The following is a 115,343-nucleotide window of genomic DNA, read 5'->3' as shown; positions in this document are numbered from 1 at the left end:
AGTTTGAAGGGGTCCTTGCCGGCGAGCTTTTTCGCGGCTTTGGCGGCGTCCTTCTTCTTGCCCTTGTCGCCTTTCTTGCCCTTGGCCATGCGCGTTCCCTTCGTCGCGAATTTTCCTGAATTAGGTTAGCGTCACCTCATGCGATGTGGGGAGGCGTGGGTGCCTGACGGGTGTAATTGGGTGTTGCTTGACGACGGCTCGCTTGTCGGCCAGTGCCGCAGCGGTAAATGACGGCCAAAGGACGCAAAATCGACCAAAACGACTCAAATCTGTTCGCTGTGACCTGCGGAAATGGCGAGCGGTAGTGAGTTGTTTCGGCGACGGGCGCTCCTCGGCGTGCAGGAGTTCATTGTGCGACAGATTGGACAGTATCACCCTGGCCGCTGGGCCGATGTCACTGCTGTCAAAAGCCTGAGCCCATTAACTCGAAGCATGCATAGACGGCGTTACAACCCGAGAAACACTCGGCCCGTGTGCGACCACCTGGGGGAGGCACCTGCGGGATTCTGGCATGATCACCAGTCCTCGAAGGTCAACTCCATTCGCACCCGTACTCTGATTGAGAAGGCGGACATGGTTGTTGTCCGTTTCGGCGACCAGTACAAGCAGTGGAACGCAGCCTTCGATGCAGGTTACTGTGCTGCGCGGAACAAACCGGACAGCAACAAGCCTGCTAGGAGATTGCGAAGCCAGATGCTGGTCCTGGCTTTTCGACAGGCTCGCCAGCCTCGTCGACCATCCAGTCGATTTCCAGCTCTAGCTCGCGCTCGATGCCGGTACGCTTTCGGGAATCGACAACTTCCATCGTGGTATTAAACGATGTTGGCATGGTCATCGTCACCGCGGACTTGCCAGTGCCGAGAGTCATTTCCCCGGCGCGGATGCGAGCCGCCAGCGTCTCCAGCAAATCAGCGAGCTCTTCGCGACTGAAGCTTGTCTTGCTCTTCACCAGCTTTTGATTCTTCGGGGGCGTAGTCTTTTTAGGTTTCGGTGCCGTGTCTTTACTTACCTTTCCGGCCGTGTCGGTATTTGTGCAGCGTGGAGAATTGGCCGTCACTCCGCACTGTCTTTGAAGATGGTCTAGAGAGCTTTCAGGGAGCCTGCCCATCCCCATTATCCCAATGAAAAAGTGTTTTTACCATGAGAAATAATAAGAGGCTAGAAATTCCTATAGGTAGGTTATAAATTGTGGAAAATCCTTACGCTATGCTCTGGAGTGCAAGGTCCTGAGTGTATTAGGTGAAGAGCTCTAGTAATGCGCCCTTCGTCAGTGCTTCAAGTGTGTCGACCGACAGCAATAGGGGAGGAGTAAGCGTCACGTGGTGTCACCTGACAACATCCTGATGTACCTTCTGCCTGAGCAAGAGGCGCAGGTTAAAGAGATCTTTGCGCAACTGGCAGAGCGTGGATTCCCGCAGCAGAATCAAAAGCCCCACATCACTGTGACTTTTGCGCCGACTATGAGACCGAAGGTAGTCCAACGAGCAGCCGAAATTCTCCCTCCGCTTATGCCAGCAGAGTTTCGCAGGGTAGGAACGGTAGTGTTCGGCACAAAGAGTAAACAGACTGTCGCATGGTTATTAGAAACAAGCGATGAGCTGGAAGAGGCTGCTCGCGCAATCAGTCGTCTCAACCCTGACGGCCGCGGCTCCCGCTGGATTCCGCACCTGACCATGGGCCTGAGAATTCCACGGGATATTGTGCCGGACTACGTGCGCGCACTTGACGAAATAACGAACCCGCACTTTAAAACTCTCAACGCGCCACGAGCTGCGTTCTGGAGTCCCAAAGTGCAGGAATTGACGGAGTTCTAGGGAGACTCCGGTACTTGTGTGCTGATGCTCCTCAGCAATTGCGTCCCGCTATTTCGCAAAAACTGTGGTTTCAGAAAACAGTAGGCTAAGAAGAAAAACTAAGCAGCATCCATAATCTTCTTTGCCTGGGCATCGAAGACCTCCAACGCACGCTTCTTTGCCGCTTCCTTAGACTCTGGAGTTGCCTCTGGAATCTGCATGGGATCCGTCGTGTTTTCCATGTTGCCAGTTGGTACATCCGGAGTCGGGGCGGCGGACACCATTACCATTACGCCATTGACGATCCTGACAATGTCGTAGCTGGTGGCCGTAGTATCCGTGCCACCGGCGTTGATGTTCGCACTGGTCTCGTGTGCAGTGAACTCAGCTGGCTTGACGGAAAGATTTGGCTCCCACTTTTCTCGGTGCAGTTTCATTGTGGTCGTCATGTCCATGTCATTAAACATGTCCTGCATCTCAGGAGAAATCTCCTGACCTTCCATGGAGTCTTTCAGAATGTCGGAAGCATCCATCGTAGCCGTCACGTCGGAGCACTTTTCGAGGCTGTCCTCGTACTTCTGGTACGCCTCAGGATTCTTCAATACCGAGACGCTGACAGTGACGTTCTCTTCCTTAATGTCCGTGTAAGCGCCGGCAGCATTCTCCAATTCCTCAGTTGAGTTGGTGAAAGTGGCGCATTCGGCCGGTTCAAACTTCATGGAATCTTCTGAAAACATCTCCATGGCATCTTTGAACCCGGTGATCTTGTTTCCGGAGAAGTCCGCCCCTTGAACTTCATTTGTGAGCAGGAGCTGATCTTCGGCTGCAGCAGGAGCTGACCCATCTGCCTTCGTCATCTTGCTGGTCGATTCTTTGCCTGCCTCACCACCGGCATTGCTGCTTTCTTCCCCCGAGCCACATGCTGTGAGCAACGCGGCGCTTGCCAGACCCGCCACTACAGTTGTCGCAAACTTCTCCCACATTCCAGAGCTGCGCTGCTTCATGATTCCTCATTCCATCGAGCTGAATTTCAACAACCTATGCAACCCGCCCAGGAGCCCTGGGCCGGAGCCAAGCTTTTGTGAAAGAAAGAATACAAGAGCTCGTCTCAGCACGCTTCCCAAAAACAAGAATTTCAGTCGCGTCTGCTTTACGACGCTCCGTCGGACCTCACCGCAGACTGCGCAACCTTTGCCACGGGATACATGGATACCAATGCAATAATCGCACCGAAGACGAAAACGGGCACAAACCCGAATTTCGGCGCTGCGAAAGAAATAACAAAAGGAGCGAAGAAACCAACATAGGTCAGCGAATAGTAGATAGCGGTGGCAGCACCCAACTCGGCTGGCGGTGCGATAATTTGCACTTCGCGGAGGCCGGAAACCATCATTACGCCGTACGCGGCACCGAGGGTCAGAGCGGCTGGGAAAACGCTCCACACGTTCTGGGTGAGGGCGACGATGAGGCTGAGCAGCATACCGACCGTCGTTAAGCCAAGACCGAAAATAGCTGGCGGGATAAAGCTGCTGGAACTGATTCGAGTGACCAGTGGTTGTACCAGAACGCCGGTGCCCATCGTGATGCAGGCGATGAGTCCGGCAAAGGCAATGGGGTAGCTGGATTCGGCGATTGTCGGAAGGACGACGAACGATGTGCACGCGGCACCGAAGACCCACGGTGCCCAAGCGGCGACTGCCCACAGGAATCTCGGGCTTAGGGTGGCAGAGGAGAAGAACCGTTGCGGGGTGTCGCTGTGCGCTGAGGTTGGCAGTCCGCCGGAAGCGTTCCATGTCAGTGGTGTGATGCCAAGCAGCAGTGCGAGATGAACAAGATAGGGGATGACATCAGGGCGGGGAGCAAACTCCGCGACCAACCCGGAAGCCAGGGGGCCGAGGGAGAACCCGGCGGAGAGCGCAACGGTTGCGCGCCGAGCGGAAATTTGAGGTGCGACGGGCGCAATCTCTTTAATCCACGAGGCGCCGGCGGCCATTACCATACCCATCGAAATGCCGACGACAAGGCGTCCTATCAGCAGTGATGGGAAGTGGAACCAGACGCCGGTGAGTAGGACGACGGAGCCGGCGGCAGAGGTTATGAGTGCGGGCCGGATGATGGCGCGACGGCCGAGTCGGTCGGAAAGTGGGCCGCAGATGAGTAGTGCGGGGATGAGCCCTGCGACGTAGATGGCGAAGAGAAAGGTGACCTGGGACTGGTTGAGAGCATCGGTTATTCGATACGCGGGCAGGAGTGGGGCAAAGAGGTTGGCGCCAAATGCAACAGCGAACATGCCCAGGGCTACCCGAATCCAGTCTCGTGCCACGATTTGCCTCCTGTCGACTCTCATCTTTTGGGGATAGAACAGTGTGGTAACAACAATAGGCCAGCTAACAAACGCTAGCTGGCCTATTGAGTTACTCGGGTTGCCTACCCAAGTTAGTCGCTCTAGTTATTGGCGGCACCGAAAAACGCGGTAATCGGTGAGAAGAATCCCTTAGACTTCTTTGCCTTCTTAGCTGCCTTAGTCCTGCCAAGAATACGCTCAGAGATGCGGTCGGTAAGAACCCCTACCAGCTTGCCGCTGCTGACGACGGGCAGCTCGCTGCGACGCCCGTCGATAAGCTGGCGAGCCCTGATAGCAGCTGGATCCTCGGGCTTGACGAAGACCTTCACAGGAGCGCCGACGGTGTTCATGTAGGCACCGCGGTCGGCGTATTCGCGGAGTTCCTTCAGTGTAATATCGCTGGTCAGGTAGCCTTCATCGTCGACGAGGAAGACACAGGTATCGTCATCGAGACCAGCAAATTCAGCTGCGTAGGTGCTCAGTGCCTCACCGACAGTGATGTCCTCCGGCAGCGCAATGTAAGAATCCGTCATGTGCATGCTTACGGTGTCGGGCAGGAGGCTGTACGGGCTGATTGAAGACTTCGGCTTGAAGAAGTTGGCGATGGTGTTCTGTGTCTGTGTCATTGTGGATCCTTTTCCAGGTATCCCAGCTCCTTTGCTAGGAGGGAATTTCTGTTGATTGAAAAATTATGGCTCCTTCGCCTATGAGTGTTGGCAATGTAATGCCGTAACTAAAGGTGGCCACTTGAGATGGACCCTTGCCTCGGGAGTCTTTCGAAACTCTCGATAAAGTGCAGGGCAGCGGCCTATGTAGATATAGGAGCCTTACCTAACGAGGTTGTTCGCTACGCAAAGGTTAACACAAGGTTACGTACGCAGTAAAGGGGAATGAACGAAAAGCTTCCTAAAGGTGGCGGAAGCTACAAGCCCATGAACTCTCGAATTGCTGGCCATTCGGCATCGGCTTGCGCCCGGCCGAGCTCGTAGTTGTGTATCAGCTTCGACCGCTTCCGCTCCGCCTTTGTGATGCTCATATTATTGGCGTAGAAAACATATGCTTGGCCTTTTCGTTCAAGCTCAGCAGCCCAATCGAGAGAGGCGTTGTAGCGCTCGTGCCTGGTGATAAGTAGCTCAGCTACCACCGGGGTACTGCGGAAAATCTGGCGCAGTAGCTGTGGGCGCTTAGGGGCGGTGCGACGGAATCCTTTCGGGCGAGTCAGGACGATGAGGAACTTCTTGAAACCATCTGCTTCGGCGGCATTAATGGGAATGCCACCTGATGATCCCAGTGCACCGTCGACGAACGGAACGCCATCAATATAGGGCATACGCATGACACCCGGAATCGTCGAACTGGCGCGAGTGTACTTCATCAGCGTAGGTAGATCTGGGATATCGTCCGGCCCCCAGTTGATGGTCTCGCCCGTATCCGCTCGGACAGCAGAAATCCGGTAGGGAGTTGGATTGTTCTTAAAAGTCTCGTAATCCAGGGGCATGGCGCCGTCGGGAAGTCCCGCGTCTTCATAGATGTACTCGGCATCGAAATAGCCGCGTCCGCGCAACATTGGGCGCCAGCCACTGCTGTCCGGCTGCGCGATGAAGTCAGTGAAGCTATTTATAGAGCGCTGGATATCCCGGGAAAGGTAATTGACCACGTGAGAGGCGCCGGCGCTTACGCCACCGACCCAGCCGACATCGATGCTCTCGCGAAGTAGCCGCTCGACGAAAGGTGCCGTGTAACTATTGCGAGTCCCTCCGCCCTCGAAGACTAATGCCACATCGCTGACCTGCATTTACATCCCTCCGGTTGTTCTCGCGCTGCTGCCTTTCGGGCGTTACGATCGTTCAAGACTACCCGAACGTCACCATATTGGATTTCGGTTAGCGCAGTTTACGGCGCATCCTGGAGGATGACTGGCAGCAGCCCCTCGCCCATATCTGGGTTCGGCAGTACGCCCTCCGGGTCGTAGAACAAGATCTCCTTGCCGTCATGGCTCAGACGTCGCATCGCTTCCAGAATCAACGTGCGTCCCACCGGGTTGACAATGCCAACGCGGCTGACGTCGAAGACAATTTCGCTTTCCGACGGTGTGGAAGTCGCCAACCTGTTGAGAATAATCTCGGCCGCAGTGAAGTTGACTGGGCCCTGAATCTCGATGATCGAGCGGCCATTGCTGACGCGCGTACCGCGCAGCGCACGCGAACCAATCGCATCGGCATCCATGAGATGAAGACCCAAATCTTCGGAGAGCTTCCGGAAGATGGCAATGCTGCGGACGCTGTTGCCGTGGTCGTTCAATCGCGGCGAAAAGGCTGCAAGACCCGCCTGTCCAGGCAGCGCTCCCAGCAAGCCGCCGGCGACACCGCTCTTGGCGGGAATCCCGACCTCGGTAAACCATTCACCGGCCTCGTCATACATGCCGGCAATAGCCATCACGGACAAGACTCGGCGAACAACCGAGCGGCCGAGCACAGTCTGGTTGGTAACCGGGTTAACGCCGCCGTTGGCCAACACTGCGGTCATCATGGCGACATCGCGAGTGTTGACCAGCACGGAGCACTGTGCGGTGTAGCCGCGGACAGCATCGTGGGGCGTGGTTTCGATGAAACCGTAAGCTGCCAGCATATGTGCGATGGACATGTTTCGATGGGCAGTGTCCATTTCGCATTCATAGGCATCGTAGTCAACGCGGAGCTTACGGCCAGCCAAAGTTGAGAGAAGCTCCACCATGTGCTTCGTGCGAGTCTTCCAGTTGGCACCTGGCTGGCATACGAACTGGTTGATGGTCAGTGCACCGACATTAATCATCGGATTCTTTGGTCGGTGCGTGCCCTGCTCCAGCGACAGCTCGTTGAAGGCCTCACCGGAAGGTTCGGTGCCCACAATGCTGTCGATTTTGTCTGTGCCGTGCTCGGTGATGGCTGCGGCATAAGCGAAGGGCTTGGACATCGACTGAATGGTGAATTCAGTATCGGTGTCGCCCGTGGCGTAGGTGCGACCTGACACGGTGGTCATAGCAAGTGCCAGGCGGTCGGGATTAGCTTGGGCAAGGGTGGGAATATAGTCCGCTACCTCGCCAGACTCATCGGGGCGGACGGATTCGACGATTTCGGACAAGTAATCTTTGATCGGCGTTTTCATCAGATTCTGCTAAGCATCTTTCCTGGGCTGAAAAATCCCGGTTGAGTCAATGGAGTCCCGTTCGAACCTACACCAGGCGAGGCCGGTCACTGATGCTCACCTCGGTGCACTCTCACCGTGCGCGCCGGAAAAATCGGCATATCCTGGGGTGTGTGAAATTTCTCAACAATCAGTCCGCGCCCTACGAGTTGACCTACAGCGATGTCTTCATGGTGCCGTCAAAGTCATCCGTCGGCTCTCGCATGGGTGTCGATTTGTCCACCAATGATGGCACCGGCACAACCATTCCGATTGTGGTCTCCAATATGACGGCTATTTCCGGGCGCCGGATGGCCGAAACCACCGCTCGCCGAGGCGGAATTGCCATCCTGCCGCAGGACGTCCCAGCTGACATTGCTGCTGAGACCATCCGCAAGGTCAAGTCCGCTGGGCTGGTTTTCGACACTCCAATCGTCGTCAAGCCTCACCACACCGCGGGGTATGCGCGCCATCTTCTGCCGAAGCGCGCGCACGGTGCGGCAGTGGTGGTGGAAGACAACAAACCGGTTGGTCTGATTACCGGCCGTGACCTGGCGGGCGTTGACAACTTTGCGCAGGTGGGGACGCTCATGTCCACTTCGCTATTTACGCTTCCGGCCGATATTGAGCCCCGTGACGCTTTTGACCAGCTCACTGCTTCCGGTCGCAAACTCGCTCCAGTGGTGGACGCCGATGGCGCGCTGGTGGGTATTCTCACGCGTAAGGGCGCGCTGCGTGCGACGCTTTACAAGCCCGCTGTCGACGCTGAGGGCAAGCTGCGCGTCGGTGCGGCGCTTGGCATCAACGGTGATGTTGAAGGGCGCGCGAAGACACTGCTCGACGCAGGTGCCGACGTGCTCGTTGTCGATACCGCCCACGGTCATCAGGAATCGATGCTCCGTGCTTTACGACGAGTCCGCGCGCTCAACCCACCTGTGCCAATTGCCGCTGGCAATGTCGTGACCGCCAATGGTGTTCGCGACCTAGCGGAGGCGGGAGCCGACATTATTAAGGTCGGCGTCGGTCCGGGTGCGATGTGCACAACCCGAATGCAGACCGGAGTTGGGCGTCCACAGTTTTCTGCCGTGCTCGAATGCGCTGCAGCTGCCCGTGAATGCGGCGTGCATGTCTGGGCTGATGGTGGAGTGAAAGATCCTCGCGATGTTGCGCTTGCGTTGGCTGCGGGTGCGTCCAACGTGATGATTGGCTCGTGGTTTGCCGGTACTTTCGAGTCCCCAGGGGATGTCCAAAAGGACGTCGACGGGCGCATGTTCAAGGAGTCCTTTGGCATGGCTTCACACCGTGCGGTGGAGAGCCGAAATGCACAGGTAGAGGCCTTTGAGAAGGCCCGGCGCGAGATGTTCGAAGAGGGCATCTCGACTGCGAAAATCTACCTGGAGCCAGGCCGCGAAGGCGTGGAGGACCAGATCGATCGCATTATCTCGGGCGTACGTTCTTCGTTCACATACGCGGGTTCGGCCACCATCGAGCAGTTCGCTGAGCGGGCAGTGGTGGGAATTCAATCCGCTGCGGGCTTTGCGGAAGGAATGCCGAGGGCGACGCGGTAGCCGTCGTCAAGCCTCTCGGGGGCTAAGCCGACTAGCGGTGCTGCGGGCCAATTGGTAGGTATGTAAAGACGTTGTTAGGACGTGTTTAGTACCACGTGCGAGATTGGGGAGGGGCTGGCGATTATGGGTCGGCAGGTAAGAGAAAATAGTGCTGTAACGGAGTCTGGATTGGTAGCAGGAAACGGTGCTAGAGCAGGAAGCGGGAACGCATTTTTCGCTCGCGCCCGCGTTACTGATTCCGATTTGTGCCCGTGTGGTGGGGGGCTCTACGGGCAGTGCTGTGGCCCGCTGCACCGCGGTGAGCGGGAGGCGGTGACCGCAGCTGAGCTGATGGCAGCGAGGTACAGCGCTTACGCTGCCCACGAGGCGGATTACATCTGGCGGACGTGGCATCCGCGCTACCGCCCGGAAGTTATCAATGTCGATGACGGTGTGGAATGGGAAGGACTCACCATCATCAACGCTGTCGATGGCGGCGAGGATGACCGCGAAGGCATCGTGGAATTTGAAGCGGCTTTTCATGACCATGACGGTGTCGGCACGATGCACGAGCGTTCCCGTTTTGTTCGTCGTGCGCGACGTTGGGTCTACGTCGACGGCGAGGTCACGTACTCCTAAGCGTCAGACTTGTTGTGCTTGCCGTGGCCGAATGGCAGCACGGCGACAATCGCCACAATGATTGCGCCCCAGATGGTGCCGAAGATCAGTGAGCCGGTGGTGTTGGCCAACCAGCCGAGGAAGCCGCCGGTAAACTGCTGCTCAAGGTTGTGGACCAGCTGGTAGGGGAGATGCCAGCCCAGCTCGTCGAGGCCGACCACCATGATGTGTCCACCGACCCACAACATGGCAAACGTGCCGATAATGCCGATCGTGTTCAGAACGATTGGCATGGCTTTGACCAGCGCAGCACCAAACTTGCTGATACCGGTTGACTTCTTGGACTGCAGGTGCAGGCCAATGTCATCAATCTTGACCAAGAGGCCCACCACGCCGTAGACCGCAAGCGTGATGATGAGTGCCACCACAATAAGAATCAGCGCGCGATTGAGCAGCGGCTGATCAGCGACCTCATTGAGAGAAATCACCATGATTTCCGCAGAGAGAATCAAGTCTGTGAAAATTGCAGACTTCACCAGCGAATCTTCATTCTGAGGTGTGCGGTTAGTCGCCGCCTCCATCCGCTCCTGCTCAGTCTGATCGGGAGAGATTCGGTGCTTAATCTTCTCCCAGGCCTTTTCCATGCCCTCAAAGCACAGGTAGGAGCCACCGAGCATCAAAATCGGCGTCAGCGCCCAGGGCAGAAACTGACTTAGCAGCAATGCAATCGGCAGAATAATGACAATTTTATTGACCAAGGAGCCCTTGGCGATACGCCAAATAATCGGCAGCTCGCGTTTCGGCGAGACACCCTCGACGAATTTAGGTGTCACCGCAGCGTCGTCAACCACAACACCGGCGGCTTTAGCGCTAGCTTTGCCGGCCGCAGCCGCAATATCGTCTGTTGTTGCCGCTGCAGCGCGTGCAATCGTGGCAACGTCGTCAAGCAGCGCGACAAGTCCGCCTGCCATAAAAACCTCCCGTATTGGAGGACGCGACCAGGAGCCGTCGTCGTATCAAAGAATTACCGGAGCAATTTTAACCGCTTTCCCGGATTGACTCTGTGTTGTCGGTAGGGCGTCGATGTCCGGTCGATAGTTCACGTGCTCCTCTGAACGTGGGCACGTGGCAAGATATAGGCCATGAACGCTTCCTTCTCCGAAATCTACCGACAGGTCAATGCGGACAACTCGGATAACGCTGGCACCGAGGCAGACACCAGCAATGACGCCCACTCCGAGGAACAGCAGCGCCCGGCGCGTCCCCGCATGGCACTGGTAGTCGTCGACGCTCAGAATGATTTTTCCGCGGGTGGCGCACTTGCCGTCGACGGTGCTGAGGCAGCGTACACCGCTACATATCTGCATGTTGCGGGCACAGCTAACAAGTACTCGGTTCTTGCGACCACCCGTGACAATCACATCGACCCAGGCACGCACTTCTCTGAAACCCCGGATTTCGTCGATACCTGGCCGAAACACTGTGTTGCAGGTACCCCGGGCGCAGAGATTCACCCCGGCATGCAGCGCGCCATCGCGTTTTTTGAGCAGCTCAACCCCGCTGCTGTGCGTATCGATGTCACAAAAGGGGAGTACGCCGCCGCCTACTCCGGTTTCGAGGGAACAACGGAGGCTGGCGTTTCGCTTGCCGACGCTCTCCGCGCCTCTGACATCGAAGAAATCGATGTGGTGGGAGTTGCGACTGACCACTGCGTCCGCGCCACAGTGCTCGATGGCCTCAAGGAGGGCTTTTCCGTTCGTGTTCTGAGCAATCAGGTCGCGGCGGTGGACCCGGAGCGCGGCAAGGCTGCACTAGCGGAATTGGCCGCGGCGGGCGCGACAGTGGTGTAGTGCTGCGACACTGACCGTCAAACAATCCGCCTAGCCGCTTAGCTAGGCGCCTCGGCAGCCGCCTAGTTAAAAGTCACCATATCCAGGTCGACCTCGCGGAGGTGGCGGTGGTTGGACGCTGTTTCCACATAACGCCCTGCATGGGCGATGAAGCCCTCTGCTTCCTCGGCGGAGAGTTCACGACGCACCTTGGCGGGAACGCCTGCAGCCAGCGACCTGGGGTCGATAATCTGATCTTCCAACACCACGGCACCTGCAGCAATGAGGCTGCCAGCGCCGATACGGGAACGCGAAAGCAGGGTGGACTTCATGCCGATGAGGCAACCATTTTCAACCGTGGTGCCGTGGACCAAGGCCATGTGTCCGACGGTGACATCATCGCCGAGAATCGTGGGCACGCCTCGGTCGACATGGACTGTGGAGTTGTCCTGAATATTGGTGCGCTGGCCGATGCGGATTGGTGCGACGTCTCCTCGGAGAACAGAACCGTAGAACACGGAGCTATCCGCACCGATTTCGACATCACCGATAATGACCGCGCCGGGCGCAATCCAGGCGCTGGAATGAATGCGTGGGGTCTTATCTTGGTAGGTGAGAATGAGCGGAGTGTTCATCATACAAACCAATATAACTGTCACCTGAGGTCAGCGTAAGAAAAATTCTCAGCGAAACTCTATTCGTCGAAGGGTGCAATTCTGCTTGGACGCGCCTACAGTGGGCGACATGATTTTTATCGTTGTGAATTACCAAGTTAAGCCGGAGTTTGCCGACGAATGGATGGACCACGTCGCTGAGTTCACCGCTGCCACCCGCGCAGAGGCTGGCAACAAGTGGTTTGAATGGTCCCGCAGCGTAGAAGACCCCAACCAGTACATCCTCGTCGAGGCATTCGATGATGACGCTGGTGAAGCCCACGTCAATTCCGAGCACTTCGCCAAGGGGCTGGAGGCGATGAAGCCGCTGCTCGCTGAGACCCCGAAGATTGTCTCGCAGGTACTGCCAGATAAGCAGGACTGGGATCGCATGGGCGAGCTGCAGGTCGACTAATGTCCTCAGACACCTTTCGCGATAGCGCAGCCGCTTCCAGCAGGGAGACCTATTCTCTGATTGGGCGTGGCCTGCGTATTAGCTCCGCTGTGCTGGCCTCTGCTCTCGTCGTTGGTCTCAGTGCTTGTGGGGATAGCGATGAGGCAGCCCTGGAGAGCAACCAGAATCAGACAAGCCAGGAGCAGAGTGCTGTTGCCTCAACCGCCGCCATTCGGGATAACTTGGCTCAGCTGGCGGCAGATACTGCGGCGCTGAAGACAGCATCGCAGACGCTGATTGCAAAGGAATCGGTTTCGGAAGAGACTCGAAAGATTGCGCAGCAGGCGGAACCAATCTTTGCTGAAGAGGAAGCGCAGCTAGTCAAGACTCTCGGTGTCGATGTTGATCCGTCGGAGACCAAGCTCGACACCGCCACCATGACTCGCCTCGAGAACGAGGAGGGGCCACACGCAGATATGGCTTATCTGACGTTGATGGAAGGCAGCCTGGATAAGATGCTCGGACAGTGGGAAGAGCTGGAAAAGCATGGCGGAAACGACCTGAAAGAGTTGGCACGCTCTTCTCAGCAGCAGCTGGAAGATATTCAGCAGGCGCTGGAAAAACGTATGCAGTACTAGCCGCTGCCCAAAGCTCGTGGGGGGAAATTCAAGTAAAAAGTCCTGCAAAGCGTGCCCGGGGAACCGGGGAAGTGAGTAGCGTGTAAATAAAGCCAGTGCGCTGTGATCGTCGTCAAGCGAATGCGCACTCGGATGAAGCACAATGCTGGCTAATAACCCAGAGTAGAAGGTAGGAAAACACGCCAATGGCAAATAGTATCTCGCGAGTAGGTATCGTCGGCGCCGGTCAGATGGGCTCCGGAATTATTGAGGTCTGTGCGAAGGCCGGTAGCGATGTCAAGGTCTGGGAGGCCAAGGAGGAGTTCCTTGAGTCCGGTCGCGCCCGTATTGAAAAGTCGCTGGATAAGGCCGTTTCCCGTGGCAAGCTAGAGCAGTCTGCACGTGATGAGATTCTGGGGCGTATTAGCTTCACCACCAAGCTGGAGGACTTCGCTGACCGTGAGCTGGTCATCGAGGCCATCGTGGAGAACCCAGAAGTAAAGGCCAGCGTATTCTCGCAGCTCGATGAAATTGTTGAGTCAGAAGATGCCATCCTGGCTTCCAACACCTCCTCGCTGCCGATTCAGTCCATTGCTGCAGCTACCAAGCGCCCGGAGCGCGTCATGGGTCTGCACTTCTTCAACCCGGTTCCGGTTCTGCCTCTGGTAGAGCATGTCGTTACTCTGACGACCGGTGATGTTCAGTCGGAGCGTGCGTACGAGTACGCTTCCGAGGCGCTGGGCAAGACCGTCATTCGCGCTAAGGATCGCTCGGGCTTCATTGTTAACGCCCTGCTGGTTCCGTACATCCTCGGCGCTATTCGCATGCTGCAGGACGGCATTGCTACTGCAGAAGACATCGATGCCGGAATGGTCAATGGCTGTGCGCACCCGATGGGTCCGCTGACTCTGGCCGACATGGTTGGTCTGGACACCATCAAGTTCATTGCCGATGCCATGTTCGATGAGTACAAGGAGCCGACTTACGCGGCACCTCCACTGCTCAAGCGCATGGTTGAGGCGGGTCACTTCGGCCGCAAGTCCGGCCGTGGCTTCTACGACTACTCCAAGTAGTCCACGCTTTTAGCCCCGTTTGGGGCGAGTATTGAGTTCTTACCGGTTGACGGGCGTTTCTCCCGCCAACCGGTTTCTTTTATGCATTTATCAGTGAAAACCCGGAGTCTGATGGGGAAAGCTCCCACGATCGGCGCTAGCATTTTGAAAACTTGTTTCTTTTCAACGCGCCGAAACCTCACAGTGCGCTTAACATAAGTGAAGATTTTGTCAGACCTTGGCTTATAGAGCACTTCACAACTGGTGCCTCCCACGCAGCAATCTGGAAAGGAATGCTTCAGTGTCTTCTTTGAAGCCGCACAAGCGCACTGCAACACGTACTCGCGTCGGCGCTGCTACCGCAGCAATGGCAGTTGTAATGGGGCTTACACCGGCAACGGCCGTGGCAGCTCCGGTCAACCCGTTGGCCGAGCTCGGCAACCGCCTGGACTCTGTTTCTGATCTTCCAGCTAATGTGGCAGCTCCAGAGGGAATCAAGCTCCCCGGCGGTGGCTTCGAGGTCCCGGATTCCATCTCGCTGCCGTCATCTTCCGGTGAAAACACCGACCCGAATGCGCCGAAGCCAACCTCGTACCGCCCGGACCAGATTGCACGCGCGTACCCGTCGGATGCCGCCACCGATAACTGGTTCTACTTCTACGTTGTGCATCCTTTCGTGGAGCTGGAGAAGAACCACCCAGAGGTTATGGACCAGAACCTCGAAACGGTCGTCCGCATTAACAACGCTGCCAAGAATGACCCGCAGGCACAGGAACTCGCTCTTGATGACGACTACCTGGACCCACTGGCCAATATTTCCACTGCTTTCGGTGCAAACCTGGGCCAGCACTTCCGTGATGCCTACGACGAGGATCGCCTGCCGAAGGTAAAGGCCCTGCTGTCCGGCAACCTTGCTCGCGGCGGCGGTCTGGTCAGCTCGACCTTCTTCGAGAAGTACGTCTACGGCTACGATCGCCCATTTGTGGTGGCGCCGGAGCGCATCGAGCGCTACTACCGCGAAGGTCAGGACGACCCGTACTCGACCACCCCGTCCTACCCGTCGGGCCACACCAACAAGGCTGCATGGACTTCAACCATGCTGGCTATGATGCTGCCGGAGGTTGCACCGCAGATTCAGGCGCGTGCGTCCGAGGCTGGTCATTCTCGCCTTGTCATGGGCGTCCACTACCCGCTGGACGTTATGGGCGGCCGCATGATGGGCAACCAGGCCGCAGCTGATCGTTGGGCAGACCCAGAGTTCCGCCCACTCATCGAAGAAGCCATGGATGAGCTGCGTACGGAGCTCGAGTACCGCTGTAGCGACACCATCGCCAACTGCGTTGCCAAGGACACTCCGTACATGAGCACCGCAGCTGCCGTTCAGCAGTACACCGAACGCATGACCTACGACTTCAAGCAGGTTGGCCCGGCTAACGAGCCAGTTGTTGTTCCGAAGCGTTACGCAGGTTTGCTGGAGACCCGCTTCCCGCAGCTGACTGAGGAACAGCGCAGCTCCGTCCTCGCTCAGACCGCAATCCCATCCGGCTACCCGCTCGATCGCACTGACGGTGAGGGCCAGCACGTTCGCATGAACCTGGCTCGCGCTCTGGCCTCCAACGTTGTTGTCAACGCCGACGGCAGCGTCACTGTCACCAACTAAAACGTCAACTACAAGCGCAGGGCCGCGTCAAGACGGTCCAGGGCCTCACCGAGGATTTCCGGGGAGGTCGCAAAGTTAAGCCGCACATGCCCAACCCCGCCTTCGCCGAATGCGAAGCCGGGGTTGAGTGCTATTTTGGCGTTTTCAACCAGCCACGCAGCTGGGTCCTCACTGTCAACACCAGGCACGTCACCCAAGTCCAACCACGCCAAAAATGATGCTTGCGGTGGGGTAAAGCGAGCCTGTGGCGCAATAGTGGACAAACGTGTTCGCAGAGTCTCACGGTTGGTGCGCAGGACATCGACAAAATTGTCCAGCCAGGGCACGCCATCGCGGTAGGCGGCGGTGGTCGCGGCGACACCAAGAATAGAAGCGCCTTCGCGAACAATGAAGGGCAGCTCCAGCCAGGTTTTGGCATCTTCGTCGTTAAAGATGATTTGCGCACACTTGAGGCCGGCGGTATTCCAGCCCTTCGAGGTAGCAGTCACCGTGATAGTCACGGCCGCCGCGGTATCCGACACCGACGCGGTTGGAGTGTGAGTGCCATCTAGAACAACTGGGCCGTGAATCTCGTCTGAGATAACGCGCGCACCAAAGCGAGCGGCTAAATCGGTAATCTCACGCAGTTTTTCGGGGGAGTAGGTAAAGCCGAGAGGATTATTCGGGTTACACAAGATTAGGCAACCGGCACCGTCGGCGAAGGCGCGTTCGAGGGCGCCGAGATCCGGGCCGTCGGCAAGCGTGGGAATGCACACTGTCTCGCGTCCCAGCGCGGGACCTACCTGGAAAAACGGCATGTAGGCGGGAGTGGGGACGACAATTGCGGAATCGGGGCGGGTGAAGCGTTCAACCGCGAGTGTGACACCGCGGACGACGTCAGCGACGGCAAAGATATTGTCGGGGTTCGGGCGCCATCCGTAGCGTTGTGCAGAAAAGTCCGCGGTTGCGGTCGTAAGCGCGGTGATGTCCTGCGAGAGGTATCCGAATTGTTCGCGCTGACACGCCTCGTCGATTGCGGCACTGACGGCAGGGCAGGTTGTGGCATCGGATTCGGCGACCCACAGTGGCAGCACGTCCGGTGAATATGCGGTCCATTTGACTGTCCTGCGGGAGCGGAGTTCATCGAGGGAGGGGAAAGTGACAGCGTTATTTACACTCATAGTTTCCGTGTATACAGAAAAAGCGGGAAGTCCGAAGACCCCCGCTTTATTCAGTAGCTACGGCCGCATCAGAAGCAGCCGCGGCAATGACCAGCGCTAGGCTAGCCTCAGTGCCTCCTCAGCAGCTGGCAGGGCAGATTCGCGATCAGCCTTGACCAGCCCCAGACGTGTGCGGCGATCGAGAATATCGTCGACGCTGAGAGCTCCCTCGTGCGTCACATGCCAGGCGAACTCGGCGCGGGTGACATCGAGACCCTCCGCTACCGGGTCAAGCGCTCGGTCGAGCGGGCAGGATTCGATGACCTCGAAGGATTCGGCACCGTAGCGGTTAAACAGCGGCATCGGGATACGGCCGGCAGCGGCAGCGGTGCGAGCGCGGTCGAGCTCCTCTGGCTCGGAGCCCAGCACAGGGATGGTGCGGGTGGAGCACGGAGCAAGCGAAACACCAAGCTTTTCCGCAACCTTGTCCACGGTTTGCTCAGCCATAAGACGGTACTCGGTGAGCTTGCCACCAGTAATGGAAATCAGGCCGTTCGGGGCCTCCAACAAGGCGTGCTCGCGGGAGAGGTCAGCGGTGTGTGCCTCGCCGGCGTCGATGAGCGGACGCAGGCCGGCGAAAGCACCGATGACATCGTCACGAGTGAGCGGAACCTCGAGTGCCTGGTTGATGACATCGAGCAGAAAAACGATGTCATCCTCCGGCACTTCCGGCTCGTCCGGAATCGGGCCCGGTGCATCCTCATCGGTCAGGCCAATGTAGACGCGGTTGTGCTCTGCGGGAAGGACAAAACAGAAACGGTTGGTGTGACCAGGAACCGGTACCGTGAGAGAGCCGGTAGGGTTGCCTAGCTTCGCGGCGTCAAGAACCAGGTGCGTGCCGCGAGATGGGCGAATCTTGATGTTCGTCGCTAGGTCTGCGGCCCACACACCAGTGGCATTGACCACAGCGTGAGCCGGCAGCTCGAAGGAATCGCCAGTGAGCTCGTCGATTAGTGTGGCGCTCGTTCCAGAGGCGTTCTCGCAGCGCACCCGGGTCAGAATAGTTGCACCGTAGCTAGCGGCGGTTCGAGCGATAGCGGTGACCAAGCGTGCGTCGTCACGCAGCTGACCGTCGTAGTTGACGTAGCCGATTTTCACGTCGCGCTTACGGACGGTCGGCGAAAGCTGGCTGACTCGGCGGGAACTGACAGTGCGGGACAACGGCAGGGTAGTGGCGGAGGTACCAGCGATAATGCGTAGAAAGTCACCGGCCAAGAAGCCTAAACGCGGCAAAACCCGGGTCAACGGTGCGAATTTGTCCATCACCGGTACAACCTGTGGCAGGTTATGCACCAGGTGCGGAGCGGTGACGTCGAGCAGCGCACCACGTTCAATAGCTGAGCGGCGAGCGATACCGACATTGCCACTGGCAAGGTAGCGCAGTCCGCCGTGGGCGAGCTTCGATGACCAACGAGAGGTGCCGAAAGCGAGGTCCTTCGATTCGACGAGAACGGTCTTCAAACCCCTCGACGCCGCGTCTAAAGCGATGCCGACACCAGTGATACCGGCGCCGATGACCAGCAGATCAGGGATGTCGCCCTTAACGGTTTCTTCGCGTAGACGATTCAAGTCCGCTTGCCGACGAGCCTTGTTCAAAACCGCAGCAGAGCGATCGTGCTGAGGAGCGTGCGTGGCAGTCATAGTCTTTCTTCCTCGACTTTCCCGAAGACGGTAATAGTGATGAAACTATTTGGTGTAAGTGATGAAATTGTGGAGTGTGTAGTGAGTGTGAACTATTTCGGGCGTACCCCATTGCAAGGCGCTTAGAAATAGACTAAGTTGTTCATTATCAACGACCGGCACGGATATTGATTCAAGAGATCTTTCTTAGTTGCGAATCATTTCCCGGGATTACAAGGAAGGAGACACCTCGATGGCTATGCACCCAGCGTCCAACCGCTCTGAGTCCATGAACCGAGCTTTCGCTGCTATTGCACCATCGCTGCAGATGTGTTGCTGCTGTCTCCAGTCCGTGCCACCCCAGACAGGTCGTAACTAGAAAAGCACGCTTAGGCATGTAAAACGCCACGCTGTTTGCGGTCGCACGGACGAAACCGCACCGATTGAGCCGACCATCCCACTATCCGGGCATCTTCGCTTGGAATCCCAGGAAGAAGCGACAGCGACAATGACCGCAGCACTTGGATCTTTTACCCTTGACGATTACGTTTCACTGTTTATTTATGACGGCCCAACGTCACCGGAAATCTACGCTAGCGAACTGGTTAGTCTAGCTCGCTAGCCGAAGCCGACAGCAACAGGGTTAAATCGTGTTGCCGTCGTAACGCTCTTCCAGGGAGCGCGGACCGGTAGCCAACTTGCCCGGGTTGAGGATGCCAGCCGGGTCGAGTTCGTCCTTAATTGCGCGCATGACCTTGGCGAACAACTCGGTGTTCTCCTCGTAGTACTGCGGGCTGTGATCCTGGCCAATGCCATGGTGGTGCGTGATGGTGCCGCCGAAGTTCATCATGGCCTCTGATGCCGCGGACTTGATGTCCATCCACTGCTGGAGAATCTCGCCCTCGGTCTCGCGGAAGAAGTACGTGAAGTACAGCGAGCAGCCGGATTCGTACATGTGCGAGATGTGGCAGAAGACGTACACCGGGGTGCCGTGCTTCTCGCCAGCGGTTTCCATTGCGGAGGCGATTTCGCGGCGCAGTGTAGCGGCGTTATCCCAGGTGGTGGCGGTCTCCAGGGTGTCGACACCGACGCGGCGGGTCATCATGACATCGCGCAGGTACGGCGAGGAGAAGCGGTGGTTAACCCAAGCCATGCCCGGAATGGAGCCCATGCGGACGCACTTCTTAGCCAGCAGGCGACCGGCCAGGCGCTCACGGGTGACGCGGGCGCCGACCGGATCAGTCTGGGCGAAGCCAAAAATCACCATGCACGGGGTATCGATGCCACGCAGCTTCAGGTACTTTGTGACCTTCTCGGACATGCTGGCGGAGCCCAGCTGAGTGAGGCCAAACAGCGTCTCCTTCTCGTCGGAGATGCGCGCTAGGTGCGGGATATTTCCGCTCTGCTCCAACTTGCGCAGCTCTTCGGCGGCTTCCTCAAAGGAGTTGAAGAAGTAGGTGTCGAAGAGCATCTCCTTTTGCGGACGCTGATTTAGGGCAATCGTCACATGCGTGATGATGCCCAGGGTGCCCTCCGACCCCAGGAAAAGCTCACGCGGGTTTGGGCCGGATGCCGACGACGGCATGTCGCGGAACTCCATGGTGCCGGCTGGCGTGACGACGCGCATGCCAATCACATTGCGGTCGATGCGACCGTAACCAGAGGATTCCTGGCCTGCAGAGCGGCAGGAAACCCAACCGCCGACAGTGGAGTACTCGAAGGACTGCGGGAAGTGACCAGCGGTGAAGCCGGCCTTGGACAGTTCCTTTTCCAAGTCGGGGCCGAAAACGCCGGTCTCAACGGTGACGGTGCCAGCGACCTTGTCAATGTCGATGATCTTGTTAAAGGCGGTCATGGACACTGCGATGGCCTTACCCATGCCACCGTCAATAGCCTCCACGCCGCCGACGACCGAGGTGCCGCCGCCGAAGGGGACGACTGCAATCTTGCGCTCAGCGCAGACCTTGAACAGGTCCTCGATATGCTTTTCAGTTTTCGGTAGTACAACAGCATCTGGGGCGACATCGAGCTTGGCTGCGCGAAGGCGAACCAGGTCGGGGTAGGAGCGGCCGACCGCGTGCTTGACACGGGTGTCATGGTCGGTGGCGACGGCATCCGCGCCGATAATAGCCCCCAGGGCCTCGATATCCTCGTTGCTGAGGCGACTATCGGGGATAATGACATCGGCGATATTGCGCGGCGGGTTGTTTGCGTCCAGCGACATACCGATTTCGCGCTGCAGTAGCTTCTCGCTGGCCGCGGTGATTGGCTTGTCGTTGCCGTCAACACCCCAGCCCCACCAGCGCATGCGGTACGGAATCGTGAGCTTGTTAGACATCCTGAGCTTCTCCTTGGGCATCGGTGCTGAGAGCCTGAACTGCGGAATTATGTGTAACTTGTGCAGAAGCACATCTTTACATGTTCGTATTATAGCGGTATTGCGTTACGTTTTCTCAAAAAATGTCAATCATTCTTGGTAGACTTTAGTTAGGTGCGGTAGCAAAACCGCATAAAGGCCAGTTTCGGCCGGTCAAAAGCCCACGTAAAAGTAGGTAATTCTTCGATGAACGCTAACGACAAAGATCTCAGTTACCCGCTGGGAACAACTGAGATTCGTACCCTCGCTCTGGTCACTAACCCCCACGCCGGTCATGGCGCCTCGCAGATTGCCTCAGCTCGGGCAAGTCGGGTGTTCGCGGATCGCGGTATCGACGTCATTGCTCTCCAAGGTGCTAACCCCGACGACGCCCGCAAGCTCATTCGTGAGGTCATCGCCGACGGCCGAATCGATGCCTTGGCAGTTTGCGGCGGCGACGGCATGATTAACCTCGCGCTGCAGGAACAGGCACAGACCGGCATCCCCCTCGGCATTATCCCCGCTGGCACCGGAAACGACCACGGCCGTGAATACAATCTGCCGCGTGGCAATGCTCGCGATGCTGCTCACGTTATCGCCGACGGTTTCTGGACAACCACTGACCTCGGCCGCATTACGAGCGCAACAGGGGACCGGCGCTGGTTCGGCACCATCATGTGTGCCGGCTTCGACTCCATTGTCTCCGACCGCGTCAATCAGATGACCTGGCCACACGGCCGCAACCGCTACAACCTGGCCATCGTCCGCGAATTCTTGGCTTTCCACTCCCTGCCATTTCGCCTCACGCTTGATGACGATCGGGTTCTCGAAGATCCCATCACGCTGGCCGCTTTCGGCAACACCCGTTCTTACGGCGGTGGTATGAAGATTTGCCCGTCTGCAGACCACTCCGATGGCCTGATGGACATCACCGTCATCGGCAAGGCCGGACGGATCAAGGCCGCCCTTGCTTTCAAGTCCGTATTCGACGGCACCGTTGAAAAAATCGGTGAGGTCAGCACCTATCGCGCTAAGAAGGCCTACGTGGAATATATCGGCCCACCACGCCAGATGAATGCCTACGCTGACGGCGACCTCATGTTCCCGATGCCAGTCACGGTGGAAATCGTCCCAGGCGCTGGCCGCTACATCGTTCCCCGTCCGTAAAAGAACGCAAGGGGGTTCTCGTCGTCAAGCTTTTCCCGCATGCTTGACGACGTCGCGTTACCCCTTGATTCCGTAGCTCTTCAGGCGCAGACGATCCGCCGCAGAAGCCGAGGCCGTCAGGCGCAGCAGCTCGGCGTAGATACCGTCAGTCTGTGCCAATTCGGCGGGTGCGCCCACCTCGTCGACGTGACCGTCACGCAGCGTAACGATGGTGTCCACATCGGAAATCGTGGACAGGCGGTGGGCGATGATAACCGTGGTGCGCCCCTCCATCAGCTTGTCCAAGCCACGCTGAACTTCGCGTTCTGCCTTGGTGTCCAGCGCCGAAGTGGCCTCGTCCAGGATGAGCAGGGGAGCATCCTTCAAAATTGCGCGCGCAATAGCGATGCGCTGCTTCTGGCCACCCGAGAGCTTCAGCCCGCGCTCACCAATAGTGGTGTCGTAGCCGTCGGCGAAGCTGCGAATGAAGTCGTCGGCATTGGCCTTTTTGGCCGCAGCGATGACTTCCTCATCGGTAGCGTTGGGTTTGCCGTAGGCGATGTTCTCTCGAATCGTGCCGGAGAACAGCGAGGAGTCCTGGAACACGACGGCAGAGCCGGCGCGCAGAGTGGAACCGGAAACCTCGGAGACATCCGACCCCAGAACGCTTAAGCGGCCTGCGGTCGGGGCATAAAAGCCGAGCAGCAGGTTGACGATGGTGGACTTGCCGCCACCCGATTCGCCGATCAAAGCGACTTTTTGACCTGAATACGCCTGGAAGCTGACGTTGGAGAGCACCGGCTTGTCCTCTTCGTAGGCGAAGTCCACTGCATCGAAGTCGACAATGGGAGCGCCGGCAGCCTCCTGCTCGGCTGCGCGTTCCAGGGAGGAGCGGTAGGCGCTGTCGCTAGCGGCGTTGGCTGAGATGGAACCAACAGATGCGGGGGCGAAGTCGCCGTTATTCGCGGTCGCCGCATTGAGGAGCTCCGGCTGCGTGCGAGCCTCTGGGGTAAGTTCCATGACCTTGAAGTAGTCCCGGGAACCGGCGACTGCGCGCTGGGCAGCGTCGACCAAGAAGCTCATCATGGTCACCGGTTGGCGCGCCATATTAATCAGCTGAATGAGCATGACCATGGTGCCGATGGAGAATTCGCCCGACAGCGTGCGCAGGAAAAGCAGCAGGTAGATACCTGCGAAGATGACGTTCAAAATGCCGCCGCGCAGGGCATCCATGCGGTGCCACCACGTTGACTGCTCGTGGGTCAGGGAGATGGTGCGGCGGAAACGGGAACCAAAGAAAGCGATTTCGCGCAGCTCCGCGGTGAAGGATCGAACAACCTTGACCTGGCCGATGACCTCGGCAAAACGGCCACCGGCGATATCGATTTGTTCGTTTTTCTTGGCTTCAACCTTTTGCCAGCGTCTCGACGTCAACGCGGTGAGCAGGGTGTAGACCGGGAAAACGATAATCAGCAGCACGGCCAGCGGCCAGTAGTACCAAGCAGTGATGGCCAGCACTGCACCGACGGTCAACAACATCGGGAAGAAGTTGTTGGAAAACGCCTGGAGGAATTGCGTGATATTGGTAATCGAGCGTTCCAGGCGGGCGATAATTGTGCCGGTGACCTGGCTGTCGAAATAGCGCTGCGGCAGAGACAGCAGCTTTGCATAGTAACGGGTCGACAGAATCTCGCGCATGCGCGCAGTCATCACATCGCCCAGGTAACCACCGATGTTATGCACGATGGTTTGCGTCAGATCGGCAATCAGCAGTCCGATGACCAGCCAAATCACGGTGCGAGTGGTGTTGGACATCGTCGCTTGGCTCAAGCCTTCATCGCTGGACACCGCGCCGACGATGGCGTCGGTGGCATCGCGGATGAGGAAGGGGCTAATCAACGACGCGGCGGCGGTGGCCAGCGAACAGATGATGACCCCGATATAGAAAGGCCAGAGCACTCGCGTGGTGGATAGGATTCTGCTGAGCAGACGCACGAAAGACCTCTATCTTGCGGGATGATGACTCCCCGCTATGAAATTACTGCGACAAGAGCCCTATCCTAACAGCGAGCGCACAGCACCAAGCGGCAGCGGCAGCCAGTTGGGACGGTTCTGGGCTTCGTAAAGGCACTCATAGATGGCCTTATCCAGAACAAACGCTTCCAACAGCACCGGGTCGCTGCTGTCGCCATAGCCTTCCAAGAAGGCATCGATATTGCGGCGAGCCCACTGCTCAACACGCTCGGTCGCTGCCTCGGTGTCCTCACGTCCCGTCAGCAGCGGGTAGTGAGCGGCGTAATCGAAGGATCGAATCATGCCGGCGATATCGCGCAGGCGGTGGTCCGGCAGACGGCGCTCCTCCCACGGGCGCGACGGCTCGCCTTCGAAGTCAATCAAGCGCCATGAGCTTGGAGTGCGCAATACCTGCCCCAAGTGCAGATCACCGTGGATTCGCTGGACGACGGCACCACCTTCCGGTACCGCAGCCTCTGCGCGATCGAAGATAGCCTGCGCCTTATCCTTGACCTCCGCAATTTGTGGCACCACACCAGCGACGAAGTCCAGGCGAGCACGCAGGGGAGCCACCAACTCCGCACCGGTCAGGCGATTCTTCACCGCGACAGCGGCGGCGAGGCTGCTGTGCACCGAGGCCACTGCTTCGCCGAGCGCACGGGCTTCGGAGGTAAAGTCGGTGCCCAAATCTTCCAGCGGGGTCTGGGCGTCGCGGATGGCGTCGCGGACTGCGCCGAGAGCCAGCTCCCAGCCATCGACCGAGTTCGGTGCGAATTCCTGCAGCATGGCGGTGGTGTAGGCGTCCTCGCCAATGGTGGTCTCTACCCAGGAGTAGAGCTCAGGGACGAACTTGCAATCCGCCTGGGCTAGTGCGGCCAGCAGCTCCACATCGGCATTAGTGCCGGGGTAGAGGCGACGGAAGAACTTGCACATCACGCGGTCGTCGAAAATGACCGAGGTATTCGACTGTTCTACTCCCATAGGGCGGCCGGATTCCGGTCGGGGCTGCTCAGAGCCCGGCACACGCCGCAGTTCCATGCGGCCGAGCTTGCCTTCGTCGGAAAGCTTCTGGCCGAGTGCCGTGATGGCGTCCGAATCAATCAGAGCGTCGTAGCCGACGACGCCGTCGGCGCGAACCAGTAGGGACTGTTCGTGGCCCTCGGGGACGTCCTGCGCCCAAGCGATGGGCAGCTGATAGGTCGGTGCGGAATGGGCGGTGTGCACTCTCACCAATGCGATATCGACATCGGGACTGTTGGGATTGTCGCGCAGTACGGGGTCAAGCGCGAGGATCTCGACGTGGTCGATGTCAGAGACCTTGTCAGCGAAAAAGCGCATCCTGACCAGTGTGTCTGCCAGCTCTTCGGCAATGAAATCGGCGGTGGGAATAGTCATTTCAGTTCATTCGCCTTTCGGGACTTAAAGATCACTCTCTATTATCGGCGTTTGTGACGGCATCGGCATTGGCATCGGTGGCGGTGCCAGAGTGCTCGCGTGATGACGTCACCGGCGCGTCCGATATCGCCTGTGCAACCGGGATTGTCGGCGCGGACATTGAGACGCTCGATTCGGCGTTTGTCTCCGGCGGAAGCTGGATTTCGAACCAGTAGAAACCGTGGCCAGGAAGCGTGATCTGGTAGGAATCGGTGCCAATCGTGGGGAAGGGAACCGAACCAGTGAGCTCTACCGGGGTGGCACCGGCGAACTCGGACAGATCCAGTGAGACGGCCGCGGGATAGGAGGACAGGTTGTTGACGCACAGCAATACTTCATCGCCGAATGTGCGCAAATAAGTCAGAACAGAGGCCGTGTCGCTGTTTAACTCGCGGAAATCACCGAGACCAAAAGCCTCATAGCGTTTGCGGACCTGAATTAGTCGACGCACCCAATTCAACAGGGAGTTGGAGTAGCTCGCCTGGTTTTCGACATTGACCGCCTGGTAGCCGTAGGTCGCATCCTGAATGGTCGGCAGATAGAGCCGACCCGGGTCGGCCTTGGAGAACCCGGCGTTGCGGTCGGGCGACCACTGCATCGGTGTGCGCACGCCATCGCGGTCGCCGAGCCAGATGTTGTCGCCCATACCGATTTCATCGCCGTAGTAGAGCACCGGCGAACCCGGTAGGGACAACAACAGGGCGTTGAAAAGCTCGAGTTGGGTGCGGTCATTTTGCAGCAATGGCGCTAGCCGACGGCGAATGCCGATGTTGGCCTTCATCCGCGGATCGTGGGCATACTCGGCGTACATGTAGTCGCGCTCTGCATCAGTGACCATTTCCAACGTCAGCTCATCGTGGTTGCGCAGGAAAATACCCCACTGAGCCGAAGAGGGAATCTCTGGCGTGGACTCCAGGATCTCCGAGATGGGAAAGCGGGACTGCTTGCGCACCGCCATGAAAATGCGTGGCATAAGCGGGAAGTGGAAAGCCATGTGGCATTCGTCGCCACCGACCTCCGGGTCGCCGAAGTATTCCACCACATCGGAGGGCCACTGGTTGGCCTCCGCCAGCAGGACGCGACCCGGGTATTCCTCGTCCATGACCTTGCGGCAGCGCTTCAGAAAAGCGTGGGTCTCGGGCAGGTTCTCGCAGTTAGTACCCTCGCGTTCAAACAGGTAGGGAACAGCGTCGAGGCGGAAGCCATCAATGCCGAGATCCGACCAGAAGCGCAGCACATCGAGCATTGCTTCCTGCACCGCCGGATTGTCATAGTTCAGATCTGGCTGGTGGGAGAAGAAGCGGTGCCAGTAGTACTGACCACGCACCGGGTCGTAGGTCCAGTTGGAATCCTCGGTATCCACGAAAATAATGCGTGCGCCCGAGTAGGTGTCCGGGTCATCGGTCCAGACATAAAAGTCGCCGTAGGGGCCATCGGGGTCAGTGCGCGACTGCTGGAACCACTCATGGCTATCGGAGGTGTGGTTCATCACCAGGTCAGTAATAACGCGGATACCGCGCGCATGGGCCTCGTCGAGAAGCACCTTGAAATCCTCGACCGTGCCAAACTCGTCGAGAACGGCGCGGAAGTCGCGGATATCGTAACCGCCGTCGCGCAGCGGGGAGTCGTAGAAAGGCGGCAGCCAGAGGCAGTCGACACCCAGCCATTGCAGATAATCGAGCTTTTCCGTCAGCCCTTTGAGGTCGCCGGAGCCGTTGTTGTCGGAGTCAAAGAAGGCTCGGACGAGCACCTCATAGAACACCGCGCTGCGGTACCACTCGTAATCTTTCTTGGCGATAGTCATGCATCCCAGCGTAATGACTATGCCGCTAGCCTGCAGAGGGAGTTTTCCTGCGAGATCCCACAAAACCGCGCGAGTCGGCGGTCCTGGGAGACCTCATGAAACACCTTTTAAACAGCCTTGTGTTCCTGAATCAGCGCGGCGAGTTGATACGCATCAGCCAGCGCCAACTCCGTTGCCACCGGTGTGACGGTTCCTGGCACCATATCGATTCGCACGTTCGCCACTCCCGCCGCTTTCTTCAGCGGAGAAATGGTTAGTGTATGCCCCTGGATGCGCTGCCAGGGGACCATGAACCGCGTATGCCAGAACCGACCCTTGGTCACCAACAGCCCCCGCCGCGTGGCCTGCACCTTTTGAAATTTCCAGTCAATTGGGCTGAGCCACCATGCCGTGCGTGGAGTCTGCCAGGAGCCCAACAGGTCATCGGCAGAGGACGGTCCCGCAATCTCAGTCATCAAATCATCGACAATCGTATCGGTCTCCGCCGCCGGCGCCACTGGCACCAGTGTGTTGTTCGACTGTGTGCTGTCCAGGCCGTACCCCGCCACGGAGACATCCGCACGGGACCATCTCCACGGACGCCACCAGAGCGGTTGCACCACTTTAAAGCCGTGAATGCGATCAATCGGAATGGTTTGAGCGCGCGTCGACAACAGTCCGGCGGTAATCGCCAGACGCCTGCTTTCCGACGACACCTTCAGCGTGAAATCCCACGACTGATTTAGTAGTCCGAAAAGGCCGAGCGCGAAACTGCCAATCACAATCAGAGTAGTGATGGTTACTCCGCTGAGGATTTCCACGATGAAGTCGGTAAACAGCGCAGAGACAACGGCGAGGAGGATGAGAGCTATGCCGACGAAAAGACCGGGTCCAATGGCCACGGATGCGACCAACCGTCCGACATCGACCGGGCCAAAAATAGTTTTCGCGTCGGACATGCGGGAGGACATGTGGGCACTGGAGTCTTGAGCAGCGGCGGGGCTGTCGCCGTCGTAAAGCGAATGTGCCAGTTCGGTGTCCAGCTTTTCTACCTCGCCCAACACGTCAGCGCGGAACTGTTCGCATTGCGGGGGAGTGAGGTATTTGATCGTGAAGTGCGAATCGGAGCCGCCAGCTGTTTCGATGACAATTTCGGCGAGCCCGAAAATGCGCGCCAACAATGGTTGGTTGATATCCACCGCCTGCACGCGGTCGAGCCGTGCCGCGCGTCGAGAACGCAGTAGCCATCCGGAGCCGTAGCGAACCTCATCGTCGGTGAGTTCGTAGAACGTATACCGCCAGGACAACCACGAGAAAAATGCAATTAGACCAATAATTATGGCGACCGCACCGGTACCGATAAGGAGACCGAGCCATGCCCAGTCGTAGAGCTGAGTCACGACAGCAACGGCCAATTGCCACTGATTCGCAACTGCGAATGCAGTCACAGCAGCGATTGTGGCGAAGCTTTTGAGCAGCGGGGATAGTGGATGAACTCTATGCCTCATTTAAAGACCCGCCATCCGGTCGTGGGCGCGCTGAGATAGACGGGCGCGCAGGACGAGAGCTTCTTCGCGTGGCAGACCGTGGACGGCGGCATCCGAGCTCGCCGATGCTGTGTTGAGCTTCAGCGTTGCCAGTCCAAACAGGCGAAGCAGCGGTCCTTCATCGATGTCGATGAACTGGATTCGTCCGTAAGGGACAATAGTGACCGAGCGCCACCAGCGTCCGGACGCAACGATGAAGTCGTTATCCCCTTCGAGGTATCGGTGGGCACGAACTCGGCGGCCGATGAGCCAGTAGATATATGCGAAGTAGAGCACGCAGGCGAGGACTCCCAACCACATCCACGGAGTCCACGCCACCGCGGCTACGGCAGCTGCGACCGTGATAACTAGCAGGGGAGCAGCGTGCGCGATTCGCTTCACCTTAGCCAGCGCGGGGTCGACCGGCTGCAGCGCAGAGTTTTCGGGGACTAGTAAATCAAGTGGCTCCATGGTTGACAGTTAAACACAATTGGTAAAGTTTGCGCCCAACCAGGTGCTTCGGTAAGAACGGTGGCTATGGACCGCAGGAAACTCATTGCAGTACTCATCACGCTAATTACCATTTTGGTCTGCGTGGAGATTTACCAGTACATGCAGACTCTGCCGAGCTAAATAGCAGCGCTAACCGGTGCGGCCAATGGCAAGCCTCAGCCGTCTCATGCGCCTAATCCCGTTTTATGCGCCAAAGAGCTGGCGCGGAGCCGCCCACGCATCGATGGCGATGCCCTCAACTGCCTGTGCGTCAGCGCCAGCAAAGGTGGTTATCTTGCGGTCGTCGTTGTAGCGGGGCATGTGCGAAGTGCCCTCGCGGATGAATTCGACCGCCACTTGGTGGAATGGATGGTTAGGCTCTTTCATACCGAAGAAGCGTGCAATATCGATGCAGTGCGGAGCACCACTGGTGCGGCCAGCAGGTGCGTAGCCCAACCCTTCTCCCGGTTCGAATTGTGCCGCCCACACATCTAACCCAGCCGCTACGGACCGTTCGGCGACTTTAACAGCGTAAGAGCGAATCGCGGAGTCAGAGATGACATTTCCCATCGGACGCGCGGCATAGGCACTGGTCGGAAATTCGCCGCGGCCGCGATGCCCCCTGGCATAGCGCCGAGCCATCCACTCCCGCATGGGCAACTTGTCCATCGCCACAACCGGCGGTTCTGAGAAGAACTCTTCGCTGGTGGCGGTCACCATCGTGGGCAGTGTGGGAGCAAAGCTGTCAAAGCGAGGCCCAATTGCAGGATCCGAAGGCGAGGATGCCGAAACCAATTTCTGGGCCCGAGCGACCCTGCGTTCGTCGGCACGCGAAAAGACGTCGGTGGACGGCGCGCGTCCCACACCGATGCCCGCCAACGTGCGGCGGAGGCGCGAGCCGGACAGCAGAGAGAAGGCCGGCGACATGGCGATGGCGCGCTGGATCTGACCGCGCGTGCGTTCGTCGGCCGCCAGAGTGAGTGCCAGCGCCGCACCCGCCGATTGCCCCGAGATAGTGATGTTGTCGATATCGCCGCCGAAGGCAGGCGCGTTACGACGAGCCCACTGCAGCCCCAGATACAGATCATCAATGGCCCGGTAGGTCTCTGTTTCACTGTCGCGCCAGAATCCCTCGAAGCCCTTGCGGTATCCGAGCGAAACGGTGACGATGCCTGCCTGTGCGAAGGCCGTCGCGTCCGTCCAGGGCTCGGAGGGATGCCCAAACTCGTAGCTACCACCGTGGATCCACAGCAATACGGGATAGGAAGCGTCCGCGGGCTCAGCCGGTGCGGTGACGGTGAGAACTAATTCGCGCTCGGGTTCACAGCGCCGAGTGCCTGACTGTGGCCCGTCAGCCACCGGTGCCGACGCGGCGAACGGAGCAGCATCTGCGTAATCGATATTGAAAACTTGTATTGCGTCATCGTGAATACGGCCGGTTAGCCTCCCACAGGGAGCGGAAATAGTCGTCTCTGTCATGGCGGAAAACGCCTCCTCGTCACGGTTGGTCCTGCCAGAACGGCGGGGAGCCTGTTTCAGACGGTAGGCGCACTCTGGTTTTTCGAGCACGCTACAGTTGAATTCACTATGACCAATGATGCACGAAATCCACTGTTGACACCGTCAGAATTGTTCTGCGAATTGCCAGATTTTGCGGCAATCGATGACAGCCACGTCCGCGAGGCCTTTAGCGAAGCAATGCGCAGCCATGCACGCGAGATCGACGCCATCGCCACGTCGTCGGAGGCGCCGACCTTTGTTAATACCATCGAGGCAATGGAAAAGGCGGGCCAGGATCTGGACCGCGTCGCTGCTTATTTCTTCAACGTTGCCGGCACGGACGCCACCGATGTCCGCATGGAAATTGAAGCCGAGATTGCCCCGCAGCTCACTGCACACCTGGATCAGATTCGCATGCGCAGTGACCTGTGGCAGCGCATCAATGCCATCGACAGCGTTGAGGATGCCGCCAATCCGGAAGAGGCGAAGCTGCTGCTGAAGAAAGTCCGCGAAGACTTCCAGCGCGCCGGTGCGGACCTCAGCGACGAGGACAAAGCCGAGCTCAGCCGCATCAATTCCCGTCTCTCTGAGCTCTCCACGGCTTTCGGTGAAAACCTACTGAAGGACACCGTCGCGCGCGCCGTGGAGATCTACGACCGCGAGGAACTCGCCGGGCTTTCCGACGACGCCATTGCGTCCTTCGCCGCCTACGCGAAAAAGGCCGACACCGATGCGCCGTGGCTGATTCCGCTGGACCTACCGTCAACTCCGGCACAGCTGGCTGACCTGGATAATCCGGCTACTCGCGCCAAGCTCTATGAAGCCTCACTGGGGCGTGCGGGTGCTGCCTCCGGCACGTTCGACAACTCCGGCATTGTGCTGGAAATGGCGCGCCTGCGTGCCCGCCGTGCCAAGCTGCTCGGCTACGACACGCATGCGGATTACGTCATTGCCAAGGAGACGGCAACCACCGCAGAGGCTGCTCGGAAGCTCATTGCAGACCTGGCGCCAGCTGCCATTGCCAATGCTGAAGGCGAGTACAAGCGGGTCGCTGATCTGGCTGGCGGTGAGACGGTCACGGGCGCTGACTGGCCGTATTGGGAGCGCCGTCGTAAAGCGGAAGAATTCGCAGTCGACACGGAGGAACTCAAGAACTACTTCGAGCTGCACCGTGTCATCGAAGACGGCGTGTTCTACGCTGCCCGCAAGCTCTACGGCATCGAGGTAGTCAAGCGCGAGGACCTGCAGGGATACGCGCCGGGCACGACCGTGTGGGAGGTACGCCAGGGCGGAGGCGAGACCATCGGCCTGATTATTACGGACTACTTCTCGCGCCCGACTAAGCGCGGTGGTGCATGGATGAGCTCGTTTAGGGACCAGTCCCGTCTGCTGGGGCGCCTGCCAGTCGTGGTCAACGTGATGAACATCGCCGAAACCGAGCCGGGAACCCCGGTGCTACTGACGCTCGACGAGGTCACCACTGCTTTCCACGAGTTCGGGCACGCCCTCCACGGTCTGCTTTCCGACGTCACGTACCCGACCTTCTCGGGCACTAACGTCCCGCGCGACTTCGTGGAATTCCCCTCCCAGATTAACGAGAACTGGGCACTTGAGCCATCCATTCTGGCCAATTACGCCGTCCACGTTCGTACCGGTGAGCCGATCCCGGCCGAGCTAGTCGAGTCTGTGAAGAAGGCCCGCACCGCTGGTGAGGGATTCGCCACGGTTGAGTACCTCGCCGCGTGCGCCATCGATCTGGCCTGGCACAGCCTCACCGAGGAGGAAGCAGCTCAGGTCACTGATGTTGATGCCTTCGAAGCGGAAGCACTCGCTGAACTCGGCCTCGACGTTCCCCACCTGGCTCCGCGTTACCGCTCCCGCTACTTCAACCACATCTTCGCCGGCGGTTACTCGGCGGGCTATTACTCCTACCTGTGGGCAGAGGTGCTCGACGCGGACGGTTTCGGTTGGTTCACCGACAACGGCGGTGCCACAATCAGCGGCGGCAGCCACTTCCGCGAGGAGATTCTCTCCCGTGGTGGCGCCATCGACTTCATGGCCGCCTACCGTGCCTTCCGAGGTCGCGATAAGGACATCCAGCCGCTCCTCGAACGCCGCGGGCTGTCGGGCACTGATGCCTAGCTTCACGCTTTACGACGAGCCCCGCGACCGCCGCCCACTGGTTATTCCGGTCACCGGCAGGGTAGGTTGACACTCATGGCAGAAGCATTCGACAGAGTAGGGCAGTGGCTTATCCAATTGCCACTGCTTGCGCAGGTCAGCGTGCTATGCGTGGTTCTCCTGGTAGTCGGAGGGTTTCTTGCTTTCGTTCTCGTTGGCGCAATCGATGTTGTCAGCGGACGTCTGTGGCAGAGGTCGGTGCATCGGCGGGAGCGTTCGCAGGAGCGTCGAGGAGCGGGCAGCGAGAGCTAGCCGAAGAGGTAGTGGCCTTGCGGATAGCTCACCGAGAGACCCGATGAATTGAGCTGGGAGAAGCCCCCTTTAAGTGTTGGGTCGCTATCGCTGCCCTAAGGTATGTCTTAAAGTATTAGGAAATTTGCCCAACAGGCTAGAGTTGGGTAGTTCGCAAATATTTCGCAGTAGGGAGCTGAGTTAGCATGCATCGGTCGAGGCACTCGAAGGTCCTACTTGCCCTAATCGTTTTGCTTCTTCTCATCCTCATCGCTGGTGCAGTCACCGATTTCCAGTTTTAGCCTCGGTTTTAGTGCCGGGCATATAACCTGAAAGATCGGTGAACAGCAAAAATGAGGGATTAGTCGCTCACGAACCAATTAACGCTTGAATCCGGGGAAGCGAGGCAGGTCCTCGACAAGCACGGCCTTGCCCTCGGCATCGGTTAGCGGAATGCACCAGTTCGGGTACTGGTCGTGGCTCGTGCCCGGCTGGTTCTGAGTACGACGATCGCCGACCATGTCCACCAAGGCCTCACACTTCAGCGCGGATGGCGTCTGGTCGAGGAAGCGGTGCAGCCCCGTGACCAGTGCGTCAATTGGTGGCAGATTATCGCGGGTAAGGGAATGAACATCCATGTCCGCCGCAGCCGTGTCACCAAAGCAGCCGGCTTCCTTGGCCGCACCCAAAACCTTTCGAATCCACTCGAAGTCCCGGCGGTCTTCCTCCGCGACGTCGGAAAGCAATAGTCTCAGGCGTTCCCGTAGCTTGATGTGCTCGCCTGCGAGGTAGCCTGCCGTCGGCGGCAGATCGTGCGTGGTGACGGAGGACAGGCACAGGCTGCGGTAAGCGCTTGGTGGTTTCGGCTGGTCGCCCTCGGATTCAAACCACACGATCGAGGTGCCCATGATGCCCCGCGAGGCCAGGTAGTCCTGCACCCACGGCTCGAAAGTGCCCAGGTCTTCGCCTACGACGACGGCCCCAGCGAGCTCGGCCTCAAGTGCGAGAATGCCGACCATTGCCTCGTGGTCGAAGTACAGGTAGGTGCCATTGACGGGGGACTCCATCCGCGGCATGACCCAGAGGCGGAACATACCCAGCACGTGGTCAACACGAATGCCACCTGCGTGGCGAAGGATTGTGCGCAGCATGTCGCGCCAGGGGCGGTAGCCGGCCTCGGCTAGCTTGTGCGGGTTCCACGGCGGCTGCGACCAGTCTTGGCCGCGCTGGTTAAAACCGTCTGGCGGTGCGCCAACAGAGATAGCAGGAGCGAGCCAATCCGCAAGGTTCTCGGCATCCGCGCCGCCAGGGTGCACGCCGACGGCAAGGTCGGCCATGATGCCGATGCGCATACCCGCATCCAGGGCTGCCTCTTGTGCCTGGCCGAGCTGCTGATCGAGAATCCACTGCACCCAGAGGTGGAACTGGAAGATTTCCTCCCGCAGAGATTCGACACTGGCGTGGTTACCCAACGGTGGAACCAACTCGATATCGTTCTCGGTTACGGCACCAGAATCGGAAGTGGCAGCGCGTGCAGCATCGCGGGCAGCAGCGCGATCCGCGAGCTCGCGCTCGGTGCACCACGACGCGTAGTCGTATATGCCACGGCCCTCGGCCTCCAGCCAACGGTCAAATTCCGCCTGGCGTGCGCTGGACAGGGGGATCTTGTGAATTGCCCGCAATACCTTGAGCTTTGCAGCGTAGATGGGGTTGCGGTCAATCTCATCAGGGCTGTGATTGAGCTGGTGGAAAGAGTTCGCTAGCGCACGGGCTTCATCGGCCTCGTCCTTGTCCAGGTACCCGAACTCGTCGATAAGCTCTGGGCGCGCGTACAGCGGATTGACATAGCGGCGCGTGGTGGGCAGGTACGGCGAGTCTTCTACCGGAGGCAGTGGCTCTGCGGCGTGCAACGGATTGATGAGGACGAAATCAGAGCCCGCGTGCTCTGCACTGACCTGTGCCAAGTCGCCGAGGGTAGCGAAATCGCCAATACCCCAGCTGCGGCTGGAGCGTACCGAGTACAGCTGTGCCATGACACCATGCGCAGGATTCTGCACGTACTTGTCGGCAGTGGCGAGACGGTTGGGGGTTACGGCCACATCGCACTCAGCGACGTTGTCATCGTTGACTGCGCGCAAGCGATGCCAACCAAGTGGCAGATCCTCTGGAATTGCGAAGGCGGCTTCACCCATCAACACATCGCCGACCTGGCGTGGCGGTACCAAGTGGTGCACCTGAGCGCAGGGCCATTCTGCGCCGTCCTCCAGTTTCACAGTCACGCTGACATTGCTGCCGTGCGGTACGTGAACCAGAACTCGGTGGAAGATGCCCTGGCGGGTAACTACCACGGGCGGGAGAAGGCGAGACCACTGCGTGTCTGCCCACTCACGACGGGCGTCGTTGATGTCGGCATCGCTGGGATCTGGGCCCAGATCGATGCCGAGAGCAGCGAGAGTTTTTAGCACTGTCTCACGAGAGACGTGCACGAGTTGGCCCTCGGTGGAGTAGTAGGAAACCCCAACTCCGACATCTTTAGCGAGGTCGGCGAGTGGAGAGGAAAGGGGAGGATTGGAAGCTGCCTGTGTCACCCTTTCCATCATGCCAGTTTAGAAAAACTTTGCCAGTAGTAAGGTAAATCACTTCGTTATCGAAATATTTACTGAAATCACAACGGCGCAGGGTTTGATGTTCTAAGTTGATTCCTAACGAAACCAACGACGGACAGAACTACCGAAAGTAGGGGTTTGTAACTCGATGCGTGAATATACTACCGAGGCGAAATACGTCATCGGCGAGGACGAAACGATTATTACCTCGCTGCAGGAGCTGGTGCAGAAGCGCCCGAAGCTGGTGCTTTTCACTCGCCCCAAGAACTTTGAGTGGGTAAATGTCACTGCTCAGGAGTTCTATGACGAGGCAAAGGGCGTCGCTAAGGGGCTAATTGCCAACGGTGTTCAGCCGGGCGACCGCGTAGCGCTGCTCAGTGAGACTCGCTACGAGTGGAACCTGATCAATACCGCTATCTGGATGGCAGGCGCTGCTGTTGTCCCGATTTACGGCTCTTCTTCGTCTGGCCAGATTCGTTGGATTATTGAAAACTCCGGTGCTGTTTTCGCATTTACCGAGTCGCGTGAGCACACCGACCGCATGAAGCCTCTGCTGGTCGAAAAGGGCACCGAGAACCCGGAGGGCGAGTCTCAGCTGCGTCGTGTACTGGAGATTAACGCTTCCGCTACTGACACCATTAGCTACGAAGGCCGTGACATTGACGGCGACGAGGTCGAGCGCCGCATCAAGGACACCAAGGCCGACGACCTGGCAACCGTGATTTACACCTCCGGTACCACTGGTCGTCCGAAGGGCTGCGTGCTCCTGCACAGCAACTGGCTGGCGGAGGCCCGCGCCATCCTCACCAACGAGATTGGCCTGATTGCCCGTCCGGGGAACCGCATTCTGACCTTCCTGCCGTTGGCGCACGTGTTGGCTCACGCAGTGTCCCTGGCTTCGATGATTTCCGGTGCTACCCAGTCTCACTGGGCTGATACCAAGACCGTCACCCTGGAGTTCCAGCGTTCCCGTCCGCACATGATTCTCGGTGTGCCGCGCGTGTTCGAGAAGGTTCGTGACTCCGCCTACGCCTCCGCTAAGGAGAAGGGCGCATTCGGCCTGGCCATGTTCGAGCGTGCTGAGGCCACCGCCATCGAGTACTCCAAGGCACTGGATACTCCGGCAGGTCCGTCGCGTGTCTTGAAGCTGCGTCGCCAGCTCTACGATCGCCTGCTGTTCTCGAAAATTCGCGCAGCTATGGGTGAGGCCGTGCAGTACACCATTTCCGGTGGTTCGGCTCTGTCCTCTGACCTCGGGCACTTCTTCCGTGGTCTCGGTGTGCCTGTCTACGAAGGCTACGGTCTGACTGAGTCCACGGCTGCCGTCACCGTGAACAACCCGAGCGAGCAGATTATTGGTACCGTTGGTCGTCCGGTCGGTGGTTGCTCCGCCGCTATCGCTGATGACGGCGAAGTTCTGCTCCGTGGTCCGGTTGTGTTCGACCGCTACTGGAAGAACGAAGAGGCAACCAAGGAAGCCTTCATCGACGGCGAATGGTTTAAGACTGGTGACCTCGGTGAGCTGACCGAAGAAGGCCACCTGAAGATCACCGGCCGCAAGAAGGACCTCATTGTCACCGCTGGTGGTAAGAATGTCGCGCCGGGCCCGATGGAAGACCGCATGCGTGCGCACCCGCTGGTGTCCCAGGCAGTCGTCATCGGCGATGGTCGTCCGTTCGTCTCCGTGTTGGTCACTCTCGATGAGGAGGCACTGGAGAAGTGGAAGATTGAGCACTCCGTCCCCGAGCACACCTCGATCCGTGAACTCGCTGCCTCCAGCGCAGTTTTGCGCGCCGAGATTCAGGACGCCGTCAACTCCGCTAACGAGCTGGTTTCTCACGCAGAGGCCATTAAGAAGTTCCATATTCTGGACAGTGACTTCACCGAGGAAAGCGGCGAGCTGACCCCGACCATGAAGGTCAAGCGCAACATTGTCATGGACAACTACTCGCGTGACATTGAGGCTCTCTACCAGCGTTAATTCACGGTCTACCCGCTGCCGATAGAAAACGGCAGCGTGTTGTTACCGCGCTAGCGCCCCTCACCCCATTAAGGTGAGGGGCGCTAGAAATTTTTAAGGAGTTTTCAGTTTTCGAAAGTCGGCATTCGTCAATGTTCGTCGATATTCGAAAGCGGAAGACTGCAATGATGTCACCGGCGCCGAAGATGTCGTGGGAGGGCGGGCAATGATTAACCACTTCGATGCTCGGCTACGCCTGCGCGAAGTGACCCAAGAGCTCTACGACATTGGTGACGAAGTTGCCGAACACATCGAGCACCTTGCTCAGGCGGTTGCTGATGTAGATCGTGAGCTGGTGGACGAATGTGTCCTCGAGCTCGCTGACATCGTCGACGAGGCCGTTGAGGACTGCCGCCCTCTGATTGGTGAGCTTGATGGTCTACGCCAAGCGTTTACCTCCGGCATTCGCTCGGGGCGCATCGGTACTCTTTCCTCCGCTTCGACACCGCGGCGACACCCGCATCCGGCACCGAAGTCTCCGGATGTGCAGTCACTGTCGCTCATTCCGGCTCCTTTGAAGCATCCGGTTGCAGTCCCTACGGTCACGCAGGCAATGATTGCTCGCTCCGATGCCGTGGCTTCTTACCTGGAGGAACTCGCCGACTGGGTTTCCGCCGAAAACATCCGAGGCGTGGAGAAGCTCGGTAGTGTGGTGCTTCCGCAGCTTTACGCGCAGTCTGGCCGCCGAGCACTGTCCGCTGCCGCCGCTTGGTGTGTTGCTGTTCCCGAGACTCATCCGGCAGTTGCCAATGCGCTGCGCGGCCGTAGGCCTCCGGAGTTCCTGATGGAACGTGCCCGCATCGATGAAATTGTCCGCCGCGTCAAGCAACGTCGAGCCAAGGAGCATGCGTGAGCGAAGCCTCCGCACACACCGATTCCTTCGGTGTCTACTTACACGTCCCATTCTGTGCCACCCGTTGTGGCTACTGTGATTTCAACACGTACACGCCAGGTCAGCTGGGCAGTGGCGCAACGCAGGGAGACTACCTCGATGCCATCGTGGCTGAGCTCGAGATGGCCGTCGTAAAGCACCCCGAACTAGCGCGTGGCGCCGATACCGTATTCGTCGGCGGGGGTACGCCGTCGATGTTGGGGGCGAGTGGTCTTCGTCGTCTGCTCGACGGTGTGCGCAACAGCTTTGGGCTTGCTGACGACGCTGAGGTCACCACCGAGTCGAATCCCGAGTCGACCTCCCCGGAGTTTTTCGAAGGCCTGGCCGAGGCAGGGTTTACCCGGGTGAGTCTGGGCATGCAGTCGGCTGTGCCGCATGTGCTGGCCACTCTGGATCGTACGCACACGCCGGGGCGTCCTGCGGCGGCAGTGGCGGAGGCACGCGCTGCCGGTTTTGAGCACATCAACCTCGACGTTATCTATGGCACGCCAGGGGAGTCGATGGCGGATCTCGATACGACGTTGGAGGCGGTCCTGGCCACGGAGGTCGATCATGTTTCGGCGTACTCGCTGATTGTCGAGCCGGGTACTGCGATGGCGCGTAAGGTCCGTCGTGGTGAGCTGCCGATGCCTGACGACGACGATCTCGCCGACCGCTACGAGCGCATCGATGCCGCACTGAGTCAAGCCGGTTTCTCCTGGTACGAGGTGTCCAACTGGGCGAAACCGGGCGGCCAATGTCGTCACAATATGCTCTACTGGCGCGATGGAAATTGGTGGGGTGCGGGCCCCGGTGCCCATTCGCATCTGGATGGCACGAGGTTTTACAACGTCAAGCATCCGGCTCGCTACGCGGCGACCATTTCCGGCGGAGAGTTGCCGATTAAGGATTCAGAAGGGCTAACGGCCGAGAATCGGCACACTGAGAAGATTATGCTGGGCCTCCGCTTGGCCGAGGGTATCGATGCCAATCTGCTCGGAGAGGATGAGCTGGGCAAGGCACGTCGGCAAGCGGAAGCGGGCATGGTGGAGTTTGTTTCCGTCGATTGTGGCCAGCGGATTCAGCTGACCAATCGCGGTCGTTTGCTGGCCGACGCAATAATTGTTGACATCCTTAGTTAAACTATCCGCATGTCATCTCAGACGGATAAGCGCAGGCAGGAAGTTCTTCGGGCAATTGTCTCGGATTACGTAGCTTCCCAGGAGCCCGTTGGCTCGAAGGCTCTGGTGGAGCGCCACAATCTGGGTGTGTCCTCGGCGACCATTAGAAATGACATGGCGGTGCTGGAGGCTGAAGGTTATATCCAGCAGGAACATGCATCGTCCGGGCGTATCCCGACTGAGAAGGGCTACCGCCTTTTTGTGGACAATCTTTCGCAGATTAAGCCGCTGTCCAGGGCCGAGCGCCGAGCTATCCTCGAGTTCCTCGAAGGCGGCGTCGATTTGGAGGATGTGCTGCGCCGCAGTGTGCAGCTGCTGGCCCAGCTAACCCGCCAGGTCGCAGTGGTGCAGGTGCCGACGCTGGAGGTCTCCCGCGTCCGGCACTGCGAGGTCGTCCAGCTCGCCGACGCGCGATTGTTGCTGGTAGTCATCACTGACACCGGACGCGTGGAGCAGCGCAATGTTGAACTGCCAGCACCGATGGATCCCGATCTCGTGCCGCTCTTGCGCGAGCATTTCAACCGCGCGATGTCGGGGCACACGCTTGCCGACGCGTCGATTGCGATTTCCGATCTTGCAGCTAACGCCCCGCGTGATTTGCGGGATGTGCTTATTCGCTGCTCGACGGTGCTGGTGGAGTCGTTGATTGAGAAGCCGAATGACAGACTCATCCTGGCCGGGGCATCGAATTTGACCCGTGGTAATATGGCCGGTCGCTTACCTTCTACGTTGCCCATGGTTCTTGAAGCTCTCGAAGAACAGGTGGTCGTGCTGAAACTGCTGTCGGCCGCGCAGGATTTGCACCACGTTCGCGTTTCCATCGGTGAGGAAAACGAGGACGAGGAGCTGCGCGCTACCTCAGTTGTTTCAACTGGCTATGGCACCGGCACCGAAATTTTGGGTGGCATGGGCGTAGTTGGCCCCACATTTATGGATTATCCGGGAACAATTTCCTCGGTTGCTGCTGTTGCACAGTACGTTGGCCGGGTATTGAAAGGAAGTAGCTAAAGTTGGCACGCGACTATTACGGCATCCTCGGAGTGGAGAAGGACGCTACGGACGCTGAGATTAAGAAGGCGTACCGAAAGCTGGCGCTCAAGTACCACCCAGACCGTAATCCGGGTGATGAAGAAGCTGCGGAGAAGTTCCGTGAGGCCTCTGAGGCGAACGAGGTCCTGCTGGATCCTGAAAAGCGCCGGATTGTGGATATGGGAGGAGATCCTCTCAATCCGCAGGCCGGTATGCCAGGCGGTGGCTTCGGCGGTTTCGGCGGCGGCGGAGTCGGCGATATCTTCGAAGCATTTTTCGGCGGTGCCGGCGGGACCCGCCAGCGCCGCTCGCGTGTGCAGCCAGGTGCAGATGCGCTGCTGCGTATTTCGCTGGGCCTCGATGAGGCATTCACCGGTGTCCGCAAGCCCATCACGGTGGACACCGCGGTGCTGTGTGAGCAGTGCGAGGGAACTGGCTCGAAGTCCAAGTCCAAGCCGAAGATGTGTACCAGCTGTGATGGTACTGGCGAGATTCAGCAGGTCCAGCGTTCCTTCCTGGGCAATGTGATGACCTCGCGGCCGTGCCCGACTTGTGAGGGCACCGGCGAAATTATCCCCGATCCGTGTAACAACTGCGGTGGCGACGGCCGCGTGCGCGCTCGCCGTGATCTGACGGTAAACGTTCCGGCAGGTATCTCTGATGGCATGCGTATTCGCATGGCAGGTCAGGGCGAGGTCGGTCCGGGCGGTGGCCCGGCGGGTGACCTCTACGTGGAAGTTGCCATGGACCCGCACCCGGTATTCGAGCGTGAGGGCGATGACCTGCACTTTAACGTCCAGGTGCCCATGGCTGATGCCGCACTTGGTACCGAGTTTGAGGTCGACGACCTACTCGGCGAGCCAATGACCATCAAGGTTGATTCGGGCACCCAGCCGGCAGAGCAGATTCGCCTGTCGGGCAAGGGTATGCCACATCTGCGCGGCGAGGGCAACGGCGACGTGGTCGCACACGTCGATGTCACGGTGCCGACGAAGCTGGACCGCAAGTCCCGCGAGCTGCTGGAGAAGCTACGCGAGCACCGCGATGATGATGCCAAGGTGTCAGACTCGAGTGAGCGCAACGGTTTCTTCTCCCGTTTCCGCCGCCGTTAAAACAGCCACCCAAAGCCCCCTCCAGTGAGTGTGAAACACGCATGAGTTTGCCCGTATTCCTCGGTGAGTTCACCGAGCTGCCGCGCCCGGAAGAAATCATTCGAATCCTCGGGTCGGAGGCAAAACACATCAGCGTTCGCAGGCTGAAGGAGGGCTCGGAGATCCTTCTTGCCAATGGTGCGGACAAGGTGGTGCGAGCACAGCTCATGCACGTAGACCCTCGTGAGGTTCACGTTCGTGTGGTTGCCGCTGAGGAACGTCCACGTCCGCGCCCGCACGTCACTGTGGTGCAGGCGCTGCCGAAGTCGGATCGTGCTGAGCTTGCGGTCGATTTGATGACCGAGGCCGGGGTCGATGAGATTATCCCCTGGGCGGCCGTGAATTGTGTGGCCCGATGGCAGGGTACCGCGAAGGTCACTAAGGCCCGCGCCAAGTGGCAGTCGGCTGCGCGCGAGGCAGCCAAGCAGGCTCGTCGTGCATGGATTCCGCCGGTCGCTGACCTACATAGCTCCGCCGATATTGAGCAACTCATCCGGGAAACCACGTCAGCAGGTGGTGCGGCAGCCGTTTTGCACGAGGAGGAAACAGCTCCGTTCGTGGACTTCGCCGCACGGGCAGCAAACGCTGACAAGGTTCTTTTTATCGTCGGCCCAGAAGGGGGAGTCAGCCCCGGGGAACTCGAGGCCTTCTGCGGCGCAGGTGCGAGCTCGGTAGTACTCGGCCCGACAGTTCTCCGCAGTGCCCTTGCTGGAGCTGCTGCTCTTTGCGCACTGGGGCCGTTGACAAAGCGCTGGGACGGCGCACCCACGCGTGGTCAGTAGGATAGACGCATAATGACAAAGTATTCAGTAACTGCTCGTACCACTGCCGTCGTCGAGCTCGATGACAATCTCGCGCCGATCGTGGTCGGCTATGCGGACCAGAATCTGCGGCTGTTGGAATCTCTGCTGGCAGCGGATATTCATGTCCGCGGCGGGGTTGTGACAATCAAGGGTGCTCCGGCGGATGTTTCGTTGGCTGTCCGCGCTTTCAAGGAGCTGGAGGCGATGGCCCGTCGTGGGCACGAGCTCTCCCCGGAGTCGGTGCGGCGCGCGGTGGGCATTGTGGATCGCGGGGAGAAGTCCGCCAGCGAGGTGCTCGGTGGCGGCATCGTGACTCATCGTGGTAAGACCGTGCGTCCCAAGACAGAGGGACAAAAGAACTATGTCGATGCCATCGACCGCTATAACGTTGTTTTCGGTATCGGCCCCGCCGGTACGGGCAAGACGTTCCTGGCCATGGCCAAGGCCGTTGCTGCGCTGAAGAATAAGCAGGTAGAACGCATCATTCTGACTCGCCCCGCAGTGGAGGCGGGTGAGAACCTGGGCTTCCTGCCGGGTACGCTGCACGAGAAGATCGACCCCTACCTGCGCCCATTGCACGATGCGATGCGCGAAATGCTTGAGCCAGAGCTGATTCCAAAGCTGATGGAAACTGGGGTAGTGGAGGTCGCACCGCTGGCGTACATGCGCGGTCGTACCTTGAACAATGCTTTCATCATTCTCGACGAAGCACAGAACACTACTCCGGCGCAGATGAAAATGTTCCTTACCCGCCTGGGCTTCGGTTCGAAGATGGTCATCACCGGCGATGCCAGCCAGGTCGACCTACCCCGTGGGCAGAAGTCTGGCCTGGCCGTCGCCCGTGAGGTGCTGCGCGGCGTGCCGGGAATCGCTTTTCCGGCGTTGGCTGCCGCAGATGTGGTGCGCAACCCGCTGGTGACCGCAATTGTCGAGGCCTACGATGACTACGATGCCTATAACGAAGGTATTGAGCAGGGCGCCGAGTCCCCACAAAAGCGACAGTCCGCCACAAAGCGATAAAGGACGCTGAAATTACATGAGCATTGAAGTTTTCAACGAGTCCGGTCAGGGCGTCAATGAAGAGTCGCTTATCGACGTTGCCCGGTATGCGCTGGGGCGCCTGGACGTGCATCCGGCAGCTGAGCTGAGCATTCACATTGTCGACTTGAAGACGATCGAAGACCTCCATGTGCGCTGGCTGGATCTGCCGGGGCCGACGGATGTGATGAGCTTCCCGATGGATGAGCTCACTCCTGGCTCTGGCCGACCGGATGCAGCTAGCCCAGGGCCTGCGATGCTGGGCGACATTGTGTTGTGCCCGGAGTTTGCCGCGGGGCAGGCGGAGCGTGCAGGCCATCCGCTAAGCCACGAGTTGGTTTTGCTCACCGTGCACGGCGTACTGCACCTGTTGGGTTATGACCATGTCACGGCGGAGGAAGAGCGCCAGATGTTCTCCCTGCAGAATGGCCTGTTGGCGGATTGGTACGACGACATCGATCGTCGTGGCGTGAGTTTTTCCGAAAAACCAATTAACCCCAATGCGTTCCCGGAGCGTTCTAACGAGCGATGATCACTTTGATAATTGTCGCCGTTGTGGCGATGATCTGCGCTGGCGGACTTAACACAGTCGAAACTGCGGTCGCAGGCATTTCCCGTGCACGCGTGGCAGAGCTGCAGCGTGACGAGGTCGCGGGTGCTAATGCGCTTCTCAAGGTCGTAGAAAATCGCGCTCGGCACGTCAATGTGCTGGTGATTTTGCGGACGCTGTGCGAGTCAATCGGTGCAGTGACGCTGGCGGCGGTCTGTCTCAAGCTTTTCGAGCCGGAACGCTGGGCCATTGTGGCTGCAGTGGTGTTGTTGGCTCTGTTCACCTTCCTGGTCCTCGGGGTGTTTTCCCGCACGATGGGTCGGAAGAATCCGTACTCGATTTCCCTCGCCACCGCGGTCGTTCTGAGTTTTATGGCCAAGGTGTTGGGGCCACTGGAAAAGTTGCTGATTTGGTTCGGCAACATCATCACCCCTGGTGGTGGCTTCCGCGATGGCCCGTTCGCCACTGAAGTCGAGTTGCGCGAGATGGTCGATATCGCCCAGGAGCGCGGCATTGTGGAGCACGATGAGCGCCGCATGATTCAGTCTGTGTTCGATCTCGCGGAAACGTCGGCACGCGTTGTTATGGTTCCGCGCCCAGAGATGGTGTGGATTGAGGCGGATAAGCACTGTGGTCAGGCAGTGGCCCTATGCGTGAAGTCGGGTCACTCGCGACTGCCGGTGATTGGCGAGAGCGTTGAGGACATCGTCGGCGTCATTTACTTGAAGGACATTGTCCAGCAGACGTACTCGCGTACTGATGGCGGTCGCGGTGTTCGCGTCTCCGAGGTCATGCGTGACTGCGTTTTTGTGCCCGATTCCAAGCCACTGGATGACCTGCTCGATGAAATGCAGCGCACCCGCAATCACATCGCCATTCTCATCGACGAATATGGATCGGTCGCCGGTCTTATCTCTATTGAGGACATCCTCGAGGAGATTGTCGGTGAGATTGCCGACGAATACGACGAGGCCGAGCAGGCCCCCATCGAACCACTGGGGGATGCCTCCTACCGCGTGCAGGCGCGCCTCAGCTTGGGCGAGCTCATAGAGCTTTACGACGAAGCCCACGGGCGCCAACTCGTCTTCGATGACGAGGTCACCGATGAGGTGGATACGGTCTCCGGTCTGTTGGCATATGAGCTTGGACGTGTGCCACTGCCCGGTTCGTACGTAGAATATGCAGGACTGAAGTTTACCGCCGAGGGCTCGCGTGACCGTCGTGGTCGTATGCGGGTACGCACTGTGGTGGTGGAGCCGACTGCGGAGTTTTACTCCGAGGAAGAAGATACTGATGGGCAATCTTGATGACATGCTGGCCAATGCTGGACTTGGCGGAGATGCTGATGATTACAGTGCGCCGGAGGGCTTTCGCTCTGGGTTCGTCTCTATCGTGGGGCGTCCGAATACCGGTAAGTCGACGCTGACCAATTCCCTGGTGGGCGAGAAGATCGCTATTACCGCTAACCAGCCGGAAACCACGCGTCATCCAGTCCGAGGTGTAGTCCACCGCGAGAACTGTCAGATTGTTGTCGTGGATACGCCAGGTCTGCACAAGCCACGCACGCTGCTCGGTGAGCGCCTGAATGACATGGTTCAGGAGACCTACTCCGATGTGGACTTGGTCGCGATGGTCGTGCCTGCCGACGAGAAAATTGGCCCCGGTGACCGCTGGATTTACGAGAACGTCTCCAAAGGTTGCAAGAACATCATGGGCATTGTGTCCAAGGTGGATAAGGTCTCGCGCGACACCATTATTGAGCGCCTGATCGAGCTGCAGGAGTTGCTCGGTCCGGATGCCGAGCTGGTGCCACTGTCGTCGAAGTCCGGCGAGAACATCAACACGCTGATTGATGTCATGGCTTCCCAGTTGCCGGAGGGACCGCGCCTGTACCCGAAGGGGCACATCACCGATGAGGATCTGCACACCCGGATGGCAGAGCTCATCCGCGAGGCGGCCCTCGGCGGTCTGCGCGATGAGTTGCCGCATTCCGTGGCAGTCCAGATTGATGAGGTGCTGCCAAACCAGGACCGCGAAGGCGTCCTGGATGTCCACGCCGTTATCTATGTCGAGCGTTCGGGGCAGAAGTCCATCCTCATGGGGCGCGACGGTCGACGCATGGGCACCACCATTCATAAGGCTCGTAAGGAACTCATTGCGCTGCTCGGTCAGAATGTTTACCTTGACCTGCGGGTGAAGGTATTGAAGGACTGGCAGTCGGACCCGAAGCAGCTGGGCAAGTTGGGATTCTAAAAAGTTGGTCGAGCCGTATCGCGACCGTGCGCTGGTCGTACGCCGCTACGACCTTGGCGAAGCCGACCGCATCATCGTCCTTTTCACCCGCGACCACGGCTTAGTCCGCGGTGTCGCCAAAGGCGTGCGGCGCGCGAAGAGCCGCTTCGGCTCGCGCCTCTCACCATTCGTCGACGTGGATGTCAACATCTACCCACGCCGAGGACTGTCCACTATCGCAGGCGCAGATACCGTGCGCACGTGGGCAGCACCGCTTGTCGACGACTATGCGCGCTACACCTGTGCGTGTGCAGTCCTGGACGTCGCCGAACGCATTGTCGGCGAGGAGCAAGTGCCGGCTCCCGAATTGTGGGATCTCACCACTCAATCGCTCGACGACGTTGCGGCCGGTCGCCATCGCCCCGATTTGTTGCTGACCTCCTACATTCTGCGAGCAATGGCGCAGGCCGGTTGGCAGCCAAGCCTCTTTGAATGCGCAGGCTGCGGCAAAGCCGGCCCTCACCACGCGTTTTCTCCCGCACTGGGCGGAGCAGTGTGCACCAACTGCAGGCCACCGGGTGCAGATACTCCGCCGACCGAGGTTCTGCATCTGATGTGGCAGCTTGCTCATGAGCAATGGGCGGGCATCGATACGTCGTCAAGCGAATTCGAGGGGCGGATGGCGACGGCGCGTACCCTAACGGCGAAGTACCTGCAGTACTACCTGGGCCGCCGGGTGCCGGCGCTGGAACATGTGGATGCTTTTTGGCAGTAAGCAGTAGCGGTGGGGCACAATAGGAAGCGTGTTGAATCCTCCTGTACCGCAGCAATTCGTGCCCAATCACATCGCGCTCGTGATGGACGGCAATGGTAGATGGGCCGAACAGCGTGGGCTCAAACGCACCGAGGGGCACAAGCGTGGTGAGGCCGTGCTGATGGAGTGCGTCGATGCTTGTTTGGAGATGGGCGTCAAGCACCTGTCGGCTTACGCATTTTCCACTGAGAATTGGCGCCGTTCGGTCGATGAGGTCCGATTCCTTATGGGCTTTAATCGCGATGTGCTGCGCCGACGTCGTGATGAGTTGGATTCGAAGAACGTTCGCGTGCGTTGGGCAGGGCGTCGCCCGCGACTGTGGCGCTCGGTTATTAAGGAACTTGAGATTGCCGAGGAGCAGACGAAGGACAATGACGCGCTAACTCTGTATATGTGCGTCAACTACGGTGGTCGCGCTGAAATTGTTGATGCTGCTAGAGAGATTGCTCGTCAGGCAGCAGCGGGGGAGCTCAGCGAATATGACTTGACCGAGAAGTCTTTCGCACAGTTCCTGGATGAGCCGACTATGCCGGATGTTGATCTGTTCCTGCGTCCATCGGGCGAGCAGCGCACGTCCAACTTCTTAATCTGGCAGTCCGCCTATGCGGAGATGGTCTATCAGGACAAGCTTTTCCCGGATTTCGGTCGGGATGACATGCGCGCCGCAGTGGTGGAGTACGCCAAGCGCGACCGTAGGTTCGGCAAGGCCTAGAGCCGATATTTTTTAGGGGGGGGAGGGAGCCCGGGCTACTTCTTCTGGCAGTCCCTGCACAGGCCGAAGACCTCAGCAGTGTGCCCGGTCAGATTAAAACCGTGCTCCTCCGCAAGGCTGTGAGCCCACTGCTCGACAGGGCCGCCGGCGACTTCAACGGTGCTGCCGCAATCGGTGCAGACCAGGTGATGATGGTGGTGGTCACCGCACAGCCGGTAGAGAGCCTCTCCGGAGGCATTGTGCAGAACATCGACAATGTCCATTTCTGCAAGGGACTGGAGCGTCCGATAGACCGTCGTCAAGCCGACCTTGTCCCCACGTTCCGTCAGCGACTTATGAATGTCAGCAGCGGAGCGAAAATTAGGGGCCTCACTCATAATCGACACGACGGCGCGGCGTTGGCGAGTACTGCGCTGGCCGATGCGGGTTGCGGCCGGCCGCGCGGAGGCGTGTGCCCCGGTGCTAGCGGGGGAGCCCGTACCACGTGGGTTTTCGCCAGAACTAACTTCGTGCATATCTTCGCCAGCCATGTAACCGACACTACCCGGTATCGGTTGGACAAGATGCGCTAGAGTATAGGGGAACTTTTAACTGGCCTGTTGGGGTCAGTACATTTTGCTTTTCATTATGTCGTTCGCCGCACGGAACGGGCTGAATTGTGTGCCCGGAAAAGGCGTGTGGTGTGCGATGCGAAGCCATTTATAAGGAGTGGTCTAGACCGTGGCACCTAAGTCAGTTGTCGATACCGTCGCCAACCTGTGTAAGCGCAGGGGGTTCGTTTACCCGTGTGGTGAAATTTACGGCGGTACCCGCTCGGCATGGGATTACGGTCCCCTGGGTGTGGAGCTGAAGGAAAACATCAAGCGCCAGTGGTGGAAGACCTTCGTCACCGGCCGTAAGGATGTCGTCGGCCTGGATTCCTCCATTATCCTGCCGCGCCAGGTCTGGGAAGCTTCCGGCCACGTCGCTACCTTCACCGACCCGCTGGTGGAGTCCCTGCACACCCACAAGCGCTACCGCGCTGACCACCTGCTGGAGGCCTACGAGGCCAAGCACGGTCACCCGCCGGCCAATGGTTTGGCAGACGTTCCGGACCCGGAGACCGGTCAGCCGGGCAACTGGACCGAGCCGCAGATGTTCTCCGGTCTGATGAAGACCTTCCTCGGCCCGGTCGACAATGAGCAGGGCCTGCACTACATGCGCCCGGAGACCGCTCAGGGTATCTTCGTCAACTTCAAGAACGTTATGACCACGGCTCGCCTGAAGCCACCGTTCGGTATCGGCCAGACCGGTAAGGCATTCCGCAACGAGATCACCCCGGGTAACTTCATCTTCCGTACCCGCGAGTTCGAACAGATGGAGATCGAGTACTTCGTCGCACCGGACCAGGCGGAAGAGAAGTTCGATGAGTGGGTCGACGCCTGCTGGAACTGGTTCATTGACCTGGGCGTTAACCCGGAGAACATGCGTCAGTTCGACGTTCCGAAGGACGAGCGCGCTCACTACTCTGCACGCACGATTGACTTCGAGTACCGCTTCCACTTCCAGGGCAACGAGTGGGGCGAGCTGATGGGTGTCGCCAACCGTACGGACTACGACCTCGGCTGCCACATCGAGCACTCCAAGGAAGACCTGCGTTACCACGACCAGGTCACCGGCGAAAAGTACGTTCCGTACGTCATTGAGCCGTCCTTCGGTCTGACCCGCGCCTTGATGGCCTTCCTGTGTGATGCCTACACCGAGGAAGAGGTGCCGAACGCAAAGGGCGGCACCGACACCCGTACCGTGCTGAAGCTCGACCCGCGTCTGTCGCCGGTTAAGGTTGCTGTTCTGCCGCTGTCGAAGAAGGACACCCTGACTCCGACCGCTGAGGCTGTCGCGGACAAGCTGCGCCAGTACTGGGCCGTCGATTACGACACCTCCGGTGCTATCGGCCGTCGTTACCGTCGCCAGGATGAGATCGGTACTCCGTTCTGTGTCACCGTTGACTTCGATACTCTCGAGGACAACGCTGTGACCGTCCGTGACCGCGACACCATGGAGCAGGAGCGCGTCAAGATTGACGAGCTGGAAGGCTACCTCGCAGCTCGCATGGTGGGCTGCTAATGGCCGAAGAAGTTTTTTGGGAATCCTATAGTCTCGGCGACGGCTCTCGGGAAAAATCCGAGCAAACCTGGCCGATTCTGAAGGAAAGCACCGAAGTCGGCACGTACATCCGTGATGAGCAGGGCGATCGCCTCAACACCCCGGAAGGGGAGTGGGTCATTGATGCCTCTGCTAATCACCGTGTTTCCGCCACGCTTCCCAACGGCCGCGTGTTCTCGACCGTTGCTGCTGACCGTGACAAGATTTCGCGAGCCAAGCAGCTTTCAGTGACCTTTGGGCCGGATCGTCCTGAAGGCAAGCTGGTGTGCGAGGGATCGACGAACTACGTCATCGAGAATGCGAAGACCGGCGAGAAGTGGGGTCAGTTTACCGGTGCGTCCCGTGGCGTGCGCCACGCAGAGGTGCAGTTCGACACCGATGAGGGCCGTGCGCTGCCGGAAGAGGAGAAGATCTTCCTGGTCTACAGTGCTCGTCGAGTGCTGGAGTCCCGCATGGTTTCCTCTACCTGGATTCTCACTGTCTGCTTGCTCTTGCTGATTGCCTATATGATTTGGGTGTGGATCGTGTAGCAACTATTGCAGACGGCGTCGTTTACGACGAGAACCAAAAGGCCCTGTCCGACGGCTGGAGCTGTCAGGACGGGGTCTTTAGTGCTTTCTGGATCACCTCGTCACAAGGGCGTGGCTGGCAGGTGAAAGCCCGCTTTTTTAGCACGAACGCGCTAGTGATGACGAATCCGGATGAGGGGGATTCTTTCGTCCTAAACAGAGAAGGACGGGGAATTCGCACGGTCTTCGACATCGAGCGGCCAGGCTATGAGCTCGCCCGAATCGTCAGAGAGGACAGTCTAGGCCGAGGGGTATTTGGTGTCTATGCCCAGAAAGGAGACTTCCGGGGGAGTTTCGAAGACTGGCTGATTGCCGCCGCTCTGGCGACGTGGTCTGTGGATGGACCACGCCAGATGCGAATTTAGGCGGGAATCTAGAAGCCCATTGTGCTGCCGGAGCCGCCTGGTCGGCTCGAACCTCCGCCGAAACCGCCGAAGCCACCGATGCTGCCACCAAAGCCGCTGTTGTTGCTGAGCATGCTTCCCAGCACCATGCCGGCGACCATCGATCCGTTGCTGCCGCCACCGCGGCGCTGATCCTGGTAGCGGCGGATGTCACGGCGGGCCAAGTCAGCGGCCTCAGCCGCGAGCTTGCGCGCACGACGTGCGTAGGCCAACGCCTTTCGCGGATCGTCGTTGGCCAAGCCCTGAGCAGAGCCGTAAGCACGCTGCGCCTCCGCGAGGCGAGTGCGAGCCTCAGCGCCAACCACACGGCGGCGGGTAGCAATTAAGTCAGCCGCGGCGCGAATGTGATTGTCGGCATCCTGCATGCTGTGCTGCAAAGTAGCGGTAGCGCGGGCGAACGACGCGGCCTTGTCTCGAGCGGAGTCGAGGGCTTCGTCGAGTAGCTCATCGGCATCGGTCAGTGCGGTCCAGGAACTCAGTGGATCCACTTCGGACTTATTGGCTGCCACACCGAGTGCTTCACGGCCTGCTTCGATGGCCGCATTGAGACGCTCGCGGTTGATGTTGGCGCCTTGCGGTGCCGACATCAGGTGCGAGGCCTCATCGATTTCACCGCGGACCTCGGCGATAAGGGAAGCCAGTCCAGCGACTGCAGCGTGAATATCGCTATCGGCGTGTTCAATGGCCTCCAGAAGACTCTCTGCCTGTGTGAGCGCAAAGTCGGTGGCCGACAGCGCATCAATCAGACCACCTTGCTCACCGGCAGGTAGGTCCGCGATGCGGCGGGCCTCAGACATTGACTGGTCAGCCTGATTCAGGTGCTCCGTGGCCATGTCGATATTGTCGGTCACAGAGCTGAGCATCTGCTCTTCGTAACGTGCGCGCAGACCATCGAGAATTTCGCCGGCACGCGGCATACGTGAACGCAGCTCGACACTTCGCTGAGTGAGCTTCGAAATCGTCGCTTCAGCATTCATCAACTCCTGGCGGAGTTTCTGGAAGTTTGCGGCCTCGCCGTCGAGCTGGTCATCCGCAACACCACAGGTGGAGATAATCTCCAGCAGGACACTGCGGCGCTCGATTTCGTCGGACACGGAGCCGTCGTCAAGCTGTTGGCGAAGTGCAAACGCACGCTCGAGCGTGGACTGAGAGTGCTTCAGTGCGTTGTCGAAGCTGCGGATGCGTTCGGTGCCGAACTCAGCGCGGGCGAGGTCGAGCTCGGTGCGGGCTTTGCGAATGGACTCATCGGTACTGACAATCTCATCGTGCGCAAGAACATCGAGCGAGCTGGTGCTCAGCGAGTCCAGCGAAGAGACATCCTTGGGGTCGATGTTGCGGCCACGAGCGATCTCCTCCTCATCGCGCTTCTTCTTATTGCGGCGGCCCACGGCCCAGGTGGCGCCACCGACAACGGCGGCACCACCGAGGCCGGCGCCGAGTGCCCACCCACCGGCGGAGCCGCTGCCACCGCCTGCCTCGGCGATGGCAGCTTCACCCGCAGCTGCCCAGTTGTCATCCTCTAACAACTGCCCTTGAGCTGCTCTGTTGATGGCCTCCGCGTTGCGGGGGAAGGAGTCTCCGACGAAAGCGCCGAGGTTTCGGTCTTCCACGGCGACGACCAGGACACCGCGGTTGTCGGCAGCTCCGAGGTGCTCCCAGGCCTGCTGCGCCCACTGTTCGCCCTGAATGCCGTCGAAGCTCTTGATGTAAAACACCGAGAACAGGAGTCGCTTCTCTGTCTTGAGCTGCTGAATCTGCTCCTTCAGACGAGCTTCATCGCCGCCGCTCAGCACACCTGCGAGATCAGCCACCTCGCCCGACACATCCGCCGGTGCCTCGGCGTGCGCCAGGGATGCTGACGGTGCGAGTGCCAGCAGCGAAGCAGGTGCGTGAACCGGTGGCTGTGCCGGTAGTGCGGCAGTAATTAGCGGCATGCTCAGGCCGAGAAAAGCACCCGATGCGGCAAGGTAAAGGGGGCGAAACACGCGATTCCTGTCAGACATATCTACAAGGATACGTAACAATAATTACGTGGCCGGTAAATTTTCGTATTCATCTTTTGAACTCGCTCGTATTGTCGAGGAGTCTCCGAAGCAGTCATTGCTGCCCGGGGTGCAGTCCTTGGAATCTCACCGGGCGGCGTTTGCGCGAGATCGCGCCCGCGTTTTGCACTCCGCAGCGCTGCGCAGACTGGCTGACAAAACCCAGGTCGTGGGGCCAGGAGAGGGTGATACTCCGCGCACGCGCCTGACTCACTCGCTGGAGGTCGCGCAGATTTCCCGTGGAATCGCCAGCGAGTTGGGTGCAGATGAGGATCTCGCAGAGCTGGCCGGCCTGACCCATGACATCGGGCATCCGCCGTATGGCCACAACGGCGAGCGCGCCCTCAACGAGATTGCCGCTGGTTGCGGCGGGTTCGAGGGCAACGCGCAGACGCTGCGTATTCTCACTCGCCTCGAGCCGAAGGTGCTCGATGGTACAGGTGAGCCCTGTGGACTCAATCTCACTCGGGCGGCGCTCGATGCGGCTTGTAAGTACCCGTGGACACCGATCGGTCCCGATGGTCAGCTCCGCCACAAGTACGGCGCCTACCAGGAAGATGCTGCGATCCTGCAGTGGATTCGCCAGGGCGTTCCGCACGGCAAGCAGTGTCTTGAGGCGCAGATCATGGACTGGTCTGACGATGTCGCCTATTCCGTCCACGATGTCGAGGATGGCATCGTCTCTGGCCGCGTTGACCTGGGTGTTCTGTGGGACACGGTGGAACTGGCCGCGCTCGCTGACAAGGGTGCTGCCGCATTTGGTGGCGATCCAGCGGAGCTCGTCGAGGCTGCCGGGCGTCTTGCCAGCTTGCCGGTGGTATCAGCTGCGGCGTCCTATGATGGTTCGCTGCGCTCGTTGGTAGCGCTGAAACGTATGACTTCGGAGCTGGTCGGCCGTTTCGTCACGGCTTCCGTCGCGGGTACGCGTGCTGCCTCCGGGTCGACGCTTCCGCTCGGGCGTTACGACGCGGACCTCGCGGTGCCCAGCTCGATTCTGGCGGAGGTCACCATGCTGAAGACCATCGCCGTGCTGTATGTGATGGATCTTCCGCGTCATATTCGCCGTCAGGAGCGTGAACGCGATCGTCTTTTCCGGGTGGCCGAGTATCTGCAGGAAGGTGCTCCAGGGACGCTTGATCCGATGTTCCAGTGGCTCTATTCCCGGGCGGAGAGTGACCAAGCGCGGCTGCGGGTTATCGTTGATCAGCTAGCGTCGATGACGGAATCGCGTGTAGAGCGGCTTGATCGCCAGATTGCTGGTGTGGCTGCGGCGTGGGGGTAGTGCTGTCAGCGATTACTATTTTTGAAGTATCCGCTGAAGGCTACTACTGAGGTCATCGGAAAGCGCCTTCGTAGTCTCTGCGTCGGGCTTCGCATGCATGTAATCGAGGGCTAGTCCATTTACGATAGCTGTGATGAGCCGGGCCGTCTGAGCTATATCTCCAGGGACGTCTGCGGCGGACAGTGCTGAAATGAGATGGTCCTGGAATCTACTGAGTTCGTTCTGGTGCTCCTGGGCCAGGACTTTGCGTGTTGATGCAGCGGCACCGAGGATAACCCACAGTGCTGCGTCTTCGCGCTGTATTGGGCCGATGGGGAGTAGTTCGAGCAGGGAGCGGTGGAGCCGTTCTAGCGGCGAGGTATTCGATTGAAAGCGTAGCGACGAGACTCTTTCATGCTGTCGTGCTGCCGAGCGCAGAAGTGCCCTGCTGAGTAGTTCGTCTTTCGTGCCCATAAAATACTGCACTGTTCCAGGGGCTACGCCCGCCTGTTGAGCCACTTTTCGAACGCTGACAACGTCGAACCCCTGGTTAACAATTACTTTGATTGCTGCATCGGAAATGGCTTTTTCTTGAGGTGACATCATGCTCATATCCTAAAACTCCTTTGGGGTTTCATTCGCGCCACTTCCCGTACGACTGTATGATAGTTTACTATACGAATGTACGAGGGAGTGATGGAGATGGACTATCTTGTTCTTGTGGGGCTTGCGCTTCTTGACAGTCTCAGTGCTGGAACCCTGCTGATTCCAGTAGTGCTGCTCATCGTCTGGCGGAGGATGAGGGGTGCCGAATACGTTACTTATTTAGGGACAATTGTCTTGTCCTACTTTGCGGTTGGCATCGCGCTCTTTTTCGGCCTGCGTCAGGCTTTAGACGCAGTCTCGGGCATTGCATCCAACACTTGGTTCAGTTGGGTGATGATGGTCTTGGGTATTCTGTTAGCTGCTTACGGAATCCTGGCACCGAATCCCAAGAAACGGACTGTCGAAGAGATACTTGAATCTCGGTCGGAGGACACTAAAAAAGGTTCTGCCGGTCTCCCAGCGATGGTGGGGTTGGCCTTAGCGGCAGCAGTTGTCGAGGTCGGTACGATGTTGCCGTACTTGGCGGCAATCGGAATTATTGAATCGATGGCAGTGCCTTTCGCAGTGCAACTGCTTATCCTTGCGCTCTACTGTGTAGTGATGATTTCGCCCGCAGTCATTGTTGGAGTGCTCTTCGCGGCCTTCGGAGACAAGGTCTATAACCGGGTAGTGAGTGTTATCCCCCGGTTGGAATATGAAACAAAGGTCACTGTTTTGTGGGTGGCAGCAATAATTGGCATCGTTCTTGTTGCCCGAAGCGCAAATCAACTCGGTTTTATCGGGTAGCGCTGATTCCGCAGTAATACTTTGGCTCAGTCCTCCGCGTCAGGAATTTCGCAGAAGCTCTCATAGTGGTCATCGGTGTAGTACCAGACATCCGGATCGTTTTCGGAACCGCCGCCGACAACGATGCGGCGTGCACCGCGGCTGGAATTGCCCGGGGTGGTCACGGTGTATTCGCGGTAGTAGTCACCGCGCTCCTTCGGCAGGCGTCCCTCGTAGTTGCCGAAGTGCTTGCCGTCGTGCCGCGAATAGATGTGGTCCTGGTCGGTCAGGATGCGGTCGATAACATCGTCGGCCTCCTGCGGCAGGGTATCTACTGCGCAGGTAGCACCCTTGGTGCCAGCCTTATTGCTGCCCGAGTTGGGGCCAGGTTTAGGGCCTGGTTTCGCGCTGGAGGCAGTGGAATCCTGCGACCCCTGTGAGTTCTCGGATGCCGTAGAGTTCTGATCTCCGCCATCGAGCCCGAAATAACTACCAGCCAGCACCAGGGCGGCAGCGCCTACGCCGCTCGCAATCTTCTTCCACTCAGCCATGGCTAGTATCTTTCCATATCTGTCGCCGCCGGCACGTTTGTGGGTTGGGCGCGGGAGGCTCGTCGGCAAGCGAAACCTCTACGGCGGAGTCGATTGGACGGGTTGGGTAAGGTTATTTTCATGGCTAGGGGAAGAATTCCGGACTCCGATATCGCGGCAATCCGCGAGCGGACTCCGATTGAGGAGATCGTTGCAGAATACGTGAACCTCAAACCGGCTGGCGCGGATTCTCTGAAAGGGCTTTCGCCTTTTAAAGACGAGCGCACGCCGTCGTTCCACGTACGCCCCAATCATGGCTACTACCACTGCTTTTCCACCGGCAAGGGCGGTGATGTATTCAGCTTCCTCATGGAGATGGAACACCTGTCTTTCCCGGAGGCTGTCGAAGCCTGTGCGGAGAAAATTGGCTTCCACATTAACTATGAGGGCGGCGGCACGGGCCGTCGCGAGGAACCGGGAACTCGCCAGCGTCTCATCGCCGCAAACCGCGAGGCACAGAAGTTCTACCGCGAACAGTTCTCCACTCCAGCGGCAGCGCCCGCGCGCGAGTTTCTGGAAAACCGCGGCTTCACCGCCGAGCACGCGGCCCAGTTCGGCTGTGGCTACTCGCCGGCCGGCTGGGACACTCTAACCAAGCACCTGCAGCGCCTGGGCTTTAGCTTCGAGGAGCTCGACAAGGCGGGTCTTTCCAAGATGGGTCGCATGGGGCCGATCGATCGTTTCCACCGTCGTCTCATGTGGCCGATTCGCAATATGTCCGGCGATGTCATCGGCTTTGGTGCCCGCAAGCTTTTTGACGATGACAATCTGGGCAAGTACATGAACACGCCCGAGACCATGCTGTACAAGAAGTCCAAGGTGCTCTTCGGCTTGGATCTGGCAAAGAAGGACATTGCCGCTGGTCATCAGGCTGTAATCGTGGAGGGCTACACTGATGTCATGGCTATGCACGCCTCAGGCGTGACCACGGCCGTCGCGTCCTGTGGTACCGCTTTCGGCGAGGAACACCTCCAGCTGCTGCGCCGTCTCATGCTCGACGACAACTTCTTCCGCGGCGAACTCATCTACACCTTCGACGGCGACGAGGCGGGGCAAAAGGCCGCCATGCGCGCCTTCGAGGGGGAGCAGAACTTCACCGGCCAGTCCTACGTCGCGGTCGCGCCGGACGGCATGGATCCGTGTGATTTGCGCCAGAAGAAGGGGGAGGCCGCAGTCCGCGATCTCGTTGCTTCACGACGGCCATTGATCGAATTTGTCCTCCGCACGCTTCTGGCCGACTATGACCTGACCACCGCTAATGGCAGGGTCTCCGGGTTGCGCCGCGTGGTGCCTGTCCTGGCCCAGATCAAGGACGCGGCGCTGCGCGATGAGTATGCCCGCGAAGTTGCCGGCTGGATCGGCTGGAATGATGAGGCCGAGCTGGTGCAGCGCGTCCGCGAGGAGGCCAGTCGGCCACAGAATGAAAAGCGCACCCCCTACCAGCGTCGCCAAGAAGAGGCCCGTGCCCGTGAAGAGGCGGAGGAAGCGCGGCGCCGGCGCAACCCGGCACTGCCGTATCCAAATCCGCGGGACCCTGTGCTCTATGCGCAGCGTGAGGCCCTCAAGCTGGCAATTCAGGAGCCCGCCACCACCGGTCCGGTATTCGATGCGCTCGCACCCGAGACCTTTGGGCATCCGACCTACCGAGCGGTATTCGACGCCATCATGGCTGCAGGTGGTGCCTGTGGGGAAGCGGCCACGCAGCCACATAGTTGGGCGACCGCAATTATGGATCAGGCGCGGGAGGACGTCGTCAAGCATCTCGTGACTGAGCTGGGCGTGGAGCAAATCGCCGTCGATGCGGAGACGCTGCGCCCGTATGCGCAGGCGATTCTGGCGCGACTGCAGGAAGTGTGGGTCGGTGACCAGATTGCACAGCTGAAAGCGATGCTCTCGCGAATGCGCCCCTCAGACGACGAAACCGCCTACAACTCGCTGTTCGCGGACCTGCTCGCGATGGAACAGTACCGCCGCGAACTGCAAGCAGAGGCGGTCAAGGTTGTATTTGAGTAGCTAGTGGTTAGCAGTCTCTAGGCGCCAGCTACCCGTCAGCAGCTAGCGACTAGTAGCCGCGGCGAATCCACTCTTCCAAGTGCGGAGCCTCGCGACCAATCGTCGTGTGATCGCCATGACCCGTGCGGACAGTCGTTTCCGCAGGCAGAGTCAGCAGGTTGTCGCGGATGGAGTTAATAATCGTGTCGAAATCCGAGTAGGATCGACCGGTCGCTCCAGGACCGCCGGAAAACAGCGTGTCACCCGAGAACAGCTCCGCGGCCTCCGGCACGTACAGACAGCACGAGCCAGGGGAGTGGCCCGGAGTGTTAATAATGACAACCTCCGTGCCCGCAATCTCCAGGCGCTGACCGTGTGCGAGGTCCTCGTGCGCCAGGTTCGGCCAGGACTGCTCCCACAGCATCTGGTCGCCCGGGTGGACCAGCAGGGGAGCGTCGAGCTTTTCCTGCAGCTCAGGGGCCACAGTGATGTGGTCGTTGTGTGCGTGGGTGCATACGATGGCCTTTACCTTGCGGCCATCCACCGCATCAATAATCGGCTGCGCCTCATGCGCCGCATCGATGACAATGACCTCACGGTCATCGCCGAGCACCCATACGTTGTTGTCTACGTCCCACGTGCCACCATCGAGCGAGAACGTGCCCGACGTGAGAACGTGGTCGACCCTCAAATCCTTGTTCACAGCGTCACCACCGATCGCAGTACCTTACCGGCCTTCATAGTTTCGAAGGCCTCATCGACATCCTCAATGCCAATGCGTTCCGTCACAAAGCCCTCCAGTGGCAGGCGGTTCTGCAACGACAGATCCACCAGCATCGGGAAGTCGCGCTCTGGTAGGCAGTCGCCGTACCAGGACGACTTCAACGCACCACCGCGGCTAAACACATCCGCCAGCGGGATGTCCAGCTCCATTGTCGGCGCCGGAACGCCGACCAGCACAACGCGTCCAGCCAGGTCACGGGCGTAGAACGCCTGTTTGTAGGTTTCCGGACGGCCGACCGCATCAATCACGACGTCAGCACCGAAACCGTCGGTCAGCTCACGCACTCGCTTAACGACGGGATCCTCTTCCCCGGTGCCCTTATCGCTCTTAGCCAGCTCCGCAGAGTTAATGGTCTCGGTCGCGCCGAATTCGCGGGCGGTATCCAGCTTCTCGTCCGAGATGTCGATGGCAATAATCTTGCTAGCGCCGGCCAGCTTGGCACCGGCGATAGCGGCCGTACCAACGCCACCGCAGCCGATGACGGCTACCGATTCACCGCGCTTAACCTCGCCGGTGTTAATAGCCGCACCGATGCCGGCCATGACACCGCAGCCAAGCAAGCCCGCAACGGCCGGATCGGCTGCCGAATCGACCTTGGTGCACTGGCCCTCGTGGACGAGGGTGGCATCCGCAAAAGCGCCGATTCCAAGTGCTGGGGTGAGGACGGTGCCGTCGGCAAGCGTCATGGGCTTGGAGGCGTTGAAAGTGCTAAAGCAGTACTGTGGCTCACCGCGCTTGCAGGCGCGGCACTCGCCACAGACGGCGCGCCAGTTGAGGACGACGAAATCGCCGACGGCAACATGCGTGACCTCTTCGCCAATCTCGGAGACCACGCCTGCGGCCTCGTGGCCGAGGAAGAACGGGTACTCGTCGGTAATATCGCCGTCGCGGTAAGCCAGGTCCGTATGGCAGACGCCGCAGGCCTGGATGTCAACAATGACATCGTTCGGGCCCGGGGACGGGATGTGGATATCAGTAAGTTCTACAGGTGCGCCTTTTTCGTGTGCGATAACGCCGCGAACAACGCGTGCGGTTTGCTCGGTGTTTTCGGTTCCGTTGGTTTGTTCAGACATAAGCCCCATCGTATGAACGCGCTATGAAAAGTGCATGATGGAAAGCGTTTTCAGTACTGCTGGGGGCTTCGTTGGGCTGTGTGAGATTGCGTGGATTGTGTGGATTGCGTGGCTCTGAGAACTCACAACGGTGTCATGACGTGTGGGAAAAACGTCTAAATTGACCCTTGACCTGGCGATTTGTGAGTTTCAAGGGGGCTGGGTAAAGTATCTATCCGTCGCAAGGAACGGCATGGCCGAAGTTCGGTTTAGCGGGTTCTGTGCGATGGATATTCCTCCATAGCTCAATGGCAGAGCATTCGACTGTTAATCGAAGGGTTGCTGGTTCGAGTCCAGCTGGAGGAGCAATTAAGCCAGGTAGGACGATGTTTCCTACCTGGCTTTCTTGATTTCTAGGGCGCAAAAGTACGCGGATAATGGGGTAGGTAAAGAAAAGCGTGTCTGGTCGGTGCGTCGCCGGTGGGCACCTTTCGCCACTTACCCCAGTGCGAGTTACTGACTGCGTTTATGGCTGATGGCGTTGGGTCGATGCGAGTTACTGACTGCGTTTATGTCAAAAATGGCTCGAAAAATGGCCTGAAAGTGTCATAAACTCACACAGTTTCACATTTGCAGCCCGTAAGTTTTCGGGTTGTCAGTTTCTCTACTTACCCCACTTTATGCTCGGAGATCTTTGTTCTTGTGGGCGTGACTCGATTCTCCACTGAGGAGGGGAGATCCAGCATTTTTGGAGGTCATCTCACGTAACCTGGGACGCATGAGGCTCGACAATATAACCCGCCCCTTGCTGGCGTCATTTTTCGCCGCGGTCGCGTGGAGTGTTTTAGGTGGGCTAATCTTGCCGGAGCCCAACCTCGCCTACGACGAAGGAATTGCGTCGTGGATTGTGTCCATGCTGGTCTCAGTAATGCTGGTCGGAGCAATAGCCGTTTTCGCCGGTGATGGGTCGTTGGCTCGGGGGATGACCAGCGCGCGGAGCATTGTCGCAGCAGCTACCGGCGCAGGAATTGCCGCGCTTGGCGATCTGGCATTCCTATTTCTCACCACGCCGCTCGATGGCCAGGACGGCATGGTCGTCGCCTATGTTGTGTTCTTTTACATCCCGCTACTATTTCTCGGCGGATGGGCCGCCAGTGCCGCGATTAATCGGATGCGTAGGTGGTACCGGCAAGTGAAGAAAGAAAGAGAGGCCTAGCTGGCGGCCGTGAGTTAGGCCTCTAACTTTGGAGTCGCCAGCGCCTGGTGCGTCAGGTTAAGGCCGACCATCGTAACCTGCCAGGCGCGGAGGGCGTTTTTTTGGGGGTAGAGGCGATTGTCGACACCTTCATCGGACGTGAATCGGAATCGACAAATCGCCTAACCCCAAGGGGTCAGATTCTTAGAACAGGCCAGTCGGGTTCTCGTCGTAAGAGACGAGCATGCACTTGGTCTCCTGGTAGTGCTCGAGCATCATCAAGTGATTCTCGCGGCCGATACCGGACTGCTTGTAGCCGCCGAAGGCTGCGTGAGCAGGGTAGCTGTGGTAGTTATTCACCCACACACGGCCAGCCTGGATGCCGCGGGCAGCGCGGTAGGCGTTATTCTGGTTGCGGCTCCACACGCCGGCGCCAAGACCGTAGATAGTGTCGTTGGCAATCTCGAGAGCCTCATCCAGGGTCTTGAAGGTTGTCACGGCCAGGACCGGGCCGAAGATCTCCTCGCGGAAGAAACGCATCGAGTTGTTGCCTTTAAAGATTGTCGGCTCGACGTAGTAGCCTCCCTCCAGCCCTTCGAGCTTGGCGACGTTGCCGCCGGTGAGAACCTCCGCGCCCTCCTTCGGCCCGGACTCCAAGTAGCCGGAGATTTTGTCCAGCTGCTCCTGGGAGGCCTGGGCGCCCATCTGTACCGACGTATCCAGCGGGTTGCCGGTCTTAATCTGCTTAACGCGCTCGACCGCGAGCTTCAGGAACTCATCAGCGATGTCTTCGTGGACCAGGGCTCGCGACGGGCAGGTGCAGACCTCGCCCTGGTTCAACGCGAACATGGCCAGGCCCTCAATGCACTTCTCGCGGAACGCATCGTCGGCGTCCATGACGTCGGGGAAGAAGATGGACGGGGACTTGCCGCCGAGCTCCAGCGTGATCGGAATAATCTTGTCGGACACTGCCTTGTTGATTAGCTGGCCCACGGCAGTCGATCCGGTGAACGCAATTTTGGAGATCCGGTCGCTTGCGGTCAGCGCAGCACCGGCCTCGGTGCCGAGGCCATTGACGATGTTGAGAACGCCGTCCGGAAGCAAATCGGCGATAATCTCGGTGAGCATGAGAATCGACGCGGGGGTCTGCTCTGCTGGCTTGAGCACGATGCAGTTGCCGGCGGCGAGGGCCGGGGCGATCTTCCATGCGGCCATCAGGAGGGGGAAGTTCCACGGGATAATCTGGCCGACGACGCCGAGTGGCTCGTGGAAGTGGTAGGCGACCGTGTTGTCGTCAATCTGCGAGATGCGCCCCTCCTGCGTGCGGGTGGCCCCGGCGAAGTAGCGGAAGTGGTCGATTGCGAGCGGGATGTCAGCGGCGAGGGTCTCGCGAATGGCCTTGCCGTTCTCCCAGGTCTCGGCGACGGCAATCTTCTCAAGGTTGTCCTCCAGACGGTCCGCGATGCGGTGGAGGATCAGCGCCCGCTCGGCCGCAGGAACCGAGGCCCAGGAGTCCTTCGCCTTGTGCGCGGCGTCGAGAGCGAGCTCAATGTCTTTCTCGTTAGACCGCGGAACCCGGCAGAAAACCTCGCCCGTAACCGGGGTGGAGTTGTCCATGTATTGCCCGTCTACTGGAGGTGTCCACTTACCATCGATGAAATTTTCGTACTGCTCCTTGTACGTGAAGATTGCATCGGGGGTGCCGGGGTTGGCGTAAACAGTCATGTAGACACGTCCTTTCTATAGGGAAACAACAAACGTATGAGCCAACTTTAAATTGTGACTCGTGTCATAATCAACACTTATTTTTTCATCGCTTTTGCGAGAGATGCGATTGCTGCCGACCCTAAATCTGCCCCGACGTCGCCGTGAGAAATTCCAAAATTGCCCGCACACGGCGGTTTTCCTCGCCGGGCTCCAGATGCAGCTTCATAAAGATGTTGGACACGTGTTTCGCCACCGCCGCCCCGGAAAGCACGAGGTCATCGGCAATCTGCTTATTGGACTTGCCGCGTGCCATCAGCTCGAGCACTTCGCGTTCGCGCGCCGTTAAACTGGCTAGCCCCGATTTGCCGGACTGCATCAATGCCGTCGCCACATCAGGGTCAATCACCACGCCACCACCTGCGACGACCTCGAGCGAACCCAAGAAGTCCAGCACCTGGCCAACGCGGTCTTTGAGCAGATACCCGGTCCCGCCACTCGAGCTGCTGCCACTCGAGCCAACCCCAGTACCAACCCCAGCACTACCTCCAGCACCGCTCGACGAGAACAACTCGCGCGCATACGCCGGCGCCACATACTGCGACAGCACCATCACATTCAGCTGCGGATAACGCTCGCGCAACTCGACCGCCGCCCGCAGGCCGTCATCGCTCATCTTTGGAGGCATACGCACATCGGTAATCACCAGATCTGGCAGCTCTCCCGTGTCATCAAAACGGTCATCGATGTCCGCCACCAGACCGTGCGCAGTGTCGACCATCGCAATCACTTCATGTCCGCGCTTTTCGACGAGCCCCGCGACTCCTTCCCGCAGGAGTGCCGAGTCATCCGCAATGACAATTTTCATTATTTCGCCGCACCTTTCTTCTCCACGCTTTCCATATCCATGCCTTCTATTTCTCCAATGCCCGATTCCCAGCGATTTAGCATCAAGGGAATTCTGGCTATTACCTGCGTTGGCCCACCTTCGGGAGAGTGCATGGTCATCGCACCGTCGAAAGTGGCTAGACGCTCTTTCATACCCCGCAAACCGCGCCCCAATTTTGCGCCGCCAGGGCCTTGGTCCGTAATTGAAATATTCAGTGTTTGATCCGAGGTGAGCAGCACAGAAACAGCAGCATTCGGCGCATATTTCGCCGCATTAGTCAGCACTTCTGCACAGAAAAAATATGCCGCGGCGAGCACACTTTCTTCCAATTCCGGCAGGGGATACGGAGTGTGCACAACAACGTGAGGGCCGTACCCTTCAGCAATCTCTTCAACAGCTGCTTGCAGACCGCGATCACGCAACACCTGTGGGTGAATTCCGTGGACTGTTCGCCGCAAAGCACGTAATCCATCCTCCAAATGGCCGCGAGTCTCCGCCAGGAGCTGCATTAATTCCTCATTGCCAGTATTGGATGCCTCCAATTCTGCAAGTCCCAATTTCATTGAAGCAGCAACAATGTATTGCTGAGCTCCGTCGTGGAGGTCATTTTCAATGCGGCGACGTTCAATCTCGAAGGCTTCGGCAATTGTTCGTCGTGAAGCGGTAAGTTCGGCGATGCGAGCGGCGGCGGATTCCTCGTAGCTGCGTTTATGCGCTTTTTCGCGGCGGTTCGCGCCGATATATTTGCGGAAATAATCCTTCAGCTCCATAGTTTCCTATGGTACGAAAGCTCTGTCTACGGAGGAATTAATTTCCGGCATAGTAGACCTAGCACTACCGCAAAAGGAAAGTGGGCACGGTGTTGAAATCGCCTCCGTGCGAGTGAAATGAGTGTCATGACAGACAACAACAGCCCAAGAAACGCACGACTTTGTATTCGTGACATCACTAAGTCCTACAATTCAGCTCCCGTTCTCACCGGCATTTCGCTGACCATTGAGCCCGGCGAAACCGTTGCAGTCATGGGACCGTCAGGTTCTGGTAAGTCCACGCTGCTGCACTGCATGTCCGGCGTGTTGCTGCCGGACGACGGCGACGTCATCTTCGGTGACACAAAGATCAATTCGCTTTCTGACGCCGACCGCTCCGCCCTCCGCCTGCACGACTTCGGCTTCGTTTTTCAGGATGGCCAGCTCCTGCCCGAGCTGACTGCCAGGGAAAACGTTGCTCTGCCCATGATTCTGCAGGGCAAGAAGCGCTCAAAGTCACTCGCACTTGCCGACGATGTCCTAAGCCGCCTGGGCCTAGAAGACCTAACGCGCCGTCGCCCAGGACAGATGTCCGGCGGCCAAGCACAGCGTGTAGCAATTGCCCGCGCGATGGCCGGCGAGCCAGGTGTCATCTTCGCCGATGAGCCGACTGGCGCGTTGGACCAGTCCACAGGCCATGAGGTCATGCAGCAGCTCACCGCGTTGGTGGAGCAGACTGGAACGACATTGGTGATGGTCACGCACGATGTGAAGGTGGCCGACTGGTGTCGTCGACGTGTGGAGATCCGCGATGGCCTGATTCACGACGACCGCATGCTGGCAGGAGCGGAGGTTACAAAGTGAGCACCGTAACTGAAGCACCAAAACCCCAGAGAATTCCTACCGGCGCACTAGCGGACTTGAGCACGCGGCTGCAGCGCGCCGGGCGTGAATCGCATTCGGGAAACGGCTGGCTGTCCGCATTGTCCGTGGTGGCCATGACCGTGAGTACCTGGTTGGCGTTGGTCGTCGTCGGTGGCACGGCGATGTTTTACCGCCGTTGGCAGGCTGAGCCACAGTTGCCGCCGAACCCAACGCCCGAGGATTACATGAATCAAGGTCAGGGCGAGATGTACCTGCAGTTGGCACTCGTGGCCTGTGTTTTTGTGATTCCGGCAATGGTTTCGCTCGTGGCACAGTCGGCGGTGCTTGGCGCTGCGGGACGTGAGCAGAGGTTGGCAACTCTGCGCTTAATTGGTCTCTCCAACGGGGCAATTACGCGCATGGTGATTATCGAAACCCTCGTATTGGCAGCTGTTGGGCTTGTGGTGGGCACGTTGTTGTCGGTGGCCACTGCGCCATTCTGGGCGATAATCAAGTTCGACAATGACTACCTGGATACCTGGGACATGTTGCTGCCCTGGTGGGGCTACCCGCTGGTTTGGGTAGCAGTGGTGCTACTCGCACTCTTTGCCGCTGTGGTCGGTTTGCGAAGGGTGATGATTTCACCACTCGGCGTTAGCCGCAAGGAAGTGCCCAAGTCGATGAAGGCATGGCGCATGATTGTGGCCGTTGTTATCGGTGCGATCGTCCTGTACGTGATTGCCAACTCCAATATCGCGGGTGGAACCGTCACTGCCACGCTTGGTGTCGCAGCGATGATGTACCTGATGGTCTGGGCAATTGGCCTGGTGGCGCCTTTCTTTATCCAGCTTGTTGCCCGCATCTCCAGCTTCTTCGGTACGTCAAGTGATTTTGTGGCGACGCGACGAGTAGCGACTAACGCTAAGGAATCGTGGCGTCGAGTAAGTTCCATGGCCTTCCTGTCTCTGCTGCTTGGCTACACAATGATGGTGCCTGGCGAAGACAAGATTGAAGAGGTTGCAGATGTCACGTTCGCGCACGATATTGCAACCGGTGTGACTATCACTTTCGTAATCGGTTTCATTCTGCTGCTGGTGTCAACGCTTCTGACTCAGGCCTCAGCCGTCTATGAAGAGGCATCGCTGACAAAGGCGCTGGACTTCATCGGGACGCCAATCAACTTCCACCGCACGGTCACTTTCAAGCAGACATTCTTTCCCATGCTTGCGACCAGTATCTTCGGCTTTGTCATGGGTGCGCTGTTGGGAGCCACCATGTTCGGACCGATTGCGAACGAAATCACGTTTGGTCAACGCTCCCTTGTTGTTGCGCTGGCGTATCTCGTGGGAGTTGTATCAGTTGGCGCTGTGACCTTGGCGGTTGATCCGCTTCGCCACAAGTTGCTGGGTCGCCAAATCCGTCACAACGACTAGTCACCATTGCAACGACTAGTCGCCATTAAAAGGGCAGTGGAGTGGCCGGGCAGTGGTGCTCGGTGCTCGGCCAGTTCCTTAGGGTTCAACTTGAGGATTAGAGCCTGTAACCAACTGTGGTTCATCTGATAACCAAGCATTCATCTCACAACCACGTAATTTCTACCTCTGACTTTTAGCCTGAGGGCATGCGTACCTACGTGCTTGATACCTCGGTCCTGCTGTCCGATCCCCACGCCACCAAGAAGTTCGATGAGCACCAAGTTGTGCTTCCGCTGGTCGTGGTGAGTGAGTTGGAGGCCAAGCGCCACCACCCAGAGCTGGGGTGGTTCGCCCGAGAAGCGCTCCGTTTCCTCGAAGAGCTGCGTTACCGCTACGGCCACCTGGACCGGCCTGTGCCCGCCAATGATCTTGGCGGGTTTATGCATATTGAGCTCAACCACTCCGATCCCTCCATCCTTCCCGCAGGCTTCCGCACCGCCGAAAACGATCACCGCATTCTCGCTTGCGCCCTCAATCTTCAGCACGATGGACATGATGTCGTGCTGGTCACCAAAGACATTCCGCTTCGCGTCAAGGCTGGTGCGGTCGGCTTGCCTGCCGACGATTACCGCGCCCAGGACGTCGTTCTGACTGGGTACTCGGGAATGGTGGAAGTGGACGTCGACCCGGAGGAAATTGATCGTCTCTTCGCCAATGGGTTCCTTGAGCTCGAGCAGATCCAGGATCAGCCGCTGCACTGCGGCGTGCAGCTCAGCGCTGGTAGCCAGTCTGCGCTGGCACGGGTGAGCGCCCCGGGCGTCGTCAAGCTTGTGCGGGGCGATACGGAGGCGTTTGGCCTGAAGGGGCGGTCGGCGGAGCAGCGTGTGGCGCTTGACCTGCTGTTGGATGACTCGGTAGGGATTGTGTCCCTCGGCGGCCGAGCCGGTACGGGTAAGTCGGCGCTTGCGCTGTGCGCGGGACTGGAGTCGGTGCTGGAGCGCGGACTGCATCGCCGGATTGTGGTGTTCCGTCCGCTCTACGCGGTAGGTGGTCAGAACCTTGGCTACCTGCCAGGTAGTGAGGACGAAAAGATGAACCCGTGGGCGCAGGCTGTTTACGACACCCTGGAGGGATTGGTTTCAGACAACGTGATGGATGAGATTGCCTCGCGCGACATGCTGGAGGTACTGCCACTGACACACATTCGCGGTCGTAGCCTGCATGACAGCTTCGTGATTGTCGATGAGGCACAGTCGCTGGAGCGCAACGTACTGCTGACGGTGCTGTCGCGTCTTGGTAGCAATTCCCGGGTCATCCTTACGCACGACGTGGCGCAGCGTGACAACCTGCGCGTCGGCCGCCATGACGGTGTGCAGGCGGTGATTGAAAAACTCAAGGGCAACGAGCTTTTTGCACACATCACGCTGAAGCGCTCGGAGCGCTCGAAGATTGCGGAGCTCGTGACGGGGCTGCTCGATTAAGAGTAAGCTTGTGAGGCAGCTACGTAGGAGCTGTTCCTGCGATTACTTTCACTCGGATCGTTCGGCACGTACCTGCCGATGAAAGGTTTGTATTCACATGGCTACTGTGACTTTTGCTGATGCCACTCGCATTTACCCTGGTGCGACGAAGCCTTCTGTGGACAAGTTCAACTTGGAAATTGCCGATGGCGAGTTCCTGGTTCTGGTGGGCCCCTCCGGTTGTGGTAAGTCCACAACACTGCGCATGCTTGCCGGTCTGGAAGAGGTCAATGAGGGCAAGATTTTCATTGGAGATCGTGATGTGACCAATGTCTCGCCCAAGGATCGCGATATTGCGATGGTCTTCCAGAACTACGCCCTGTACCCGCATATGACGGTGCGCGAGAACATGGGCTTCGCGCTCAAGATTGCTGGTGTGGACAAGGACGAGATTGACCGTCGTGTCGAAGAAGCTGCGAAGACCCTGGATCTAACTCAGTTCCTGGATCGTAAGCCTAAGGCTCTATCCGGTGGTCAGCGTCAGCGTGTGGCAATGGGGCGTGCGATTGTGCGCAAGCCGCAGGTGTTCCTGATGGACGAGCCGTTGTCGAACCTGGACGCGAAGCTGCGTGTTCAAACCCGTACTCAGATTGCGGCCATGCAGCGTCGGATGGGTGTGACCACCATGTATGTCACCCACGACCAGACTGAGGCGCTGACCATGGGCGACCGCATCGCGGTCATTAACTTCGGTGTTCTGCAGCAGGTCGGTACCCCGCGGGAACTCTACGAAACCCCGGCAAACGAATTCGTCGCGGGCTTCATTGGTTCGCCTGCGATGAACCTGGGCACGTTCAACGTCTCTAATGGTTACGCCACGTTGGGCGAGGCCAAGATTAAGCTGCCGGAAGCCACACTTGCTGCAATCACGCCGGAGGATCAGAACCAGATTATCGTGGGCTTCCGTCCGGAGGCATTCGACCTGGTCGAGGGTCCGGGCGATGACGTCATTCCGGTGCAGGTTAACTTGGTCGAGGAGTTGGGCTCCGATGCATTCATGTATGGAGACCTCGTCGGTGGCGGAGCACTGAGCTCCGGATCTTCCTCTAACCCGGACGAAGAGGAACACGGTCAGGTGGTTATTCGTACCGCCCCGCGCACCGCGCCGAAGTTGGGCTCGGTAGTTTACGGCAAGATTCGTCCGGGCATGCTGCACCTGTTCTCGAAGTCGACTGGTATGCGCCTTCCGGCCTAAAATCTTTCGTTTAGATGAAATGAGTAGCTGGTAGGGCAGTGGGACAGTAAGACAGTTTTAGGAGCCACCGTGTCGGAAACTATGAAAATAGCCGCGACAACGGTGGCTTCAAAGCTTTTGCGCCTTCCTTGGCATATACCTCTGGAACAGTGGCCAGATGATTTGTTAGCCGCCTTGCCTCAGGGAATTTCGCGACACATTGTTCGATTCGTCAACTTAGATGACCGCGTCATTGCAGTGAAAGAAATTGGTGAGTTCACTGCTCATCATGAGTATCGAATGCTGCGTGACCTGGTCAGGCTCGGTGCTCCATCGGTTCGCCCGCTCGCGGTAATCACCGGCCGGAAGGATCCAGATGGCGAACCGTTAACTGCCGCACTCGTCACAGAACATCTCGAGTATTCGCTGCCGTATCGTGCAGTTTTTTCTCAACAGGTCACCCGCGAAACTGTGGTCCGCCTGATTGACTCGCTGGTAGTCCTGCTAGTTCGGTTACATCTCCTTGGTTTTTACTGGGGCGACGTGTCACTGTCGAACACATTGTTTCGTCGTGACGCAGACGCTTTCTCCGCCTACCTTGTCGACGCGGAAACGGGAGATTTGCAAGGCACACTCTCAGATTCCCGCAGGCTTTACGACGTTGACGTTGCCCATACCAACATCATCGGAGAGCTCATGGATCTGCAGGCCGGCGGATTCCTCGATCCTGAGTTGGACGTAATTGCGGTGGGTAGGCGCATTATTGAGCGTTATGAGGACTTGTGGCAAGAGCTGACGGGGGAAGAATCTATTGGTGTTGAGGAGCCTTGGCTTGTCGATGAGCGGATTCGCAGGCTCAACGACCTCGGTTTCGATGTTGGCGAGCTGAAAGTCACCAGTGATGGTGGCCGTGTTGTGTTCCGACCACGAGTGGTTGACGCAGGGCATCACCATCGGCAGTTAATGCGACTGACGGGGTTGGATGTTCAAGAACGGCAAGCGAGGCGGATGCTCAATAGTATGCAGACCTTTCGGTTGGCGGAAGGTCTTGAAGGGGTTCCGCTAGAGCAGGTTGCGCACCGATGGCTGCGTGAAGTTTTCGAGGCCACAATTCTGGCTGTGCCCGAGGGGCTGCGTGGAAGGCTGCAGGATGCGCAGGTTTTCCACGAGGTCTTGGAGCATCGCTGGTACATGGCAGAAAAACGCCGTGCGGATGTGCCGCTTCAAGAAGCGGTGCAGAGCTACGTGGATCGAGTGTTGCCCGGGCATCGCGACGAGTCCGTATATCTTCCCGCGAGCGATGAGGTCGAGTAGCTCTCTAGAAGCAGACTGTCGAGCGTACGATTATTTCAAAAGTGACAAGTAAACGACCCGCCAGAATATTATAAAAATATACATTCAGGCCAAACAGGGGTGCTTTTGGTGGTCGGGTGGTTGTCGGGTCTGCGTGTGATTGTCGCGGCCAGGTGCTTACTTTGGTGCCGGTAGGCGGCTCTGTTCAGCGAAAACAGCTCGAAAACAGCTCAAATTCTAGGTGTGCTTTCGAGAGCTTTTGCTATTTTTCTCCTTTGCATTTGTTCACAGCTGGCTGAAGGCCAACCTAAATTGGTTTTGGTCAAGTAAGATTTTGGTGAGACCGAATACCCGCGTGGGTGGCGTCGAAGTTCGCATGAAAGGCTACTTCTAGCCGCAGGGCGGGATAATCCAATTAGGCCACGGCTGCTGGCAAATATTCGTCCGAATTGCTCGGAGGATGCCATTGAAGTGGCCTTTCTTCTCAAGGGAGAAAACATAGTGAAGAACTTCAAGCGCCTTTCAGCTCTGTGTGCAGCAGGCCTGATGGCAACCGCTGGTTTGGTTGCGTGCTCGAGTGATGATGCGGTTGCAGATGGTGGTGTCTACTTCCTTAACTTCAAGCCGGAGCAGGATGCCGCATATCAGAAGATTGCGAAGGCATACACTGACAAGACTGGTGTCCAGGTCAAGGTCGTTACTGCAGCTTCGAATTCCTATGAGCAAACTCTGAAGGCCGAGATTGGTAAAAAGGACGCGCCAACACTGTTCCAAGTCAATGGTCCGGCGGGCCTGCGTACTTGGCAGGAATACATGGCAGACATGTCTGACACTGAGATCGCACAAAACCTCAACGAGGGCATCGAGCCGCTGAAGGGCGAGGACGGCAAGGTATACGGCGTCCCGTTTGCAGTCGAGGGGTTTGGCCTGATCTATAACGAAGAGATCATGGACAAGTACTTCGCGCTGCCCGATGCCAAGGCCAAGAGCATCGACGAGATTAAGGCCTTCGGAAAGCTGAAGGAAGTTGCTGAGGACATGCAGGCCAAGAAGGACAAGCTGGGGATTTCCGGCACCTTCGCTTCCACCTCGCTCGCATCCGGTGAGGATTGGCGCTGGCAGACACACTTGGCCAACGGACCGGTTCATTATGAATTCGAGGACCTTGGCACCAAGGAAACCGCTGATGTGAAGTTCAAGTACAACAAGGAGTTCAAGAACCTCTTTGATCTGTACCTGAATAACTCCACTGTCGAAAAGACTCTGGCCCCGTCGAAGGCTGTGTCCGACTCGATGGCGGAATTCGCCCAGGGCAAGGCCGCTATGGTTCAGAATGGCAACTGGGCATGGTCCCAGATCAACGATGTCTCCGGCAACGTGGTCAAGCAGGACAAGATTAAGTTCATGCCTATGTACATGGGCCTGAAGGACGAGGATAAGACCGGCATCTCGGTTGGTACTGAGAACTACCTGACGGTCAACTCCAAGGCTTCGGAGGCTTCCCAAAAGGCAACGAAGGACTTCGTCAATTGGCTGTTCAACACCGATGAGGGCAAGAAGTACGTCGTCGAGGATCTCGGATTCATCGCTCCGTTCCAGAACTTCACTGAAGCCGACACTCCGAATGACCCGCTAGCCAAGGAAGTGGCCGCAGCAATTGAGAACGAGGACCTGACCACCATCCCGTGGGACTTCCAGTACTTCCCGTCGCAGCAGTTCAAGGATGATTTTGGCGCAGCGCTGGCGCAGTACGCTTCCGGAAAGATGCCGTGGGACAAGGTTGTCGAGACTTTCGCCGACAGCTGGAATGCGGAATCTCCGAACAATTAAATACCAGCAAATCAATGGTGATCCATTCCATCGGTGAGTGTGAAGCGAAAGCTTCTCGCGCATGAACAACCGACGGAATGAGTTCATCCAATGGCAAGGCGGAGCTCGGGGCTCGGTGACCTGTTAAACCGGTCTCGAGGCACCAGGCTCCGCCTTTAGCTTTAGGAGCGGTGTTGTAGATGCAAGCAACATTGAAAAAGTATTTCCCAATTTTCGTGCTACCCACGCTGATTGCCTTTGCAATCGCGTTCTTGGTGCCGTTCGTTATCGGTTTCTTCCTATCATTTACTGACTTCACAACCATCACTAATGCGCAGTGGGTTGGTATCGAGAACTACCAGAAGGCCTTTAGTGAGCGCGAGGGCTTCGTCGCTTCCTTCGGATTCACTCTCATGGTGGTTGTTGTTTCCATCATTACTGTGAACTTGTTCGCGTTCTGGATCGCATGGATTCTGACGCGCAAGCTGAAGGGCACGAACTTCTTCCGCACAGTCTTCTTCATGCCGAACCTCATCGGTGGCATCGTGCTCGGTTACACCTGGCAGTCGATGATTAACGCAGTGCTGGCATCGTACGGTACGACAATCGTGTCCGACTGGAAGTTCGGTTACGCCGGTCTGATCATCCTCATCAACTGGCAGCTGGTCGGTTACATGATGATTATCTATATTGCCGGTTTGCAGAATGTCCCGCCGGAGCTCATCGAAGCTGCGGAGATTGATGGCGCTGGACGCTGGGAGATCCTGCGGCACGTTACTATCCCGATGGTCATGCCATCGATTACCATTTGCCTCTTCTTGACCCTGTCGAACACTTTCAAACTCTTCGACCAAAACTTGGCCCTGACCAATGGTGCGCCGGGTTCAGAGACAGAAATGGTTGCTCTGAACATCGTCAACACCATGTTTAACCGAATTGGTGTGGAGGGCGTTGGTCAAGCCAAGGCAGTAATTTTCGTCGTCGTGGTCGTAGCGATCGCGATGCTGCAGCTGCGTGCTACTCGCAGCAAGGAAGTGGAGGCATAAATGTCTGTCGACGCTGCAATGACCACTGAAACGGCCACCAAGCTCCCCAAGGCCAAGCCCGCTAAGCAGGACGAGGCCAAGGTGGGAGGCGTATCTAAGGTCATCATCTACGCGATTCTGGTGTTTTTGACCGTCGTGTTCTTGGGGCCAATCGCGTTCATTATCTTCAACTCGTTCAAGTCCAAGTTCGCAATTTCAGATAACCCCTTCCAGCTGCCACTAGGTGACATGTGGGTCGGGTTCGAAAACTACGCCGTCGGCCTGATGAAGGAGGGCTTCGGCTGGGCGATCGTGTGGTCCTTTGTCATCACGATCCTCTCGGTTATTGCGATTGTGTTCTTCTCTGCGATGACGGCTTACTACATCACGCGAGTGAAGACGTGGTGGACCTCGCTGCTGTATTACCTGTTTGTGTTCTCGATGGTCATCCCGTTCCAGATGGTGATGTTCCCGACCGTCAAGATCGCCGACATGCTGCATTTGAACAACCCAATCGGCATTGTGGTTCTCTACTTGGGCTTTGGCTCTGGCCTGTCGGTCTTCATGTTTGCCGGCTTCATCAAGTCCATCCCGATTGACATCGAGGAAGCCGCGATGATTGATGGCGCATCTCCGATGCAAAACTACTTCCGCATCGTTTTGCCCATGCTCAAGCCGACTGCAGTGACAGTCGCCATTCTGAACGCAATGTGGGTATGGAACGACTACCTGCTGCCGTACCTGGTCATCGGCTTGTCCACTAAGTACAAGACCATCCCGGTCGTCGTGCAGAGCTTCGTTGGTTCCAACGGTAACCGTGACCTTGGCGCGATGATGGCAATGCTGGTGCTCGCAATCATTCCGATTGTGATCTTCTACGTCGCCACCCAGAAGCACATTATCGAGGGTGTTGCTGCGGGTGCCGTTAAGGGATAGCTGCCTAAGCGTTAGCGCATAGGACGCCAAGCACCGCGTTTTACGAAAGCGAAAGCCTCAACCGCGTAGGTTGAGGCTTTCGTCTGTTAATCAGCCTTTATTAGGATATGAACCCGTGGATAGATTTTTCAGCACCGATACAAAGTTCTACGCAGCCTGGTCGCTGTTAGCAGACCTTGTAATCATCAACCTGCTGATGATCGTCGCATCCATCCCGATAGTCACTGCAGGCGCCGCAACTCGCGCTGGGGTAGTGGTCGCTCGCGATATGGTCCGTGACGAAGGCTCAAGGCCCGTACAGCGCTTCTTGCGCGCACTGCTGGACAATTGGCGCACACCAACCGTGTGGTGGCTATTCACCGTGGTTCTCGCCGGAGCCATTGGCTATGAGTTTTACGTTATTTCCCGCGCGGATCTCGGCACTGTCGGCCTAATCTTCGCCGCAGGAGTTACCTCCGGGGCGCTAATACTGCTGGGAATTACCGCCTGGGTCTACTCGCTGTGCTCGCTTTCCGACGGTCAGTCGTCGCTACGCCGAACCCTTGCAACGGCCACCAGCATGACCGTCAAAAACCTGCCGCGGACTGCGCTCGCAGTTTTGGCGCTACTCATCGTGCCCGCGGCCATATTCTTTTTCCCGGCGAAAATCTACGCGATTGCTACCTATGTCTTCCTCATCGGGTACGCGTTGAGTTGGTACTTGGTGATGCTGGCGCTTGAGCCCGTTCTGCCAGACAATGCTGGGTAGGTTCTCCCGCTGGCCCCACTGGCCCGACTGGCACTGACTTAATCGGCGCCAGCTCGCGCACCAAGTCGTTGACGACCCTTAGCCCTCGTACTCTTTCACAGAGGGAAAATCCTCCGCCTCGACCATCTCCAGCAGTTTTTCGCGACGGACAAAAGCGGAGCATGCGCCGACTGCCTGTACGGCTGCCGCACCTGCTGCGGTGGCCAGGGGGACGGCGTCGTAAAGCGAGGTGCCCTTAGCCAGTTCCGCGGTAAGCGTGCCGACGAACGCATCACCGGAGCCAGTGCCGTCGACAATCTTCTCCTCTGGCAGCTTAAGCGCGGGGTGCTCGTAGATTGTCGGCTCGTCATCGAGACCGTCGGAGTGCTGTGCGAAGAGACAGCCGTGGTCGCCCCGGAGCATGACGACACTGGGGCAGTACTGCAGAAGCGCCTCGAGCTGTGCGCGGTAGTCGGTAGCGCGGATGCCCTCGGCGATGTCCAGGCGACGGATTGTTTCCCAGGCGCCCTTCATGTTGACGATCAGCGGATCTGCATGGTCAATCAGCGCAGGTGTAACGGTTACGACCGGATTGAGGTTCAGCACTAGACGCGCGCTGTACATGGACGCGACGGACGCGATGGCCTCAGTTGCTTCCGGTAGTAGCTCGCCTTGCGCGAGCACTACATCCGCTGATGCGAACTCATCGACGAAATCGGTGGGGTCCGTCAGTGCGTCGGCACCACGCTGGACAAAAATCACCGGGCGACCCTTGCGGTTCGTTGCGACGAAAGCGCTGCCGGTCGGCAAATCCCAGGAAGTCTGAATGGAGTGGACATCTACGCCGTGTGCGTTGAGTTCCTCGACCACGAAATCCGCTGCGCGGTCCTCGCCAACAGTTCCGGCCATGATCGCACGGACACCGTTATAAGCGATAGCAACGGCCTGGTTGGCGCCCTTGCCGCCCAGCATATTAGTGCCGTCATCAACGATGAGCGTGCCACCTTCTGCGGGTACGCTATCGACCTGTACCAGGGTATCTAGGTGGATAGATCCACATACAACAACTGTTGGATTCTCATTCAGGTCAGGAATCGGCTGCATAAAAAATAGGATAGTCGGGAATTCAAATCCGTGTTGGCGGCCCGAGTTTACAGCCGTCAGAGCCCGCGAATCGATGCCCTACAATCGATGGCTATGGCAAAACTGTACTTCCGCTACGGAACCATGAACAGCGGAAAATCCATCGAGGTCCTCCGCGTCGCCCACAACTACCGCGAGCGCGATATGCGACCGTTGATCGCCAAGCCAGCCGTGGATACTTTGGCTGATGGTGACGTGCACTCCCGCATCGGAATCGCGGAACGCGCGCACCTCGTCCACGACGGCGATGACCTCTCCTCGCTTGCCGACGGCCACGATTGCCTTATCATCGATGAGGCACAGTTTCTTACCCCTGACCAGGTCGATCAGTTGCTGGGCATTACCCTTCGCGGTACCCCGGTGCTCTGCTACGGCCTGCGTACCGACTTTCGCACCCATGCCTTTCCAGGCTCCCAGCGATTGCTCGAAGTTGCCCACACCATTGAGGAAATTAAGACAATCTGCACTTGTGGGCAGAAGGCCATCTTTACTGCACGGTTGAATCCGGACGGCAGCATTATCCTCGACGGCGAAACCGTGGAAATTGAGGCACTCGAAGCGCCGAAGTACATCTCCCTGTGCGCCAGCTGTTACAACCGGATGTCGGGTAAATGGGCGTGAGTAGAGCCCGGAGTTTTTAGTGCCCCCAGCAGGGCTCGAACCTGCGACAAAAGGATTATGAGTCCTCTGCTCTAACCGACTGAGCTATAGGGGCAAGGATTGGGCACTATGAAGTGACAATTAAGCACTATGAACCAATGTCCAAAACCTCATAGCATCATAGCAATCTGCCACCGTGCGGTGATAAAAGCCCTATACCCAGCGGGTTCGGCTGCGATTGCACAGTTTCAATGAAGCAAAGTATTTCCGTGCCAACGAAGGCAATCCCTGTGCTCAACGAAGCTGATCTTTCCGCAAAGTTACGACTTTCGGTTGATGAATCAGTGCTTGGACACTTCTAGCATTAGTCCTATGAGTACAAAACCTTCCTTGAGCAGCGCCGACGTCTCAGCCGACGCACAAACCGGTGCCACAGCGAAAGCGAAGGGCACCCCCGTCATGGCAATCGCCAACGAGGATCAGATTGCTGAGTTCGGGGCCTCGCCACAGCGGTGGTGGGGGTTGCTCGTGCTCGCGGTTGGCCTCGGCATGATCGTCCTGGATGGAACCATCGTCGGTGTTTCATTGCCGACCATCATTTCGGAGCTGGGCCTTGACATCGTGGGCGCGCAGTGGATTACCACGATCTACTCGGTCGTTTTCGCCGCACTACTCCTGACCTCTGGCCGCGCTGGCGACCGCTTCGGCCGTCGAACGCTTTTCCTCGTCGGTCTGGTCATCTTCACGGTCGGCTCCGTCGTGGCCGCGCTTTCCACCTCATTGGCCCCGTTGGTCATAGCCCGCGTCATTCAAGGCATTGGTGGTGCGTGCATTCTGCCGTCGACATTGTCCAGTGTGAATGCACTATTCCGTGATAAAGATCGTGCCACCGCATTCGGCATCTGGGGTGCGGTCATGTCTGGTGCTGCAGCAGTCGGCCCACTCCTGGGTGGCGTGCTTACGCAGTTTGCTGGTTGGGAAGCTATCTTCTGGGTCAACGTGCCCATCGCCGTCGTGCTTTTCGTCCTTGCGCTGCGTTGGGTGCCGAACACCGCAGGCGATACCAATGGCGCGGGTGGCTTCGATGTCCTTGGCCTGGTGTTGTCTGGAATTGGCTTTGGTGCCGTGGTCTTCGGCATCATTCAAGGCGCCAAGATAGGGTTTGCTTTTCCCTCCGCACCCGTCGTCACGCTCTTGGTTGGTGCGGTGGTGCTTGTCGCTTTCGTGCTGTGGGAAAACAGTCGTCGGAAGAACGCGGATCCTGCGCTGTTGGACGTGTCGATGTTCTCCTACGCCACGTTCAGCTGGGGGAATACCACGGCGATGCTTGTCGCGGTGGGTGAGTTCGCGCTGGTCTTCGTGCTGCCGCTCTACCTGGTGTCGGCGATTGGCTTATCGACGATCGCAACCGGCCTGGTCCTGGCAGCAATGGCTCTCGGTGCGTTCTTCGCAGGTGCCATGGCGCGTCATCTGGCAGCTCGGATTACCCCGGCCGGTGTGGTGATTGTGGGCCTTGGTCTCGAGGTCTTTGGTTCGCTGCAGTTGGCGGCCGAAGAGCGCGTTGACCTGCCGCTGTGGCTGGTTGTGTTTGCATTGATTGTCTACGGTCTGGGTCTTGGCCTGGCATCGGCACAGTTGACCTCGCTGGTGCTTGGCGATATTCCGGTGCGGCTGTCGGGGCAGGCATCGGCAACGCAGTCGACAATTCGGCAGATTGGTTCGGCACTCGGTGCAGCACTCGGTGGCATGGCGCTGACGATTGGGTTGGATCGTGAGATTGCGAAGCTGTCGCCGGGCCTGGAGCAGATGGGGCAGGGGCTGAAGGATTCCGCTGGCTCGATGCTGATTGGTCTGCGTGCGCAGGGTGCTCCCGACGGTGTGTTGGTGCCGCTGACAAATGCGCTTGCACATGCCACGCAGTTTGCGCTGTATTCCGCTGTCGGCGCGTTGACTATTGGCTTCCTCTGCTCGCTGAAGGTACTGCAGTTGCGCAGGCAGGCTGAGAAATCGAATTAGCGATGTGGAATATTCGGGTGAGGGGCCGTGTTGGAAATTGGTGTCACAACATCAATCGTGGCAGTCTTATCGTTTGTCTCTTAACCGGACTTGCTAGATAGAAATGACCAACATGAAAATGCTCACAAAGCGGCGTTGGCTCGATTACGGCCGAATCTCCACTTCCTCCTGTCGCTAAACACTTCGGGGCTTCCGCCTCGCTGCGCCTGTCTCTTCGAGGCTGAGCTCAGCGGCCCCGGACCCCGTCGCGCGCATTTGTCAGACGGCATAAGGCGCGGCACAAGTGTTTTCAGAGAAATAAAACTCCAGGAGGAAAAGTGAATAAATTTAAATGGGCGACCGGCTTCGGTGCCCAAGTTGTCTATGGCCTGATTATTGGTCTCATTTTGGGCTTCATGGCCCGCAGTACTGGCGATGACTCCTCGCTGCGCACAGCGCTCGACGAGGTCGGCAGTACCTACGTCACGCTGTTGAAGCTGCTCATCCCGCCGCTGGTGGTCACCGCGGTCGTGGTGTCGATTGCCAACCTGCGCCAGGTCGCAGGCGCAGCCAAGCTGGCTGTTTCGACACTGATTTGGTTTGCCATTACGTCCTTTGTATCGGTGGTCATCGCCATCGTGCTGGGCTTGGTCATCAAACCGGGCGTTAACTCTGGTGTGGATGCCTCGGCGGCGCAAGAGCCGAGTTCCGTGGGCTCCTGGTGGGGATTCCTGCAGAGCATTGTCCCGCAGAACTTTCTCGGCCTTGGCGTGAAGATCAGCGAATCTGACGGTGCTGTATCCGGATCGCTGAACTTCAACGTCCTGCAGCTGCTGGTCATCGCGATTGTCTTCGGTGTCGCCGCAGTGAAGGTTGGCCCGAAGGCTGAGCCATTCATCGAGTTTTCCGGCTCTCTTTTGACCATCGTGCAGAAGGTGCTGTGGTGGGTCATCCGCCTGGCACCAATTGGTACCGCGGCTCTGATCGGCCACGCTGTCGCTGAGTACGGTTGGGAAGCACTCGGCAGCCTGGGCAAGTTCGCCATTGCCATCTACATTGGTCTGTTCCTGGTCATCGCAGTTGTGTACCCAGTTGTGCTGAAGATTCATGGCATTAGCCCAATCGACTTCTTCCGTCGCGTCTGGCCAGTGACCTCGCTCGGCTTCTTCACCCGTTCGTCTATGGGCGTCATGCCGGTCACTGAGCGCGTTGTTTCCCGTCGTTTGGCAGTACCGGATGAGTACGCCTCCTTCGCCGTGCCGCTGGGCGCCACCACGAAGATGGATGGTTGCGCCGCCATTTACCCGGCTATCGCGGCTATCTTCGTCTCGCAGTTCTACGGTGTGCCGTTGGACTTCACGGACTACCTGCTCATCATCTTCGTCTCCGTCATCGGTTCGGCAGCAACTGCTGGCACCACCGGCGCTACTGTCATGCTGACCCTGACTCTGTCGACCCTTGGCCTGCCACTCGCCGGCGTCGGTCTCCTGCTGGCTGTCGAGCCGATCGTGGATATGGGCCGCACTGCGGTGAACGTCACCGGTCAGGCTGTGGTCCCGTTGGTCGTCGCAAAGCGTGCGGGAATCTGGGACAAGGACGAGTGGGACGCCAGCGCCAACGCCGACCTGTCGCCAGCCGACGAGTCGGACGACGAGTCTGCAGACGCGCCTGCTGAGAAGTCCGAGTCCGCCGAAAAGTCCGAGTCCGCCACGCTTGCGTAGTCTTGAGAACATGACTTCTTGGAAGCCCTCTGTTCTTGCGCAAGTTGATCAGTGGCCAGTTGACATGGTCGCGGCTGCCGTGCGTGCCGACGATGGCAGTTGGCACACCCACGGTGATAGCGGTCGCGTGTTTGAGCTCGCCAGCGTGACCAAGTTACTGGCCGCTGTGGGCATGCTTGTGGCCGTCGAAGAGGGCGCGGTGGAGCTCGACCAAGAGCTCACGCCACCCGGTCACGGCGCGACTGTGCGTCACCTTCTGGCGCACGCCGGCGGGGTGGGGTTTGCCAGCCGCGAGCTGGAAAAAGAACCAGGGGAGCGGCGCATTTACTCCTCCGCGGGCTTTGACATCATCGCCGATGCCATCGCTGCGGAGGCAGAGATGCCGTTTAGTGAATACCTGCGCCAGGCCGTGTTTGAGCCGCTGGGGATGGCGGATTCCGTACTGGATGGCTCGGCAGGGCATGGCGCGCGTAGCAGCGTCGCTAATCTCATGGCCTTCGTCGATGAGATCTTCACCCCGACTCTGCTGCATCCCGATACCGTGACCGAAGCGTTGACCGTGCAGTTCCCGGGCCTGAATGGTGTCGTGCCGGGCTATGGTATGCAACGTCCGGCCGATTGGGGCCTGGGTTTTGAGATTTTCGGACACCCCGATTCCAAGCAGGGGCTGTGGTTTGGTGCTTCGATGCCCAAGGATGTCGCAGGCCACTTCGGGCAGGCGGGCACGTTCCTGTGGCTGCATCGTCCAACCGGACGGGCGGCGATCGCGCTGACCGACCGAGATTTCGGCGAGTGGGCTAAGCCGCTGTGGACGGATTTCAATGATGAACTCTGGCGTGAGCTGGAAGAACACGCTGAAGATTAAGGGGATATGAGCTAAGTCGGCGTCGCTTGCGGCGCCGATTTTTCGTCTCAGCGCTAAATCACATCTGGGGGATTAAGGACAACTTGAGGGTTGCCAGCAGCCGTCTCGGAAATAACAATCATAAACACGTGCAACGCAAACCTCAGAAGTGTTGTTTTACCGCAGTGCTTTTTCTGCAGTGTGGCAAGTGTCGTTGGATGAGTTCGTAGGGGAAGACGAATCTCGTCTTACACCAATTGACCGCAACTTTTCCGAGGACCTTCGTCTATGCGCACCCAACTTTCAGGCGTTCTGTGGATTCACAGCATGCCAGGGCCGCTGCAACCACACATCACGTGGGCGCTGGCCCGGCTCAGCATGCCCGATGGCACTAAGCCAGGCCGGGATATTTGGCGTGCGACCGACCAGGATGCCACTTTGTGCGCCGAGGTGCCTTTCACTGCAAGTGCTGACACCATCGCCACACTGGTGGACAACCTGGCTAGGTGGCCGCGCCTCTATTTCGAGCTGGCGCAAGACCCAGCCGTGGATGATGACGGCTACGCCATCGATGGCATGCGCTACTGTCATACCCCGCAGCTGGGGACTTTTGCCGGACAGACTGATGCCGCCGGAAACATCGTGGTCAACGAGGATGCGCTGCGTTCCATCATGGCGCGCGGCGGCGACATCGAAGGGGCCCTAGACGCGGCCATCGGCGGGCCGTGGGACCGCGTGCTAGAGCCGATGCGCATGATGACGGCAGGCTACGCCCCCGAAGAGTGCTTTACGACGTCCGCCCCTGCCGGACCCGACAGTGCCAGCGGCAACTCGACCGCTGGCAACGCAGACCTCGGTGGGGTAGAGGCAGCTAACGTGCTGCAGCTCTACCCGCGCCGGGCGGCGATGTAGTCAACTACATCGCCAAGGGTCTTAAACGAGGGAATGTCCTCGTCCTCAATGCGGACTCCCAGCCCTTCCTCACAGCGGACGGCCAACTCTACGACGCTCAAGCGGTCAAAGCCGTAGTCGGTCAGCGGAGTGGGGAGCTCTAAGGACTCCACCTCGTCGTTAGCCATCTTTTTGACGATTGCCGCGACCTCGCCGTGAAGACCTGCGGGCAGGTCAGCGTCGGCGGAACCCTTCTTCGAGCCCGCGTTCGCTGCATTGGGTGAGGCATCGTCAGCGTCACCGGCACCGGTGACCTGTGTGCCCAGTAGGGCGCTGAGCTGATCTCCAAGGCTAGAGGTCATTATTCAGCGTCCTGAGTGGTTGCGGTTGGGTCGGTAATCTGCAGCTCTTCGGCTGCTTCCTGGGCGACACTCTTGTCGAGCTTGCCAGCGCGTGCCAGTGCGGCCAGGGCCGCAACAGCGACTGACTCGCCGTCGGAGTTGAAGTAGCGGCGAGCGGCCGGACGGGTATCCGAGAAGCCGTAGCCATCGGTGCCGAGGACGGTGTAGTCACCTGGAACCCACTTGCGAATCTGCTCCGGGACCGCACGCTGGAAGTCAGTCACTGCGATGAATGGCCCATCGGTGTCGGACAGCTGGCGGGTTACGAAGGCGTCTTCGACCTCTTCAGCCGGGTTGTGCAGACGCTCAGTGTCACGCTCGTGTCCATCGCGAGCCAGCTCATTCCACGAGGTCACCGAGTAAATCGAGGAAGCCACGCCGTAGTCTTCCAGGATGTCTGCGGCACGCAGCGCCTCCTGCATGCCAATGCCGGAAGCCAGCAGGTTGACATGCTTGTCGCCCTCGGCCTTGCGGAAGCGGTAGATACCGCCAAGCAGCCCCTCGACATCGAGATCTTCTGGGACAGCCGGCTGCGAAGTCGGCTCATTGTAGATAGTCAGGTAGTAAATGACATCTTCGCCGCGCTCCGGGCCGTACATGCGGTCAATGCCATCGCAGACGATGTAGGCAATCTCGTAGGCGAATGCCGGGTCGAAGGAGACCACCGACGGGTTCGTAGCCGCCAGCAACTGGGAGTGACCGTCCATGTGCTGCAGGCCTTCACCTGTCAGCGTCGTGCGGCCAGCTGTCGCCCCGAGCAGGAAGCCGCGGGACATTTGGTCACCAGCGGCCCAAATGGAGTCAGCCGTGCGCTGGAAACCGAACATCGAGTAGAAGATGTAGAGCGGAATCATGGCCACGCCATGGGTGGCGTACGCCGAGCCGACAGCGGTAAACGACCCCACAGAGCCCGCCTCGGAAATGCCCTCGTGCAGAATCTGACCGTCCTTCGCTTCCTTGTAGGACAGCATCAGTTCATGGTCGACCGGAGTGTAGTTCTGGCCGTGCGGGTTGTAAATCTTCAGCGTCGGGAACCAGGAGTCCATGCCGAAGGTGCGGGCCTCATCAGGGATGATAGGCACGAAGCGGTCCTTGAGATCCTTATCGCGCATCAGGTCCCTGAAAACACGCACCGTCGCCATAGTGGTGGCAACCTTTTGCTTACCTGATCCCTTGAGGAGGTTTTTCAGGGTTTCCGGCTTTGGCGTTGTCAGTGGTTCGTAGCTAGTGCGACGCTCCGGCACGAAACCGCCGAGTTCCTTGCGGCGCTCCAGCATGTACTGCACTTCCTCGGACTCTGGGCCCGGGTTGTAGTACGGCGGCAGGTAGGGATCCTTCTCCAGCTCCTCGTCGGAGATCGGAATGCGCTGGTTATCGCGGAAAAGCTTCAGATCATCGAGCGTCAGCTTCTTCATCTGGTGGGTCGCGTTGCGGCCCTCGAAGTTATGGCCGAGGCCATAGCCCTTAACCGTGTGCGCCAGAATGACGGTCGGCTGATCCTTGGTCTCCAAGGCTTTCTTGTAGGCAGCGTAAATCTTGCGGTAGTCGTGGCCACCGCGACGGAGGTTCCAAATCTCCTCGTCGGTCATGTCCTCGACCAGCTTGGCAGTGCGCGGGTCACGGCCGAAGAAGTGCTCGCGCACCCAAGCGCCGTTGTTAGCCTTCAGCGTCTGGTAGTCGCCATCGCAGAACTTATTCATCAGGTCGACTAGTGCGCCGTCCTTGTCCTTAGCGAAGAGCTCGTCCCACTCGCGGCCCCAAACGACCTTGATGACATTCCAACCAGCGCCGCGGAAGAACGACTCCAGCTCCTGGATGATGCTGGTGTTGCCGCGCACCGGACCGTCGAGGCGTTGCAGGTTACAGTTAATGACGAATGTCAGGTTATCCAGGTTGTTCAGCGCCGCATGCTGAATGGCGCCACGAGATTCCGGCTCATCCATTTCGCCGTCACCGAGGAAGGCCCAAACGTGCTGCTGGGAGGTGTCCTTGATGCCGCGGTCATGCAGGTAGCGGTTGAAGCGTGCCTGGTAGATGGCATTGAGCGGACCAAGGCCCATGGACACCGTCGGGAACTCCCAGAATTCTGGCATGCCATGCGGGTGCGGGTAGGAGGGAAGGCCATTGCCCTCGCCGAGGGAGACTTCCTGACGGAAACCGTCGAGGTCCTCTTCGGTCAGACGCCCCTCTAGGAATGCGCGGGCGTACATACCCGGCGAAGCGTGGCCCTGGAAGAAGACGTGGTCACCGCCGCCTGGGTGGTCTTTGCCGCGGAAGAAGTGGTTAAAGCCGACCTCGTAAAGCGGTGCGGCGCCCGCATAGGTAGAGATATGTCCGCCCACGCCGATACCCGGACGCTGTGCGCGATGGACCATAATTGCCGCATTCCAGCGAATCCACTTGCGGTAGCGGCGCTCAATGTCCTCATCGCCTGGGAATTCTGGCTCCATCTCAGTTGGGATGGTGTTGACGAGGTCTGTCGAGGTCAGCGGCGGTAGAGCCACGCGCTTTGCCGTGGCACGTTCCAGCAGGCGCAGCATGAGGAAACGTGCGCGCTCCGGACCTGCCTCTTCTAACAGTCCGTCGAGAGACTCAAGCCACTCCTTGGTCTCTTCAGGATCTGCATCCGTGAGATAGGAGGCGACCCCATCACGGATAAGGGCAAAGTTTGACTCATCAGAGTGGGCTTGTGGCGTACCCGACGAGGTATCGGACATTGTGAGCTCCTTTCAGTCCCTGAAGGAAAGGCAAAGGTTATTTTTCTCCACTCTACGTCTGAATCGTTTGTTGTGCCCCTAGCCGTTTCTTGCACACGCTTTCACCGAACAATCCGCTCCGCTTTACGACGAACATTGCGAAAACTGCACCTTTTTGGGGAAATTCTTATTTTGCAGCTGTGAAAAATGTATTTGAGCGGTAAAATTTCCCCACATAGCTCGAAAAATCGAGCTGGATATTTTTTCTAGAGGAGGAAAAGGGAAGTGGTCAACGCCACAGGCGCTGCTCATGAATATGCGAGCAGGCTCGGCATCAAGGAAGGTCAGCTAGTCCAGGAGGTTGGCTGGGATACGGACTGTGACTCAGCAATCAGTGAGTCGGTCGAGAATTTCCTGGATGCAGACCTGCTCGACGAAGACACGGATGAGGTTGTCGACGTCGTATTGCTGTGGTGGCGTGAAGAAGACGGCGACTTGGTCGATGGTCTTGTGGATGCTTCCCGCCCTTTGGAGGATGAAGGCCGCGTTTGGTTGCTCACGCCGGGTGCTGGTCAGCCGGGTGCCATTGATCCTGGCGTGATTGACGAGTCCGCACAGCTGGCTGGTTTCTCCAACACCTCGGCGCTTCGTCTGGGGGATTGGCAAGGCAATTGCCTGGTGCAGCGCTCTAGCTAGCCGGCGTTAACTGCCCCGTTTGAATCGGCTACTAGCCGAGCTATTGAAATAATCTGCATAAACGCTGTGTGTAGTGCGCAATTGGCAATCTATGTTTGCCGTGTGTTAAAGTTTCGCAGCAGCGCGGCGATAGCTCAGCGGTAGAGCTCTGGTTTTACACACCAGCGGTCGGGGGTTCGAAACCCTCTCGCCGCACAGACATAATCCGCCCGGATTCTTGTAATGGAGAATCCGGGCGGATTTTTGTTTGTGCTAAACTCCCGGTCTGTGCGTTTTACAAAATCGCTTGCCACCATTGTTTTTGTCGGATCTCTACTTGCGGGCCCACAGGCCTACGCAATTGGAGGAGACGGTAAACCAGTAATCGACGCTGCCACCTGTAAGGCAATGGTCAAAGCCGCAAATGCAGGCGAGCCGGTGGAGGATCCATCGATTCTCCATCTCTCCGACAAGATGCCTTCCTACCTTGCCGACGGCACCCTGGACTACGTTGTTGCTCCAGACTTTCCGTACCGCGCGCAGCTGGACGCTGCTGCCCAAGAGTGGAATGAAAAGCTCGGTGGCAAGGTCGTGCTCCGGGAAGTGACCAAAGACAAAGCTGATTCGGATACCGTGAGCGTTCGCTACGTGCCTAAGCCGAACTCGCACGTTTTGGCTTCTGCATCGGAAATTAGTAAAGAAATGACGGTTTTCGTTACTTCCACACTCTATCCTGATGCAATTCGCAGCACGCTTGCACACGAGTTTGGGCACCTACTCGGTATCCGGCACACCTGTGATTACACCTTGATGGCTGCATCTTCGCACCGTCATCCGGCAGCACATGTCACTCCGCTCGATGTCGTAGCCGTTCTGCAGGGACAGTTCGATTAAATTGCGTATAAAAGCCAGAAACCGACATCTCTGGCGGCGCGGTGCGGCTATCGCTGTGGGGTATGCACTTGACCGCATCTTCGCAGATCCCACCAATCACCATCCGGTGGCCCTCTACGGGCAGGCTGTCAGTAAGCTTGAGCGCCGAATCTACGCCGACTCCAAAGGGTGCGGGATAGCTTTCACCACCATCGCAGTGGCCACACCGGTAGCGTTTACAGCCGCAATCAGCACAGTCGCTCCGAGCCTCACGCTGGCTGCTGTCACGTGGGCGTCGCTTGGCGGCACCACTCTTCGCCGCACTGGTGAACGCATGGCTGACCGACTCACCTCCGGTGACATCGATGCCGCTCGTGCGCTAGTGCCGTGGCTGTGCTCGCGTGATCCGAAAGCTCTCGACGCTGATGGCATCGCCCGAGCCACCGTCGAATCGCTCGCCGAGAATACCTCCGACGCCGTCACCGGCACTCTCATGTGGGGTGCCATTGCAGGAGCTCCTGGTGTGGTCGCTCATCGAGCGGCCAATACCCTCGACGCGATGGTGGGGTACCGCAACGCTCGCTATCGCCAGTTCGGGTGGGCAAGTGCACGGCTTGACGACATCGCCGGGTTCCTCCCCGCGAGACTTACAGCTATCGCAACTGTGGTTGCAGGTCCGGACCGTCGTCAAGCATTGGCAGCGTGGCGACGAGACGCCAGCAACCACCCAAGTCCGAACGCAGGCGTCGTGGAGGCGAGCGCTGCAGGCGCGCTGGGGCTGCAGCTGGGCGGCGCGACGGTGTATCCCAGTGGAGTGGAGATGCGCCCGATGCTTGGCGGTGGTCGGAGACCTGCGGTGGCAGATGTTCGGCGTGCGGCTGAGCTGAGCAAGCGAGTACAAAATATTGTTGCGCTCAGCTGCGCCGGAGCAGCAGTAATCGCCGGATGTATGCGGCGCGTGAAAGCGCGAGCTGAGAGTTAGAAACGCTCGTCGTATCGGTTGTCGCGGTAACCTGCGGCGCGATGGCCAGTGTTGCCGTAGCGTTGCGCCATGCGCTGGCGGTGCAGCTCGGCGGCGCGATCCTCTTCGGACTTAGCCTGCGGAGGAGTGGGAGTGGTGGCATCGTCCGATTCGGGTGTTGCGTCCTCGGAGTCATCAGCGTCATCTACTGGTTCCGCGGCTTCGGCATCGCGGAGGTTCTTGGCCATCTCCTCTTGCTCCGCGCGGTCTCGTTTGCGCTCGACGATTTCAGCGCGAATGAACCAGACGACGGCAAGCGGCACGAGAGCGCCGAAGAAGATCCACTGAATGCCGTAGGAGAGGTAGGGGCCGGACTCCAGGGTGGGCAGCGGAATGGCCTCGATGACGGCATCGGATTTGTCCGAGAGTTGAAGCCAATCGGGGTTGAGTTCGGTGTCGACTAGCTCGGACACTTCCTTGGTGTTGATTCCGTAGACCTGCGGCGGGGTGCCGGGGATTGGGGCGGTCTCGGCGGGAATCTCGTTTCGGCGGGTAAAGGCCGAGATAGTCAAGGTGCCCTTCGGGGCTGCCTCAACATTGGGGGTGCTGGAGTCTGTCGGGCGTACAAAGCCGCGGTTGACCAGGTAGTTTTCGCCATTGTTCGCGACGAAGACATCGAGTACCTGGACGGCGGGGGCTCCATTGGCCGGGCGGTTACGCAATAGCACGCGGGTATCCGGCAGGAAGGACCCGGTGGCGGTAACGCGACGCCATTCGTTGCCCTCGACGAATCCTTTGCCCTTGGGCATTAGCTCATTGACGTCTACGGGGTCGAGCTCGAATGAGTGCTCAAGCTGCTGATTGCGATGCTGCGTCGCGGTGTTCTTACCCAACTGCCACGGAGCCAGAACAGTAAATGCGAGATAGGAAAACGCAATGGCGACAATGGCAGTGAGAACCCATCCAGGGGTCAGAAACTGGCGCACATTCTTAAACACATTCATTGAGCTTACCCGGTGGTGTGGATGGCACTAGCGCGGCTGGTGGTTGGCGGTGCGGAGATTGAGTGAACTTCGGGTAAAGTTGTTTGAGCGTATTTGACGGGGAATCTACCCGGGGATAGATGGAAAGAGAGGTGTCGTGGTGGGCACGCAAACAGCGAAATCTTCGCCTTCACGCCGCTTCAGCACAGTCTCGCGCCAGTTCATCAAGTTCGGTCTGGTCGGCGGCACAGGTGTGGTTGTCAACCTGATTGTCGTGATTATTGCCCGCAAGTTGGGTCTCAGTCTGGGCACCAATGAGCACGACGTGTTTATGAACTTGTTCGGAACGCGGTGGAATATCCGTTACTCCCACGTCTATGCAACTCTGGCGTTTGTCGTGGCTAATATCTGGAACTTCCAGCTCAACCGGTCCTGGACTTTCCGAACTGACAATCGCCCGAATTGGTTTAGGCAGTTCTTCCCGTTTTTATTTGCAGGTATCTCAGCGCTGATTGTGAACCTGGTTGTCATCACTCTGCTGACTAACCCCACCTCGCCACTGGCACTGCCGGTAGACATTTTCGACGACTCCACCGGCTTTAGAAACCGCCTCTACTGGGCAAACCTTATCGGCGTTATTTTGGGCACGCCCGCTAACTTCATCTTGAATAAGATTTGGGCGTTTCGAAACCGGGGCAATGCCAGCAAAACAAAAGAAAAGGTTGTTTTGAAACCTTAGCGCTCAGAGGCCAGCGCCAGAGTCTCACGCAACCATGCGATGATTCCCGGCGTCGCGGCCTCAATTTCGTTTCGAGTGCGGACGAATCCCTCCGGGCCTCCGTAGTAAGGATCGGCCACGACGGCCCCCTTCGGGGATGCCGGGTCGAAGGAACGCATCAGGCGAATCTTCTCTTTTGGCACGCCAGCGTGGAGTAGACCATTGATGTGCGATTCATCCATGGCGATGAAAAGCGTTGCATCCATGTGCTCATCGCCCAGCTGTGCCGCGGTGTGGTTCGGATCGTAGCCAGCATTTTCCAGCTCGGCTTGTGCTCGCTCGTCGGCGGGTTCGCCGACATGCCAGCCGCCGATTCCGCAGGAGGCGAGCAGGACATCGTCGGCAAGCGCATTGGCTTCAACCGCGTCACGGACGATGATTTCAGCCATGGGGGAGCGGCAGATATTTCCGGAGCAGACAAACACGACGTACACGGACTCAGTACGATGCGACGAGTTCATAAGCATAATAGGCAAAACCAAACTTCTCGGAAAATAAAAATAGGATTGTCACTAATCGTTGACGAGTCTTAAAGATACAACATTTCCCGCACAACACGATTCAGGTCCTCAGGCGAGGACGCCAAAGCCGCTGCCGATGCCCACTCAGATTCTGAGCCGTAGCCCCATTTAACAGCGATGGCGGGGATACCGAACTGTGCGGCGCCCTCAAAATCATGGATGCGATCGCCGACCATTACGACCGAACCACGCGGGCGCACTGCTTCATCGGTTTCAATGCCTAACTCCTTGAGCGTGTACTCAATGACCTCAGTCTTTGTCTGTCGTGAGCCGTCGTCGCTGGCGGCGCCGATGAAGTCAAAGGCGTCGAGAATCCCGAAATTGTCCAAGGTTTTACGGGCGAAGTACTCGCCCTTGGAAGTCGCAGTGGCTAGTTGGACGCCTGCTGCCCGCCAATCGCGTAGGAGCTCCGGCCAGCCGGGGAACATCTCGGCACGCTGCCAAGCACCGGCGTGTTGATGCTCCATGTACACAGCGAAGGCTCGGTCGACCTGTTCGTCGGAAAGTCCGAGGGATGCGAGTGTCTCCACCATTGGCGGGCCGGGGATCGTGTTGATAAAGCTCTCGGGCGGAAGTGGGTGGTCAATTGCCTTCAATGCAAGGCGGAACCCATGTGCGATTGCGGGGAGAGAATCGGCGATGGTGCCGTCGACATCAATAAGGACAGTGGGGCGATGGCCAGTGGACATATTGTTCATCCTAAAAGGTCATTAGGCTGGATGGCATGTTAGACGACCCGCTGCGCTATCACGGCGATCAGGCCGCCCATGGCGCTGACCTGGACTTTGCCGTCAATGTTCACGGCACCACACCGCAGTGGCTGCAGGACTCGCTGGCCACGTCCCTCGGAGAACTTGCCGCGTATCCGTCTGCGCAGCTCGATGCCGACGTCCGCGCTGCCATTGCCACCAACCACAATCGCAGCGCCGACGAGGTACTGCTTCTCCACGGCGTCGCCGAGGGCTTTTCGCTCTTGCCGCACCTGGGCTTGCCCGCCACCATCGTCCAGCCGCAGTTCACCGAACCTGAAGCCGCGTTCCGCGCCGCGGGAGTCGGGGTGGATTCGCTGGTACTACCGTCGCCGTACACGCTCACGCCTACGCTTGCCGACGTCCACGAGAACGCCTCCTCCCCGCATTCCCAGCAGCTTGACGGTCGGATGGTCATCATCGGCAATCCGACTAACCCCACCGGTGTTGCTCATTCAGCGGATGACCTGCGGGGGCTCGCCAGCCGTTGTGGGATCTTGGTCGTGGATGAGGCATTTATGGACGTCGCCGATGGTGAGATTATTCGGCGGTGCTCGCTAGCTGATTGCAGGCCGGGGGAAGCGAACAGTATCCCCGATAATGTCATCGTTTTCCGCAGCATGACTAAGACCTGGGCAATCGCAGGCCTGCGCTGTGGTTACGCACTGGGAACCCCTGAGCTCCTGGCGAAGTTGGGGCGACTGCGTCCGCACTGGCCACTGGGCACGCTGCAACTTACCGCTATGGCGGCAATCGCGTGTCGCGAGGCAGAGCTGTTGCCACAAATCCGCGCTGAGATTGGTCAGCAGCGCGAGGCTATGACACAGCTGTTAGTAGCCGCCGGCTGGCAGGTGTTGGATTCCAAGGCTCCCTTTGTGCTGGCACGCCCGGGGGTTGCCCTGAGCACGCATGATGGTCCGGGCGCTGCGGCGGTTGACGTCGTCAAGCACGAGCGTCTGAGACAGCGGCTCGCTGCGCGTGGAGTAGCCGTGCGGCGTTGCGACACCTTCGCCGGTTTGGACGGTTCGTGGTGGCGGCTGGCTGTGCGGGACGAGACCAGTGTGCGGCGGCTTATTGCGGAAGTAGCGGATTTGCTGTCGCAGAACTGATGGGTCGGGGCAGAGTTCACTACGCTGGAAGAGAAGCTGGAGAGAAATGCATGTTGAAGGGATGGATGTATGACGGACTCTGCGCAGACCCGTGCCGAGGGCAATAACACTGTGGTGACCGTTGCCGACGTGCGTGCGGCGATGGATGCGGCCTACCCGCCGGCACTGGCGGAGAACTGGGATAAAGTTGGCCTGATTTGCGGTGACCCGCAGGATGAGGTGCGTCGCATCGCGTTGGCGCTGGACTGCACTGACGAGGTTGCAGATCGCGCGATTGCCTCCGGTGCTCAGATGCTTGTTGTGCACCATCCGCTGCTTCTGCGTGGTGTGAATTCCGTGGCGGCGGATACACCGAAGGGTCGGATTATTCATAAGCTGATCCGGGCAGGTGTAGCTCTCTTCGCAGCGCACACCAACGCGGACAGCGCCCGACCGGGTGTCAACGACCAGTTGGCCACGGTGCTCGGAGTTGAACCGGGTGCGCCGCTGGCTCCGCAGCCGGCTCCCGGCTTGGATACCTGGACGGTGAAGGTTCCGGCAGATCACGTCGATAAGGTTGCGCAAGCCATGTTTGAGGCGGGCGCGGGCACTATCGGCGACTACGACAGCTGTGCGTTTCGCATTAACGGCCGCGGCCAGTTCCGCCCGCTGAGCGGGGCGAATCCCTTCATCGGTGCCGAGGGGCAGATTGAGTATGTCGAGGAAGTGCGCCTGGAGATGGTCGCGCCACGGTCCGTGCGCGCGGCGATTGTCAAGGCTCTCGTTGCAGCGCATCCGTATGAGGAGCCGGCCTTCGATATCGTGGACAATCAGGCTACCGGCTTGGATCCGCAGCAGGCTGTGGGCATTGGGCGAGTGGGCACGCTGGATACGCCGATGCCATTTAAAGACTTCGTCGCCCGTGTGGCTGAGCGCCTGCCTGCAACGGCATGGGGCGTGCGTGGCGCAGGCGATCCGGAGCGGATGATTCGCACGGTTGCCGTCGCATCTGGTTCAGGTGACTCTTTCCTGGACACTGTGGCAAAGATGGGCGTCGATGCGTTCGTTACCTCTGACCTGCGGCATCATCCTGTCGATGAGACACTGCGGACCGCGGACTTCTGCGTGGTGGACACGGCTCACTGGGCCAGCGAGTTCCCCTGGTGCTACCAGGCCGCAGACATGCTGGCCGAGAGGCTCGGGGTCGCGACCGAGGTCCTTGAGGTGCGCACCGATCCCTGGACAGTGGCAGAATCGTCGACACAGGCAAGGAAGTGAAGACCATGAGGCTTAGTCCACAAATCCAAGTTGCGATGTTGGAAAAGGCGGAAAACCAAACTCTGTTGGATGGGCTCACCGCCCGCCAGAACGTTCTGCCCGAGCGTGCCGAGTTGCAGGAGCTGCGCAAAAAGCACAGCCGTCAGGCCAGTGAGGCAGCGCGCTCCAAGCTCAGCGCCTCCGATATCGGCCGCGATATTGCCAAGCTGGAATCGGACATCAACAAGCTGAAGGCTCGCGAAAAGGCTGATCGTCTGTCGCTCGGTGCCGCAGAAGACGCATCCACGCGCCGTGACCTCGAGCATGACCTGCGCTCCACCAAGCGCCGCCGCGAACGCGCTGAACAGGAACTCCAGCAGTACGAGCGCATGCAGGAGGCCTATCAGGTCGACGCTGAGCACGAATACGACGCCGACGAGGCGCACGATGACATCGTCGCCGCCAAGCAAAGGCTTAACGACGCCGAGGTTGACCTCATTGCGCGCATTTCCATCGCTGAGACCCGAATCGAAGAGGCTGACAAACTCATTGATGGTTCGGCAGCCAAGCTGTACCGTCGTCTAGCGCTTGCTAACGGCATCCCCGTTGCCCGCTTAAACGGACGCACCTGCGGTTCCTGCTTCATGGAGCTCGATGTAGGAACCGTGCATGAATTCACCACGCTTGCGCCGGAAGAAGTGACGTTTTGTCCTGAATGTGGCGCGATGATTGTGCGTGCGGAAACGCTGGGAGCGGTGAAAGGCGCGTAAATGAGCCAGGCTGCAGACAAGCGCGATAGCGCGCCGGGCTGGACGGGTGCGACTACAGATCCCACGCGGTTGGTGCTGCTGCGCCATGGGCAGTCGCCAATGTCGATTCGCCGGGAGTACTCGGGAAGCCGTTCGAACCCCGACCTGACAGAGGTGGGCAGACAGCAAGCGGAAGCGGCAGCACGTCACCTGGCGGCGTTGGTCGATAGCGGCAACATGAGTTTCTCGGCGATTGTGGCCTCTCCACAGCGTCGTGCACAGCAGACCGCAGAGGCGGCAGCCAAAGCGCTCGGGCTGGACATCCACGTTGAAGAGGATCTGCGCGAGACCGACTTTGGGCAGTGGGAGGGCATGACTTTCTCCGAGGCTCACAACGTCACCCCTGAGCTGCACAGTTCCTGGCTTGCGGATCCGGCCGTGGCGCCACCGGAGGGGGAGGATTTCCGCACGGTCGATAGCCGAGTGAGCGCCGCGCGTGAGCGCATCGCTCAACAATTCGGTGCCTCGGATGTGCTGGTAGTCAGCCATGTCACGCCAATCAAGTCGCTGCTGCGCCAGGGGCTCGGCTGCGGCTTTGAAATCTTCACTCGCCTGCACTTGGACCTGGCCAGCCTCTCCATCGCGGAGTTCTACGCAGATGGGCCGACATCAGTGCGGCTGATTAACGACACCAGCTACCTGCGTGGTTAGCAGCCGAGCACGGCGGGTTATTTGAATTGCGGTTGTGGCGGGTACACTAACCATTCGAGCGAGCCGGCCGGGTGATCGCGGCAGTTAACGGAACCGGACGCCTCTTTTACAGAGTGTGTCCAGGCCGCTGTCGAGGAAAGTCCGGACTCCACTGGGCATGGTGGTTGCTAACAGCAACCCAGGGTGACCTGCGGGAATAGTGCCACAGAAAATAGACCGCCGGGCGCACAGCCGATGTCTTTGACGTAAAGCTGTGGAGATCCGGTGAGGGTGAAAAGGTGCGGTAAGAGCGCACCAGCGGGGCAAGTGATTGCACCGGCTAGGTAAACCCCACCAGGAGCAAGGCAAAATCGCGCATGCTTCGTCGTGCGCGTGCGCGAGTGTTTGAGGGCTGCCCGTCCGATACTCGCGGGTGTGCTGCTTCAGGCTGTCAGCAATGGCAGACCGAGATGGATGATCGCCACCCGGCGCTTTCCGAAAGGAGCGCCGAGGGACAGAATCCGGCTCATAGGCCGACTCGTTCACACAAGCTTTTTTACTCGACCACCGCGCCGGCCGCAGTGTTCTCCACACGGATGGTCTCGGAACCGCCGTCGTTAAGCGCGGAGGCAATCCGATCGGCATCGTCGACGTGGGACCACATCACCAGCGACGCACCCGGGCACGGCGCACAACGGGCAATCTTCTCGCAATCGATGGTGTCGGTCAGCTCGGAAATCTGCCCCAGCACAGAGCTTGCCGACGGCGCGGAGCCACGCTCACTGACATCGCGCGAAACCCCTGCGATGGCTGCTTGAATATCGCTGTGACGGATGTGGCCGATTACTGCGCGGGCACGGTCGGAGGATGCGTCGGCTTCGTCAAGCCACTGAATGGCACGGCCGATGGTGGGGATGTCTTCGTCGTCCGGGTGCACCTCGTGACGAGCACGCACCCAGTCCGCGACCCGCTCCTGTGAGTCGGGGAGGCTAGCGAGAGTCGGCACGCCAAAAGCGGCGCAGGCCTGCTGGAAGAATTCGTAGCGCTCCTCGTCGGGCGAACCGCCGGTGACATCGGGGGAGTAAGCGACAGTCAGCGCCAACGACTGCGGGAGAGCCGTCTGCGTGACTGCTTCATCGGAGTGGTTGATGCACAGCAGGCTGTCCGGGCGGCTGCGCAGTGCCGTGGTGTAGGGGTACAGCGGCCACGACTGTCCCTTAATCTGCACCATGGTCTCGTGGAGAGCGGTGGCAATACGCGTGCGGGTGGGCACATCATCGCGGTCGCCAAAACGCGCATTGAGAGCCAGCGCGAGAGCACACTGAATTGCCGGAATCTCTCCAAAACCGCGACCTGGCGCGATAGTGGAGGCAATGGTGACCTTCAGGCCGTTGCTGTTGCGCGGAACGAGATGCAGCGAGTGCTGCAATGCGACGATGGCAGCCGCGACAGCGGTCGGCACCTGAGAAAAAGCGGCGGGGACGCTATCCGGGAAATCCATCTTGGTAGTTTCGCGCTTGTACACGACAACGAGCTGCTGCTCGTCGATTTCCTCGATACCGACCGCAGCATAGGCAGGAATGGCGGTGGCTAGGAGCATGCCGCCGGAGGACGCGCAGTCCTCACCCAACAGGTTGATGGAACCCGGGGCGTATGCAACTGAAGCATTAGAACCGACGGCATCGAAGACGTCGTTTACGACAGCGGGTGCGGCGGGCATGGGTGAAACCTCTCCAGAGATCGGACTCATAGTGCTGGTGTGCAGTGTTCGCGTTCAACGCTTGTGTTCTAAGGTGAACAATTCCGTCGATAATACCCGGCTCGGGGGACAGTGACAAACCTATATACTGGGATTTTATGTCGCCGCAGTGCACATGGCAGGCAAATGGTTGCCTCTCTGCAAGTTTGCTTATGTGCGGAGTTGACGGTGGCAGAACCGCTTGATAACTCGACATGTTCTCGATGTGGAAGAGGAGAAAAATCGTGAGCGACAACAGCAGTAAGTGGTACTACCAGCCGTCGACGGGCACGGTGTTTCAGGGGAAGAAAACCGGTTGGGACGACCGAATGGGCCCCTACGATTCCGAAGAGGAAGCCCGCGCTGCCATGGAAAAAGTCGCCGAGCGCAACAAGGCGGCCGACGACTGGGATGAAGAAGATGACGACTGGGGCGTAGCTGAGAAGTAGGCGCTACGCCTTTAGGCCTTCTTGCCCTTCTTAATCTTCTTTTCCATCTTGCGGAAGGCCTTGAAAACCTTTGCCACGGCATCGTCGTACTCAGCCAGGGCCTTTAGGCCGTCGTAGTACTCCATCTGGTAAAGCACGCCGTATCCGAACGTGTCCCTGCCCGAACGGGAAGCACGCTTAGCGCGAGCCAGCACGAAGTCACGCGCAGTACAGGTGTCCTGGAAGTCACCGAGAACCGACTGCAGGTTCTTGCAGGCAGCGTAGAGCTTCTCGGTCGGCAGGTCCGCGTTCTGAGCAGCTTCCGCGCTGTAGCGGAGCTTCTTCGCAGCCTTGCGGACATCGTGGTAACGCTCGTCCAGATCTGCCTCTGGCAGGTCAGCATCCTCGCGGCCATCGAGTACCAGGTTGTGGCGACGACGGAACTTCGAAAACGCGCTGCGCAGGTGATCGAGCAGCACAGCAGTGGTGTCGAGTTCCTTCGGTGTCGCTACCTTCTCCGGTGCGGCCTTGTCTGAGGTCGTGGAAACTGCTGCATCGGCTGCTGCAGTATCAGGCTCAGCCGCGACCTCGGAGTCGGCTGCCGAAGAATCCTCTGCGGCTGCGTTCTCCGCGCCGTCGACAAGCGAATCATCCTTCTTCTTAGACTTCTTTTCCCCAGCCTCGGCCTCGTCCGCATTTGCGGCAATTGGCGGATTGGCGAGGAATTCATCGAGATCGTCGAGAAGTTGCAGGTACTCGCTGGAATTGAGTGCGAGAATAACGCGATGATGGGCGCGCTCGTAGTCCTTCTGGACATCCTCGACGAGATTCGCACGCAGCTCCTCGCCCAAAGCGGCGCTTTCACGATTGGCCAGCAACTCCTCCCAGCGCATAGCGACGACCTCAGCGTCACGAGCCACGCCGAGAACACCCGCCAGCTGCTTGAGGTTGCTCTCCAGCTCAGCGACCTTATCGCCCACAACAATGCCGTGGAAGGTCTGCATGTGACTGCGTAGCTCACGAGTGGCGACGCGCATCTGATGCACCGAGTCGAACTCATCGCGGCGTACCTTCGGGTCGTACTCGACCATCTTGGCCACGTTAGCGGCCAGCGCATCGACCACAGTGCGCCCCGGAGTGCCCTTCGGCAGCTTCGCTGGAACCGGCGGCAGGGGAGCGGAGTCGATGGAGTCACCCAACGCCGTCGCCAACTTCGATGGGCTTTCCGACGGCACGGCGCCAGCCACCTCAGCGACCTTGGACATCGCTGCCATTACGGCCTTGCCGTCCGGGTGATTTGCCCAATCCCCGAGCAGCTCAATCTCCCACTCACGCCAGGTAGTGGTTTCGCCGCCGTCGAGGAAGGAAGTCGCCGTGACGTGATCATCCGCAAACTCCGCCATGGGTGTGCCATCGAGGGCAAACACCGTGGTGACGTGGCGCTCATTGTCTACCTGCGCGATTGGTTGCAGCGGGTGATTGCGCACAATTGCGCGGACGGGGGCAAGCAACTCAGTAGGCACGATGTAGTCAGCATCGCGGCCTTCACCGTTAACAGAGCCCTCTTCCAGGCCAACGCCGTATTCGAGGCGCCCGCCGGTACCCGGCGCCTTCAGATGCCACCCCTCATCGGGGCCGCCCGTGCGGCGACGCAGAGTGTGCTTGGACCGGGTCAGACGCAGGTCCGCCGTGTCCAGGTAAATCGCGGAGAGATTTCGCACCTCAGTGGTGGTGGAGCCAACCTGTGGAACGAAATCGAACGATGGGGCTACCACTTCTGGGGTAGCTGAGAACTTAGATTCCACCTCCAACGCCGCAGTTGGAGTTTTGGACTTAGAACCAGACTTAGATGCCATAACCACTAATTCTACCCCCGAATCGAAGAGCTAACCCGAGAAGTTCTGCGCCTCAGTAGGGAACTCGCGGGAGTGCACCTGGTCGACATACTGCTTCGCTCCCTTGGTCAGCATCTCGCCGACCTCTTCGAACACCGAACTAAACGACGGCCTGCGGCCATCGGCCGGAACTGCAAAGGCATCCTGCCAGACGAGAACCTGGCCATCACACTGATTACCAGCGCCAATGCCACAGGTTGGGATGGATAGCTCGCGGGTAATCTCGGTGGCCAGATCCGCAGGCACCATCTCAAGAACCACGGCCGCGGCACCAGCATCGGCTACCGCATGGGCGTCGGCACGCAGCTGTTCCGCTCCCGCACCGCGCCCCTGTACCTTGAAACCGGACAGCGCGTTGACGGACTGCGGGGTGAAACCGATGTGCGCCATGACCGGAATGCCGGCGTTGACCAGCGCACGGATGCGCGGAGCGATGCGCACGCCACCTTCAATCTTGATCATGTGTGCGCCGGTTTCGCGCATCATCTTCGCGGCGGACAGCACGGCCTGCTCATCGGAGGCCTCGTAAGTGCCGAAGGGTAGATCGGCAACCACAAGTGCGTTGCCAGCGCCCCGCACGACACCGCGAGCAAGCGGGATCATTTCTTCCAGCGAGATCTCGGTGGTGGTGTCGTAGCCGTAGACAACGTTTGCTGCAGAGTCGCCGACCAACAGCAGCTCGACACCGGCGGCGGAAAAAGCGCGCGCGGTGGAGTAGTCGTAGCAAGTCAGCATTGCCCAGGGGCGAGACTCAGCCTTCCATTCGGCCAGATTATTCAGACGAATCTTTTTTCCGCTCATGTCAATAGAGCATGCCATAGTCACCCGCAATTCGAGGCCACGAGGGCAGCGGTTATGACACGGGCGCGGCAGTTGGCTAGCCACGCCGGATGGTCAAAATGTGTACCGCGAATCCGGGCACCTGGGTAACGTTGGAAAGTATGAACAGTCAGCAGGAATTCGTCCTCCGCGCAATCGAAGAGCAAGATATCCGTTATATCCGCCTCTGGTTTACCGACATTTTGGGGTATCTGAAGTCCGTTGCCGTCGCACCGGCTGAGCTCGAGGGCTCCTTTGAAGAGGGCATCGGTTTCGACGGCTCCGCGGTAGAGGGCTTTTCCCGCGTCTCCGAGGCTGACACTATTGCGCAACCGGATCCCTCGACGTTCCAGGTCATGCCGCGCCTACATAAAGAAGACACAATCACGTCCGCGCGCATGTTCTGCGACATTGTCATGCCCGACGGGCAGCCGTCGTGGGCAGATCCACGCCAGGTGCTGCGCCGCCAAATTAAGGCGCTTGCCGACGAGGGCTTCCACGCGTTCATCCACCCGGAGATTGAGTTTTTCCTAGTAGAGAGCCTGGCTACTGATGGAAAGCCGCCGGTGCCAACGGACAATGGCGGTTACTTTGACCAGGCGGTCTACGACCGCGCACCGCGCTTTCGCCAAGAAGCGATCACGGTGTTGGAAGACATGGGAATCCCTGTGGAGTTCTCCCATCACGAAAACGCGCCGGGCCAGCAGGAAATCGATCTACGCTACGCTGACCCGCTGACTATGGCGGATAACGTGATGTCCTTCCGCTACATCATTAAGCAGATTGCAATGAAAAACGGTGTGCAGGCGACATTCATGCCGAAACCTTTCCAGGATTTGCCGGGCAATGGCATGCACACTCATATTTCCCTCTTTGAAGGGGACACTAATGCATTCCACGACCCGGATGATGAAAACCAGCTCTCCGACACCGCAAAGGGTTTCATTGCCGGCATTCTGACTCACGCCAGCGAAATTTCCGCTGTGACCAATCAGTGGGTCAACTCCTACAAGCGCACGGCATTTGGCGATGAGGCTCCGACGTCCGCGACATGGGGCATGGCCAACCGCTCGGCTCTCGTGCGTGTGCCCATGTACTCACCGGGTAAGGCACATTCGCGCCGGGTGGAAATTCGTTCCTTGGACTCGGCCTGTAACCCGTATCTTGCTTACTCGGTGATTTTGGCCGCCGGTTTGAAGGGAATTAAGGAGGGTTACCAGCTTCCGGAGCAGGCAGAGGACAACATCTCCGAGTTGACCAAGCGGGAACGACGTGCGATGGGCTACCGCGATTTGCCGACATCCCTGGAGGTGGCGCTGCAGGAGATGGAACGCTCCGATCTGGTGGCCGATGCTCTCGGTGACCATGTCTACGAGTTCTTCCTGCTCAATAAGTGGCGCGAGTGGCGCGAGTTCCAGCGTCAGGTGACGCAGTGGGAGCTGCGCACAACTCTGGATTACTAGTTTCCCCGTACCGCCCCCTTCCTTTTTTCGTCTTTAATTTGTTTTTTGGGTGACCAGTTTCAATGGTGATGAATCGACCTCGCACATCTCGCCAATCAGTGCCGCGGCCCGCAGCGCTGGGCTTGCGTAACGACGATCGGACGCGCGCTGACCTGGAAGATTTGGGGTGGTACAACGAGGAGTCCCTACAGCTGTTGTGGGGACTTGCCGGAGCCAGCGACCCCAAACTGGCGCTCATGGCACTAGTGCGGCTGAAAGGCGCTCTCGACGAGCTGGAGCAGCAGGGAAAGCTGGAGGACTGGGCCACCTGGTCCGGTCTAGATGAGGCCATGCGCGAGCAGGTGCCGCTGCGTACGCGTATGTTTGCGCTGCTCGGCGGCTCGAGTGCACTGGGCGATCATCTGGTCGCGCACCCAGAAAAGTGGGTTCTGCTCCAAGCTGAGCTTCCTACTGAGGCAGACATGTTTCGCGAGATGCTCTCCAGCGTCGGGGCTGTACCCGAGGTCATCGAACTCACTGATGAGGCCAGTCTGGAAAAGCAGGAGGATCCGGAGTATCGCAAGCCCGTCGTTGCGCCCGCCACGCTTGAAGGCCCGGGTTTGTACCGTGCGAAGCTTACCGGCCGTGAGGCCGAAGTTGCGATGCAGTGCGCCTACCGCGACTTGATTATGCGTATTGCGTGCTACGACTTGGCTGGCACGTACCCACGGGGTCCTCGCCGTCCGGGACAGCCACAAGTCCCATTCCGTCAGGTCTCGGAGGCGCTCAGCGATTTGGCGGATGCAGCGTTGACGGCTGCACTGTCTGTGGCTGTTCAGCAGGTCTTTCCTTCGTCGCCGGTCTCAACACGCCTGGCCGTAATCGCCATGGGTAAGTGCGGTGCGGAAGAGCTGAACTACATCTCCGATGTGGATGTCATATTCGTCGCAGAGCCGGCGGATGCCCGCGCCACTCGTTTGGCCAGCGAATTTATCCGGATTTCTTGCCACTGCTTCTTCGAGGTCGACGCGAATCTCCGCCCGGAGGGCAAATCGGGTGCACTCGTGCGCACGGTGGATTCCCACGTCGCCTACTACAAGCGTTGGGCCGAAACCTGGGAGTTCCAGGCGTTACTGAAGGCGCGGCCGATGACGGGCGATGTCGAGCTGGGCCGCGAATACATCGATGCTATAGCTCCGATGGTGTGGACCGCCTCTCAGCGGGAATCCTTTGTCGACGATGTTCAACGCATGCGCGCCCGCGTGGTCCAAAACGTCCCTGAAGAGCTTCGCTACCGAGAGCTCAAGCTCGGTCGCGGTGGTCTGCGGGATGTCGAGTTCGCGGTGCAGCTGCTGCAGCTGGTCCATGGACGCTATGACGATAGCCTCCGTGTGCTGCCAACTGTGATGGCACTCGACGCACTGGTCGAGGCTGGCTACATCGGTCGCGAAGACGGTGCCGCGCTGATTAACGCCTACGAGTTCGTCCGTCTACTGGAGCACCGCCTGCAGCTGCAGAAGATGCGGCGGACGCATTTGTTGCCTGCCGAGGACGACACCGAAGCTCTTCAGTGGCTCGGTCGCGCCTCTGGCATCGTCGGTGAGGGGGGCACCGATTCCAGCAAACCGCTGGCCAAACAGGTTCGACTGGCCAGCTCACAGATCCGCTCCCTGCACAACAAACTTTTCTACCGTCCACTGCTGAACTCCGTGGTGGAGCAGGATATTGGAACCCTGCAGCTATCGGCCGATGCAGCAAAGCGCCAGTTGGCCGCGCTGGGCTACCAGTACCCGGATCGCGCCTACGAGCACCTTTCTGCGCTGGCGGCGGGCACCTCGCGCAAGTCGCGTATTCAGGCGATGCTGCTTCCGACGCTGATGGAGTGGTTATCGTCGACACCAGATCCCGACGCGGGTCTGCTCAATTACCGCAAGCTCTCTGAGAAGCTCCACGACGAAACGTGGTTCCTGCGAACGCTGCGCGATGAGGGCGTCGTCGGCCAACGGCTGATGCGTGTGCTCGGTTCTTCGCCGTACGCGTCTGATCTGATTATGAGTGCGCCGGACGTAATTAAACGGTTCGGCGACGGTGCATCCGGGCCGAAGCTTCTGAATACCGACTCCGATGCAGTCGGGCGTGCGCTGGTCGCAGCGGCTGCCCGACACAACAGTCCAGCTAAGGCCATTGGTGTGGCACGTGCGTTGCGCCGTGCAGAGCTCGCGCGCATTGCCTCCGCGGATCTTTTCGGGCTGATGGATGTGCAAGAGGTCTGTCACTCTCTGTCGATGGTGTGGGACAACGTGCTCGAAGCTGCCCTCGCCGCCGAAATCCGTGCATGGTCGCTGGAGCATCCTGACTCGGAGGTCCCGGGCGTTATCTCCGTAATCGGTATGGGGCGACTCGGCGGTGCTGAACTGGGCTACGGCTCCGATGCCGACGTGATGTTCATCTGTGAACCCGGCAAGGACGCTGATGGCACGCCGCTTGTCGACGATTCCGAGGCGGTCAAGTGGGCAACCAGGATTTGTGACTCGTTGCGTCGTAGGCTGGCAAAGCCAAGCCAGGACCCGCCATTGGAGGTCGACGTGGACCTGCGCCCAGAAGGACGCTCGGGCCCGATTGTCAGGACCCTGGATTCCTATGTGACCTACTACGAGCGCTGGGGTGAAACCTGGGAGATTCAGGCACTGCTACGTGCTACCTGGATTGCCGGCAATAAAGACCTGGGCACCCGCTTCCTCAAGGCCATCGATCCGCTGAGGTACCCACAGGGCGGAGCTGATGCCAAGATGGTCCGCGATGTCCGTCGTATGAAGGCGCGTGTTGATTCCGAGCGGCTGCCTCGCGGAGCTGATCGCCGTACCCACACCAAACTCGGTTCCGGTGCACTGACCGATATTGAATGGACTGTGCAGCTGCTAATCATGCTGCATGCCCACGAAGTGCCGGAGTTGCACAACACGTCGACACTGGAGTGTCTGGAAGTGCTGAAAGACCGCAGAATTCTAGATGAGGAGGATACCGACGCACTTCGGGATGCCTGGCTGATGGCGACGAATGCTCGCAATGCGCTGGTGCTCACGCGTGGTAAACGCACGGATCAGCTGCCACAGCCGGGGCGTCAGCTGACTCAGGTCGCAGGTGCGGCGGGGTGGGAAGCATCGGATTCCAACGGTTTTATTGAGCACTATTTGCGTCTGACTCGTCACTCCAGCCGTGTCGTCAATCGTGTGTTTTGGGGTGAGGAGAACCCCGACCACGAGTAGGCCGGGCAGAGGTCTGCCGAACCTCGCTGCGAGGCTGATTATGTGGCAGTGGGGTGCAGCCTTTGTCTTAGCACGGCGACCGGGCATAATGGTGGGCTATGGAACGCAACGTCGATTACTCGGTACGCCCTAGGTATGAGGATTTCATTCTCAACCTCGATGGCACCGACCTGCGTTTTTTATTGAGCCGCACGTGCCCAGCAGCTGACACCTCAGCTGCTGGGCAGGAGGCGGTGGAATTGCTGATGTCACAGGATTCAGCGCATACGGCGCTGTCTTTTTGTGATCCCGATGTTCTCGATGTGGCCCACTTGGTTCATATTCTGGAAGACTCCGCATCGCTGGATACCCTCACGGAAGTGGCTTATTGGGCGTCGGATGCGGACGTGATGGCGCACGATACGCCGAAGGGTGTGGACCGCAAGCGTCGTCGCGTCGGCAAGCAGCAGCTTGAGCATGTGCTACGCCGTGGCCAGCGCCAGGGGCTCGTGTGGGAGGAACCGGCGGGCGTGTGGCATGTGCCGCCACATATTTCGGAGGTGTTCCCGGCGGAACCGAGCCTTAGCTTCCGCGTCGCCGACTTAGTGGCGAATATGCCAGCGGATGTGCTGAGTCGCCGTATGGAGCGCATGGGGCTGGAGCCGGATAACGCGCCGGGAGAGGGCGCACCGCGAGCTCTGAACGCCAGCGATCTGACGGTGCGAAATTTGCAGGCTCGCCAGGTGGAGCACATTGCAGGCTTCCTTTGCGATCCGGTGAAGGTGCGGGCCCTGGTGATGACAGCTCCGGTGGATATTCGCAATGAGCTGCGATGGATGGCAACCGACGAGAAGTACTTGCCCTCCTACATGTGGTCTGAACTACGTGCTGACGCGGTGCGCTGGGCCGAAGAGCGTCTGCTGCTGACTGTGCTAGAAGAACCGGCGATGCCGACATTTGAGCAAGAATCGGAAGCACGCAACGAATCGACAGTGGTTGCCCGCCTGGTGGGCGCAGTCGCGTTGGCGCTCAAGGGCGACATGTGGTCGATTCGTAAGCCGCATCCGACGGAGTCTTTCCCGGCAACGCTGGAGTCAAAGGAATTGACCGAAGCTTCGGTGGCTGCGGTGGCGTTTGCTTCGGCGTTTATGGATGCTGCGGGCAGCGGCGACGGGCGCCTGAAGGACCCGTTGCACATGTATGAGGAATCGAGCCTGCTGTGGATTCAGGACTTCGCAGCGTCAATAGGGGCGAGTGCTTTCGCGGCGCCCTGGATTGTGGAGATGCTGGTCAACGCGGGATTGATTCACGCTGACAGCGGGCATCCGACGCCGCGCGCACTGCAGTACTGGTACAACGCTGATGCCTCGACCCGATGGGCGTATCTCGCGGCGGGCTTCCTCGTTGGTCGCGGTCCGTGGCACGGCGAGTTTCCGTGGGTGACCATGGGCGTCGATGATCTGTCGCATGCCACCCTTGCCTACGGCTACCCGTATGCCGCGCGTGAAGTAGTGTCACTGGCCGCGCAGCTGGAGGAAGATCAGAAGTTCTATGGCTGCTGCGTCGAAGGGCATATGGCTTGGAATGTCGACAACCTCTGCGCTCGCAATGGCGCCGATGGGGAAGCGATGGTCGGTTGGCTGCTGGAGCAGGCCGGCATCTTGGGCATTCTCTACCATGGGCACGCCTCCTGGCAGGCCATGGCCATCATGTATGCCTTGCACGACATTTGGCTGACTGATCAGCACGTCGGTGCTCAGCGCATGGCCGAACTCATCGCTGAGTATGCCGCTGGTCAGGTGCCGACGGCGGAGGCAGTCCAGATTGCCCGCCTGTTCAAGGATGCCGCACCTAACGAGCGCCTGGCTGCCACACTGGATGGCGTCGCCAGCAACCAGGTTGCCCTCGCGTTGGACTTCATCGGCGACCGCGAAACCTGCGCGGAAACCTCCCGCTGGATTATTTCCGAGGAGAGCCTGCGTCGCGCATGCCTCGCGGTTGACGGTGATGTCGATGTCCTGTTTTCCCAGCTGGGACCACTGGTCAATAGTTCTATGAAGCTGGTCATCTACGCCGAGCTAGTCCGCATTACCAAGACCGAGAAGCTGCAGGAAATGTATGAGCGTGAGGCCGTAGCACCAACGCCTTCGCTTGACGACGTCCCGGAGAACGCAGCCCCCGAAACTGACACCGGTGAGCGCGTTTCCCATGGTGCTCAGACTGATGGCAGCGAACGCACGGAGGATAGCGGCCACGCAGACTCCTCCGAGCAAGCGGAGGACTCGGATGACCCGGAGGGACTGGAAGGGCCAGAGCAGCTTTCGCTGTTCTAGCCGCTCCGTCTCTCGACTTCCTGTAGTTCCTACTCCGTAGGTTCCAGCTCAAAACGGCTCTGCTGGGCGACAAAGCGTGCCGCCGCACGCTTTGCCACCAGCAGGCCAACGAAACCAATCACCCACACACCGACGACAGCCAACCAGCCAATGCGGAAGGTCTCCCAGGTGTAGTTTCCATCGGGAGCTGCAATATCCAGCAGGAAGCCGACACCTTGTGCAGCGAGCATGGTGGCCACAAAACCGCCCATATTCGCCAACCCAGTGCCGGTGGCGAGTACCTTGCGATCGACCTCTTCGCGCACTGAGTCAAAGCCGAAGTTGGACATCGCGCCAAGACCGGCCATTAGGATGTTGACTACGATAATTGCCCAGTACGCTGGTGGGTTGCTCGGTGCCAGGAACACAATCCAGACGGCCATGTTGATAAACGCGATTGCGACAACAACCTTGATACGGTCGCGGCCGGTGCGTGCCGAGACCATGCCCATCAACGGCCCGGCGATAATTACTGACAGCGTGTTAACGACCAGCACCACACTGGCCTCGGAGGGCTTAAGACCCATACCTAGCATCATCAGAGGCATGCCCCACAGCAATGTGAAGATGCACTGATGCATCAAACCAGTCCAGTGAGTGAAGAAACCCTGCCAGCACACCGGGTGAGTGGTCACAATCTTCAGAGTCTGGCCGATAGTTAGTTTCTCATCGGCTGCGGCAGAGGCTCCGCCATCGGCAGCCGTTTTCGCGGCCTTCTCGGCGGCGCGGCGTTTACGAAGTGACATCTTGGCTGTGGAGGAGTTCTCCGGGACGTCGGCAAGCGCGATCATGCCTACGAAAGCGATGAGAAGACCCGCGGTGCTCAGCGACAAGAACGCGGGCACCCACCCCGCGGCGTGCAGAATCGCGAGGAACGGGACCGCAGAGATGAACTGGCCGAGCTGGCCAAGACCAGCCGTGAGCTGCGTGAACAGCGGAGTGACGCGCAGTGGGAACCACGCGGGAAGCAGCCGCATAGCACCGAGGAATGCCGTGGCATCGCCGGCGCCGATGAACACACGAGCAATGACAGCCAGCGGATACGATGTCGTGAACGCAATGATGACCTGGCCCAGTGCCATGATCAGTGCGCCCACGACCATCGTTTTCTTGGCGCCGACGCGGTCAATGATGATGCCCGTCGGAATCTGCGCCAGGGCGTAGACGCCAACCTGCACGGCGGTGAACAGCGCGAGTTGGGAGGCGTTGATATGGAAGCGATCGAGCGCCTCGACGCCAGCGACACCCATGGAGGTGCGGCCGACGATGGCAACGATGTAGGTAATCAGCGCCGCCAGCCAGACGGCAATCGCGCGACCAGTGACATGCTCGCGCGGGTCCTTTGCCACTGCGGTGGCGAGCTGATCTGTTGATGAAATCTGATCTTTACCGTTACGCTGCTTTACCACTCGCCACATTGTAGACCCCATCAACCAACCGGCCTGAAGAGGGGTCGCACCGGGGCCTAGATGGCCCCGATCATGCCTGCGGCAAACTACCTTTGTGCCTTAGCCAGAACTTCCTTCACGAAGTCCGCGACCACCAGCCGTGAGACCTTGAAATCAATTACGGCAACGGAAGCCTCATCGGAGTTGGAAACGTCATGGAAGTAGGCGTCGAGTTGGGCAAAGTCCTCAGGTTCGCCGACACTGAAACCGTGAGCGCCATAGGCACGTCCGACTGCGGCGAAGTCGTAGTCGGCAATCTCCATGGACGAGGTGTCCAACCCGACATCGCCAAACTGGTGCAGCTCCGCGCCATAGGCAGCATCGTTAATGAACACCACGCAACCGCCACGACCACGCCGCAGCTGCTCAATCGCCGCAGGTAAATCCGCAATACCCATCGTGCCGCCACCGTCACCGGCGACTAGCACGCAATAGTCCTTGGGGCGTGCCGCCGCGAGGCCGACAAGTGACCCCATGCCCAAACCAATTGACTGAATCGCCGTGCCCACAATCACTTGCTGCTGCGGACCAGGCACATCAAGATATTTCGGAACCCACCCCAGGAAATGGCCACCGTCAGTACACACAGCGCGCTGATTGGGCAGGATACGATTCAGATACTGCAGGCACGCCCGCGGATCCAACCGGCCATCCGCGCACGTCAGGGACTCGACCTCCGCTGTCGTCGGCAGTGTCTTCAACTCCGCACGCCATGTGCTTGACGACGCCCCCCGGGACTTCTCCAGCTGCTCTGCCAGTACGGGCAGAAGTTCCTCCAACTTAGCCAATAGCGGTGTCACCGACGGCTGAGCAGCGGGATGGGGCTCGTCGACAACCTGGATAATCTTCGCGTCCGGTGCAAACATGTTGCCGCCACGGTTTTGGAAAGCGTTGAAGCTTGCTCCCAGGAACAGCACCACATCGGCCTGTCGAGCTAGCTCCACCTGCCACGCGTGCGCAAAACCGCCAACGGTGCCAATCTGCCACGGACTGGAAAGCACATGACGAGCCATCGCTGAGTGCATAAACAGTGCCCCCGCACCGTCCCCGATGCGGCGAACTAGATCTGCGGTACCAGAGAGCAACACACCTCTACCAGCAATAATGAGTGGGCGACGGGCAGTTTGCAGTTCCTCGGCCAGCGACGCGACAGTTGACTCCAACCATTCTGGTCGGCCGGTGTGCAGATGCTCCTGATTAGTCGACTGTGTTTCAGACGCAGATGCCGTAATCGGTGCTTCTTGGATGTCATAGGGGAGCAGCAGCACGACAGGCTGCCGAGAACTCAGTGCGTGCTGGACCGCAAAGTTTGCGTCGTCAAGCGCGGACTCGGGAGTAACGGTGCGATGACAGACGTCGAGGGCGTCGAGGAGCGCCGCCTGATTAAGGTCAAAGGGACGTGGGCGTTCCGGGTGCGTGCCGACGACAAAAATTAGCGGAATACGGGCTACTCGAGCCTCGGCCAGAGTGGTTAGCGCATTGGTAAATCCTGCGCCGCAAGTGGCGGTCGCGATGGCAAGCCCTCCACCTGCACGGTGGAATGCATCGGCGGCCCCGACAGCAGCCGATTCGTGTCGGACGGAGGAGTAGCCGAATCCCGATTCAGTAAGGGCTGACGTGAAGTGGGAGTTCGCGTTGCCGATGAGACCGAAGCAGTGGTCGCAGTGCTGGGCCAGTGTGTCGGCCAGCGCCCGCGAGACCGTGGTTGTCTTTTGGGAACCTTCCTGCGGGGAAGATGCGGGCGCGTGGGGCATAGGACGGCTATTAACTCGAGTGAAACTCATGTGAACAATTGTGAGGTAATCACGGGGGTAATAACAGCCCTATAGCCCAAGATAATGCCGTTTGCCCTTAAAAAAGAGGGCACTATTCCACATCGCTGCTGCGCGGATGGGGGGGGAGGTTGGGCTATGCCCGGTTTTAAGCCACGTTGTCGTCGATGAACTTCTTCACCACATCGACATCATTCGGCAGCTCGGTAACGCGGCGCGGGGCATTCATGATGTCCGCGAAACGCTCCGGGCAGTCCGGCTCGCGTCCGGTGGCCTCCAGGATGGTCTCGGAGAACTTTACCGGCAGAGCGGTCTCCAGGCAGACAATTGGGGTGGATACCTGGTCTACCAGGCCGCGGGCGACGTGGATGCCGTCAGCGGTGTGCGGATCGACCATGACCTCTAGGCGCTCCCAGCAGTCCTTGATGGTCTCGACGCGGTCAGCGTGAGTCGAGCGACCGGAGAGGAAACCGTACTGGGCAGAAGCCTCCGGGAAGATCGGATCAGCAGTAAGAGAGAAGCCGCCCTCCTTGACCTTGACACCAAAGAGGTCTGCAGTGCGCTCAGCATCGCGCCCCAGCAGATCGAAGATGAAACGCTCGAAGTTAGACGCGCGGGAGATATCCATCGATGGGGAAGAGGTAGCCTGAGTCTCCGCAGCGCTGCGCACGCGGTAGGCACCCGTGCGGAAGAACTCATCCAAGACATCGTTTTCATTGGTAGCCACAATCAGGCGGTCAATTGGCACACCCATCTGGCGCGCAATATGGCCGGCGCAAATATCACCGAAGTTGCCGGTCGGCACACTGAAGCTGACCTTCTGCGCGTTGTTCGCCTCAGCACCGTTGCCGCCAGTGACACGAATCCACGAGGAGACGTAGTACACGATCTGAGCCATCAGGCGAGCCCAGTTGATGGAGTTGACTGCGCCAATGTGGCGGCTGGCCTTGTACTCCAAGTCACCGGAGACCGCCTTAACGATGTCCTGGCAATCGTCGAAGACACCGTCGAGGGCGACGTTGTGAATGTTGGCATCCTGCAGACCAAACATCTGAGCCTGCTGGAACGCGGTCATTCGACCAGCCGGAGTTAGCATGAACACGCTGATTCCCTCACGGCCGCGCATTGCATACTCGGCCGAGGAACCCGTGTCACCAGAGGTGGCGCCGAGGATGTTCAGGGTCTCGCCACGACGAGCCAGCTCATACTCGAAGAACTCACCGAGCAGCTGCATCGCCATATCCTTGAATGCCGCTGTGGGGCCCATGGACAAGTGACCGATGTAGAGCTGATCTTCCAGCTTCGTCACCGGCACAATATCCGGATCGGAGAACTTCGGGTAGGTGTACGCCCGTGCACAGATACCGCGCAAATCCTCCAGTGGAATGTCGCCCACAAAAAGGCTGACGACCTCTGCAACCAAGGCTGCGTAACCGTCGTCGACAAGCACGGAGCGCCAACGCGTCAAAGTGGCATCGTCAACCTGTGGGTACTCGACCGGCAGGTAGAGGCCACCGTCGTTAGCGAGACCTCCCAGGAGAATGTCTGAGAACTTGTGCGGCGTGCGCTCTGGGTCGCGAGTCGAAATGAAGTCCAAGGCGGGCCCCTTACATGTATGCCAACACCCGCCGCATCGGCCCATAAGAAGGCCTTTTGAAAGATTGCGACGGGGTTGACCGGTGGATGTTTTCTTTAATTTTTACATATGCACCGAAGCCAGTTAGGCCTCGGTTGTGGAAGATGCGGAATTGGCCTCTTCAGCGTCGAAGCTGAGCTCTTCGGAACGGTCGATGACATCATCCTTGGCAAAGCGGTTAATAATCATGGCAATTGCACCGTCACCAGTGACATTACATGCGGTACCGAAGGAGTCGATGGCGATGTAGGCGGCAATCATCAAAGCGACCTGCTCCTGATCGAAGCCGAGCATGGACTGCAGCACTCCGACCGCGGCCATAATTGCGCCACCCGGAACGCCCGGAGCCGCGATCATGGTGATACCCAAAGTGAGAATGAAGCCGATGGCCATGCCCGGCGAAAGCGGCTTGTCCGCCATAAACATCACAGCAAACGCGAACAGGGTGATCTTCATCATCGAACCGGCCAGGTGAATGGTCGCGCACAGCGGCACGGTAAAGCCTGCGACCTTCTCCGAGACACCATTCTTCAGCGCGGCCTTGTAAGTCACCGGAATGGTAGCGGCCGAGGAGGAGGTACCGAGTGCGGTGGCGTAAGCCGGCAGCATGTTCTTCAGGGACGTCCACGGGCTGCGGCCAGCGATGGCGCCAGCGATGGAGAACTGGATTGCCAACAGGAGCACGGTGCCGATGACTGCCAGAAGCAGCACCTTGAAGAACATCGACAGCGTCGTGGTCAGGTTGCCGTTCATGCCCATAGACAGGAACATGCCGAAGATGTAAATCGGCAGCAGCGGGATGATAAACGCCGAGATGATCTTCATAATCACGTCGCGCAGCTGCGTCGCACCGCGGTAGAGCGAGTCCGACTTCACGGTGGTCATCGCCACACCGACCGTGAAAGCCAGCAACAGGGCGGTCATGACGTCAAACGGTGGTGGCATCTCTACATTGAAGAAGCTCTCCAGCGCGCCCTCATCAATATCCACCGATGTGCCGGCCTGATCAGCGCCGAGCAGCCAAGGGTAGAGCCCCTGGGTGGCGGCGTAGGCCAATAGACCCGAAAACACCGTCGAGCCGTAGGCGATAGCAGTGGTAATACCCAGCCACTTTCCGGCGCCGCGGCCCAGGCTAGCAATCGCCGGCGTGATGAGGGCAAAAATCAGCACCGGGATAAAGAAGCCCAGGAAGTTACCAAAGAGGCCATTGAAAGTGACAAAAATTCGAGCCAGCCAGTCCGGGAAGAAAAAGCTGCAGACAATGCCCAGAATAATCGCGACAATAACGCGGAAAAGGAGCGTTTGCGTAAAACGCATTCGGGTACTCATAGTCAATCCTTGTTCGGATGGAATTTACTTCTCTAGCGTGCGGTATTTACGTTATGCAACGCAAATAACCGGGTGTGGTTTTACGCCTTTTCGGCTACCTCTTCTGCAACGGTCTCGTCGGCAAGCACACTCGCCGGGCGATTTGCGCGCTGCTTTCGCGTGACGACGTCAATTGCGTATCCGATCATCGTCGCTGCCAGAGTCGGCAGGAACCATCCGAACTCGATGGTCTGACCAGGTACGAGACTGAGGAAGTCCGCCAAAGCAGAACCACCGACACCCAAACCGGAGAGTACTGAGATACCCGACCAGATGGTGGCAACCCAGACGCCCAGGCGGTAGGTGTAATGCAGCTTGAAGGAGTAGGAAATGACCGGGTCGAGAAGAGTCAGTGCAATCAGAGTGATAGCCGGCGGGTAAATAAAGGTGATGATCGGCGCGGCAATCGCCAGTACCTGAGACAGCCCCTGTGTTGCCATTACGAAGGACATGACCGTGAAGATAATGGCCCAGGCCTTGTAACTGATGCCCGGAAGCAGCAGGTTGAAGAACTCACTGGTGGCGGCAATTAGGCCGACAGCCGTGGTCATACATGCGAGCAAAACGATGAGGCCGAAGACAATCTGTCCGACCTGGCCCATGGCCAGCTTGGAAGCCTCTGCGAGAATGCCCGAGCCGTTATCGAAGGAGGCGGCATTCGGCAGCACCTGGCCGACATAGCCCAGACCCAAGTAGATGATGGCGAGCAAAATGCCGGCGAACAGTCCTGCGGTCATGGTTCCGCGAACCATGCGCTTGCCTTCTGGGACACCGCTGACGCGCAGGGCGGAAATCACAATAATGCCGAATGCCAGGCCGGCGATGGAGTCCATGGTGAGGTAGCCCTCGACCAGGCCGGAGGCAAATGGGGTAGAGGAGTACTTCTCAATTGGCGCAGCCGGAGCGGCATCGAATTTGAATGCCGACATTCCAACCAATACAACCAAGAGAATCAGCAAAGCCGGGGTGAGAATCTTGCCCAGTTTGGACACAATTTCATTCGGATTCCACGCAAGTGCTAAGGCGATACCGAAGAAAACAAAGTAGAAGGCCGCAGCGACGGCCAGTGAATCACTGCCGAAAATCGGCTGGACACCGGTTTCGTACGACACGGCACCGGTACGCGGCAGAGCGTAGAAAGCACCGATGGAAAGGTATGCGATTACCGGGAAGCCCAAGGAAAAGATGCGGCCCGCGCGGAACGCTAGGTCACGCAGGTTGTTGCCTGAAATGGCGATAGCGATGATGGCCAGAACTGGCAACGCCACACCGGTGAGCAGGAAGCCGGTGATTGAGGGGCCAAAATTGGTACCGGAATCCACTCCGAGCTTCGGCGGGAAGATGAGGTTGCCCGCGCCGAAGAACATCGAAAACAGCATGAGAGCTGTAACAACGATAATGGAAGCGAAAGACTTCGGGGACTCCACTCCGCTCGACTTGGTCATGAGAATTGTGTTCTTTCTAAATTAGTGTCGCCCGTAAGGTCAAGGGCGATGCTGCAAGCTGCTGTGGCGATGCCATTGTTGCCGGTGCTGCGGTGGCGCAAACGCCCGTTACAGCAGCGCAATTGCAGTTCGTGTGCCCATGTAGATGAAAGGCCACGATGTCGAAAACTGACACTCTTAATGTGAAATTGTGAATTTTCACGGGCTGGGTGGAGCCTGATGCGTGAATTAAGTTGCGGCTTGTATGATCCGTCTTTATTTGAATTATTAAGGGGCTTCGACGGCGTTGGTGGTGCCGACGAAGGCACTCTATTTATCCTAATGGGGCGTTCGAGAGAGGGAAAATCAAGAAATTTCCCAGAAAATTTGCTGCCTGTGATGGAGCAGCGAACATAAGAGAAAGAGCCTGGCGCACACGTTTACGCTGACAGCGTGTGTACGCCAGGCTTAGTG

The 115,343-nt window shown here is 58.8% G+C and carries 97 protein-coding genes, 3 tRNA genes, 1 other RNA gene and 2 pseudogenes (1 of these 103 running past the window's edge); 60 read left to right on the top strand and 43 right to left on the bottom strand.

Going from position 1 to position 115,343, the window contains the following annotated elements; all coding sequences use genetic code 11:
* A protein-coding gene (locus HMPREF1206_RS09795) for a hypothetical protein (RefSeq protein ID WP_016423152.1) crosses the window boundary here: on the bottom strand, nt 1-89 show its 5' end (the start). The gene continues 154 nt to the left of window position 1, outside the view; the window shows 89 of its 243 coding nt (coding positions 1-89); it begins with the start codon at nt 87-89; its stop codon lies off the left edge, out of view.
* Between the two features lie 388 nt (nt 90-477).
* Between HMPREF1206_RS09795 and HMPREF1206_RS11030 the strand changes: the two are divergent.
* Nucleotides 478-657: pseudogene (locus HMPREF1206_RS11030) on the top strand (YtoQ family protein); the annotation flags it as partial.
* A gap of 16 nt (nt 658-673) precedes the next feature.
* Here HMPREF1206_RS11030 and HMPREF1206_RS11230 read toward each other — a convergent pair.
* Nucleotides 674-949 carry an amphi-Trp domain-containing protein gene (locus tag HMPREF1206_RS11230; protein ID WP_042388827.1) on the bottom strand — a complete coding sequence of 92 codons (276 nt, stop codon included), beginning with the start codon at nt 947-949 and terminating at the stop codon, nt 674-676.
* A 370-nt stretch (nt 950-1,319) separates the two neighbouring features.
* Here HMPREF1206_RS11230 and HMPREF1206_RS09785 point away from each other — a divergent pair, with 370 nt between their 5' ends.
* Nucleotides 1,320-1,814 carry a 2'-5' RNA ligase family protein gene (locus HMPREF1206_RS09785; protein WP_016423149.1) on the top strand — a complete coding sequence of 165 codons (495 nt, stop codon included), beginning with the start codon at nt 1,320-1,322 and terminating at the stop codon, nt 1,812-1,814.
* Between the two features lie 98 nt (nt 1,815-1,912).
* Here the strand turns inward: HMPREF1206_RS09785 and HMPREF1206_RS09780 are convergent, their stop codons facing one another.
* The 5 genes from HMPREF1206_RS09780 to HMPREF1206_RS09760 form a co-directional block, all read right to left on the bottom strand.
* Nucleotides 1,913-2,797 (bottom strand): hypothetical protein, encoded by an 885-nt coding sequence (locus HMPREF1206_RS09780; protein WP_016423148.1) that lies wholly within the window; start codon nt 2,795-2,797, stop codon nt 1,913-1,915.
* A 146-nt stretch (nt 2,798-2,943) separates the two neighbouring features.
* Nucleotides 2,944-4,116 (bottom strand): MFS transporter, encoded by a 1,173-nt coding sequence (locus HMPREF1206_RS09775; protein ID WP_016423147.1) that lies wholly within the window; start codon nt 4,114-4,116, stop codon nt 2,944-2,946.
* A 122-nt stretch (nt 4,117-4,238) separates the two neighbouring features.
* Nucleotides 4,239-4,763 carry a CBS domain-containing protein gene (locus HMPREF1206_RS09770; protein ID WP_016423146.1) on the bottom strand — a complete coding sequence of 175 codons (525 nt, stop codon included), beginning with the start codon at nt 4,761-4,763 and terminating at the stop codon, nt 4,239-4,241.
* A gap of 296 nt (nt 4,764-5,059) precedes the next feature.
* Nucleotides 5,060-5,932, bottom strand: a complete 873-nt coding sequence (locus HMPREF1206_RS09765) for a patatin family protein (RefSeq protein ID WP_016423145.1) — start codon at nt 5,930-5,932, stop codon at nt 5,060-5,062.
* 98 nt (nt 5,933-6,030) lie between these two features.
* Nucleotides 6,031-7,281: a glutaminase gene (locus tag HMPREF1206_RS09760; RefSeq protein WP_016423144.1), complete on the bottom strand. Its 1,251-nt coding sequence runs from the start codon at nt 7,279-7,281 to the stop codon at nt 6,031-6,033.
* Nucleotides 7,282-7,433: 152 nt separating this feature from the next.
* Here HMPREF1206_RS09760 and HMPREF1206_RS09755 point away from each other — a divergent pair, with 152 nt between their 5' ends.
* Together HMPREF1206_RS09755 and HMPREF1206_RS09750 are read left to right on the top strand one after the other, a co-directional pair.
* A complete protein-coding gene (locus HMPREF1206_RS09755; protein WP_005510682.1) occupies nt 7,434-8,867 on the top strand; it encodes a GuaB1 family IMP dehydrogenase-related protein in 1,434 nt (477 codons plus the stop codon).
* 168 nt (nt 8,868-9,035) lie between these two features.
* Nucleotides 9,036-9,485, top strand: a complete 450-nt coding sequence (locus HMPREF1206_RS09750; protein ID WP_088611608.1) for a YchJ family protein — start codon at nt 9,036-9,038, stop codon at nt 9,483-9,485.
* Here the strand turns inward: HMPREF1206_RS09750 and HMPREF1206_RS09745 are convergent.
* On the bottom strand, nt 9,482-10,435 hold the full coding sequence (locus HMPREF1206_RS09745; protein ID WP_016423141.1) for a DUF808 domain-containing protein: 954 nt from the start codon (nt 10,433-10,435) through the stop codon (nt 9,482-9,484). The two genes, HMPREF1206_RS09750 and HMPREF1206_RS09745, sit on opposite strands and share 4 nt — an antisense overlap.
* A gap of 171 nt (nt 10,436-10,606) precedes the next feature.
* On the opposite strand from HMPREF1206_RS09745, the gene HMPREF1206_RS09740 reads away from it, so the two are divergent.
* Complete coding sequence (locus tag HMPREF1206_RS09740) at nt 10,607-11,314, top strand: isochorismatase family protein (protein ID WP_016423140.1); 708 nt, start codon at nt 10,607-10,609, stop codon at nt 11,312-11,314.
* 62 nt (nt 11,315-11,376) lie between these two features.
* Here HMPREF1206_RS09740 and HMPREF1206_RS09735 read toward each other — a convergent pair whose 3' ends face one another.
* Nucleotides 11,377-11,931 (bottom strand): gamma carbonic anhydrase family protein, encoded by a 555-nt coding sequence (locus tag HMPREF1206_RS09735; RefSeq protein ID WP_005510604.1) that lies wholly within the window; start codon nt 11,929-11,931, stop codon nt 11,377-11,379.
* Between the two features lie 106 nt (nt 11,932-12,037).
* Here HMPREF1206_RS09735 and HMPREF1206_RS09730 point away from each other — a divergent pair, with 106 nt between their 5' ends.
* The 4 genes from HMPREF1206_RS09730 to HMPREF1206_RS09710 all read left to right on the top strand — a co-directional run bounded on the left by HMPREF1206_RS09730 (nt 12,038) and on the right by HMPREF1206_RS09710 (nt 15,669).
* Nucleotides 12,038-12,361 (top strand): putative quinol monooxygenase, encoded by a 324-nt coding sequence (locus tag HMPREF1206_RS09730; RefSeq protein WP_038629105.1) that lies wholly within the window; start codon nt 12,038-12,040, stop codon nt 12,359-12,361.
* On the top strand, nt 12,361-12,978 hold the full coding sequence (locus HMPREF1206_RS09725; RefSeq protein WP_016423139.1) for a hypothetical protein: 618 nt from the start codon (nt 12,361-12,363) through the stop codon (nt 12,976-12,978). The genes HMPREF1206_RS09730 and HMPREF1206_RS09725 overlap by 1 nt, the downstream gene beginning before the upstream one ends.
* Nucleotides 12,979-13,163: 185 nt before the next feature.
* Nucleotides 13,164-14,030, top strand: a complete 867-nt coding sequence (locus tag HMPREF1206_RS09720) for a 3-hydroxybutyryl-CoA dehydrogenase (protein WP_016423138.1) — start codon at nt 13,164-13,166, stop codon at nt 14,028-14,030.
* A gap of 280 nt (nt 14,031-14,310) precedes the next feature.
* Nucleotides 14,311-15,669, top strand: coding sequence for a phosphatase PAP2 family protein (locus HMPREF1206_RS09710; protein WP_016423136.1), 1,359 nt, complete (start codon nt 14,311-14,313; stop codon nt 15,667-15,669).
* 8 nt (nt 15,670-15,677) lie between these two features.
* Here HMPREF1206_RS09710 and HMPREF1206_RS09705 read toward each other — a convergent pair whose 3' ends face one another.
* The 3 genes from HMPREF1206_RS09705 to HMPREF1206_RS09695 all read right to left on the bottom strand — a co-directional run bounded on the left by HMPREF1206_RS09705 (nt 15,678) and on the right by HMPREF1206_RS09695 (nt 20,826).
* Nucleotides 15,678-16,829 (bottom strand): MalY/PatB family protein, encoded by a 1,152-nt coding sequence (locus tag HMPREF1206_RS09705; protein WP_016423135.1) that lies wholly within the window; start codon nt 16,827-16,829, stop codon nt 15,678-15,680.
* Nucleotides 16,830-16,925: 96 nt separating this feature from the next.
* A complete protein-coding gene (locus tag HMPREF1206_RS09700; RefSeq protein WP_016423134.1) occupies nt 16,926-18,509 on the bottom strand; it encodes a glycerol-3-phosphate dehydrogenase/oxidase in 1,584 nt (527 codons plus the stop codon).
* A 622-nt stretch (nt 18,510-19,131) separates the two neighbouring features.
* Entirely contained in the window at nt 19,132-20,826 is a 1,695-nt protein-coding gene (locus tag HMPREF1206_RS09695; protein WP_016423133.1) for an FAD-binding oxidoreductase, read from the bottom strand.
* A 225-nt stretch (nt 20,827-21,051) separates the two neighbouring features.
* Between HMPREF1206_RS09695 and HMPREF1206_RS09690 the strand changes: the two genes are divergently transcribed.
* Complete coding sequence (locus HMPREF1206_RS09690; protein ID WP_016423132.1) at nt 21,052-22,011, top strand: diacylglycerol kinase; 960 nt, start codon at nt 21,052-21,054, stop codon at nt 22,009-22,011.
* 57 nt (nt 22,012-22,068) lie between these two features.
* Here HMPREF1206_RS09690 and HMPREF1206_RS09685 read toward each other — a convergent pair whose 3' ends face one another.
* The 6 genes from HMPREF1206_RS09685 to HMPREF1206_RS09660 form a co-directional block, all read right to left on the bottom strand.
* Nucleotides 22,069-23,985 carry an ABC transporter ATP-binding protein gene (locus HMPREF1206_RS09685; RefSeq protein WP_016423131.1) on the bottom strand — a complete coding sequence of 639 codons (1,917 nt, stop codon included), beginning with the start codon at nt 23,983-23,985 and terminating at the stop codon, nt 22,069-22,071.
* 60 nt (nt 23,986-24,045) lie between these two features.
* Entirely contained in the window at nt 24,046-25,398 is a 1,353-nt protein-coding gene (locus tag HMPREF1206_RS09680) for a phosphotransferase (protein WP_016423130.1), read from the bottom strand.
* A gap of 31 nt (nt 25,399-25,429) precedes the next feature.
* A complete protein-coding gene (gene treS / locus HMPREF1206_RS09675; protein ID WP_016423129.1) occupies nt 25,430-27,241 on the bottom strand; it encodes a maltose alpha-D-glucosyltransferase in 1,812 nt (603 codons plus the stop codon).
* A gap of 107 nt (nt 27,242-27,348) precedes the next feature.
* On the bottom strand, nt 27,349-28,668 hold the full coding sequence (locus HMPREF1206_RS09670) for a PH domain-containing protein (RefSeq protein ID WP_042388821.1): 1,320 nt from the start codon (nt 28,666-28,668) through the stop codon (nt 27,349-27,351).
* A gap of 60 nt (nt 28,669-28,728) precedes the next feature.
* The gene (locus HMPREF1206_RS09665; RefSeq protein WP_016423127.1) at nt 28,729-29,217 is read right to left on the bottom strand and encodes a PH domain-containing protein; all 489 of its coding nucleotides are present in this window, start codon (nt 29,215-29,217) and stop codon (nt 28,729-28,731) included.
* Between the two features lie 225 nt (nt 29,218-29,442).
* Nucleotides 29,443-30,717, bottom strand: a complete 1,275-nt coding sequence (locus HMPREF1206_RS09660) for a carboxylesterase family protein (RefSeq protein WP_016423126.1) — start codon at nt 30,715-30,717, stop codon at nt 29,443-29,445.
* Between the two features lie 108 nt (nt 30,718-30,825).
* On the opposite strand from HMPREF1206_RS09660, the gene HMPREF1206_RS09655 reads away from it, so the two are divergent.
* Entirely contained in the window at nt 30,826-32,880 is a 2,055-nt protein-coding gene (locus tag HMPREF1206_RS09655) for a M3 family metallopeptidase (protein WP_016423125.1), read from the top strand.
* Between the two features lie 75 nt (nt 32,881-32,955).
* Nucleotides 32,956-33,171 (top strand): hypothetical protein, encoded by a 216-nt coding sequence (locus HMPREF1206_RS09650; RefSeq protein WP_042388817.1) that lies wholly within the window; start codon nt 32,956-32,958, stop codon nt 33,169-33,171.
* 359 nt (nt 33,172-33,530) lie between these two features.
* Here HMPREF1206_RS09650 and malQ read toward each other — a convergent pair whose 3' ends face one another.
* Nucleotides 33,531-35,750 carry a 4-alpha-glucanotransferase gene (gene malQ / locus HMPREF1206_RS09645; protein WP_016423123.1) on the bottom strand — a complete coding sequence of 740 codons (2,220 nt, stop codon included), beginning with the start codon at nt 35,748-35,750 and terminating at the stop codon, nt 33,531-33,533.
* A 154-nt stretch (nt 35,751-35,904) separates the two neighbouring features.
* Here malQ and HMPREF1206_RS09640 point away from each other — a divergent pair, with 154 nt between their 5' ends.
* From HMPREF1206_RS09640 to HMPREF1206_RS09585, 12 genes are all read left to right on the top strand, one after another.
* Nucleotides 35,905-37,737, top strand: coding sequence for a long-chain fatty acid--CoA ligase (locus HMPREF1206_RS09640; protein WP_016423122.1), 1,833 nt, complete (start codon nt 35,905-35,907; stop codon nt 37,735-37,737).
* A 205-nt stretch (nt 37,738-37,942) separates the two neighbouring features.
* Complete coding sequence (locus tag HMPREF1206_RS09635) at nt 37,943-38,629, top strand: hypothetical protein (RefSeq protein ID WP_016423121.1); 687 nt, start codon at nt 37,943-37,945, stop codon at nt 38,627-38,629.
* Complete coding sequence (gene hemW / locus HMPREF1206_RS09630) at nt 38,626-39,789, top strand: radical SAM family heme chaperone HemW (protein WP_016423120.1); 1,164 nt, start codon at nt 38,626-38,628, stop codon at nt 39,787-39,789. Before HMPREF1206_RS09635 ends, hemW begins: the two co-directional genes overlap by 4 nt.
* A gap of 9 nt (nt 39,790-39,798) precedes the next feature.
* Nucleotides 39,799-40,836 carry a heat-inducible transcriptional repressor HrcA gene (gene hrcA / locus HMPREF1206_RS09625; RefSeq protein WP_016423119.1) on the top strand — a complete coding sequence of 346 codons (1,038 nt, stop codon included), beginning with the start codon at nt 39,799-39,801 and terminating at the stop codon, nt 40,834-40,836.
* A 2-nt stretch (nt 40,837-40,838) separates the two neighbouring features.
* On the top strand, nt 40,839-41,969 hold the full coding sequence (gene dnaJ / locus HMPREF1206_RS09620; RefSeq protein WP_016423118.1) for a molecular chaperone DnaJ: 1,131 nt from the start codon (nt 40,839-40,841) through the stop codon (nt 41,967-41,969).
* 41 nt (nt 41,970-42,010) lie between these two features.
* Nucleotides 42,011-42,790 (top strand): 16S rRNA (uracil(1498)-N(3))-methyltransferase, encoded by a 780-nt coding sequence (locus HMPREF1206_RS09615; protein ID WP_016423117.1) that lies wholly within the window; start codon nt 42,011-42,013, stop codon nt 42,788-42,790.
* 12 nt (nt 42,791-42,802) lie between these two features.
* Complete coding sequence (locus HMPREF1206_RS09610) at nt 42,803-43,831, top strand: PhoH family protein (protein ID WP_016423116.1); 1,029 nt, start codon at nt 42,803-42,805, stop codon at nt 43,829-43,831.
* Nucleotides 43,832-43,847: 16 nt separating this feature from the next.
* Nucleotides 43,848-44,381 (top strand): rRNA maturation RNase YbeY, encoded by a 534-nt coding sequence (gene ybeY, locus HMPREF1206_RS09605; protein ID WP_005511056.1) that lies wholly within the window; start codon nt 43,848-43,850, stop codon nt 44,379-44,381.
* Nucleotides 44,378-45,706, top strand: a complete 1,329-nt coding sequence (locus HMPREF1206_RS09600) for a hemolysin family protein (RefSeq protein ID WP_016423115.1) — start codon at nt 44,378-44,380, stop codon at nt 45,704-45,706. Before ybeY ends, HMPREF1206_RS09600 begins: the two co-directional genes overlap by 4 nt.
* 4 nt (nt 45,707-45,710) lie before the next feature.
* Nucleotides 45,711-46,652, top strand: a complete 942-nt coding sequence (gene era, locus HMPREF1206_RS09595; protein WP_042389423.1) for a GTPase Era — start codon at nt 45,711-45,713, stop codon at nt 46,650-46,652.
* A gap of 4 nt (nt 46,653-46,656) precedes the next feature.
* Nucleotides 46,657-47,406, top strand: coding sequence for a DNA repair protein RecO (gene recO / locus HMPREF1206_RS09590; protein ID WP_016423113.1), 750 nt, complete (start codon nt 46,657-46,659; stop codon nt 47,404-47,406).
* Nucleotides 47,407-47,434: 28 nt separating this feature from the next.
* Nucleotides 47,435-48,157, top strand: a complete 723-nt coding sequence (locus tag HMPREF1206_RS09585; protein WP_016423112.1) for an isoprenyl transferase — start codon at nt 47,435-47,437, stop codon at nt 48,155-48,157.
* Nucleotides 48,158-48,192: 35 nt separating this feature from the next.
* Here the strand turns inward: HMPREF1206_RS09585 and HMPREF1206_RS09580 are convergent, their stop codons facing one another.
* Nucleotides 48,193-48,687, bottom strand: a complete 495-nt coding sequence (locus HMPREF1206_RS09580; RefSeq protein WP_016423111.1) for a Fur family transcriptional regulator — start codon at nt 48,685-48,687, stop codon at nt 48,193-48,195.
* A 190-nt stretch (nt 48,688-48,877) separates the two neighbouring features.
* On the opposite strand from HMPREF1206_RS09580, the gene HMPREF1206_RS09575 reads away from it, so the two are divergent.
* From HMPREF1206_RS09575 to HMPREF1206_RS09565, 3 genes are read left to right on the top strand one after another with little or no spacing between them, the layout of a single operon-like run.
* Nucleotides 48,878-50,263 (top strand): glycine--tRNA ligase, encoded by a 1,386-nt coding sequence (locus HMPREF1206_RS09575; RefSeq protein WP_016423110.1) that lies wholly within the window; start codon nt 48,878-48,880, stop codon nt 50,261-50,263.
* Nucleotides 50,263-50,832, top strand: a complete 570-nt coding sequence (locus tag HMPREF1206_RS09570) for a hypothetical protein (protein WP_016423109.1) — start codon at nt 50,263-50,265, stop codon at nt 50,830-50,832. The genes HMPREF1206_RS09575 and HMPREF1206_RS09570 overlap by 1 nt, the downstream gene beginning before the upstream one ends.
* Nucleotides 50,820-51,236, top strand: coding sequence for a hypothetical protein (locus HMPREF1206_RS09565; protein ID WP_016423108.1), 417 nt, complete (start codon nt 50,820-50,822; stop codon nt 51,234-51,236). Before HMPREF1206_RS09570 ends, HMPREF1206_RS09565 begins: the two co-directional genes overlap by 13 nt.
* An 8-nt stretch (nt 51,237-51,244) precedes the next feature.
* Here the strand turns inward: HMPREF1206_RS09565 and HMPREF1206_RS09560 are convergent, their stop codons facing one another.
* Nucleotides 51,245-53,278, bottom strand: a complete 2,034-nt coding sequence (locus tag HMPREF1206_RS09560) for a TPM domain-containing protein (protein WP_222865373.1) — start codon at nt 53,276-53,278, stop codon at nt 51,245-51,247.
* 28 nt (nt 53,279-53,306) lie between these two features.
* On the opposite strand from HMPREF1206_RS09560, the gene HMPREF1206_RS09555 reads away from it, so the two are divergent.
* Nucleotides 53,307-54,599: a deoxyguanosinetriphosphate triphosphohydrolase gene (locus tag HMPREF1206_RS09555; RefSeq protein WP_016423106.1), complete on the top strand. Its 1,293-nt coding sequence runs from the start codon at nt 53,307-53,309 to the stop codon at nt 54,597-54,599.
* Between the two features lie 15 nt (nt 54,600-54,614).
* Here HMPREF1206_RS09555 and HMPREF1206_RS09550 read toward each other — a convergent pair whose 3' ends face one another.
* Nucleotides 54,615-55,190 carry a TetR/AcrR family transcriptional regulator gene (locus HMPREF1206_RS09550; RefSeq protein WP_016423105.1) on the bottom strand — a complete coding sequence of 192 codons (576 nt, stop codon included), beginning with the start codon at nt 55,188-55,190 and terminating at the stop codon, nt 54,615-54,617.
* Between the two features lie 69 nt (nt 55,191-55,259).
* Here HMPREF1206_RS09550 and HMPREF1206_RS09545 point away from each other — a divergent pair, with 69 nt between their 5' ends.
* Complete coding sequence (locus HMPREF1206_RS09545) at nt 55,260-55,970, top strand: GAP family protein (RefSeq protein WP_231367202.1); 711 nt, start codon at nt 55,260-55,262, stop codon at nt 55,968-55,970.
* A 26-nt stretch (nt 55,971-55,996) separates the two neighbouring features.
* On the opposite strand, the gene HMPREF1206_RS09540 is transcribed toward HMPREF1206_RS09545, so the two are convergent.
* On the bottom strand, nt 55,997-56,500 hold the full coding sequence (locus HMPREF1206_RS09540; RefSeq protein ID WP_016423103.1) for a ribonuclease domain-containing protein: 504 nt from the start codon (nt 56,498-56,500) through the stop codon (nt 55,997-55,999).
* Nucleotides 56,501-56,620: 120 nt separating this feature from the next.
* On the opposite strand from HMPREF1206_RS09540, the gene dnaG reads away from it, so the two are divergent.
* Nucleotides 56,621-58,552: a DNA primase gene (gene dnaG / locus HMPREF1206_RS09535; RefSeq protein WP_016423102.1), complete on the top strand. Its 1,932-nt coding sequence runs from the start codon at nt 56,621-56,623 to the stop codon at nt 58,550-58,552.
* A 49-nt stretch (nt 58,553-58,601) separates the two neighbouring features.
* Here the strand turns inward: dnaG and HMPREF1206_RS09530 are convergent, their stop codons facing one another.
* Both HMPREF1206_RS09530 and HMPREF1206_RS09525 read right to left on the bottom strand, forming a co-directional pair.
* Nucleotides 58,602-59,234, bottom strand: a complete 633-nt coding sequence (locus HMPREF1206_RS09530) for an MBL fold metallo-hydrolase (RefSeq protein ID WP_016423101.1) — start codon at nt 59,232-59,234, stop codon at nt 58,602-58,604.
* Entirely contained in the window at nt 59,231-60,388 is a 1,158-nt protein-coding gene (locus HMPREF1206_RS09525; RefSeq protein WP_042388810.1) for an S-(hydroxymethyl)mycothiol dehydrogenase, read from the bottom strand. The genes HMPREF1206_RS09530 and HMPREF1206_RS09525 overlap by 4 nt, the downstream gene beginning before the upstream one ends.
* 273 nt (nt 60,389-60,661) lie before the next feature.
* On the opposite strand from HMPREF1206_RS09525, the gene HMPREF1206_RS09520 reads away from it, so the two are divergent.
* Nucleotides 60,662-60,733, top strand: a tRNA-Asn gene (locus tag HMPREF1206_RS09520).
* Nucleotides 60,734-61,145: 412 nt separating this feature from the next.
* A complete protein-coding gene (locus HMPREF1206_RS09515; protein ID WP_042388808.1) occupies nt 61,146-61,583 on the top strand; it encodes a hypothetical protein in 438 nt (145 codons plus the stop codon).
* 183 nt (nt 61,584-61,766) lie between these two features.
* On the opposite strand, the gene HMPREF1206_RS09510 is transcribed toward HMPREF1206_RS09515, so the two are convergent.
* The 3 genes from HMPREF1206_RS09510 to HMPREF1206_RS09500 all read right to left on the bottom strand — a co-directional run bounded on the left by HMPREF1206_RS09510 (nt 61,767) and on the right by HMPREF1206_RS09500 (nt 64,925).
* Complete coding sequence (locus tag HMPREF1206_RS09510; RefSeq protein ID WP_016423098.1) at nt 61,767-63,287, bottom strand: aldehyde dehydrogenase family protein; 1,521 nt, start codon at nt 63,285-63,287, stop codon at nt 61,767-61,769.
* Nucleotides 63,288-63,408: 121 nt separating this feature from the next.
* Complete coding sequence (locus tag HMPREF1206_RS09505) at nt 63,409-64,134, bottom strand: response regulator transcription factor (RefSeq protein ID WP_005511017.1); 726 nt, start codon at nt 64,132-64,134, stop codon at nt 63,409-63,411.
* Nucleotides 64,134-64,925, bottom strand: a complete 792-nt coding sequence (locus HMPREF1206_RS09500; RefSeq protein ID WP_016423097.1) for a sensor histidine kinase — start codon at nt 64,923-64,925, stop codon at nt 64,134-64,136. The genes HMPREF1206_RS09505 and HMPREF1206_RS09500 overlap by 1 nt, the downstream gene beginning before the upstream one ends.
* A gap of 126 nt (nt 64,926-65,051) precedes the next feature.
* On the opposite strand from HMPREF1206_RS09500, the gene HMPREF1206_RS09495 reads away from it, so the two are divergent.
* The 9 genes from HMPREF1206_RS09495 to HMPREF1206_RS09455 all read left to right on the top strand — a co-directional run bounded on the left by HMPREF1206_RS09495 (nt 65,052) and on the right by HMPREF1206_RS09455 (nt 75,688).
* Nucleotides 65,052-65,768 carry an ABC transporter ATP-binding protein gene (locus HMPREF1206_RS09495; protein ID WP_042389415.1) on the top strand — a complete coding sequence of 239 codons (717 nt, stop codon included), beginning with the start codon at nt 65,052-65,054 and terminating at the stop codon, nt 65,766-65,768.
* Nucleotides 65,765-67,201, top strand: coding sequence for an FtsX-like permease family protein (locus HMPREF1206_RS09490; protein WP_016423095.1), 1,437 nt, complete (start codon nt 65,765-65,767; stop codon nt 67,199-67,201). Before HMPREF1206_RS09495 ends, HMPREF1206_RS09490 begins: the two co-directional genes overlap by 4 nt.
* A 188-nt stretch (nt 67,202-67,389) precedes the next feature.
* Nucleotides 67,390-68,664, top strand: coding sequence for a PhoH family protein (locus tag HMPREF1206_RS09485; RefSeq protein ID WP_042388806.1), 1,275 nt, complete (start codon nt 67,390-67,392; stop codon nt 68,662-68,664).
* A gap of 97 nt (nt 68,665-68,761) precedes the next feature.
* Nucleotides 68,762-69,898: an ABC transporter ATP-binding protein gene (locus tag HMPREF1206_RS09480; protein WP_016423093.1), complete on the top strand. Its 1,137-nt coding sequence runs from the start codon at nt 68,762-68,764 to the stop codon at nt 69,896-69,898.
* An 81-nt stretch (nt 69,899-69,979) separates the two neighbouring features.
* Entirely contained in the window at nt 69,980-71,191 is a 1,212-nt protein-coding gene (locus HMPREF1206_RS09475; RefSeq protein WP_172620277.1) for a DUF4032 domain-containing protein, read from the top strand.
* Nucleotides 71,192-71,716: 525 nt separating this feature from the next.
* A complete protein-coding gene (locus HMPREF1206_RS09470) occupies nt 71,717-73,000 on the top strand; it encodes an ABC transporter substrate-binding protein (protein ID WP_088611979.1) in 1,284 nt (427 codons plus the stop codon).
* A gap of 179 nt (nt 73,001-73,179) precedes the next feature.
* Complete coding sequence (locus tag HMPREF1206_RS09465; RefSeq protein WP_016423090.1) at nt 73,180-74,025, top strand: carbohydrate ABC transporter permease; 846 nt, start codon at nt 73,180-73,182, stop codon at nt 74,023-74,025.
* Between the two features lie 18 nt (nt 74,026-74,043).
* Nucleotides 74,044-74,940: a carbohydrate ABC transporter permease gene (locus tag HMPREF1206_RS09460; protein WP_042389412.1), complete on the top strand. Its 897-nt coding sequence runs from the start codon at nt 74,044-74,046 to the stop codon at nt 74,938-74,940.
* Between the two features lie 115 nt (nt 74,941-75,055).
* Nucleotides 75,056-75,688 carry a DUF624 domain-containing protein gene (locus HMPREF1206_RS09455; RefSeq protein ID WP_016423088.1) on the top strand — a complete coding sequence of 211 codons (633 nt, stop codon included), beginning with the start codon at nt 75,056-75,058 and terminating at the stop codon, nt 75,686-75,688.
* A gap of 78 nt (nt 75,689-75,766) precedes the next feature.
* Here the strand turns inward: HMPREF1206_RS09455 and HMPREF1206_RS09450 are convergent, their stop codons facing one another.
* The gene (locus tag HMPREF1206_RS09450) at nt 75,767-76,771 is read right to left on the bottom strand and encodes a PfkB family carbohydrate kinase (RefSeq protein WP_016423087.1); all 1,005 of its coding nucleotides are present in this window, start codon (nt 76,769-76,771) and stop codon (nt 75,767-75,769) included.
* A gap of 93 nt (nt 76,772-76,864) precedes the next feature.
* Here HMPREF1206_RS09450 and HMPREF1206_RS09445 point away from each other — a divergent pair, with 93 nt between their 5' ends.
* Nucleotides 76,865-77,431 (top strand): thymidine kinase, encoded by a 567-nt coding sequence (locus tag HMPREF1206_RS09445; RefSeq protein WP_042389409.1) that lies wholly within the window; start codon nt 76,865-76,867, stop codon nt 77,429-77,431.
* A gap of 20 nt (nt 77,432-77,451) precedes the next feature.
* Here HMPREF1206_RS09445 and HMPREF1206_RS09440 read toward each other — a convergent pair.
* Nucleotides 77,452-77,525 (bottom strand) — tRNA-Ile (locus HMPREF1206_RS09440).
* 257 nt (nt 77,526-77,782) lie between these two features.
* Between HMPREF1206_RS09440 and HMPREF1206_RS09435 the strand changes: the two genes are divergently transcribed.
* The 4 genes from HMPREF1206_RS09435 (at nt 77,783) to HMPREF1206_RS09420 (ending at nt 82,882) form a co-directional block, all read left to right on the top strand.
* The gene (locus HMPREF1206_RS09435) at nt 77,783-79,426 is read left to right on the top strand and encodes a DHA2 family efflux MFS transporter permease subunit (RefSeq protein WP_016423085.1); all 1,644 of its coding nucleotides are present in this window, start codon (nt 77,783-77,785) and stop codon (nt 79,424-79,426) included.
* 317 nt (nt 79,427-79,743) lie between these two features.
* Nucleotides 79,744-81,126 carry a dicarboxylate/amino acid:cation symporter gene (locus HMPREF1206_RS09430; RefSeq protein WP_016423084.1) on the top strand — a complete coding sequence of 461 codons (1,383 nt, stop codon included), beginning with the start codon at nt 79,744-79,746 and terminating at the stop codon, nt 81,124-81,126.
* Nucleotides 81,127-81,136: 10 nt separating this feature from the next.
* A complete protein-coding gene (locus tag HMPREF1206_RS09425) occupies nt 81,137-81,991 on the top strand; it encodes a serine hydrolase (protein WP_042388800.1) in 855 nt (284 codons plus the stop codon).
* Nucleotides 81,992-82,258: 267 nt separating this feature from the next.
* Complete coding sequence (locus HMPREF1206_RS09420; RefSeq protein WP_016423082.1) at nt 82,259-82,882, top strand: DUF3145 family protein; 624 nt, start codon at nt 82,259-82,261, stop codon at nt 82,880-82,882.
* On the opposite strand, the gene HMPREF1206_RS10820 is transcribed toward HMPREF1206_RS09420, so the two are convergent.
* Nucleotides 82,858-83,223, bottom strand: coding sequence for an acyl carrier protein (locus HMPREF1206_RS10820; RefSeq protein ID WP_016423081.1), 366 nt, complete (start codon nt 83,221-83,223; stop codon nt 82,858-82,860). The genes HMPREF1206_RS09420 and HMPREF1206_RS10820 overlap by 25 nt on opposite strands.
* A complete protein-coding gene (gene aceE, locus HMPREF1206_RS09410; RefSeq protein WP_016423080.1) occupies nt 83,223-85,979 on the bottom strand; it encodes a pyruvate dehydrogenase (acetyl-transferring), homodimeric type in 2,757 nt (918 codons plus the stop codon). The genes HMPREF1206_RS10820 and aceE overlap by 1 nt, the downstream gene beginning before the upstream one ends.
* A gap of 264 nt (nt 85,980-86,243) precedes the next feature.
* Here aceE and HMPREF1206_RS09405 point away from each other — a divergent pair, with 264 nt between their 5' ends.
* From HMPREF1206_RS09405 to HMPREF1206_RS09390, 4 genes are all read left to right on the top strand, one after another.
* Nucleotides 86,244-86,654: a DUF3052 domain-containing protein gene (locus HMPREF1206_RS09405; protein ID WP_005511050.1), complete on the top strand. Its 411-nt coding sequence runs from the start codon at nt 86,244-86,246 to the stop codon at nt 86,652-86,654.
* A 123-nt stretch (nt 86,655-86,777) separates the two neighbouring features.
* A tRNA-Val gene (locus HMPREF1206_RS09400) sits at nt 86,778-86,849 on the top strand.
* A 72-nt stretch (nt 86,850-86,921) separates the two neighbouring features.
* Complete coding sequence (locus HMPREF1206_RS09395) at nt 86,922-87,527, top strand: hypothetical protein (protein ID WP_147580944.1); 606 nt, start codon at nt 86,922-86,924, stop codon at nt 87,525-87,527.
* Nucleotides 87,528-87,576: 49 nt separating this feature from the next.
* Nucleotides 87,577-88,488 carry a cobalamin biosynthesis protein gene (locus HMPREF1206_RS09390; RefSeq protein WP_081636732.1) on the top strand — a complete coding sequence of 304 codons (912 nt, stop codon included), beginning with the start codon at nt 87,577-87,579 and terminating at the stop codon, nt 88,486-88,488.
* Here the strand turns inward: HMPREF1206_RS09390 and HMPREF1206_RS09385 are convergent.
* A complete protein-coding gene (locus tag HMPREF1206_RS09385; protein ID WP_016423077.1) occupies nt 88,485-89,471 on the bottom strand; it encodes an SURF1 family protein in 987 nt (328 codons plus the stop codon). The two genes, HMPREF1206_RS09390 and HMPREF1206_RS09385, sit on opposite strands and share 4 nt — an antisense overlap.
* Before the next feature lie 136 nt (nt 89,472-89,607).
* Here HMPREF1206_RS09385 and HMPREF1206_RS09380 point away from each other — a divergent pair, with 136 nt between their 5' ends.
* A complete protein-coding gene (locus HMPREF1206_RS09380; protein ID WP_042388795.1) occupies nt 89,608-90,189 on the top strand; it encodes a GtrA family protein in 582 nt (193 codons plus the stop codon).
* Here HMPREF1206_RS09380 and HMPREF1206_RS09375 read toward each other — a convergent pair.
* Both HMPREF1206_RS09375 and HMPREF1206_RS09370 read right to left on the bottom strand, forming a co-directional pair.
* The gene (locus HMPREF1206_RS09375; protein ID WP_369707166.1) at nt 90,186-90,689 is read right to left on the bottom strand and encodes a low molecular weight protein-tyrosine-phosphatase; all 504 of its coding nucleotides are present in this window, start codon (nt 90,687-90,689) and stop codon (nt 90,186-90,188) included. The two genes, HMPREF1206_RS09380 and HMPREF1206_RS09375, sit on opposite strands and share 4 nt — an antisense overlap.
* 68 nt (nt 90,690-90,757) lie before the next feature.
* Nucleotides 90,758-91,438: an HAD hydrolase-like protein gene (locus tag HMPREF1206_RS09370; protein ID WP_016423074.1), complete on the bottom strand. Its 681-nt coding sequence runs from the start codon at nt 91,436-91,438 to the stop codon at nt 90,758-90,760.
* A 35-nt stretch (nt 91,439-91,473) separates the two neighbouring features.
* Between HMPREF1206_RS09370 and cobC the strand changes: the two genes are divergently transcribed.
* The 5 genes and pseudogenes from cobC (at nt 91,474) to rnpB (ending at nt 95,827) form a co-directional block, all read left to right on the top strand.
* Nucleotides 91,474-92,607 carry an Rv2231c family pyridoxal phosphate-dependent protein CobC gene (gene cobC / locus HMPREF1206_RS09365; protein ID WP_016423073.1) on the top strand — a complete coding sequence of 378 codons (1,134 nt, stop codon included), beginning with the start codon at nt 91,474-91,476 and terminating at the stop codon, nt 92,605-92,607.
* A 69-nt stretch (nt 92,608-92,676) separates the two neighbouring features.
* The gene (locus HMPREF1206_RS09360; RefSeq protein WP_016423072.1) at nt 92,677-93,864 is read left to right on the top strand and encodes a Nif3-like dinuclear metal center hexameric protein; all 1,188 of its coding nucleotides are present in this window, start codon (nt 92,677-92,679) and stop codon (nt 93,862-93,864) included.
* A 5-nt stretch (nt 93,865-93,869) separates the two neighbouring features.
* Nucleotides 93,870-94,613 (top strand): zinc ribbon domain-containing protein, encoded by a 744-nt coding sequence (locus tag HMPREF1206_RS09355; RefSeq protein WP_016423071.1) that lies wholly within the window; start codon nt 93,870-93,872, stop codon nt 94,611-94,613.
* 24 nt (nt 94,614-94,637) lie between these two features.
* A pseudogene (locus tag HMPREF1206_RS09350) lies at nt 94,638-95,303 on the top strand (histidine phosphatase family protein); the annotation flags it as partial.
* A gap of 59 nt (nt 95,304-95,362) precedes the next feature.
* Nucleotides 95,363-95,827, top strand: an RNA gene (rnpB, locus tag HMPREF1206_RS10835) — RNase P RNA component class A.
* An 11-nt stretch (nt 95,828-95,838) separates the two neighbouring features.
* Here rnpB and HMPREF1206_RS09345 read toward each other — a convergent pair.
* Nucleotides 95,839-97,002, bottom strand: a complete 1,164-nt coding sequence (locus HMPREF1206_RS09345; RefSeq protein ID WP_016423069.1) for a galactokinase family protein — start codon at nt 97,000-97,002, stop codon at nt 95,839-95,841.
* Nucleotides 97,003-97,265: 263 nt separating this feature from the next.
* Between HMPREF1206_RS09345 and HMPREF1206_RS09340 the strand changes: the two genes are divergently transcribed.
* A complete protein-coding gene (locus HMPREF1206_RS09340; protein WP_016423068.1) occupies nt 97,266-97,469 on the top strand; it encodes an SPOR domain-containing protein in 204 nt (67 codons plus the stop codon).
* Nucleotides 97,470-97,480: 11 nt separating this feature from the next.
* Here HMPREF1206_RS09340 and HMPREF1206_RS09335 read toward each other — a convergent pair whose 3' ends face one another.
* Together HMPREF1206_RS09335 and panB are read right to left on the bottom strand one after the other, a co-directional pair.
* Complete coding sequence (locus HMPREF1206_RS09335; protein WP_016423067.1) at nt 97,481-99,304, bottom strand: CYTH and CHAD domain-containing protein; 1,824 nt, start codon at nt 99,302-99,304, stop codon at nt 97,481-97,483.
* A gap of 30 nt (nt 99,305-99,334) precedes the next feature.
* Nucleotides 99,335-100,144, bottom strand: a complete 810-nt coding sequence (gene panB / locus HMPREF1206_RS09330; protein ID WP_101687482.1) for a 3-methyl-2-oxobutanoate hydroxymethyltransferase — start codon at nt 100,142-100,144, stop codon at nt 99,335-99,337.
* A gap of 140 nt (nt 100,145-100,284) precedes the next feature.
* Here panB and HMPREF1206_RS09325 point away from each other — a divergent pair, with 140 nt between their 5' ends.
* From HMPREF1206_RS09325 to HMPREF1206_RS09315, 3 genes are all read left to right on the top strand, one after another.
* A complete protein-coding gene (locus HMPREF1206_RS09325; RefSeq protein WP_005511085.1) occupies nt 100,285-101,625 on the top strand; it encodes a glutamine synthetase family protein in 1,341 nt (446 codons plus the stop codon).
* A 62-nt stretch (nt 101,626-101,687) separates the two neighbouring features.
* On the top strand, nt 101,688-104,870 hold the full coding sequence (locus HMPREF1206_RS09320; protein WP_016423064.1) for a bifunctional [glutamine synthetase] adenylyltransferase/[glutamine synthetase]-adenylyl-L-tyrosine phosphorylase: 3,183 nt from the start codon (nt 101,688-101,690) through the stop codon (nt 104,868-104,870).
* Nucleotides 104,871-104,968: 98 nt separating this feature from the next.
* Complete coding sequence (locus HMPREF1206_RS09315; RefSeq protein ID WP_016423063.1) at nt 104,969-107,182, top strand: hypothetical protein; 2,214 nt, start codon at nt 104,969-104,971, stop codon at nt 107,180-107,182.
* A 29-nt stretch (nt 107,183-107,211) separates the two neighbouring features.
* On the opposite strand, the gene HMPREF1206_RS09310 is transcribed toward HMPREF1206_RS09315, so the two are convergent.
* From HMPREF1206_RS09310 to brnQ, 5 genes are all read right to left on the bottom strand, one after another.
* Nucleotides 107,212-108,639: a nitrate/nitrite transporter gene (locus HMPREF1206_RS09310; RefSeq protein ID WP_042388791.1), complete on the bottom strand. Its 1,428-nt coding sequence runs from the start codon at nt 108,637-108,639 to the stop codon at nt 107,212-107,214.
* Nucleotides 108,640-108,716: 77 nt separating this feature from the next.
* Nucleotides 108,717-110,453, bottom strand: coding sequence for a thiamine pyrophosphate-binding protein (locus tag HMPREF1206_RS09305; RefSeq protein ID WP_224784053.1), 1,737 nt, complete (start codon nt 110,451-110,453; stop codon nt 108,717-108,719).
* 136 nt (nt 110,454-110,589) lie between these two features.
* Nucleotides 110,590-112,038: a threonine synthase gene (gene thrC, locus HMPREF1206_RS09300; protein WP_042388789.1), complete on the bottom strand. Its 1,449-nt coding sequence runs from the start codon at nt 112,036-112,038 to the stop codon at nt 110,590-110,592.
* Nucleotides 112,039-112,161: 123 nt separating this feature from the next.
* Complete coding sequence (locus tag HMPREF1206_RS09295) at nt 112,162-113,406, bottom strand: dicarboxylate/amino acid:cation symporter (protein ID WP_016423059.1); 1,245 nt, start codon at nt 113,404-113,406, stop codon at nt 112,162-112,164.
* 80 nt (nt 113,407-113,486) lie between these two features.
* Nucleotides 113,487-114,890: a branched-chain amino acid transport system II carrier protein gene (brnQ, locus tag HMPREF1206_RS09290; protein ID WP_016423058.1), complete on the bottom strand. Its 1,404-nt coding sequence runs from the start codon at nt 114,888-114,890 to the stop codon at nt 113,487-113,489.
* Between the last annotated feature and the right edge of the window lie 453 nt (nt 114,891-115,343).

Origin of the sequence: Corynebacterium sp. HFH0082 (genome assembly GCF_000411235.1) — a bacterium.
GTDB classification, from domain to species: Bacteria; Actinomycetota; Actinomycetes; order Mycobacteriales; family Mycobacteriaceae; genus Corynebacterium; species Corynebacterium jeikeium_D.
The sequence above is the reverse complement of the archived record's forward strand: the minus strand, read 5'-3'. Positions and strand labels throughout refer to the sequence as shown.

Coding starts and splice junctions, on each gene's coding strand:
- HMPREF1206_RS09780 (WP_016423148.1), bottom strand. CDS start 2,797: ATGAAGCAGCGCAGCTCTGGAATGTGGGAGAAGTTTGCGACAACTGTA.
- HMPREF1206_RS09770 (WP_016423146.1), bottom strand. CDS start 4,763: ATGACACAGACACAGAACACCATCGCCAACTTCTTCAAGCCGAAGTCT.
- HMPREF1206_RS09765 (WP_016423145.1), bottom strand. CDS start 5,932: ATGCAGGTCAGCGATGTGGCATTAGTCTTCGAGGGCGGAGGGACTCGC.
- HMPREF1206_RS09760 (WP_016423144.1), bottom strand. CDS start 7,281: ATGAAAACGCCGATCAAAGATTACTTGTCCGAAATCGTCGAATCCGTC.
- HMPREF1206_RS09745 (WP_016423141.1), bottom strand. CDS start 10,435: ATGGCAGGCGGACTTGTCGCGCTGCTTGACGACGTTGCCACGATTGCA.
- HMPREF1206_RS09740 (WP_016423140.1), top strand. CDS start 10,607: ATGAACGCTTCCTTCTCCGAAATCTACCGACAGGTCAATGCGGACAAC.
- HMPREF1206_RS09735 (WP_005510604.1), bottom strand. CDS start 11,931: ATGATGAACACTCCGCTCATTCTCACCTACCAAGATAAGACCCCACGC.
- HMPREF1206_RS09730 (WP_038629105.1), top strand. CDS start 12,038: ATGATTTTTATCGTTGTGAATTACCAAGTTAAGCCGGAGTTTGCCGAC.
- HMPREF1206_RS09725 (WP_016423139.1), top strand. CDS start 12,361: ATGTCCTCAGACACCTTTCGCGATAGCGCAGCCGCTTCCAGCAGGGAG.
- HMPREF1206_RS09720 (WP_016423138.1), top strand. CDS start 13,164: ATGGCAAATAGTATCTCGCGAGTAGGTATCGTCGGCGCCGGTCAGATG.
- HMPREF1206_RS09705 (WP_016423135.1), bottom strand. CDS start 16,829: ATGAGTGTAAATAACGCTGTCACTTTCCCCTCCCTCGATGAACTCCGC.
- HMPREF1206_RS09700 (WP_016423134.1), bottom strand. CDS start 18,509: ATGACTGCCACGCACGCTCCTCAGCACGATCGCTCTGCTGCGGTTTTG.
- HMPREF1206_RS09695 (WP_016423133.1), bottom strand. CDS start 20,826: ATGTCTAACAAGCTCACGATTCCGTACCGCATGCGCTGGTGGGGCTGG.
- HMPREF1206_RS09690 (WP_016423132.1), top strand. CDS start 21,052: ATGAACGCTAACGACAAAGATCTCAGTTACCCGCTGGGAACAACTGAG.
- HMPREF1206_RS09680 (WP_016423130.1), bottom strand. CDS start 25,398: ATGACTATTCCCACCGCCGATTTCATTGCCGAAGAGCTGGCAGACACA.
- treS (WP_016423129.1), bottom strand. CDS start 27,241: ATGACTATCGCCAAGAAAGATTACGAGTGGTACCGCAGCGCGGTGTTC.
- HMPREF1206_RS09665 (WP_016423127.1), bottom strand. CDS start 29,217: ATGGAGCCACTTGATTTACTAGTCCCCGAAAACTCTGCGCTGCAGCCG.
- HMPREF1206_RS09660 (WP_016423126.1), bottom strand. CDS start 30,717: ATGACAGAGACGACTATTTCCGCTCCCTGTGGGAGGCTAACCGGCCGT.
- HMPREF1206_RS09655 (WP_016423125.1), top strand. CDS start 30,826: ATGACCAATGATGCACGAAATCCACTGTTGACACCGTCAGAATTGTTC.
- HMPREF1206_RS09650 (WP_042388817.1), top strand. CDS start 32,956: ATGGCAGAAGCATTCGACAGAGTAGGGCAGTGGCTTATCCAATTGCCA.
- malQ (WP_016423123.1), bottom strand. CDS start 35,750: ATGATGGAAAGGGTGACACAGGCAGCTTCCAATCCTCCCCTTTCCTCT.
- HMPREF1206_RS09640 (WP_016423122.1), top strand. CDS start 35,905: ATGCGTGAATATACTACCGAGGCGAAATACGTCATCGGCGAGGACGAA.
- HMPREF1206_RS09635 (WP_016423121.1), top strand. CDS start 37,943: ATGATTAACCACTTCGATGCTCGGCTACGCCTGCGCGAAGTGACCCAA.
- hrcA (WP_016423119.1), top strand. CDS start 39,799: ATGTCATCTCAGACGGATAAGCGCAGGCAGGAAGTTCTTCGGGCAATT.
- HMPREF1206_RS09615 (WP_016423117.1), top strand. CDS start 42,011: ATGAGTTTGCCCGTATTCCTCGGTGAGTTCACCGAGCTGCCGCGCCCG.
- HMPREF1206_RS09610 (WP_016423116.1), top strand. CDS start 42,803: ATGACAAAGTATTCAGTAACTGCTCGTACCACTGCCGTCGTCGAGCTC.
- ybeY (WP_005511056.1), top strand. CDS start 43,848: ATGAGCATTGAAGTTTTCAACGAGTCCGGTCAGGGCGTCAATGAAGAG.
- HMPREF1206_RS09600 (WP_016423115.1), top strand. CDS start 44,378: ATGATCACTTTGATAATTGTCGCCGTTGTGGCGATGATCTGCGCTGGC.
- era (WP_042389423.1), top strand. CDS start 45,711: ATGCTGGCCAATGCTGGACTTGGCGGAGATGCTGATGATTACAGTGCG.
- HMPREF1206_RS09580 (WP_016423111.1), bottom strand. CDS start 48,687: ATGGCTGGCGAAGATATGCACGAAGTTAGTTCTGGCGAAAACCCACGT.
- HMPREF1206_RS09570 (WP_016423109.1), top strand. CDS start 50,263: ATGGCCGAAGAAGTTTTTTGGGAATCCTATAGTCTCGGCGACGGCTCT.
- HMPREF1206_RS09560 (WP_222865373.1), bottom strand. CDS start 53,278: ATGTCTGACAGGAATCGCGTGTTTCGCCCCCTTTACCTTGCCGCATCG.
- HMPREF1206_RS09550 (WP_016423105.1), bottom strand. CDS start 55,190: ATGAGCATGATGTCACCTCAAGAAAAAGCCATTTCCGATGCAGCAATC.
- HMPREF1206_RS09545 (WP_231367202.1), top strand. CDS start 55,260: ATGTACGAGGGAGTGATGGAGATGGACTATCTTGTTCTTGTGGGGCTT.
- HMPREF1206_RS09540 (WP_016423103.1), bottom strand. CDS start 56,500: ATGGCTGAGTGGAAGAAGATTGCGAGCGGCGTAGGCGCTGCCGCCCTG.
- dnaG (WP_016423102.1), top strand. CDS start 56,621: ATGGCTAGGGGAAGAATTCCGGACTCCGATATCGCGGCAATCCGCGAG.
- HMPREF1206_RS09525 (WP_042388810.1), bottom strand. CDS start 60,388: ATGTCTGAACAAACCAACGGAACCGAAAACACCGAGCAAACCGCACGC.
- HMPREF1206_RS09515 (WP_042388808.1), top strand. CDS start 61,146: ATGAGGCTCGACAATATAACCCGCCCCTTGCTGGCGTCATTTTTCGCC.
- HMPREF1206_RS09510 (WP_016423098.1), bottom strand. CDS start 63,287: ATGACTGTTTACGCCAACCCCGGCACCCCCGATGCAATCTTCACGTAC.
- HMPREF1206_RS09505 (WP_005511017.1), bottom strand. CDS start 64,134: ATGAAAATTGTCATTGCGGATGACTCGGCACTCCTGCGGGAAGGAGTC.
- HMPREF1206_RS09500 (WP_016423097.1), bottom strand. CDS start 64,925: ATGGAGCTGAAGGATTATTTCCGCAAATATATCGGCGCGAACCGCCGC.
- HMPREF1206_RS09495 (WP_042389415.1), top strand. CDS start 65,052: ATGACAGACAACAACAGCCCAAGAAACGCACGACTTTGTATTCGTGAC.
- HMPREF1206_RS09485 (WP_042388806.1), top strand. CDS start 67,390: ATGCGTACCTACGTGCTTGATACCTCGGTCCTGCTGTCCGATCCCCAC.
- HMPREF1206_RS09480 (WP_016423093.1), top strand. CDS start 68,762: ATGGCTACTGTGACTTTTGCTGATGCCACTCGCATTTACCCTGGTGCG.
- HMPREF1206_RS09475 (WP_172620277.1), top strand. CDS start 69,980: ATGAAAATAGCCGCGACAACGGTGGCTTCAAAGCTTTTGCGCCTTCCT.
- HMPREF1206_RS09470 (WP_088611979.1), top strand. CDS start 71,717: ATGGCAACCGCTGGTTTGGTTGCGTGCTCGAGTGATGATGCGGTTGCA.
- HMPREF1206_RS09465 (WP_016423090.1), top strand. CDS start 73,180: ATGCAAGCAACATTGAAAAAGTATTTCCCAATTTTCGTGCTACCCACG.
- HMPREF1206_RS09460 (WP_042389412.1), top strand. CDS start 74,044: ATGACCACTGAAACGGCCACCAAGCTCCCCAAGGCCAAGCCCGCTAAG.
- HMPREF1206_RS09450 (WP_016423087.1), bottom strand. CDS start 76,771: ATGCAGCCGATTCCTGACCTGAATGAGAATCCAACAGTTGTTGTATGT.
- HMPREF1206_RS09445 (WP_042389409.1), top strand. CDS start 76,865: ATGGCAAAACTGTACTTCCGCTACGGAACCATGAACAGCGGAAAATCC.
- HMPREF1206_RS09435 (WP_016423085.1), top strand. CDS start 77,783: ATGAGTACAAAACCTTCCTTGAGCAGCGCCGACGTCTCAGCCGACGCA.
- HMPREF1206_RS09425 (WP_042388800.1), top strand. CDS start 81,137: ATGACTTCTTGGAAGCCCTCTGTTCTTGCGCAAGTTGATCAGTGGCCA.
- HMPREF1206_RS09420 (WP_016423082.1), top strand. CDS start 82,259: ATGCGCACCCAACTTTCAGGCGTTCTGTGGATTCACAGCATGCCAGGG.
- HMPREF1206_RS10820 (WP_016423081.1), bottom strand. CDS start 83,223: ATGACCTCTAGCCTTGGAGATCAGCTCAGCGCCCTACTGGGCACACAG.
- aceE (WP_016423080.1), bottom strand. CDS start 85,979: ATGTCCGATACCTCGTCGGGTACGCCACAAGCCCACTCTGATGAGTCA.
- HMPREF1206_RS09385 (WP_016423077.1), bottom strand. CDS start 89,471: ATGAATGTGTTTAAGAATGTGCGCCAGTTTCTGACCCCTGGATGGGTT.
- HMPREF1206_RS09375 (WP_369707166.1), bottom strand. CDS start 90,689: ATGAACTCGTCGCATCGTACTGAGTCCGTGTACGTCGTGTTTGTCTGC.
- HMPREF1206_RS09370 (WP_016423074.1), bottom strand. CDS start 91,438: ATGTCCACTGGCCATCGCCCCACTGTCCTTATTGATGTCGACGGCACC.
- cobC (WP_016423073.1), top strand. CDS start 91,474: ATGTTAGACGACCCGCTGCGCTATCACGGCGATCAGGCCGCCCATGGC.
- HMPREF1206_RS09360 (WP_016423072.1), top strand. CDS start 92,677: ATGACGGACTCTGCGCAGACCCGTGCCGAGGGCAATAACACTGTGGTG.
- HMPREF1206_RS09355 (WP_016423071.1), top strand. CDS start 93,870: ATGAGGCTTAGTCCACAAATCCAAGTTGCGATGTTGGAAAAGGCGGAA.
- HMPREF1206_RS09345 (WP_016423069.1), bottom strand. CDS start 97,002: ATGCCCGCCGCACCCGCTGTCGTAAACGACGTCTTCGATGCCGTCGGT.
- HMPREF1206_RS09335 (WP_016423067.1), bottom strand. CDS start 99,304: ATGGCATCTAAGTCTGGTTCTAAGTCCAAAACTCCAACTGCGGCGTTG.
- panB (WP_101687482.1), bottom strand. CDS start 100,144: ATGAGCGGAAAAAAGATTCGTCTGAATAATCTGGCCGAATGGAAGGCT.
- HMPREF1206_RS09325 (WP_005511085.1), top strand. CDS start 100,285: ATGAACAGTCAGCAGGAATTCGTCCTCCGCGCAATCGAAGAGCAAGAT.
- HMPREF1206_RS09320 (WP_016423064.1), top strand. CDS start 101,688: ATGGTGATGAATCGACCTCGCACATCTCGCCAATCAGTGCCGCGGCCC.
- HMPREF1206_RS09315 (WP_016423063.1), top strand. CDS start 104,969: ATGGAACGCAACGTCGATTACTCGGTACGCCCTAGGTATGAGGATTTC.
- HMPREF1206_RS09310 (WP_042388791.1), bottom strand. CDS start 108,639: ATGTGGCGAGTGGTAAAGCAGCGTAACGGTAAAGATCAGATTTCATCA.
- HMPREF1206_RS09305 (WP_224784053.1), bottom strand. CDS start 110,453: ATGAGTTTCACTCGAGTTAATAGCCGTCCTATGCCCCACGCGCCCGCA.
- HMPREF1206_RS09295 (WP_016423059.1), bottom strand. CDS start 113,406: ATGAGTACCCGAATGCGTTTTACGCAAACGCTCCTTTTCCGCGTTATT.
- brnQ (WP_016423058.1), bottom strand. CDS start 114,890: ATGACCAAGTCGAGCGGAGTGGAGTCCCCGAAGTCTTTCGCTTCCATT.